Annotated in this window: 103 protein-coding genes, 1 tRNA gene and 1 riboswitch (2 of these 105 only partly in view); of the genes, 50 read left to right on the top strand and 54 right to left on the bottom strand. The window is 68.9% G+C overall.

Going from position 1 to position 111,094, the window contains the following annotated elements:
• Window positions 1-321, top strand: partial view of a squalene/phytoene synthase family protein gene (locus Ga0609869_RS13105; RefSeq protein ID WP_125405181.1) — the final stretch only. Its footprint begins 447 nt before the window's first position; 321 of the gene's 768 nt are visible here — the last part of the coding sequence; its start codon lies beyond the left edge, outside the window; the stop codon is at window positions 319-321.
• A gap of 6 nt (window positions 322-327) precedes the next feature.
• Here the strand turns inward: Ga0609869_RS13105 and Ga0609869_RS13100 are convergent, their stop codons facing one another.
• The 5 genes from Ga0609869_RS13100 to Ga0609869_RS13080 form a co-directional block, all read right to left on the bottom strand.
• Window positions 328-1,551, bottom strand: coding sequence for an MFS transporter (locus tag Ga0609869_RS13100; protein ID WP_125405183.1), 1,224 nt, complete (start codon window positions 1,549-1,551; stop codon window positions 328-330).
• 118 nt (window positions 1,552-1,669) lie between these two features.
• Window positions 1,670-2,833 carry a peptidoglycan DD-metalloendopeptidase family protein gene (locus Ga0609869_RS13095; protein ID WP_245972261.1) on the bottom strand — a complete coding sequence of 388 codons (1,164 nt, stop codon included), beginning with the start codon at window positions 2,831-2,833 and terminating at the stop codon, window positions 1,670-1,672.
• Between the two features lie 48 nt (window positions 2,834-2,881).
• A complete protein-coding gene (locus Ga0609869_RS13090; RefSeq protein ID WP_125405189.1) occupies window positions 2,882-3,523 on the bottom strand; it encodes a protein-L-isoaspartate(D-aspartate) O-methyltransferase in 642 nt (213 codons plus the stop codon).
• Window positions 3,520-4,305: a 5'/3'-nucleotidase SurE gene (surE, locus tag Ga0609869_RS13085; protein WP_125405192.1), complete on the bottom strand. Its 786-nt coding sequence runs from the start codon at window positions 4,303-4,305 to the stop codon at window positions 3,520-3,522. The genes Ga0609869_RS13090 and surE overlap by 4 nt, the downstream gene beginning before the upstream one ends.
• 71 nt (window positions 4,306-4,376) lie before the next feature.
• A complete protein-coding gene (locus Ga0609869_RS13080; protein WP_125405195.1) occupies window positions 4,377-5,039 on the bottom strand; it encodes an SDR family NAD(P)-dependent oxidoreductase in 663 nt (220 codons plus the stop codon).
• Between the two features lie 40 nt (window positions 5,040-5,079).
• On the opposite strand from Ga0609869_RS13080, the gene Ga0609869_RS13075 reads away from it, so the two are divergent.
• Window positions 5,080-5,508 carry a hypothetical protein gene (locus tag Ga0609869_RS13075; protein WP_125405198.1) on the top strand — a complete coding sequence of 143 codons (429 nt, stop codon included), beginning with the start codon at window positions 5,080-5,082 and terminating at the stop codon, window positions 5,506-5,508.
• 1 nt (window position 5,509) lies between these two features.
• On the opposite strand, the gene purF is transcribed toward Ga0609869_RS13075, so the two are convergent.
• The 11 genes from purF to Ga0609869_RS18370 all read right to left on the bottom strand — a co-directional run bounded on the left by purF (window position 5,510) and on the right by Ga0609869_RS18370 (window position 16,706).
• Window positions 5,510-6,967, bottom strand: coding sequence for an amidophosphoribosyltransferase (gene purF, locus Ga0609869_RS13070; RefSeq protein WP_125405443.1), 1,458 nt, complete (start codon window positions 6,965-6,967; stop codon window positions 5,510-5,512).
• 102 nt (window positions 6,968-7,069) lie between these two features.
• Complete coding sequence (locus Ga0609869_RS13065) at window positions 7,070-7,660, bottom strand: CvpA family protein (protein WP_125405201.1); 591 nt, start codon at window positions 7,658-7,660, stop codon at window positions 7,070-7,072.
• A gap of 18 nt (window positions 7,661-7,678) precedes the next feature.
• Entirely contained in the window at window positions 7,679-9,046 is a 1,368-nt protein-coding gene (gene radA, locus Ga0609869_RS13060; protein WP_125405203.1) for a DNA repair protein RadA, read from the bottom strand.
• A 113-nt stretch (window positions 9,047-9,159) separates the two neighbouring features.
• Complete coding sequence (locus Ga0609869_RS13055) at window positions 9,160-9,609, bottom strand: paraquat-inducible protein A (RefSeq protein ID WP_211336805.1); 450 nt, start codon at window positions 9,607-9,609, stop codon at window positions 9,160-9,162.
• A 64-nt stretch (window positions 9,610-9,673) separates the two neighbouring features.
• Entirely contained in the window at window positions 9,674-10,420 is a 747-nt protein-coding gene (locus Ga0609869_RS13050; RefSeq protein ID WP_125405206.1) for an ABC transporter ATP-binding protein, read from the bottom strand.
• Window positions 10,417-11,196, bottom strand: coding sequence for an MlaE family ABC transporter permease (locus tag Ga0609869_RS13045; RefSeq protein ID WP_125405209.1), 780 nt, complete (start codon window positions 11,194-11,196; stop codon window positions 10,417-10,419). The genes Ga0609869_RS13050 and Ga0609869_RS13045 overlap by 4 nt, the downstream gene beginning before the upstream one ends.
• Window positions 11,196-12,245, bottom strand: a complete 1,050-nt coding sequence (alr, locus tag Ga0609869_RS13040) for an alanine racemase (protein ID WP_125405212.1) — start codon at window positions 12,243-12,245, stop codon at window positions 11,196-11,198. The genes Ga0609869_RS13045 and alr overlap by 1 nt, the downstream gene beginning before the upstream one ends.
• 205 nt (window positions 12,246-12,450) lie before the next feature.
• Window positions 12,451-13,947, bottom strand: a complete 1,497-nt coding sequence (locus Ga0609869_RS13035) for a replicative DNA helicase (RefSeq protein ID WP_125405223.1) — start codon at window positions 13,945-13,947, stop codon at window positions 12,451-12,453.
• 224 nt (window positions 13,948-14,171) lie between these two features.
• Complete coding sequence (locus tag Ga0609869_RS13030) at window positions 14,172-14,852, bottom strand: orotate phosphoribosyltransferase (protein WP_125405226.1); 681 nt, start codon at window positions 14,850-14,852, stop codon at window positions 14,172-14,174.
• Between the two features lie 76 nt (window positions 14,853-14,928).
• A complete protein-coding gene (gene pyrC / locus Ga0609869_RS13025) occupies window positions 14,929-15,969 on the bottom strand; it encodes a dihydroorotase (RefSeq protein ID WP_125405229.1) in 1,041 nt (346 codons plus the stop codon).
• 419 nt (window positions 15,970-16,388) lie between these two features.
• On the bottom strand, window positions 16,389-16,706 hold the full coding sequence (locus tag Ga0609869_RS18370) for a hypothetical protein (protein ID WP_438826882.1): 318 nt from the start codon (window positions 16,704-16,706) through the stop codon (window positions 16,389-16,391).
• Between the two features lie 208 nt (window positions 16,707-16,914).
• Between Ga0609869_RS18370 and Ga0609869_RS13015 the strand changes: the two genes are divergently transcribed.
• Window positions 16,915-17,127: a DUF1127 domain-containing protein gene (locus Ga0609869_RS13015; protein ID WP_125405234.1), complete on the top strand. Its 213-nt coding sequence runs from the start codon at window positions 16,915-16,917 to the stop codon at window positions 17,125-17,127.
• Between the two features lie 26 nt (window positions 17,128-17,153).
• On the opposite strand, the gene Ga0609869_RS13010 is transcribed toward Ga0609869_RS13015, so the two are convergent.
• The 3 genes from Ga0609869_RS13010 to Ga0609869_RS13000 form a co-directional block, all read right to left on the bottom strand.
• Complete coding sequence (locus Ga0609869_RS13010; RefSeq protein ID WP_125405237.1) at window positions 17,154-18,128, bottom strand: phosphoadenosine phosphosulfate reductase; 975 nt, start codon at window positions 18,126-18,128, stop codon at window positions 17,154-17,156.
• A gap of 107 nt (window positions 18,129-18,235) precedes the next feature.
• Window positions 18,236-19,282, bottom strand: coding sequence for a glycosyltransferase family 2 protein (locus Ga0609869_RS13005; protein WP_125405240.1), 1,047 nt, complete (start codon window positions 19,280-19,282; stop codon window positions 18,236-18,238).
• A gap of 4 nt (window positions 19,283-19,286) precedes the next feature.
• Complete coding sequence (locus tag Ga0609869_RS13000) at window positions 19,287-19,907, bottom strand: LysE family translocator (RefSeq protein ID WP_125405243.1); 621 nt, start codon at window positions 19,905-19,907, stop codon at window positions 19,287-19,289.
• Window positions 19,908-20,130: 223 nt separating this feature from the next.
• Between Ga0609869_RS13000 and Ga0609869_RS12995 the strand changes: the two genes are divergently transcribed.
• Genes Ga0609869_RS12995 through Ga0609869_RS12985 form a run of 3 tightly spaced genes read left to right on the top strand, consistent with a single transcriptional unit; the run spans window position 20,131 to window position 23,841 of the window.
• Window positions 20,131-20,613 carry a (2Fe-2S)-binding protein gene (locus Ga0609869_RS12995; RefSeq protein WP_125405246.1) on the top strand — a complete coding sequence of 161 codons (483 nt, stop codon included), beginning with the start codon at window positions 20,131-20,133 and terminating at the stop codon, window positions 20,611-20,613.
• A gap of 59 nt (window positions 20,614-20,672) precedes the next feature.
• Window positions 20,673-23,039 (top strand): xanthine dehydrogenase family protein molybdopterin-binding subunit, encoded by a 2,367-nt coding sequence (locus Ga0609869_RS12990; RefSeq protein WP_125405248.1) that lies wholly within the window; start codon window positions 20,673-20,675, stop codon window positions 23,037-23,039.
• 10 nt (window positions 23,040-23,049) lie between these two features.
• Window positions 23,050-23,841 carry an FAD binding domain-containing protein gene (locus Ga0609869_RS12985; protein ID WP_125405251.1) on the top strand — a complete coding sequence of 264 codons (792 nt, stop codon included), beginning with the start codon at window positions 23,050-23,052 and terminating at the stop codon, window positions 23,839-23,841.
• A 184-nt stretch (window positions 23,842-24,025) separates the two neighbouring features.
• Here the strand turns inward: Ga0609869_RS12985 and infC are convergent, their stop codons facing one another.
• Window positions 24,026-24,487: a translation initiation factor IF-3 gene (gene infC, locus Ga0609869_RS12980; RefSeq protein WP_438826881.1), complete on the bottom strand. Its 462-nt coding sequence runs from the start codon at window positions 24,485-24,487 to the stop codon at window positions 24,026-24,028.
• A 245-nt stretch (window positions 24,488-24,732) separates the two neighbouring features.
• Here infC and Ga0609869_RS12975 point away from each other — a divergent pair, with 245 nt between their 5' ends.
• The 5 genes from Ga0609869_RS12975 to Ga0609869_RS12955 all read left to right on the top strand — a co-directional run bounded on the left by Ga0609869_RS12975 (window position 24,733) and on the right by Ga0609869_RS12955 (window position 29,208).
• Complete coding sequence (locus tag Ga0609869_RS12975; protein ID WP_125405258.1) at window positions 24,733-27,156, top strand: heavy metal translocating P-type ATPase; 2,424 nt, start codon at window positions 24,733-24,735, stop codon at window positions 27,154-27,156.
• Window positions 27,153-27,545: a Cu(I)-responsive transcriptional regulator gene (gene cueR, locus Ga0609869_RS12970; RefSeq protein ID WP_125405261.1), complete on the top strand. Its 393-nt coding sequence runs from the start codon at window positions 27,153-27,155 to the stop codon at window positions 27,543-27,545. The genes Ga0609869_RS12975 and cueR overlap by 4 nt, the downstream gene beginning before the upstream one ends.
• A gap of 103 nt (window positions 27,546-27,648) precedes the next feature.
• Window positions 27,649-27,828, top strand: coding sequence for a hypothetical protein (locus Ga0609869_RS12965; protein ID WP_125405264.1), 180 nt, complete (start codon window positions 27,649-27,651; stop codon window positions 27,826-27,828).
• A gap of 85 nt (window positions 27,829-27,913) precedes the next feature.
• Window positions 27,914-28,543 (top strand): DNA-3-methyladenine glycosylase family protein, encoded by a 630-nt coding sequence (locus tag Ga0609869_RS12960; RefSeq protein ID WP_125405267.1) that lies wholly within the window; start codon window positions 27,914-27,916, stop codon window positions 28,541-28,543.
• A complete protein-coding gene (locus Ga0609869_RS12955) occupies window positions 28,540-29,208 on the top strand; it encodes an alpha/beta hydrolase (protein WP_125405270.1) in 669 nt (222 codons plus the stop codon). Before Ga0609869_RS12960 ends, Ga0609869_RS12955 begins: the two co-directional genes overlap by 4 nt.
• Before the next feature lie 13 nt (window positions 29,209-29,221).
• On the opposite strand, the gene Ga0609869_RS12950 is transcribed toward Ga0609869_RS12955, so the two are convergent.
• Entirely contained in the window at window positions 29,222-29,659 is a 438-nt protein-coding gene (locus tag Ga0609869_RS12950) for a VOC family protein (protein WP_125405273.1), read from the bottom strand.
• A 240-nt stretch (window positions 29,660-29,899) separates the two neighbouring features.
• Between Ga0609869_RS12950 and Ga0609869_RS12945 the strand changes: the two genes are divergently transcribed.
• The 5 genes from Ga0609869_RS12945 to Ga0609869_RS12925 all read left to right on the top strand — a co-directional run bounded on the left by Ga0609869_RS12945 (window position 29,900) and on the right by Ga0609869_RS12925 (window position 35,301).
• Complete coding sequence (locus tag Ga0609869_RS12945; protein WP_125405276.1) at window positions 29,900-30,484, top strand: HNH endonuclease; 585 nt, start codon at window positions 29,900-29,902, stop codon at window positions 30,482-30,484.
• A gap of 73 nt (window positions 30,485-30,557) precedes the next feature.
• Complete coding sequence (gene zwf / locus Ga0609869_RS12940; protein ID WP_125405279.1) at window positions 30,558-32,012, top strand: glucose-6-phosphate dehydrogenase; 1,455 nt, start codon at window positions 30,558-30,560, stop codon at window positions 32,010-32,012.
• The gene (gene pgl, locus Ga0609869_RS12935; protein WP_125405282.1) at window positions 32,009-32,671 is read left to right on the top strand and encodes a 6-phosphogluconolactonase; all 663 of its coding nucleotides are present in this window, start codon (window positions 32,009-32,011) and stop codon (window positions 32,669-32,671) included. Before zwf ends, pgl begins: the two co-directional genes overlap by 4 nt.
• Window positions 32,672-32,677: 6 nt before the next feature.
• On the top strand, window positions 32,678-34,288 hold the full coding sequence (gene pgi / locus Ga0609869_RS12930; RefSeq protein ID WP_125405285.1) for a glucose-6-phosphate isomerase: 1,611 nt from the start codon (window positions 32,678-32,680) through the stop codon (window positions 34,286-34,288).
• A 2-nt stretch (window positions 34,289-34,290) separates the two neighbouring features.
• Complete coding sequence (locus tag Ga0609869_RS12925) at window positions 34,291-35,301, top strand: SDR family NAD(P)-dependent oxidoreductase (protein ID WP_125405288.1); 1,011 nt, start codon at window positions 34,291-34,293, stop codon at window positions 35,299-35,301.
• Window positions 35,302-35,308: 7 nt separating this feature from the next.
• On the opposite strand, the gene Ga0609869_RS12920 is transcribed toward Ga0609869_RS12925, so the two are convergent.
• A tRNA-Gly gene (locus Ga0609869_RS12920) sits at window positions 35,309-35,382 on the bottom strand.
• Window positions 35,383-35,571: 189 nt separating this feature from the next.
• Between Ga0609869_RS12920 and Ga0609869_RS12915 the strand changes: the two genes are divergently transcribed.
• Window positions 35,572-35,991, top strand: coding sequence for an ester cyclase (locus Ga0609869_RS12915; RefSeq protein ID WP_170168815.1), 420 nt, complete (start codon window positions 35,572-35,574; stop codon window positions 35,989-35,991).
• Window positions 35,992-36,088: 97 nt separating this feature from the next.
• Here the strand turns inward: Ga0609869_RS12915 and Ga0609869_RS12910 are convergent, their stop codons facing one another.
• The 6 genes from Ga0609869_RS12910 to Ga0609869_RS12885 all read right to left on the bottom strand — a co-directional run bounded on the left by Ga0609869_RS12910 (window position 36,089) and on the right by Ga0609869_RS12885 (window position 41,849).
• Window positions 36,089-36,694, bottom strand: a complete 606-nt coding sequence (locus Ga0609869_RS12910) for a VPLPA-CTERM sorting domain-containing protein (protein WP_125405294.1) — start codon at window positions 36,692-36,694, stop codon at window positions 36,089-36,091.
• 128 nt (window positions 36,695-36,822) lie between these two features.
• Window positions 36,823-38,859, bottom strand: a complete 2,037-nt coding sequence (locus Ga0609869_RS12905) for an ASKHA domain-containing protein (protein WP_125405297.1) — start codon at window positions 38,857-38,859, stop codon at window positions 36,823-36,825.
• A 69-nt stretch (window positions 38,860-38,928) separates the two neighbouring features.
• Window positions 38,929-39,552, bottom strand: a complete 624-nt coding sequence (locus Ga0609869_RS12900; protein ID WP_125405300.1) for a DUF6778 family protein — start codon at window positions 39,550-39,552, stop codon at window positions 38,929-38,931.
• Window positions 39,553-39,627: 75 nt separating this feature from the next.
• Complete coding sequence (locus tag Ga0609869_RS12895; RefSeq protein WP_125405303.1) at window positions 39,628-40,590, bottom strand: methyltetrahydrofolate cobalamin methyltransferase; 963 nt, start codon at window positions 40,588-40,590, stop codon at window positions 39,628-39,630.
• A gap of 9 nt (window positions 40,591-40,599) precedes the next feature.
• Complete coding sequence (locus tag Ga0609869_RS12890) at window positions 40,600-41,526, bottom strand: methylenetetrahydrofolate reductase (protein WP_125405306.1); 927 nt, start codon at window positions 41,524-41,526, stop codon at window positions 40,600-40,602.
• A gap of 20 nt (window positions 41,527-41,546) precedes the next feature.
• Window positions 41,547-41,849, bottom strand: a complete 303-nt coding sequence (locus Ga0609869_RS12885; protein WP_125405308.1) for a virulence factor — start codon at window positions 41,847-41,849, stop codon at window positions 41,547-41,549.
• A 250-nt stretch (window positions 41,850-42,099) separates the two neighbouring features.
• Between Ga0609869_RS12885 and Ga0609869_RS12880 the strand changes: the two genes are divergently transcribed.
• The 5 genes from Ga0609869_RS12880 (at window position 42,100) to Ga0609869_RS12860 (ending at window position 47,253) form a co-directional block, all read left to right on the top strand.
• Window positions 42,100-43,212, top strand: a complete 1,113-nt coding sequence (locus Ga0609869_RS12880; RefSeq protein WP_125405311.1) for a Ppx/GppA phosphatase family protein — start codon at window positions 42,100-42,102, stop codon at window positions 43,210-43,212.
• Window positions 43,213-43,318: 106 nt separating this feature from the next.
• Window positions 43,319-44,056, top strand: coding sequence for an RlmE family RNA methyltransferase (locus Ga0609869_RS12875; RefSeq protein WP_125405314.1), 738 nt, complete (start codon window positions 43,319-43,321; stop codon window positions 44,054-44,056).
• A 63-nt stretch (window positions 44,057-44,119) separates the two neighbouring features.
• Window positions 44,120-45,199 (top strand): hypothetical protein, encoded by a 1,080-nt coding sequence (locus Ga0609869_RS12870; RefSeq protein WP_125405316.1) that lies wholly within the window; start codon window positions 44,120-44,122, stop codon window positions 45,197-45,199.
• Window positions 45,200-45,519: 320 nt separating this feature from the next.
• A complete protein-coding gene (locus Ga0609869_RS12865) occupies window positions 45,520-46,314 on the top strand; it encodes a DUF1194 domain-containing protein (RefSeq protein ID WP_125405319.1) in 795 nt (264 codons plus the stop codon).
• A 99-nt stretch (window positions 46,315-46,413) separates the two neighbouring features.
• A complete protein-coding gene (locus Ga0609869_RS12860) occupies window positions 46,414-47,253 on the top strand; it encodes a sulfurtransferase (protein ID WP_125405322.1) in 840 nt (279 codons plus the stop codon).
• Window positions 47,254-47,519: 266 nt separating this feature from the next.
• Here the strand turns inward: Ga0609869_RS12860 and Ga0609869_RS12855 are convergent, their stop codons facing one another.
• The 3 genes from Ga0609869_RS12855 to mazG all read right to left on the bottom strand — a co-directional run bounded on the left by Ga0609869_RS12855 (window position 47,520) and on the right by mazG (window position 50,475).
• Complete coding sequence (locus Ga0609869_RS12855) at window positions 47,520-48,458, bottom strand: nucleoside hydrolase (RefSeq protein ID WP_125405325.1); 939 nt, start codon at window positions 48,456-48,458, stop codon at window positions 47,520-47,522.
• Window positions 48,459-48,546: 88 nt separating this feature from the next.
• Window positions 48,547-49,557, bottom strand: coding sequence for a Fe(3+) ABC transporter substrate-binding protein (locus Ga0609869_RS12850; protein WP_125405328.1), 1,011 nt, complete (start codon window positions 49,555-49,557; stop codon window positions 48,547-48,549).
• Between the two features lie 75 nt (window positions 49,558-49,632).
• Window positions 49,633-50,475: a nucleoside triphosphate pyrophosphohydrolase gene (gene mazG / locus Ga0609869_RS12845; RefSeq protein WP_125405331.1), complete on the bottom strand. Its 843-nt coding sequence runs from the start codon at window positions 50,473-50,475 to the stop codon at window positions 49,633-49,635.
• A gap of 114 nt (window positions 50,476-50,589) precedes the next feature.
• On the opposite strand from mazG, the gene speB reads away from it, so the two are divergent.
• The 5 genes from speB (at window position 50,590) to Ga0609869_RS12820 (ending at window position 54,799) form a co-directional block, all read left to right on the top strand.
• Entirely contained in the window at window positions 50,590-51,555 is a 966-nt protein-coding gene (gene speB, locus Ga0609869_RS12840) for an agmatinase (protein WP_125405333.1), read from the top strand.
• A 14-nt stretch (window positions 51,556-51,569) separates the two neighbouring features.
• Complete coding sequence (locus tag Ga0609869_RS12835) at window positions 51,570-52,031, top strand: DUF1499 domain-containing protein (protein WP_170168816.1); 462 nt, start codon at window positions 51,570-51,572, stop codon at window positions 52,029-52,031.
• A 39-nt stretch (window positions 52,032-52,070) separates the two neighbouring features.
• Complete coding sequence (gene prfA / locus Ga0609869_RS12830; RefSeq protein WP_125405338.1) at window positions 52,071-53,123, top strand: peptide chain release factor 1; 1,053 nt, start codon at window positions 52,071-52,073, stop codon at window positions 53,121-53,123.
• Complete coding sequence (gene prmC, locus Ga0609869_RS12825) at window positions 53,120-53,950, top strand: peptide chain release factor N(5)-glutamine methyltransferase (RefSeq protein WP_125405340.1); 831 nt, start codon at window positions 53,120-53,122, stop codon at window positions 53,948-53,950. Before prfA ends, prmC begins: the two co-directional genes overlap by 4 nt.
• A 234-nt stretch (window positions 53,951-54,184) precedes the next feature.
• On the top strand, window positions 54,185-54,799 hold the full coding sequence (locus Ga0609869_RS12820; RefSeq protein WP_125405343.1) for a DUF4167 domain-containing protein: 615 nt from the start codon (window positions 54,185-54,187) through the stop codon (window positions 54,797-54,799).
• Window positions 54,800-54,810: 11 nt separating this feature from the next.
• On the opposite strand, the gene rsmA is transcribed toward Ga0609869_RS12820, so the two are convergent.
• The 6 genes from rsmA to lptF all read right to left on the bottom strand — a co-directional run bounded on the left by rsmA (window position 54,811) and on the right by lptF (window position 62,305).
• Window positions 54,811-55,650, bottom strand: coding sequence for a 16S rRNA (adenine(1518)-N(6)/adenine(1519)-N(6))-dimethyltransferase RsmA (gene rsmA / locus Ga0609869_RS12815; RefSeq protein WP_125405346.1), 840 nt, complete (start codon window positions 55,648-55,650; stop codon window positions 54,811-54,813).
• An 85-nt stretch (window positions 55,651-55,735) separates the two neighbouring features.
• Entirely contained in the window at window positions 55,736-56,710 is a 975-nt protein-coding gene (gene pdxA, locus Ga0609869_RS12810; protein ID WP_125405350.1) for a 4-hydroxythreonine-4-phosphate dehydrogenase PdxA, read from the bottom strand.
• A complete protein-coding gene (locus tag Ga0609869_RS12805) occupies window positions 56,707-57,915 on the bottom strand; it encodes a peptidylprolyl isomerase (RefSeq protein ID WP_125405353.1) in 1,209 nt (402 codons plus the stop codon). Before Ga0609869_RS12805 ends, pdxA begins: the two co-directional genes overlap by 4 nt.
• A 25-nt stretch (window positions 57,916-57,940) precedes the next feature.
• Window positions 57,941-60,070 carry an LPS-assembly protein LptD gene (locus Ga0609869_RS12800; protein WP_245972265.1) on the bottom strand — a complete coding sequence of 710 codons (2,130 nt, stop codon included), beginning with the start codon at window positions 60,068-60,070 and terminating at the stop codon, window positions 57,941-57,943.
• Between the two features lies 1 nt (window position 60,071).
• Window positions 60,072-61,172 (bottom strand): LPS export ABC transporter permease LptG, encoded by a 1,101-nt coding sequence (gene lptG / locus Ga0609869_RS12795; RefSeq protein ID WP_125405359.1) that lies wholly within the window; start codon window positions 61,170-61,172, stop codon window positions 60,072-60,074.
• Window positions 61,169-62,305, bottom strand: coding sequence for an LPS export ABC transporter permease LptF (gene lptF, locus Ga0609869_RS12790; protein WP_125405361.1), 1,137 nt, complete (start codon window positions 62,303-62,305; stop codon window positions 61,169-61,171). The genes lptG and lptF overlap by 4 nt, the downstream gene beginning before the upstream one ends.
• Before the next feature lie 125 nt (window positions 62,306-62,430).
• Between lptF and Ga0609869_RS12785 the strand changes: the two genes are divergently transcribed.
• Window positions 62,431-63,900: a leucyl aminopeptidase gene (locus Ga0609869_RS12785; RefSeq protein ID WP_125405364.1), complete on the top strand. Its 1,470-nt coding sequence runs from the start codon at window positions 62,431-62,433 to the stop codon at window positions 63,898-63,900.
• Window positions 63,901-64,103: 203 nt separating this feature from the next.
• Window positions 64,104-64,562, top strand: coding sequence for a DNA polymerase III subunit chi (locus Ga0609869_RS12780; RefSeq protein WP_125405448.1), 459 nt, complete (start codon window positions 64,104-64,106; stop codon window positions 64,560-64,562).
• A gap of 7 nt (window positions 64,563-64,569) precedes the next feature.
• On the opposite strand, the gene Ga0609869_RS12775 is transcribed toward Ga0609869_RS12780, so the two are convergent.
• From Ga0609869_RS12775 to Ga0609869_RS12765, 3 genes are read right to left on the bottom strand one after another with little or no spacing between them, the layout of a single operon-like run.
• Window positions 64,570-65,151 (bottom strand): retropepsin-like aspartic protease family protein, encoded by a 582-nt coding sequence (locus tag Ga0609869_RS12775; protein ID WP_125405367.1) that lies wholly within the window; start codon window positions 65,149-65,151, stop codon window positions 64,570-64,572.
• A 59-nt stretch (window positions 65,152-65,210) separates the two neighbouring features.
• Window positions 65,211-65,831, bottom strand: a complete 621-nt coding sequence (locus Ga0609869_RS12770) for a MarC family protein (RefSeq protein ID WP_125405370.1) — start codon at window positions 65,829-65,831, stop codon at window positions 65,211-65,213.
• Between the two features lie 3 nt (window positions 65,832-65,834).
• Window positions 65,835-67,685, bottom strand: coding sequence for an ABC-F family ATP-binding cassette domain-containing protein (locus Ga0609869_RS12765; protein ID WP_125405373.1), 1,851 nt, complete (start codon window positions 67,683-67,685; stop codon window positions 65,835-65,837).
• A 122-nt stretch (window positions 67,686-67,807) separates the two neighbouring features.
• On the opposite strand from Ga0609869_RS12765, the gene ndk reads away from it, so the two are divergent.
• Window positions 67,808-68,230: a nucleoside-diphosphate kinase gene (gene ndk, locus Ga0609869_RS12760; RefSeq protein WP_125405376.1), complete on the top strand. Its 423-nt coding sequence runs from the start codon at window positions 67,808-67,810 to the stop codon at window positions 68,228-68,230.
• A gap of 97 nt (window positions 68,231-68,327) precedes the next feature.
• Here the strand turns inward: ndk and Ga0609869_RS12755 are convergent, their stop codons facing one another.
• The 4 genes from Ga0609869_RS12755 to Ga0609869_RS12740 all read right to left on the bottom strand — a co-directional run bounded on the left by Ga0609869_RS12755 (window position 68,328) and on the right by Ga0609869_RS12740 (window position 75,038).
• On the bottom strand, window positions 68,328-68,489 hold the full coding sequence (locus Ga0609869_RS12755; protein WP_170168817.1) for a hypothetical protein: 162 nt from the start codon (window positions 68,487-68,489) through the stop codon (window positions 68,328-68,330).
• Between the two features lie 209 nt (window positions 68,490-68,698).
• Complete coding sequence (locus tag Ga0609869_RS12750) at window positions 68,699-69,427, bottom strand: META domain-containing protein (RefSeq protein ID WP_125405379.1); 729 nt, start codon at window positions 69,425-69,427, stop codon at window positions 68,699-68,701.
• Between the two features lie 53 nt (window positions 69,428-69,480).
• Entirely contained in the window at window positions 69,481-73,254 is a 3,774-nt protein-coding gene (locus Ga0609869_RS12745; RefSeq protein ID WP_125405382.1) for a translocation/assembly module TamB domain-containing protein, read from the bottom strand.
• Window positions 73,251-75,038: an autotransporter assembly complex protein TamA gene (locus Ga0609869_RS12740; protein ID WP_245972267.1), complete on the bottom strand. Its 1,788-nt coding sequence runs from the start codon at window positions 75,036-75,038 to the stop codon at window positions 73,251-73,253. The genes Ga0609869_RS12745 and Ga0609869_RS12740 overlap by 4 nt, the downstream gene beginning before the upstream one ends.
• A 567-nt stretch (window positions 75,039-75,605) precedes the next feature.
• Window positions 75,606-75,712, top strand: a riboswitch (guanidine-I (ykkC/yxkD leader).
• A 91-nt stretch (window positions 75,713-75,803) separates the two neighbouring features.
• Here Ga0609869_RS12740 and Ga0609869_RS12735 point away from each other — a divergent pair.
• The 12 genes from Ga0609869_RS12735 (at window position 75,804) to Ga0609869_RS12680 (ending at window position 88,772) form a co-directional block, all read left to right on the top strand.
• A complete protein-coding gene (locus Ga0609869_RS12735; protein WP_125405385.1) occupies window positions 75,804-76,856 on the top strand; it encodes a putative urea ABC transporter substrate-binding protein in 1,053 nt (350 codons plus the stop codon).
• 51 nt (window positions 76,857-76,907) lie between these two features.
• Window positions 76,908-77,720 (top strand): ABC transporter permease, encoded by an 813-nt coding sequence (locus tag Ga0609869_RS12730; RefSeq protein WP_125405388.1) that lies wholly within the window; start codon window positions 76,908-76,910, stop codon window positions 77,718-77,720.
• Window positions 77,717-78,484: an ATP-binding cassette domain-containing protein gene (locus tag Ga0609869_RS12725; RefSeq protein ID WP_125405391.1), complete on the top strand. Its 768-nt coding sequence runs from the start codon at window positions 77,717-77,719 to the stop codon at window positions 78,482-78,484. Before Ga0609869_RS12730 ends, Ga0609869_RS12725 begins: the two co-directional genes overlap by 4 nt.
• Window positions 78,465-79,709, top strand: coding sequence for an agmatinase family protein (locus Ga0609869_RS12720; RefSeq protein ID WP_245972269.1), 1,245 nt, complete (start codon window positions 78,465-78,467; stop codon window positions 79,707-79,709). The genes Ga0609869_RS12725 and Ga0609869_RS12720 overlap by 20 nt, the downstream gene beginning before the upstream one ends.
• A complete protein-coding gene (locus tag Ga0609869_RS12715) occupies window positions 79,699-80,151 on the top strand; it encodes a hypothetical protein (protein WP_125405394.1) in 453 nt (150 codons plus the stop codon). The genes Ga0609869_RS12720 and Ga0609869_RS12715 overlap by 11 nt, the downstream gene beginning before the upstream one ends.
• Window positions 80,148-80,315 carry a peptidase M23 gene (locus Ga0609869_RS12710; RefSeq protein WP_125405397.1) on the top strand — a complete coding sequence of 56 codons (168 nt, stop codon included), beginning with the start codon at window positions 80,148-80,150 and terminating at the stop codon, window positions 80,313-80,315. Before Ga0609869_RS12715 ends, Ga0609869_RS12710 begins: the two co-directional genes overlap by 4 nt.
• 84 nt (window positions 80,316-80,399) lie before the next feature.
• Window positions 80,400-81,512, top strand: coding sequence for a metallophosphoesterase family protein (locus Ga0609869_RS12705; RefSeq protein ID WP_125405400.1), 1,113 nt, complete (start codon window positions 80,400-80,402; stop codon window positions 81,510-81,512).
• Window positions 81,509-84,157 (top strand): AAA family ATPase, encoded by a 2,649-nt coding sequence (locus tag Ga0609869_RS12700; RefSeq protein WP_369022868.1) that lies wholly within the window; start codon window positions 81,509-81,511, stop codon window positions 84,155-84,157. The genes Ga0609869_RS12705 and Ga0609869_RS12700 overlap by 4 nt, the downstream gene beginning before the upstream one ends.
• 202 nt (window positions 84,158-84,359) lie before the next feature.
• On the top strand, window positions 84,360-86,345 hold the full coding sequence (locus tag Ga0609869_RS12695) for a M1 family metallopeptidase (protein WP_125402915.1): 1,986 nt from the start codon (window positions 84,360-84,362) through the stop codon (window positions 86,343-86,345).
• Window positions 86,346-86,407: 62 nt separating this feature from the next.
• The gene (locus Ga0609869_RS12690) at window positions 86,408-86,560 is read left to right on the top strand and encodes a hypothetical protein (protein WP_170168724.1); all 153 of its coding nucleotides are present in this window, start codon (window positions 86,408-86,410) and stop codon (window positions 86,558-86,560) included.
• Window positions 86,550-87,176 (top strand): carotenoid biosynthesis protein, encoded by a 627-nt coding sequence (locus Ga0609869_RS12685; RefSeq protein WP_125402916.1) that lies wholly within the window; start codon window positions 86,550-86,552, stop codon window positions 87,174-87,176. Before Ga0609869_RS12690 ends, Ga0609869_RS12685 begins: the two co-directional genes overlap by 11 nt.
• A 243-nt stretch (window positions 87,177-87,419) precedes the next feature.
• The gene (locus Ga0609869_RS12680) at window positions 87,420-88,772 is read left to right on the top strand and encodes a tetratricopeptide repeat protein (RefSeq protein WP_125402917.1); all 1,353 of its coding nucleotides are present in this window, start codon (window positions 87,420-87,422) and stop codon (window positions 88,770-88,772) included.
• 143 nt (window positions 88,773-88,915) lie between these two features.
• On the opposite strand, the gene Ga0609869_RS12675 is transcribed toward Ga0609869_RS12680, so the two are convergent.
• Together Ga0609869_RS12675 and Ga0609869_RS12670 are read right to left on the bottom strand one after the other, a co-directional pair.
• The gene (locus Ga0609869_RS12675; protein ID WP_211336762.1) at window positions 88,916-89,266 is read right to left on the bottom strand and encodes a GlsB/YeaQ/YmgE family stress response membrane protein; all 351 of its coding nucleotides are present in this window, start codon (window positions 89,264-89,266) and stop codon (window positions 88,916-88,918) included.
• A gap of 95 nt (window positions 89,267-89,361) precedes the next feature.
• Window positions 89,362-90,429, bottom strand: coding sequence for an SH3 domain-containing protein (locus Ga0609869_RS12670; RefSeq protein ID WP_245972068.1), 1,068 nt, complete (start codon window positions 90,427-90,429; stop codon window positions 89,362-89,364).
• 721 nt (window positions 90,430-91,150) lie between these two features.
• Between Ga0609869_RS12670 and Ga0609869_RS12665 the strand changes: the two genes are divergently transcribed.
• Complete coding sequence (locus Ga0609869_RS12665) at window positions 91,151-93,472, top strand: nidogen-like domain-containing protein (RefSeq protein ID WP_369022867.1); 2,322 nt, start codon at window positions 91,151-91,153, stop codon at window positions 93,470-93,472.
• Window positions 93,473-93,973: 501 nt separating this feature from the next.
• Window positions 93,974-99,808: a LamG-like jellyroll fold domain-containing protein gene (locus Ga0609869_RS12660; RefSeq protein WP_125402966.1), complete on the top strand. Its 5,835-nt coding sequence runs from the start codon at window positions 93,974-93,976 to the stop codon at window positions 99,806-99,808.
• A gap of 41 nt (window positions 99,809-99,849) precedes the next feature.
• Here Ga0609869_RS12660 and Ga0609869_RS12655 read toward each other — a convergent pair whose 3' ends face one another.
• The 8 genes from Ga0609869_RS12655 to Ga0609869_RS12620 all read right to left on the bottom strand — a co-directional run bounded on the left by Ga0609869_RS12655 (window position 99,850) and on the right by Ga0609869_RS12620 (window position 105,099).
• Window positions 99,850-100,506, bottom strand: a complete 657-nt coding sequence (locus Ga0609869_RS12655; RefSeq protein WP_125402967.1) for a helix-turn-helix domain-containing protein — start codon at window positions 100,504-100,506, stop codon at window positions 99,850-99,852.
• A gap of 319 nt (window positions 100,507-100,825) precedes the next feature.
• Window positions 100,826-101,782 carry a L,D-transpeptidase gene (locus Ga0609869_RS12650; protein WP_125402968.1) on the bottom strand — a complete coding sequence of 319 codons (957 nt, stop codon included), beginning with the start codon at window positions 101,780-101,782 and terminating at the stop codon, window positions 100,826-100,828.
• 85 nt (window positions 101,783-101,867) lie between these two features.
• Window positions 101,868-102,164 carry a hypothetical protein gene (locus Ga0609869_RS12645; RefSeq protein ID WP_125402969.1) on the bottom strand — a complete coding sequence of 99 codons (297 nt, stop codon included), beginning with the start codon at window positions 102,162-102,164 and terminating at the stop codon, window positions 101,868-101,870.
• Between the two features lie 31 nt (window positions 102,165-102,195).
• Entirely contained in the window at window positions 102,196-102,477 is a 282-nt protein-coding gene (locus tag Ga0609869_RS12640) for a hypothetical protein (protein WP_245972073.1), read from the bottom strand.
• Window positions 102,478-102,723: 246 nt separating this feature from the next.
• Window positions 102,724-103,065, bottom strand: a complete 342-nt coding sequence (locus Ga0609869_RS12635) for a hypothetical protein (RefSeq protein WP_125402970.1) — start codon at window positions 103,063-103,065, stop codon at window positions 102,724-102,726.
• 73 nt (window positions 103,066-103,138) lie between these two features.
• On the bottom strand, window positions 103,139-103,438 hold the full coding sequence (locus Ga0609869_RS12630; RefSeq protein WP_125402971.1) for an SH3 domain-containing protein: 300 nt from the start codon (window positions 103,436-103,438) through the stop codon (window positions 103,139-103,141).
• 7 nt (window positions 103,439-103,445) lie between these two features.
• Window positions 103,446-103,757: a hypothetical protein gene (locus Ga0609869_RS12625; RefSeq protein WP_125402972.1), complete on the bottom strand. Its 312-nt coding sequence runs from the start codon at window positions 103,755-103,757 to the stop codon at window positions 103,446-103,448.
• Window positions 103,758-103,782: 25 nt separating this feature from the next.
• Window positions 103,783-105,099 carry an META domain-containing protein gene (locus Ga0609869_RS12620; protein ID WP_125402973.1) on the bottom strand — a complete coding sequence of 439 codons (1,317 nt, stop codon included), beginning with the start codon at window positions 105,097-105,099 and terminating at the stop codon, window positions 103,783-103,785.
• A gap of 512 nt (window positions 105,100-105,611) precedes the next feature.
• Between Ga0609869_RS12620 and Ga0609869_RS12615 the strand changes: the two genes are divergently transcribed.
• From Ga0609869_RS12615 to Ga0609869_RS12590, 6 genes are all read left to right on the top strand, one after another.
• Window positions 105,612-106,376, top strand: coding sequence for an N-formylglutamate amidohydrolase (locus tag Ga0609869_RS12615; RefSeq protein WP_125402974.1), 765 nt, complete (start codon window positions 105,612-105,614; stop codon window positions 106,374-106,376).
• On the top strand, window positions 106,373-106,945 hold the full coding sequence (locus Ga0609869_RS12610) for a TRAP transporter small permease subunit (RefSeq protein WP_125402975.1): 573 nt from the start codon (window positions 106,373-106,375) through the stop codon (window positions 106,943-106,945). The genes Ga0609869_RS12615 and Ga0609869_RS12610 overlap by 4 nt, the downstream gene beginning before the upstream one ends.
• Entirely contained in the window at window positions 106,942-108,270 is a 1,329-nt protein-coding gene (locus tag Ga0609869_RS12605; RefSeq protein WP_125402976.1) for a TRAP transporter large permease, read from the top strand. Before Ga0609869_RS12610 ends, Ga0609869_RS12605 begins: the two co-directional genes overlap by 4 nt.
• 67 nt (window positions 108,271-108,337) lie before the next feature.
• Window positions 108,338-109,378, top strand: a complete 1,041-nt coding sequence (locus Ga0609869_RS12600) for a TRAP transporter substrate-binding protein (RefSeq protein WP_125402977.1) — start codon at window positions 108,338-108,340, stop codon at window positions 109,376-109,378.
• Between the two features lie 57 nt (window positions 109,379-109,435).
• Entirely contained in the window at window positions 109,436-110,803 is a 1,368-nt protein-coding gene (locus Ga0609869_RS12595; protein WP_125402978.1) for a glutamine synthetase family protein, read from the top strand.
• Between the two features lie 145 nt (window positions 110,804-110,948).
• On the top strand, window positions 110,949-111,094 hold the start of the coding sequence (locus Ga0609869_RS12590; RefSeq protein WP_125402979.1) for an aldehyde dehydrogenase family protein. It continues 1,231 nt past the right edge of the window; only the first 146 of its 1,377 coding nucleotides appear in the window; it begins with the start codon at window positions 110,949-110,951; its stop codon lies off the right edge, out of view.

The raw sequence follows: 111,094 nt of genomic DNA, 5'->3' as shown, positions 1-111,094 counted from the left end.
GCCCAGGCGGCGGGCATGGCCAACTGGCTGCTCGCCGTGCCCGAGCTTTCGGCGCGTGGCCACAGCCCGCTGCCCGACGACCGCGCGCCGGCGGTGGCGGCGCTGGCGCGGGGCGCCCTTGCGCGGCTCGCCCGTGCCAGGGCCGCCCGCGGCGAGATCCCTGCCGCGGCACAGCCCGCGCTGCTGGCCGGCTGGCGCGCCGGTGCGATCCTGAACCGGGCCGCCACGGCGCCTGGACGGGTCGCCGAGGGGCGCGTTGCCGAATCGGAATTTTCACGCCGTTTCAATATCCTGGCCCGCACTCTTTCGGGGCGGTGGTAAGCTGCGTCAGCGCTCATGGGGCCGCATCACCAGCCAGATCAGCGCGCCCCCCGCCAGCGCCAGGAACGGCACCATCGCCAGGTTGACGGACATCCAGCCCTCCTGCGCGCTGCCGCCGGAACAGTTCATCAGCCCGCCCGAGGCCAGCGAGGCCATGGTCACCCCGCCGAACACCAGCAGGTCGTTCATCCCCTGCACCCGGCCGCGTTCCTCGGGCGCATGGGCCGCCGCCAGCATCGCCGTCGCCCCGATAAAGCCGAAATTCCAGCCCACGCCCAGCAGGATCAGCGCGACGAAGAAATGGGTCAGGTCCACCCCCAGCAGCGCCGTGCCCCCGGCCGCGCCCAGGATCACCAGCCCCAGCGCGACCACCCGCTCGACCCCCAGCCGGGCGATCACATGGCCGGTAAAGAAACTCGGCAGATACATCGCCAGCACGTGGGCGGTCACCACGTCGGCCGCCGTGCCCGTGTCGAAGCCGCAGCCGACCACGGCCAGCGGCGTCGAGGTCATCACCAGGTTCATCAGCGCGTAAGAGACCATCGCGCAGATGATCGCCACCGCCACGCGCGGCGTCTTCAACAGCTCCAGCCGCGTGCGGCCCCGCGGCGCATCGGCCGAGGGCACGGGCGGGCGCGGGATGTCGAGAAACAGAAACAGCGCCGCGCCGATCAGGTTGATCGCGATCACCGCCAGGTAGGTGCCGAGGAACGGGATCACCATCGCCTGCGCCGTGACCTTGACCAGTTGCGGGCCGATCACCGCGGCGGCCAGCCCGCCGGCCAGGACGTAGGAAATCGCCTTGGGCCGAAACTCGTCCGAGGCCGTATCGGCGGCGGCGAACCGGTAAAAGCCATGCGCCGACATGTAGAGCCCGGTCAGGAACGCCCCGGCCAGGAACAGCGGAAAGGAGGCGTAAAACAGCCCCAACGCGCCGACGGTGGCCCCGGCCGTGCCGCCCGCCGCGCCCAGGAAAAACCCCGCGCGCCGTCCGAACCGCTGCATGAAGGCCGCCAGCGGCGTCGCCGCCAGCATCGAGCCCAGCACGATCAGCGAAATCGGCAGGGTCGCCCAGCACGGGTTGGGTGCCAGCGACTGCCCCGCCAGCCCGCCGATCGTGAAGATCATCGGCATCTGCGCGCCGAGAAACGCCTGCGCCATCGCCAGGACGGTCACGTTGCGTCTGGCGCGCCTCTCGGGGGCGGCGGCTGGGGCGGTGACGTCTGTCATGGCGCAGACTTAGCGGCGCCGCGCGCCGGGGAAAAGGGCCAACCGCCAGCGTTCGCCGCGCCCCTCTCTTCTTCTTGGTCAAAATACCCAACTCGCGCCCGTGCGGCCGGGCGCGGCGTCAGTTCAGATAGGGCATCGGATCGGTGCTTTCGATCCCCCTGCGCAGCTCGAAATGCAGGAAGGAAGGGTCGCCCGCGCGCACCTCGGCAACCTTCTGTCCGCGCCTGACCGTGTCGCCCTTCTGCACCGCGATCGACTGGATATTGGCGTAGACGCTCAGCAGGTTGTCGGAATGGCGGATCACCAGGATCGGCACCTGCTCGGTGTCGCGGGTGATCGCGGCCACGGTGCCGTTATCGGCCGCCAGCACGGCCGCGCCCGGCGCGGCGGCGATGTCGATCCCCTCGTTCCTGCGCTTTTCGTAGCCGCGGATGATGTTGCCCGTCACCGGCATCTGCATCCGTGCCGTCGTGGTTTTCTCGGTGTCGAGCGCGGGCGAGGCCGGGGCGGGGGCGGCCTCGGCGGCGGTCTCCTCGTCCTCGGGCAGGGGGGCGGCGGCCGAGGGCGGCGTGGGTGTCGGCGAGCCGGTGCCGGGCACGGTGGCCTGCGCCGGGGCGGCGGCGGGCATGTCGGCGGCGGGGACCGGGATCAGCAGGAACTGCCCCTCGCGCACGGTCAGGCTCTGGCCCAGCCCGTTCCAGTCGGCCAGCGCGCGGACCGAGACGTTGTAGAGCCGCGCGATGGAATAGGCGGTCTCGCCGCGCTCGACCTTGTGGCGCACCGGTTCCGGGCCGGTGGGCGCGGCGCGGGCGGGCGCCGCGGTGCTGCGGCCGCCATCGGCGCGCTCGATCGCGTCGCCGGCCAGCGTGGCGATGTCGACCTCTCCGGCGGGCCGGATCGCGCCGGTGGCGGGCGCGCCCGTCGCCGGCGACGGCTCGGCCACCCGGCGCGGCAGCGCGATGATTTCGCCCGAGTTCAGCGGCACGTCGGGGGCGATGCCGTTATAGCGGCCCAGCTCGTTGGCGGGCAGCCCGACGCGGGCGGCCACGTCGGCCACCGTGTCGCCGCGGCGCGCCACCGCCACCTGGTAGGTGGGGTAGGAGATCACGCCGCGGTTGTCGGCCTCGGGCCGGGCGGCGCTGCGGAGCTGCACCGCCTCGGCGGTGCCGGCGCCGCCGGGGCGGAAATCGTAATCGAAGCCCTCGGAACAGCCGGCCAGAACGGCCAGGCTCAGCCCCAGGGCGGCGGTGCAAAGCGGCGTGATGCGCGTGCGGGCGGGCATTGCTCGACTCCTCGTTCTCGGCCCGCGTTGCTCCGGGCCTTGCAGCATCTAGTCCTGTCCGAGCCCCTCGACCAGCGGCACGAAGCGCACCGGCCTGAGCTCGTCGTAATCGAAACCCTCGACCGTGCGGCTGACCTTGATCAGCCGCTGCACAGCGTCGGACTGCCCCACGGGCAAAACCATGATACCGCCGATCCGCAACTGCGCCAAGAGCGGCCCGGGCGGGTCTTCGGCCGCGGCGGTGACCAGAATGCGGTCGAACGGCGCCTGTTCGGGCAACCCGTGCGAGCCGTCGGCGACGATCGCGGTCACGTTGGTCAGCCCCAGCGCGTCGAAGCGCCGTTGCGCCTCGCCCACCAGCCGGCGGTGGCGCTCTACGGTGTAGACCCGCCGCGCCAGCCGCGACAGGATCGCCGCCTGGTAGCCCGACCCGGTGCCCACCTCGAGCACCTTGTCGCGGGGCTGCACGCCCAGCGCCTGGGTCATCAGCCCGACGACCGAGGGCTGGCTGATGGTCTGGCCGCAGGCGATCGGCAGCGGCATGTCCTCATAGGCGCGGTCGGCGAAGGTGCCGCGCACGAAAAGGCCGCGGTCGACGTTTTCCATCGCCGTCAGCACGCGGCTGTCGGTGACGCCCTTCGAGCGCAGGGCAAACAGGAACTGCATCTTGCGCTCGGCCGCGTCGGTCATTCCAGCCTCGCCTTGAGATCGTCCAGGCAATCATGCGCGGTCAGGTCGGCGCGCATCGGCGTGACCGCGACATACCCGTCGAGGTTCAGCGCCACGTCGCTGCCCTGGGCGGTGGGCAAATGCTGGGCGCCGCCCCTGATCCACAAGAACCGCCGTCCGGCGGGCGAGATATGCGGCTCGACCCCGAACGAGGCGTCGCTGCGATAGCCCTGCGGGCCGACCCTGACGCCCTTGACGCGGTCGGCGGGCACCGGCGGGAAGTTGACGTTGTAGAAGATCCGGTAATCGGCGCTGTCCCAATGGCCGTGATCGACCAGCGCGCGCACGGTCTGAACCCCGTGTTCCGCCGCGGCCTGGAACTGCAGCTCGGCGTCGAAATTCAGCGGCCCCAGATATTGCGACAACGCGATCGCCGGCAGGCCCTGAAGCGCAGCTTCGAGCGCGCCACCCAGCGTGCCGGAATAGAGCGCGTTCTCGGCCGCGTTGTTGCCGCGGTTGACGCCCGAGAGCACGAGGTCGGGTTTGGCATCGGCCATCACGTCGTGCAGCGCGGCCAGCACGCAATCGGCGGGCGAGCCTTCGGCGGCGTAGCGGCGCGGGCCCAGCTCGGCGATCATGAAGGGATGGGTGAACGAGATCTTGTGCGCCACCCCCGACTGCTCGAAGGCCGGCGCGACGGTCCACACCTCGCCCTCGGGGCCGGCGATTTCCTCGGCGATGGCCGACAGCACCTTGAGCCCCGGTGCGTTGATGCCGTCGTCATTGGTGATCAGAATGCGCATGCCCGCCCCGCTGCCCGTTTCGACCTTGAATAGTGGAGCAGGGCGGGGCCGTAAAGCGCCCCCGCGGGGGCTCAGCCGAGGGCGCAGTCGCGGATCATGCGCGCGGCCTCGTCCATCGGCTGGGCCAGCCGGCTGCGGTCTTCGCCGGGGAACAGGCGGTGGCGGTGCGCGGTGGGCATCGGCGCAGGCTCGAAACGCAGGACATGGACATCCTGCAACCGCGCCTGTTCGGCCTCCCACGCGGTGAAAAGCGCCCGCTGGGCCGCCTTGCAGGCCGCGTAGCCGCCCAGGAAGGGCCCCTCGGCGGTGTCGTCCACCAGGATCGCGGTGCCGCGGCCCGGCGCGGCGCGCAGCAGCGGCGCGACGAAGGCGACCAGCATCCCCAATGCGTAGACATCGGTGGTGACCGCCTTTTGCCAGAACGGGAGGTCGAGCTGCTCGGCCGGGCTGAAGGGAGGGGTCTGCACCGCGGCATGCACCCACAGGTCGAGCCGCCCCCAGCGATCGAAGATCGCCCGGCAGAGATGGCGCATCGCGTCGGTATCGGAGATGTCCATCGGGGCCAGCGTGGCGTGGCCGCCGGCCTCCTTGATGCGGTCGTCCAGCTCTTCCAGCCCGCCCTGTGTGCGGGCCACGGCGATGACGTGATACCCGGCGCGCGCCAGCGTCTCGGCCGCGGCGGCGCCGAAACCGCGCGAAGCGCCGGTGACGAGTGCGATTTTCTGGTCTGTCATGACGCGGGGTTTGCGCCCAATCCCCCGCAAGGTCAAGACCTTGGACGCGGCGGCATTGATGCAGGCCAAGGGGCGGGCACCGGAGCCGCAGCGGTGGTACGGGGCGCTGCGCGAGACGATCGGCGGGCATTGGGATGCGGTGCCTTGCCGGGTCCGTTTTTGCGGTGGTTTTTGGGGCCCTGCCGCGCTGCCTGCGTCGGACACCCCGCGCGAAACCCTCATCGACCTTCACGGCATGGCGAAGGACTGGTTCGCGGTGACAATCGTCGGGGTCCAAGCGGGGCGCAGATATGCCGATACCTGCGTCAACGCGGCCGTGCCCGACCTGGACTACGATGGATTCCTGATGCAGCAGCGCCAGGGCGGGCAGCCCGGCCCGGCGCCCGCTGCGCCGCCGGCAGATCCCGCGCCGGCTGCGCCCGAGACGCTGAAGGACCTGCCCGACTTACCGTACCTGCCCGAGTCTTGACTCACTCGGCCGCCTTCAGCTTGAAGCCCTTTTCGATCATGTCCGCGGGCGCCACCGGGTAGTCGCCCGAGAAGCAGGCATCGCAATATTGCGGGCATCCGGGGGTGCGTCCGCCGGCTTCGCCCGCGGCGCGGTAAAGCCCGTCGAGGCTGACGAAGCGCAAACTGTCCACTCCCAGGTGGTCGCGCATCTCCTCCTCCGACATCCGGCTGGCCAGCAGTTTTTCCTTCTCGGGCGTGTCGACGCCGTAAAAGCAGGGCCAGGCGGTGGGCGGGCTGGCGATGCGGAAATGCACCTCGGCCGCGCCGGCGTCGAGGATCATTTCCTTGATCTTCTGGCTGGTGGTGCCGCGCACCACGCTGTCGTCGACCAGCACCACCCGCTTGCCGGCGATCAGCGCGCGGTTGACGTTCAACTTGAGCCGCACGCCCATGTTGCGGATCTGCTCGGTCGGTTCGATGAAGGTGCGGCCGACATACTGGTTGCGGATGATGCCCATGCCGTAGGGGATGCCGCTTTCGTGGGAAAACCCGATGGCCGCGGGGGTGCCGCTGTCGGGCACCGGGCAGACCAGGTCGGCCTCGACCGGCGCCTCGCGCGCCAGTTCCACCCCGATCTGGCGTCGGGTCTCGTAAACCGAACGCCCGCCCAGGATCGAGTCGGGGCGCGAGAAATAGACATGCTCGAAAATGCAGAAGCGCGACGAGGCGTGCTGGAAGGGGCGAAAGCTCTCGACCCCGTTGCCGGCGGAAATCACCACCATCTCGCCCGGTTCGATCTCGCGCACGAAGGTGGCGCCGATGATGTCCAGCGCGCAGGTTTCCGAACTCAGCGCCCAGCCATCGCCGATCCGGCCCAGCACCAGCGGGCGCACGCCCAGCGGGTCGCGCACGCCGATCAGCTTGGTCCGGGTCATGGCGACGATCGAAAACGCGCCCTCGACCCGGCGCAGCGCGTCCTTCATCCGTTCGGGGATGGTCTTTTGGAACGAGCGCGCCATCAGGTGGATGATGCATTCGCTGTCGCTCGAGCTTTGAAAGATCGAGCCGTGGTCGATCAGCTCGCGCCGCAGCGCCTCGGCATTGACGATATTGCCGTTATGGGCAAGCGCCGCGCCGCCCATCGAGAACTCGCCGAAAAACGGCTGCACGTCGCGGATCGCCGTCTGGCCCTTGGACCCGGCGGTGGAATAGCGCACATGCCCGATGGCCAGATGCCCGGGCAGCGTTTCCATCAGGCTGGCCTTGGTGAAGTTGTCGCGGACATAGCCGAAACGGCGGGCCGAGTTGAAGCCGGTCTCGGACTCGTAGCTGACGATGCCGCCCGCCTCCTGGCCGCGATGTTGCAGCGCGTGCAGGCCGAGGGCAACGAAATTGGCGGCGTCGGCTACGCCGATCACGCCGTAGACGCCGCATTCCTCTTTCAGCTTGTCGTCGTCGAACGGGTGGGCCGGGGGCATCTCAGCCATGGGCGGCGCAGCTCCGAATCCTTGTGGGCAGGGTCGGCCCCTCTCTAAGCCCTCGCGGCGGCGGTGTCACGAAAGGATCACAAATACCCGCGGCTATTCCGACGCGGCCGGTTCGGCCTGCGGCGCCGCCGGGGCCTCGCAGGCCGCCATGAGCTGTTCGTATTGCCCGGTCAGCCAGCCCAGCGCCTGTTCGGGGTCGCGGTCGGCGATGCGCTCGCTCAACTGGGCGAAGGCGGCTGCGGACCGCGACTGGTCGACGACCTCGATTTCCTGGCTCGGCATCACCGTCTGGTAGACGAAAAAGGCGACCGCGACCAGCACGATGCCCCGCAGCGCGCCGAAGATGAAGCCAAGGCCCTGGTCGATCCCGCCCAGCGCCGAGCGCTGGACCAGCGACGAGAAAAGCGGGGTGAAGATCGACACCACCACAAGCGACACCGCAAACACCCCGGCGAAGGCCGCCACCATGCTGATCTCGCAACTGTCGCCCAGGAAATCGCCGAGCACGGGGATTTCGCGCACCAGCGGTTCGGCCTGCGGGGCGAATATGAAGGCAACGATGGCCGCCGCGATCCAGCCTGCAATCGCCATCGCTTCGCGCACGAAGCCGCGGGAAAAGGCGAGAATGGCCGAAACAACGATGATGACGGCCACGATGGCGTCGATGACGGTGAATGCTTCCATGCCTCGCTCCCTGGCGGTTCACCCCGCGCCGAATATTTCGCCCACGAAGGCGGTCAGGTCCGGCATCTGCCGCACCGTCAGCCCGGTGGGGCCCCCCAGCCTGCTCCGCGCCGGGGCGATCGCTTGTGAGAAACCAAGTTTCAGCGCTTCTTTCAACCTGTTTTCGGTCTGACCGACCGGGCGCAGCGCGCCGGAGAGCGATATTTCCCCGAAAAGCACGCAATCTGCGGGAAGTGCGGCATCCTCGCGCGCACTCAACAATGCCGCGGCAACGGCCAGATCGGCCGCCGGTTCGGAAATCTTCAGCCCGCCGGCCACGTTGAGAAAGACGTCGAGCCCGGCGAAGGGGATGCCGCAGCGCGCCTCGAGCACCGCCAGCGTCGTGGCCAGCCGCCCGGCATCCAACCCCACCACCGTGCGGCGCGGCGTGCCCAGCGGCGAGGGCGCCACGAGGGCCTGGATCTCGGTCAGCACGGGCCGGGTGCCCTCGATCCCGGCAAAGACCGCGGCGCCGGGGGCGGGCGTGCCGCGGTCCGACAGAAACAGCGCCGAGGGGTTGGCGACCTGGGCCAGCCCCTGGCCGGTCATCTCGAACACGCCGATCTCGTCGGCCGGGCCGAAGCGGTTCTTGACGCTGCGCAGGATGCGGAACGGGTGGCCGCGCTCGCCCTCGAAATAGAGCACCGTGTCGACCATGTGCTCGACCACCCGCGGCCCGGCGATCTGGCCGTCCTTGGTGACGTGGCCCACCAGCATCACCGCGGTGCCGTGACGCTTGGCGAAGCTCACCAGCTCATGCGCCGCGGCGCGCACCTGCGCCACCGAACCCGGCGCGCTGTCGACCCGGTCGGACCACAGCGTCTGGATGGAGTCGAGGATCGCGAGGTCGGGTTTCTCGGCCTCGAGCGTGGTCAGGATGTTGCGCAGGTTGGTGTCGGTGCCAAGCCGCAGGGGCGCGTCGGCCAGCCCCAGCCGCGCGGCGCGCATGCGCACCTGCGCGCCGGCCTCTTCGCCGGAGATGTAGATGCAGCCGAGCCCGTTGCGGGCAAACCGCGCGGCGGCCTGCAACAGCAGGGTGGACTTGCCGATCCCCGGATCGCCGCCCACCAGGATCGCCGAGGCCGGCACCAGCCCGCCGCCCAGCACCCGGTCGAACTCGGCCAGCCCGGCGGCGGCGCGCGGCGGCTCTGGCTCGATCGACGAAAGGCCCGACAGCGCGACCGGCCGGCCCCGCGCGGCGCCGAGGGATTTGGCCGCCGGCCCGGCCGTGAGCGGCGCCTCTTCGACCAGCGTGTTCCAGGCCCCGCAGGCGTCGCACCGGCCGGCCCATTTGCTGTGGGCCGCGCCACAGGCGGTGCAGGTGAACTGAAGGGCCGGTTTTGCCATGCCCCTTCCTGCCCGAGCGCCGCGCCCGGTTCAAGCGCGCTTGGGGGCGCTGCCCCCCGCGGCCCATCCGGGCCGCGCCCCCCGGGGTATTTGGACCAAGAAGAAGCGGCAGCTCAGGACGGGGAGGAGGGGCGGCGCGCCTCGACCATGGAGAGCGCGAGCGAGGCCAGGATGCAGAAGGTGAAGAGGTAAAGCCCCCAGGCGGTTTCGATATGGGCGCGGCCCACGCCCTTGGCGATGACGATGTAGATCGCGATCAGGAAGATGTCGGCCATGGCGAGCTTGCCCAGGATGTGCAGCGCGGGCAGCAGGCGGCGCGAGGCGAGGCCGAACTGGATGAGCGCCAGGCCGATCGTTTTCAGGATCGGCGCGAAGAGGGCGAAGACGGTGACGAGAAGGGCGAGGAAGATGTCGGTGTCCCATAGCGACCGCAGGCCGGACAGGACGGAGATTTCGGAAAGCCCGAAGAGCGGCAGCAGCCCGGCGCGCATCAGCGGCGCGACCCAGGCGATGGGAAAGAGGACGAGGAGCGCGAGGTTGGCAAGGCGCAGCAGGCGGGTCATGCGCAGGGCTCGTCGCGGGGTGGGTGCAGGCGTTCCGCATGACGCCTGCAGGCGTTCCGGCCCCTCACCGGACCGCCTCGATCGGCCCCTCGGCGCGGCCGTGGATGAACTGGTCGAGATAGGGGTCGCCGCTGTCGTCCATCTCCGCCACGGGGCCGGCCCATTTGATGACCCCGTCATGCAGCATCGCCACGTCGTCGGCGATGGCGCGCACGGAGGTCATGTCGTGGGTGATGGTCATCGCGGTCGCGCCCATCTCGACCACGATCTCGCGGATCAGCTCGTTGATCACCCCGGCCATGATCGGGTCGAGCCCGGTGGTGGGTTCGTCGAAGAAGATGATCTCGGGGTCGGCGGCGATGGCGCGGGCGAGGCCGACGCGTTTTTGCATCCCGCCCGAGAGTTCTGCGGGGAAGAGGTCGGCGACCTCGGGCTTGAGCCCCACCCGGCGCAGTTTCTCGATGGCGATCTCGCGCGCCTCGGGGCGGGGGCGCTTTTTATGGCCGCGCAGCAGGCGGAAGGCCACGTTCTGCCAGACCGAGAGCGAATCGAAGAGCGCGGCCCCCTGGAAGAGCATGCCGAAGCGGGCGAGGAAGGCCTCGCGCTCGGCGCGGGCGGCATCCTGCCCCTCGATCAGGATATTGCCCCGGTCGGGACGCACGAGGCCGAGGACGCATTTCAAAAGCACCGATTTGCCGGTGCCCGAGCCGCCGATGATGACCATGCTCTCGCCCTTGGGAACCGTCAGGTTGACCCCCCGCAGCACCCGGTTGGCGCCAAACGCCTTATGCACGTCTCGAAGGTCTATCATCCGGTGAAGAAGAGCTCTGTCAGCAGGTAGTTGGCGGCGAGGATCAGGACCGAGGCGGAGACCACGGCCGATTTGGTGGCCCGGCCCACGCCCTGCGCGCCGCGCCCCGAATTCATCCCGAAATAGCAGCCCACGAGCGCCACGAGAAAGCCGAAGACCGCGCCCTTGATCAACCCCGAGGTCACGTCCCAGACCTCGAGGAAATCGGCGGTGTTCTTGAGGTAGGCGGCGGGGTTGAAGCCCAGCCGCCCGGTGCCCACAAGGTAGCCGCCGAAGATGCCGATGGAATCGCCCACCGCGACCAGGATCGGCACGCTGATCGTGGCGGCCAGCACCCGCGGCACCGTGAGATAGCGCATCGGGTCGGTGGAGAGCGTCACCAGCGCGTCGATCTGTTCGGTCACCTTCATGGTGCCGATCTCGGCGGCGATGGAAGAGGCCACGCGGGCGGCGACCATCAGCCCGCCCAGCACCGGGCCCAGTTCGCGCGCCATGCCGATGGCGACGATCGAGGGCACCACCTCTTCGGCGTTGAAGCGCGAGCCGCCGGCATAGATCTGCAGCGCCAGCGCCGCGCCGGTGAAGAGCGCGGTCAGCCCCACCACCGGCAGGCTGTTATAGCCGATGGTCATCAGCGCGTGGCCGAATTCGCGGAAATAGAAGGGCGGGCGCAGCGCCGCGGCCAGGGTGGCGAGGAAGAACAGCCCCACCCGGCCGATTCCGGACAGAAGCGCCAGTGTCGAGCGCCCGATCCCCGCGATCGGGTCCAGCACCATCAGGCGCCCGCGCCGCTGTAGCGGCGCTTGTAGCGTGCGCCCAGCGAGGTGAGGATTTCATATCCGATGGTGCCCGCGGCGTCGGCCACGTCGTCGATGCTCTGGTCGGTGCCCAGCATCTGCAGCGTCCTGGGCTCTGATGTCAGGTGCGAGATGTCGACGCCGATCAGGTCCATCGAGACCCGGCCGACGATGGGGCAGGGCGCGCCGTCGTGGAACAGATGCCCCTTGTTGCTGAGATGGCGGGTCAGCCCGTCGGCATAGCCCGCGGCGACGGTGGCGATGCGGCACTGCGCGGGCGCGGTCCAGGTGCCGCCATAGCCCACAACCTCGCCCGGGTCGATATCGCGGGTCTGGATCACGGGGATGTCCAGATGGGCCACGGGGTCGGCCTCTTCGAAGGGCCGTCCGCCATAGAGGCCGATGCCGGGGCGGGTGACATCGAAATGGTAGTCCTTGCCCATGAGGATGCCGCCGGTGGATGCCAGCGAACGCGGCACGCCGCAGCCCTGGGTCATCTCGACGAAGGCCGCAAGCTGCTGGGCGTTCAGGGGGTCGGCCGGGTCGTCGGCCGAGGCCAGGTGGCTCATGATCAGCCGCGGGCCGGCGGTCAGCGCGATCTCGGCCACGGCCTGCCATTCGGCGCGCTCCATCCCCAGCCGGTTCATGCCGGTGTCGAGCTGGATGCCGAAGGGCTGGGCGGGCAGCGCCTCCAGGTGGCGGGTGAGCTGGTCGACCGAATTCAGCATCGGGATCAGGTCGAGATCGTTGATCATGTCGGTGTCGCCGGCCATGTGGCCGGAGAAGACGTAGATGTCGGGGCCGCGGCCCAGCGTCTCGCGGATCGCGGCGCCTTCCTCGGCGACGGCGACGAAGAAGTGCCGCGCGCCGGCGCGGGCCAGCGTGCGGGCCACTGGGCCGATGCCGAGGCCGTAGCCCTCGGCCTTGACCACCGCCGCGGTTTGCACATCCGCGGCGCTTGCACGGTCGAGCGCCTTCCAGTTTCGCGCCAGCGCGTCGAGGTCGATTGTCAGAAATCCGGTAGCCATGAGCTTGTAATGACAGGCGCGCAGGCGAGGTCAAGCCGGATTTGCGGCCTTCGGCGGTGCGCCGCGCCGACCGCGCGGTGGCGCGCGGAAGGACGCTGTGCCGCGCGCCCGTGCCGTGCGCTCTGCGGGTGCGTGCCGGAACGGCGCCCGGCCGCTGCCGCCGGCGCCGGGGCGCCCGGCGCCGTTGAACGCAGACGCGGGGGCGTCAGCCGAAATCGCCCGCGGCCCCCTGCTGCCAGGGTTTGACGAGGTTGCCGAAGCGGGTGAAGCGGCCGTCGAAGCTGAGCTCGACATTGCCGATGGGGCCGTGGCGCTGCTTGCCGATGATCACCTCGGCCTTGCCGTGCAGCGCCTCCATCCGTTCCTGCCACTTCGCCATCTCGTCGAGCTTGTCCTCCGAGGGCTTCTCGCGCTCGGCGTAGTATTCTTCGCGGAAGACGAACATCACCACATCGGCGTCCTGCTCGATCGAGCCCGATTCGCGCAGGTCCGACAATTGCGGGCGCTTGTCCTCGCGGGCCTCGACCTGGCGCGACAACTGGCTGAGCGCGACCACGGGGATGTCCAGCTCTTTCGCGATGGCCTTGAGGCCCTGGGTGATTTCCGACACCTCGTTGACCCGGCTGTCCTTGGCCGTGGCGGGGCGGACAAGCTGAAGATAGTCGACAAAAAGCGCATCCAGCCCATGGGTGCGTTTCAGCCGTCGCGCCCGCGCGGCCAGCTGGCTGATCGGCAGCGCCGGGGTGTCGTCGATGTAAAGCGGGCACGCCTCCAGCTCTTTCGCGGCCTCGACGAAACGGCGGAATTCCACCTCGGTCATCTGGCCCGATCGGATCTTTTCGCTGGGCACCTCGGCGGCCTCGGACAGGATCCGCGCGGCCAGCTGCTCGGCCGACATCTCGAGGCTGAAAAAGCCCACGACGCCGCCATCGACCGCGCCTTCGCCGCCGTCGGGCAGGGCGCCGCGGCGGTAGGTCCTGGCGATGTTGAAGGCCACGTTGGTGGCCAGCGAGGTCTTGCCCATCGAGGGCCGCCCGGCCAGGATCAGCAGGTCGGACCGGTGCAGCCCGCCCAGTTTCTTGTCCATGTCGGCAAGGCCGGTCGACAGCCCCGCCAGCCCGCCGTCGCGCTTGTAGGCGGCGTTGGCCACGCTGACGGCGTCGGTCACCGCCTTGAGGAAGGACTGGAAACCCTTGTCGACCTGTCCCTGTTCGCCGAGCATGTAAAGCGCCTGCTCGGCCTCGACGATCTGTTCGCGCGGCTCGGACCCGATCTCGACCTTGGTCGCCCGGTCCGAGATGTCGTTGCCCAGCCGGATCAGCTCGCGCCGGATCGCGAAATCATAGATCATCTGGGCGTAGTCGCGCGCCGCGTAGGTCGAGATCGCCGCACCGGCGAGGCGGGCCAGGTAGGCCGGGCCGCCCAGTTCCTTGAGCCCCTCGTCATCCTCCAGAAACGCCTTTAGCGTGACCGGCGAGGCCAGCGTGTTCTTCTGGATGCGCGTTGCGATCAGTTCGAAGATGCGCTGGTGGACGGGTTCGTAGAAATGCGGCGCCTGAACGATGGGCGAGATGCGTTCGTAAACGTCGTTGTTGGTCAGAAGCGCGCCCAGAAGCTGCTGCTCGGCGTCGATGGAATGGGGCAGGGCGCCGGATTCGCCGGTCTTGTCCTGCCCCGGTGGGATCGGTGCGATCTCGTTCATCTGGTCCCTCTGCTCCGGTGGTTCGAGCGTTGTAGGGTGTGCCGCACAGGCGGTTCAATCTGGATATGCTGTGGATGGGCTGTGCGTAACTTTTACGCTCCATCTTGGGGTCGGCAGGGGGTCGCCGTCAAGATGTTGAGGCGCTTGTGTCCGAACAGACACGGCCAAGGAATTCCGTGACCTCTTTTTTGCAAGGTCGCTGGCGTGGCGCGCGGGGCGACTCGTCAACTGCCCTTGCGCGCCTCTTGCCAGGCCCGCGGCGCGCTGAGGAAGGCCTCGACCTCTGCCAGCGTGGCGGGGTCGAAGGTTTCGGCGCGCCGGGCCTCTTCCAGCACGTCCCACCAGGTGCAGAGGTGATGAAGCCGCACCCCGTGATCGCCGAGCGTTTTCTCGGTTTCCGGGAAGATGCCGTAATAAAAGATCACCGCCGTGTGGCCACAGCTGGCGCCCGTCTCGCGGATCGCGTCGACGAAGCTGAGTTTCGAGCCGCCGTCGGTGGTCAGGTCCTCGACCAGCAGCACCCGGTCGCCTTCGCCCATCACGCCCTCGATACGGGCGTTGCGGCCATAGCCCTTGGGCTTTTTCCGGACATAGGTCATCGGCAGGGCCAGCCGCTCGGCCATCAGCGCGGCGAAGGGGATGCCGGCGGTCTCGCCCCCGGCGATGTTGGTGAACGCCTCGAAGCCGGCCTCGCGCATCACCGTGACGGCGAGGAAATCCATCAGCGTGGCGCGCACGCGGGGAAACGAGATCAGCTTGCGGCAATCTATATAGGTGGGCGAGGGCAGGCCCGAGGCCAGGGTAAAGGGTGTCTCGGCGTTGAAATGCACCGCACCCACCTCCAGCAGCATCCGCGCCGAAAGCCGGGCGATCTCGGTCTTGTCGGGGGAGCCGGTGGGGATCATGGCGCGGACCTCTCCTTCAGGCGCCGGGGCTTTCCGGGAAAAGCCCTGGCAAATTTGGTCACAAGAGATGTGCGTCTCACGGCTCCACCCGCCAGTGCAGCGGGAAGCCGGGGTCGAACACCGTCACCGGGCCGTCGCCGGTGTCGATCCGGGCCGGGTAGTCGACCGAATCACCCTTGGCCAGCGTCAGGGTCGCGGTGTTGGGGGCCAGCCCGTAAAACGCCGGCCCGTTCAGCGAGACGAAGGCCTCGAGCTTGTCCAGCGCATCCGCGCGTTCGAACACCTCGGCGAGACAGGACAGGGTGTTGGTGGCCGAGAACACGCCGGCGCAGCCGCAGGCCGATTCCTTGTTCGGGTCGGTATGCGGCGCGCTGTCGGTGCCGAGAAAGAACCGCGCGTCTCCGCTCGTCGCCGCGGCCACCAGCGCGTCACGATGCCGGGCGCGCTTGGCCACGGGCAGGCAATAATAATGGGGCTTGATGCCGCCAACCAGGATGTGGTTGCGGGTGATGATCAGGTGATGGGTGGTGATCGTCGCGCCGAGGCCGCTGTCGCTTGCCTTGACGTAATCCACGCCGTCGGCGGTGGTCAGATGTTCCATCACGACCTTCAGGCCGGGTGTGGCCAGCCGGATCGGGTCGAGCACCCGGTCGATGAACACGGCCTCGCGGTCGAAGATGTCGACCTCGGGGTCGGTCACCTCGCCATGGACGCAGAGCGGGCAGCCGATCTCGGCCATTTTTTCCAGCACGCCGCGCACCTTGTCGAAATCGGTCACGCCCGAGTCGGAGTTGGTGGTCGCGCCCGCGGGGTAGAGCTTGACCGCGGTGACAAGGCCGCGTGCATGGGCTGCCGCCACGTCCGCCGGGTCGGTCTTTTCGGTCAGGTAAAGCGTCATCAGCGGCGTGAAATCGGTGCCGGCGGGCATCGCGGCCAGGATGCGGTCTCGATAGGCCGCCGCGTCCTTGCCCGTCACGACCGGCGGCACCAGGTTGGGCATGACGATGGCCCGGGCGAAATGGCGTGCGGTTTCGGGCAGGACGCCTTGCAGCATCGCGCCGTCGCGCAGGTGCAGGTGCCAGTCGTCGGGGCGGCGGATCGTGAGGCGCTCGGTCATGGGCTGTGCGGTTACACAATCCGCGCCGCGCTTTCCAGCGGTTTCACGCCGCCGGCGCGTGGCCGCGGTGCGCACCATGCCGCCCGCCTCGGCGCGGCGGTCGGCTGGCAGGCTTTCGCGCGTGGGCAAAAGGCGCATTGCTGCAATGCAGCAATGTGGTAGACTGCGCCCCGACGCCCGGCACCGCCGTCCGGCGGCCGTGCAGGGCTGGCCAATTGATCGGGGCCCCGTGCCCCAGAAACAGGAAAGGAAACCGCGATGTCCGCTTTTGCCGCGCCGCTGGCCCTGACAAGCAGCTACATGAAGTTCTGGCAGACCACGTTCGAGACGCAGGTGCGTCTGACGGCGTCCTGGATGGAGATGGTCCAGCGCTACAATCCGCTTTTTTCCGCGATGACCACCGAAGAGCTGGCGCAAGCCTACGCGCCCGCCGCCCGCAAGACCGCCGCCACGCCGGCCAAGAAGCGCCCCGCGCCGGCGGCCAAGAGCGCGCCCGCTAAGGCGCCCGCCGCTGCGCCGAAGGCGCCGGCCAAGGCCGAGAGCCCGGCGCCCAAGCCCGCCGCGCAGACCGCCAAGCCGGCGGCAGAGAAGCCTGCGGCGCCCAAGACCGCGGCAGAGAAGCCTGCTGCGCCCAAGACCGCGGCAGAGACGCCTGCCGCGCCCAAGACCACCGCGGAGAAACCTGCGGCGTCCAAGGCCGCCGCCGAGAAGCCTGCGGCGCCCAAGGCCGCGGCCACGACCACGGCCACGCCGGACAAGACAAAGACGGCGTCCAAGCCCGCGCCGCGCCGCCGCCGCAAGAAGCCGGCCAATCCCGAGCAGCCCTTCAAGAGTTGAGCCTATCCCGCAAGGCGGGGTTGCGCGCCGCACAATGGACAAGTCAGCCATGTTTCCCTATCTTGAGCGACAGGGAGGAAACAACTGTAACATAACAGGAGTTTCCGAATGGCCTTTGCAGATACAACCCCCCAGGGCGCCGCCAGCCCCTCGGTCCGCGGCGCAGGATTGCTCGCCCGGCTGGTGCGGATGATGGAGAACCACCCGCGCATGCGCCGGGTGCAGGCGCTCAACGCGCTGAGCGATGCCGATCTGGCCCGGATGGGGCTGACGCGGCAAGAGGCGATCATGCAGGTCCTGGGCGACCGCGTGTATCACTGACCCTTTGCCGCCGCGGGCGGCCGCGCTCAGCCCTCGTCGCCCGGATCGTCGGGCCAGGGCAGAGAGCGGCCCTCGCGGCGGAATTCCTCGGTAAGCTGCGCAAGGCGCGTGCGGAAGCGCGGGCCTTTCAGGCGTTTGGTCACGTTGTGGCACAAGAGCGCCGACAGGTACGGCCGTTCGGCCTGGTCGAGCCGCTTGAGCAGACGCCGCAGGTAGGGCGGGTAGTTGCGCCGCGCCCGGAACAGCCGGTGAAACACCATTTCGTCGAGCTTGCCCTCGCAGGCGGCGTCGATGACATCGTGCAGGATGCCCGTGTTCAGCAGGTCTTCCTCGATCCACTCGCCCATGAGCGGGCAGCGCAACCGGCTGACATGAGGCGCGGTATAAAGCGCCGAATGCATCGCGTCGTATAGGCTGAGCGGGTCGTAGAGGATGAAGGCCCGCCCGGCGGCGTCGACCATGTCGGGGCCATAACCGTAGCGGTCGGTGAAGTTCAGCCGGCGATGGGCGCGAAAGCGGGGGTCCCATTCGCTCACCCGCGGGTCGAGCGTCGCCTGGGGGTTGAGCGCCACCACCGTGGCCCCCGGCGCGGCCACCGAAAACGCGGCGGCCGCATAGCCGCCCATGCCGGCGCCGTAGAACACGACGCGGTCGAAATCCTCGAAGAAATCCTCGTCGATCAGCCGGTCGAAATAGCCGAAGATCCCGGACGAGCGGAACCAGTCGTCCTTTTCGGTGATCACCGTCAGCCGCGACCAGCCGGTTTCGTCGGCCAGCGTGGCGGCCAGCGGCAACTGGTCGATGCGTCGGGCGCGGATGTCCTTGCCGCGCTCGAAGGTGACCAAAAGACGACGCTCTTCTTCGGAAAAGAGCGCCCCGTGGCCGCTGCCCAGTTCTTCGAAATGCCCCTCGCTCTCGCCCACGGCCTGCAGCATGGCGGTCCACTCGCTCAGTTCGTCGCGCCCATCGGGCTGCAAGGGGCTGGCGGTGTCGTCATCCATGCTGGCGGTGCTCCGTTTTGCCCGGTTTCGGGCGTGGTTTTCTTCTGCGACCTTATGCCGGGGCTTTAGGGCAGAATTGGGAAGTGGTCGCGGCCATTTCTGTGGAATTAGGTGACCTTACCTCCCCTGGCCCTGTTTGCGTGAGCCGTGATCAGCGCGGTTTCCTCGGGCGTCAGCGCCCGCGACGGCGGGGTCATCAGCAGCCGGCCGAAAAGCGCGCGCGGCGCGTCTTCGGCCATCAAATCGGCGAACCGGGCGTGGCGCCAGGCCACGGCGGCGGCGTGCAGCCGGGCGAGATCGTCATCGGCCCTGAGCGTGGCGAGACGGGTGTCGCGGGCGGGGGCAAGGGCCGCGATCGTGCGGTCTTCCTCGGCGCAGAGGTTGCGCTCGACCCAGTAGTCCATGGCCATGGGCAGCGCCCAGTGCCCGGCGCGGCCCCGATCGGCCTTGAGCACGAAGCTTTCCATCGCGCCGAGGGGATAGTGATTGAGCTGCACCAGCCGGTAATTGTCCCGCCCGTAGGCGTTGAAGACGCGGGACTTGCGAAAGGCATCGGGCAGGGCGCGGCCCGATCCGTCGACCCAGACAGATTGGCCGATGCGGTCGGGGTCGGGCTGGCGCGGGCGGTGGATGCCGAGCTTGCCGTAAGTGCCATCGTTGCGAAAGAGCGTCTTGAACATCGCCGCGCGCCAGGGCCAGCCCATGACGCGGGGCGCGGCGCGGGTGAATTGTTCGGTCACGGGGCGGTCCTGGTAGGCCACCACCCCGCCATTGCCGAAAAGCCGCCATGTCAGCGTGATGGCGGTGGCCCCGGGCAGCGCGTCGATCAGCGCCGGCAGAGTGCGGTCGCCGGCGTGGACATTGACGAACTCGTCGATATCGAGAACGGCGATCCAGTCGGCCGCTTGCGTCGCCTCATGCCGGTCGGCGGCCTTCAACGCCGACCATTGCGCGCCGTTCTTGTGGGGGCCGGGGTTAGGCACATGGATCAGATGCCCCAGCGCGGCCAGCCGGTCGAGCATCGCGTCGGTGCCGTCGGCGCAGTCGTTGGAAAACACGAGGAAGTCGGTAAAGCCCGCCGCCTGATGATGGGCGAGCCATTCCAGAAGGAAGGCGCCTTCGTTGCGGACGGTGAGAACGGCGAGCGCGGGCATCGGCTCAGGCGCGGGCCATGCCCGCGGTCAATGCCCCCATCCCCATCAGCGCCCCGCCGCCGGCGCGGTTCATCCAGCGCAGCACGGCGGGCCGGCGGATACGCGCGCGCAGCCGGTCGGCCAGAAGCGCGTAGGCCAGCGCGTTGAGCGCGGCGAGTGTCACGAATGTGGCGATCAGGATGCCGAATTGCGGGGCAAGCGGTGCCTCGGGGCGCAGGAATTGCGGCACGAAGGCGATGAAGAAGGCGATGGATTTGGGGTTGAGCGCGGTCACCGCGGCGGCATGGCCGAAGATCGCGCGGGCCGGGCGCGGTTCGGGGTCGATCTCGGCGGCCAGCACCGGAGGCGCGCGCAACAGCTTGACGCCGAGATAGACGAGATAGGCCGCGCCGACCCATTTCAACGCGGTGAAAAGCGTGGCCGAGGCCAGCACCAGCGCGCCCAGCCCGGCCAGCGAGGCGGTCATCGCCACCAGATCGCCCAAGGCAACGCCCAGCGCCATGGCCACCGCGACCCGCCGGCCCTGGCTGAGCGCGTAGGACAGCACCAGCAGGATCGTGGGCCCGGGGATGACCAGCAGCACGGCGGAGGCGGCGACGAAGGCGAGCCAGAGGTCGAGCGGCATGGGCGGGTCTCCTTTTTCGTACCACTCAGGCATGGCGCGCGCGGGCGTGCAAGCGCGAAACCGGCAAGGCCGCGCGCCGTGCCCGGCCCGGGCCCCGGCGGCACGGTGGGATTTGGGTATTTCCGCCAAGAAGAAGGGGGCGGGGCGGCGCCCGAAATCAACGGTTCTCAAATGCCGGCCCGCGTGATTTACTCGCGGCAAAAGATCACAGGGAGGAGAGAGAATGGCCAAGGTCAGCATGTCCGTGAACGGCAAACCCGTCACGGGCGAGGTGGAGGGGCGTACGCTCCTGGTGCAATTTCTGCGCGAGGGGCTGGGCCTGACCGGCACGCATGTGGGCTGTGACACCAGCCAGTGCGGCGCCTGCGTGGTGCATGTCGACGGCCGCGCGGTGAAAGCCTGCGCGATTTTCGCCGCCGAGGCCGAGGGCGCCGAGGTGACCACGATCGAGGGCATGGCCGATGCCGACGGGTCGCTGTCGACGATCCAGCAGGCGTTCCAGGACCATCACGGGCTGCAATGCGGGTTCTGCACGCCGGGGATGGTGATGTCCGCGGCGGCCCTTCTGGCGGAAAATCCCAAGCCCAGCGAGGCGGAGGTGCGCGATTACCTGGAGGGCAACCTCTGCCGCTGCACCGGCTATCACAACATCGTCAAGGCGATCATGGCCGCGTCCGGGCAGGACGTGGCGATCGCGGCGGAATAAGCGGCAAGCGCCGCAGCCGGCGCGCGGGGCGCGGCCGGCAATCTCAGGGAGGAGAGACCATGCCGAAAGATCACGGCATCGGCGCCAGCAGCAAGCGGCGCGAGGATGTGCGGTTCCTGACGGGTCGGGGCCGCTATACCGACGATATCAACCTGCATGGCCAGGCCTATGCCTGGTTCGTGCGCTCGCCGGTGGCCCATGGGCGGCTGAACAAGGTGGAGACCGAAGCCGCGGCGGGCATGCCCGGTGTTCTGCGTGTCTTTACCGGGGCCGATTTCGAAGGCGTGGGCGGGCTGCCCTGCGGATGGCAGGTGACCGACCGCTTCGGCGAGGTGATGCAGGAGCCCGGCCACCCGGTGCTGGCCCAGGGCAAGGTGCGCCATGTCGGCGACCCGATCGCCGTGGTGGTGGCCGAGACCGAGGCCCAGGCCCGCGACGCGGCCGAGGCGGTGGTCTTCGATATCGAGGAACTGGAGCCGGTGCTGGACATGAAGGCGGCGCTGGAGAGCGCCGCGCCGAAGGTGCATGACGACCTGGAGAGCAACCTCTGCTACGACTGGGGCTTCGTCGAGGAAAACCGCGAGGCGGTGAACGCGGCCTTCGACAAGGCCGCCCATGTGACCACGCTGGAACTGGTCAACCAGCGGCTGGTGCCCAACGCGATGGAGCCGCGGGTGGCGGTGGGCGATTACAATACCGGCACCGACGACTCGACGCTTTATACCACCAGCCAGAACCCCCATGTGATCCGGCTGCTGATGGGGGCGTTCGTTCTGGGCATCCCCGAGCACAAGCTGCGCGTGGTGGCGCCCGACGTGGGCGGCGGGTTCGGGTCCAAGATCTTTCACTATGCGGAAGAGGCGTTTTGCACCTTCGCGGCGAAACAACTGCGCCGGCCGGTGAAATGGACATGCCAGCGCTCGGAAAGCTTCATCACCGATGCCCACGGGCGCGACCACGTCACCAAGATCGAGCTGGCGCTGGACGCGGAGGGCCATTTCCAGGCGATCCGCACCGAGACCTACGCGAATATGGGGGCGTATCTGTCGACCTTTGCGCCGTCGGTGCCGACCTGGCTGCACGGCACGCTGATGGCCGGCAACTACACGACGCCGCTGATCTACGTGAACGTCAAGGCGGTGTTCACCAACACCGTGCCGGTCGATGCCTATCGCGGCGCGGGCCGGCCCGAGGCGACGTTCCAGCTGGAGCGCGTCATCGACAAGGCGGCGCGCGAGATGGGGATCGACCCGGTCGAGATCCGGCGCAAGAACTTCGTCACCGAGTTTCCCTATGCCACGCCGGTGGCGGTGGAATACGACACCGGGGATTACCACGCGACGCTGGACAAGCTCTTGGAGATCGCCGACGTGGCGGGGTTCGAGGCGCGGCTGGCCGAGAGCAAGGCGCGGGGCAAGCTGCGCGGGCTCGGGCTGAACTGTTATATCGAGGCCTGCGGGATTGCGCCCAGCCACCTGGTGGGGCAGTTGGGCGCGCGTGCCGGGCTATATGAATCGGCCACGGTGCGGGTGAACGCCACCGGCGGGCTGGTGGTCATGACCGGCAGCCACAGCCACGGCCAGGGGCACGAGACGACCTTTGCCCAGGTGGTGGCCGACATGATCGGGCTGGACGAGAACATGGTCGAGATCGTCCATGGCGACACCGCCAACACGCCGATGGGCATGGGCACCTACGGCTCGCGCAGCCTCGCGGTGGGCGGCAGCGCCATGGTGCGGGCGACCGAGAAGATCATCGCCAAGGCCAAGAAGATCGCGGCCCACCTGATGGAGGCGAGCCCCGAGGATATCGAGCTGAAGGACGGCGCCTTTACCGTGGCCGGTACCGACAAGTCGGTCGCCTGGGGGGACGTGACGCTGGCGGCCTACGTGCCCCACAACTATCCGCTGGAGGAGATCGAGCCGGGGCTGGAGGAGACGGCGTTTTACGACCCCAACAACTTCACCTTCCCCGCGGGGGCCTATGCCTGCGAGGTCGAGCTCGACCCCGACACCGGCAAGGTCACGATCCTGTCTTTCGCCGCGGCCGACGATTTCGGCAATATCGTCAACCCGATGGTGGTCGATGGGCAGGTGCATGGGGGGCTCGCGCAGGGCATCGGGCAGGCGCTGCTGGAAGGGGCGACCTATGACGAGTACGGCCAGCTCTTGTCGGGCAGCTACATGGATTACGCCATGCCGCGGGCCGATGACGTGCCGTTCTACACCGTCGACCATTCCTGCCAGACGCCCTGCACCCACAACCCGCTGGGGGTGAAGGGCTGCGGCGAGGCCGGCGCCATCGGCAGCCCGCCCGCGGTGGTCAATGCCGTGGTCGACGCGCTGCAGCGCGCGGGCCATAGCGACATCACCCATATCGACATGCCGCTGACGCCGAGCCGCGTCTGGGCCGCCATGCAGGGCTGAGGAGAGAGACATGTATGCATTCGAATTCGACCGCCCCGCCACGCTGGACGAGGCCATCGCGCTGATGTCCGAGGAAGAGGCGCAGGCGCTGGGCGGCGGGCAGACACTGATCCCGACGCTGAAACAGCGGCTGGCAGCGCCGGCCAGGCTGGTCAGCCTGACCGCCATCCCCGAGCTTGCGGGGGTGTGCGTGGCCGATGACGGCGCGCTTTGCGTGGGCGCGACGACGACGCACGCGGCGATCGCGCAGGAGGCGGCGGCGCATTACCCGGCGCTGGCGGCGCTTGCGGGCAATATCGGCGACCCGGCGGTCCGCAACCGCGGCACCATCGGCGGCAGCGTCGCCAATAACGACCCGTCGGCCTGTTACCCGGCCGCGGTGCTGGCCTCGGGCGCCACGATCAAGACCGCCAACCGCGAGATCGCGGCGGACGATTTCTTCGAGGGGATGTTCGCCACGGCACTGGAGGAGGGCGAGATCGTCACCGAGATCCGCTTTCCGGTGCCCGAGAAGGCCGCCTACATGAAGTTCGAACAGCCTGCCTCTCGCTTTGCGCTGGTGGGCGTCTTCGTGGCGAAATTCGCGGGCGGGGTGCGCGTGGCGGTGACCGGCGCCTCCGAAGAGGGCGTGTTCCGCTGGACCGAAGCCGAGGAGGCGCTGTCGGCCAATTTCAGCCCCGACGCGATTTCGGGCCTCAGCCTCGCCGCGGACAACATGATCGGCGATCTGCACGGCACGCCCGAGTACCGCGCGCACCTGGCCAAGGTGATGACCGGGCGGGCAGTGGCCGCGGCTGGCTGACCCGCCCCAAGCCAGGGCCATGTGAAAACGGTCTTGGCGGCATTTCTTGCAGGATTCTGGCCCCGCCCCTGGCGGGGCCATTCATTTTCGAAAGGCCTGCGGCAACCCTTTCGAACAGTTTCGCGCGGGCGCCAACGAAAACCCCCGCCGGGGGCGGGGGCGATCTGTCCGGCGGTCAGGCGCGTTATTTCTGCGGCAGCGGCCCGATCATCATGATCATCTGGCGGCCTTCCATCTTCGGCATGTTCTCGATCTTGCCGATCTCCTTGACGTCTTCGGCCACCCGTTCCAACAGCTCGCGCCCGAGGTTCTGGTGCGCCATCTCGCGGCCGCGGAAGCGCAGCGTCACCTTCACCTTGTCGCCGTTCTCAAGGAACTTGAACACGTTGCGCATCTTGACGTCGTAGTCGTGGGTGTCGGTGTTCGGCCGGAACTTGACCTCCTTGACCTCGATGATCTTCTGCTTCTTCCGCGCCTCGGCCTCGCGTTTCTGGGTCTCGTATTTGAACTTGCCGAAATCCATGATCTTGCAGACCGGCGGGGTCGCGTTTGGCGAGATCTCCACCAGGTCGAGCCCGGCCTGTTCGGCCAGTTCCATGCCACGGGCGGGTGTGACCACGCCGACATTTTCGCCTTCGGCGCCGATGAGCCGGATTTCGGGGGCCCGGATGCGTCCGTTGACGCGGGGGCCGGTGTCGCGCGTGGGCGGCGCGTTGTGCGGTCTGCGGGCTATGGTGTCGTTCCTTTTGTCGTTGAGCGGAAGTGTCGGAAAACCTAACGTGCCGGCCCATTTGATTCAAGCGCGATTGCGGGCGGTGCCGGATCGTCGCGCCCCTTGACCTTCCAGTTACAGGAAGTCCTATCTCTGCGCCATCAGGCAAGGAGATTCCGATGACCGCCGCACAAACCCTGCGTTTCCGCCTCGACGGCCTCAACTGCGCCAGTTGCGTGCGCCGCGCCGAGGCGGCGCTGGACGCGCTGCCCCAGGTCAGCGCGGTGCGGGTCAACCTCGCCAACGCCACGGCCGAGGTATCGCACGAGGGGCAGGCAGCGCCGATCTTCGGCGCGGTCGAGGCCGCCGGCTTCGGCGTGCCCCGGTCCGAGATCGAGCTGGAGGTGGAAGGGGCGCATTGCGCGTCCTGCGTGCGCAGGATCGAGGCGGCGCTGACGGGCGTGCCGGGCGTGGCCGCGGCGCGGATGAACCTCGCCACCGGACGGGCCAGCGTCAGCGGCGCCGAGGGCGCGGTCACGGCGGCCGCCCTGGTGGGCGCGCTGCGCGAGGCGGGCTATGCCGCGGCGCCGGTCGCGGGCGAGACCGCGCATCAGGACCGTCAGGAGGGCGAGATCCGGCACCTGGCGCGCGCCACCGCGCTGGCCGCCGGGCTGGCACTGCCCGTGGTGGTGCTGGAGATGGGCGGGCATCTCTGGCCCGGCTTTGCCGAGGGGGTGTTCGGCGCCCAGGGCGTGCGGCTGATCGCGTTCGTTCTGACCACGGCCGTTCTGGCCGGGCCCGGGCGGCGCTTCTTCCTGCACGGCGTGCCGCTGTTGCTGCGGGGCGCGCCGGACATGAACGCGCTGGTGGCGCTGGGCACCGCGGCGGCCTGGGGCTATTCGACCGTGGCCACCTTCGCGCCCGGCCTTCTGCCCGAGGGCGCGCGAGATGTCTATTTCGAGGCCGCGGCGGTGATCGTCACGCTGATCCTGCTGGGCCGCTGGCTGGAGGCGCGGGCCAAGGGACGCACCGGCGCCGCGATCCGGCGGCTGGCCGGGCTGCAACCCAAGACGGCGCGGGTCGTCACCGAGGCGGGGGTGGTCGAACGGTCCATCGACGCGCTGCAGCCCGGCGATGTCATCGAGACCCGCCCGGGTGAGCGCATCGCCACCGATGGCGAGGTGGTCGAGGGGCGGTCCTATGTCGACGAATCGATGCTGACGGGAGAGCCGGTGCCGGTGGAAAAGTCGCCGGGCGACCGCGTCACCGGCGGCACGGTGAACGGGCAGGGCGCGCTCAGGCTGCGCGCCACGCGGGTGGGCCGCGACACCGCACTGGCGCAGATCATCGCCATGGTCGAGGCGGCGCAGGCCGCGCGGCTGCCGGTGCAGGGGCTGGTCGACCGGATCACCGCGCGTTTCGTGCCCGCGGTAATGGCCACGGCGCTGGTCACGGTGATCGCCTGGCTGATCTTCGGCCCGCAGCCCGCGCTGGGGCTGGCGCTGGTCGCCGGCGTTTCGGTGCTGATCATCGCCTGCCCCTGCGCCATGGGGCTGGCCACGCCGACCTCTATCATGGTCGGCACCGGCCGCGCGGCGGATATGGGCGTGCTGTTTCGCCAGGGCGAGGCGCTGCAATCGTTGCAGGGCGTGCGCGTCGTGGCCTTCGACAAGACCGGCACCCTGACCGAGGGGCGGCCCGAGGTAACGGCCATCCACCCGGCAGACGGCATGGCGCGCGAGCGCCTGCTGGCGCTCGCCGCGGCGGTCGAGGCGCGGTCTGAGCATCCCATCGCGCGCGCGGTGACGGCGGCGGCCGGCAGGCCGCTGCCCGCGGCCGAGGCGGTCGAGGCGCTGCCGGGCTTTGGCCTGAAGGGGCTGGTCGAGGGCGCCGAGATGCTGGTCGGCGCCGAGCGCCTGATGACGCGCGAGGGCGTCGATCTCGGGGCGCTCGGGCCGCTCGGGGCGCAACTGGCCGAGACCGGCGCGACGCCGGTCTATGTCGCCATCGACGGGCGGGCGGCCGGGGTGCTGGGCGTGTCGGACCCGGTCAAGCCCTCGGCCCGCGCGGCCATCGCCGCGTTGCACGCGCAGGGCATCGAAACCGCGATGATCACCGGCGACACCGAGGCCGCCGCCCGCGCCGTGGCCGCCGATCTGGGCATCGACCATGTGGTGGCCGGCGTCCTGCCCGAGGGCAAGCGCGACGCGGTCGAGGCGCTGAAAGCCAAGGGCCGCCTTGCCTTCGTCGGCGACGGCATCAACGACGCGCCGGCGCTGGCGGCGGCCGATATCGGCATCGCCATCGGCACCGGCACGGATGTGGCCATCGAAACCGCCGACGTGGTGCTGATGTCGGGGGACCTCTCGGGCGTGGCCAACGCGCGGCGCCTCAGCGCGCGCACGATGGGCAATATCCGGCAGAACCTGTTCTGGGCCTTCGGATATAACGTTCTGCTGATACCGGTGGCGGCGGGTCTGCTGGCGCCCTTTGGCGGGCCGATGCTGTCGCCCATGCTGGCGGCGGGCGCGATGGCGCTGTCCTCTGTCTTCGTGGTGACGAACGCGCTTCGCCTGCGCCACGTCGCGCCGGTGCAGGCATGAATATCGGGCAGGTGGCCGAGCTGGCGGGACTTCCGGCCAAGACCATCCGCTACTACGAGGAGATCGGGCTGATCGCGCCCGGCCGGACGAAAAACGGCTACCGTGCCTTTTCGCAGACCGACCTGCACCGGCTGGTGTTTCTGGGCCGCGCCCGGTCGCTGGGCTTTACCATCGAGGAATGCCGCGCGCTGCTGGCGCTTTACGACGACAAGGGGCGCGCCAGCGCCGACGTGAAACGCATCGCCCGCGGCCATCTCGAGCAGATCGACGCCAAGCTGGCCGAGCTGGAAGCGATGCGCGCGACCCTGTCCGAACTGATCGAGGCCTGCGCCGGCGACGACCGTCCCGACTGCCCCATCCTGAAGGGGTTGTCGGGCGGCGACGGGTGACGGCGCCGGCCCCGTGCCGCGGCACGCTTCGGTTTTTTCGTGAAGAAACCGGGTTTCGGGGCTAAGCTCTCTGCCACGAGCTTGGCCCGCGAAGGGGAAAGCGATGGTCGAATACGGAATAGCGGCGGGCGGCGGTGCCCGCGTCGGCGGCGGCGGCAACGGCGGCGGGCTGGACAGCGTCGATCTGGTCGGCTGGATCGACGGAGTCGCGAGCGACCCGGTCAATCTGGGCATTGCCTTGGCCGTCTTGCTGGGCGTGATCCTGATCTACCGCGCCATCTGAGCGTCGGGCGGGGGCGGGCGATGCCCGGTCGCGCGACGCGTGCTTGTGCTTGCGTTCCGCCCCCCGATCGGCAGAGTCCGGGGCCATGGTGGGACGGATCATAAAAACCGAAGCCTGCGTCGCCGAAGGGGCCGAGCACCTCGCGCGGGTCGAGCCGCGCTTTGCCCATGTGCTGGAACTCACCGGGCCGCTGCCGTTGCGCCGGCGGGACGACGGGTTCGATGCGCTTTTCGGCGCGATCGTCAGCCAGCAGGTCTCGGTCGCCGCGGCGGATGCGATCTGGGGCCGTCTCAAGGCGGCCGGGCTGACCGGGCCCGCGGCGGTGGCCGCCGCCGAGGACGAGACGCTGCGCGCCGCCGGGCTGAGCCGGCAGAAGGTGCGCTACGCCAAGGCGCTGGCCGCCTCGGAAATCGATTTCGAGGCGCTCAGGACCGCGCCCACCGACGAAGTGGTCGAGACCCTTGTCGCGGTGCCGGGTATCGGCATCTGGACGGCCGAGATCTACACGATGTTCTCGCTGGGCCGCGCCGATGTCTTCGCGCCGGGCGATCTGGCGCTGCAGGAATCGGCGCGGCTGCTCTTCGCGCTGGACGAGCGGCCCAAGGAAAAGGCGCTGCGCGAGATGGCCGAGGCCTGGTCGCCGTGGCGTGCCGTTGCGGCGCGCGCGCTTTGGGCCTACTACCGGGTGGCGAAAGACCGCGAGGGGGTACGATGACGAGGGCATTGGAGGCGGGCCGCGCCGGTGCGGCGAAAGACGAGGCCGAGCGGCTGGTGATCTTCCTGCACGGCTACGGCGCGAACGGGGCCGATCTGCTGGGCCTGTCCGAGCCGCTGGCGCCGCACCTGCCGGGCACCGCCTTCCTGGCCCCCGACGCGCCGGAAGCCTGCGCCGGGGTGCCGTTCGGCTACCAGTGGTTCCCGATCCCCTGGATCGACGGCTCGTCGGAGGAACAGGGCGAGGCGGGGATGCTGCGCGCGGTGGACGACCTGAACGCCTGGCTCGACGCGGTCGCCGAGGACGAGGGCATCGCACCCGAGGACACGGTGCTCTTCGGTTTTTCGCAAGGCACGATGATGGCGCTTCACGTGGGGCCGCGGCGCGCGGATGCCTTCGCCGGGATCGTGGGCTTTTCCGGGCGCCTGCTGCGCCCCGAGGCGCTGGCCGACGAGGCGGCCACGAAACCGCCCGTTCTGCTGGTCCACGGCGACCAGGACGACGTGGTGCCGGTGCAGGCCCTGCCCGAGGCCGGCGAGGCGCTGACCGGCGCGGGGTTCCAGGTCTATGCCCATGTGATGAAGGGCACCGGCCACGGCATCGCGCCCGACGGGCTGAGCGTTGCGCTGGCCTTTATCCGCGACCGGTTCGGGCTCGACGCGTAGGGCCGCGCGCGGCCTATCGGGAAAACCAAAGCCGCGGCTCGGCGAGTTCCAGCGAGTTTCCGGCCGGGTCGCGGAAATAGAGCGAGCGGGCGCCGTTCGGCCAGTCGAACTCGGCCTCTACGTCGTGGCCCGCGGCCACCAGCCGGGTGCGCCACCGGGCTATGGCCGCGCGGCCGGCCGAGAGGCAAAGATGGCCGGGCCCGTGCGCGCCGTGGGGCGGCACCGGCAGCTTGCCGGGGGCGGGGGGCTTGCACGTCTCGTCGGGGTTGAAGATCAGCACGACGCTGTGGCCGGCACGGAAAAACACGTGCCGCCGGCCCACCCGCACGATCCGTTCAAGCCCCAGCACGCCGCCGTAAAACGCCTCGGCGGCATCAAGGTCGCCGGCATAAAGGGCGGCCTCGAGGACGGGGCCGAGGGGGTCGGCGGGGGGCAGGGCCGGGCCGGACATGGGCCGGAATCTAGCGCGGTCGCGGCGCGCTGTCAGCCCGCGCGGTCTGCCGCGTTGCGGCGGGGCTGTGGATAACGTCATGTGCCCGTCACGGAATCGCGCTACCTGCAACTTGCAGGTACTGCATCTAGCGGGGCTTGTCAGGCGGGTAACGCCATATATAGTTCATATCGAGCAGGGGCGGGCGCGTCCCGCCTCGGGCCGGGATCAGGCAGACGGGGCGCAGGCGGAGTCACTAAAATGGACGGCGATTTCAGGACCACTTTCGTAAGGGAACCCAGTAGCCTGAGGCATCATCCCGCGCTGGTGTTGAACGCCGATTATCGCCCGCTTTCCTACTATCCTCTGTCGCTCTGGCCCTGGCAGGAGGCGGTCAAGGCGGCCTTTCTCGACCGGGTCGATATCGTGGCCGAATACGACCAGGTGGTGCGAAGCCCCTCGATGGAAATCCGAATACCCTCGGTGGTGGTGCTGAAAGATTACGTAAAACCACAGAAGCGCGTGGCCTTCACGCGCTTCAATCTTTTCTTGAGGGATGAATTTTCCTGCCAGTATTGCGGCACTACGGGGGATCTGACCTTCGACCACGTGGTGCCGCGGGCCCGTGGCGGCATCACCAGCTGGGAAAACGTCGTCGCCGCCTGCTCGCGCTGCAATCTCAGGAAGGGCTCGAAAAGCCTGCGGCAGGTGGGCATGAACCTGCGCAAGCCGCCGCGCCAGCCCGGCGCGGAAGAGCTGCGCAACATGGGGCGCAAGTTTCCGCCCAACCACCTGCACGAGACCTGGCTCGATTTCCTGTACTGGGACGCCGAACTGGAGGCCTGAGCGCCACCGAGGCGTTGCGCCCCCCGGGCGGCGTGCTAGACAGGGCAGGGCACATCCTGCGGCGAGAGGATCCATGGCTTCACGCGTCATTCCGGTCGACCCGTTCGACCTGGTGATCTTCGGCGGCACCGGGGATCTGGCCACGCGCAAGATCTTGCCGGGGCTCTATCGGCGGTTCCAGGCGGGCCAGATGCCCGAGGGGGCGCGGATCATCGGCGCCGCGCGGTCCGAGTTGACCGATGAGGCCTATCGCGAGCTTGTGCGCGCGGCGGTGGCCGAGCATGTGGATGCCGACCGGCAGGACGGGGCAGAACTGGCCGGCTTTCTCGATCGCGTCAGCTACACCAGGATCGACGCGCGCGGCGGCGACGGCTGGGACACCCTGGCCGCCAAGATGCGGCCCGACACGATCCATGCCTTCTATTTCTCGGTAGGGCCCGGCCTGTTCGGCGACTTGGCCGAGCGGCTGAACACCCACGGCATCGCCGGCCCCGACTGCCGGATCGTCGTGGAAAAGCCTTTCGGCCACGACCTGGCCTCGGCGCGGGCGCTGAACGAGACGCTGGCGCGCCATTTCGTCGAGCATCAGATCTACCGGATCGACCATTACCTGGGCAAGGAGACGGTGCAGAACCTGATGGCCGTGCGCTTTGGCAACATGCTGTTCGAGCCCTTGTGGAACGCGCAATACGTCGATCACATCCAGATCACCGTGGCCGAGACCGTGGGCGTGGGCGGGCGCGGCGACTACTACGACAAGTCGGGCGCGATGCGCGACATGGTGCAGAACCACATGATGCAGCTTTTGTGCCTGATCGCGATGGAGCCGCCCTATACCTTCGACCCCGACGCGGTGCGCGACGAAAAGCTCAAGGTGATCCGCGCGCTCGACCCGGTGGACCCGGACGATATCGTGCGCGGCCAATACCGCGCGATGAACGGCACGCCCGGCTATCTCGAGGATGCCGAGGCACCCGACAGCCCGACCGAAAGCTTTATCGCGCTGAAGCTGCACCTGTCGAACTGGCGCTGGAAGGGCACGCCGTTCTACCTGCGCACCGGCAAGCGGCTCAGGGCGCGCACCTCCGAGATCGCCGTCACGTTCAAGGACCCGCCGCATTCGATCTTCGGCGAGCAGCCGGGGCAGCGGTCGAACGTGCTGGTGATCCGGTTGCAGCCGAACGAGGGCATCAAGCTGAAGGTCACGATCAAGGAACCCGGCCCCGGCGGCATGCGGCTGATCGAGGTGCCGCTCGACATGTCCTTTGCCGAAGCGCTGGGCGAGGGGGTGCGCGACATCTCGGATGCCTATGAACGGCTGATCATGGATGTGATCCGCGGCAACCAGACGCTCTTCATGCGCGGCGACGAGGTCGAGGCCGCCTGGGCCTGGGCCGACCCGATCATCGCGGCATGGGAGGCGCGCGGCGACCGGCCCGAGCCTTACGACCCGGGCGGGTCGGGCCCCGAGGACGCGCTGATGCTGATGCACAAGGACGCGCGGCGCTGGCGCGAGGTGCGGCCATGAAGCTGATCACCTATGCCGACCGGGACATGATGGCGATCGACCTGGCCAACGTGCTGGCGGGCGAGCTGAAGGCGGCGCTGTTCCATGCCGACTGGGCCAGTTTCGCGGTGCCGGGGGGCAGCACGCCCGGCCCGGTCTTCGACGATCTCTGCGCCGCGACGCTGGATTGGGACCGGGTGCGGGTGATCCCCACCGACGAACGGCTGGTGCCGCCCGATCACGACCGCTCGAACGAGCGGCTGATCCGCGAGCGGCTGCTCGTAGGGGCGGCGGCCGAGGCGCAGTTCGTCGGGCTGCGGCCCGGCGCCGACGGGATGGAGGGCCTGTGCAGCCGCGTCTCTCGCTACCTGCCGCTGTCGGTGCTGGTTCTGGGCATGGGTGACGACATGCACACCGCCTCGCTGTTTCCCGGCGCGCAGGGGCTGGAGGCCGCGCTGGAGCCCGACGCGCCGCCGGTGATCAGGATCGAGACGCCCGGCGCGCCCGAGCCCCGGATCAGCCTGACCGCGCCGGTGCTGCGCGGCGCGATGTCGACCCATCTGGTCATCACCGGCCAAGAGAAACGCGCGGCGCTGGAACGCGCGGTCGAGCTGAACGACCCGCGCCTCGCGCCGGTCTCGGCCATCCTGAAGAATGCAACCATACACTGGGCAGAGTAGACACACATGGATTTATGGAAGCGCCTTGCCGACAAGGCAGCGGCGGTCGATGCGCGCGCGATCTCAGCGTTGTTCGAAGGCTCCGGCCGCGCATCGGAGTTCTCGGCCCGGCTGGGCGAGATGCTGTTCGACTATTCCAAGACCAATATCGACGGCGAAACCCGCGAGATGCTGATCGGGCTGGCCGATGCCGCCGGGGTGGCAGAGCGGCGCACGGCGATGTTTTCCGGCGAGAAGATCAACGAAACCGAGGGCCGGGCGGTGCTGCACACGCTGTTGCGCACGCCCGCCGGGGCGGCACCCGCCGGGCTGGACGAGGCGCATGAGGGCGTGCTGCAAACGCTCGACCGGATGGCGGCCTTTGCCGACGATGTGCGCGCCGGGCGGTTCTCGGGGCAGGGCGGCAAGATCACCGATGTCATCAATATCGGCATCGGCGGATCCGACCTCGGGCCGGTCATGGCCACGCTGGCGCTGGCCCCGCATGCCGACGGTCCGCGCTGTCATTTCGTGTCGAACGTCGATGGCGCGCATATCCACGACACGCTCAAGGGGCTGGACCCCGCCACCACGCTGGTGATCGTCGCGTCGAAGACCTTCACCACCATCGAGACGATGACCAACGCCGCCACCGCTCGCGACTGGATGGCCGAAACGGTCGCCCACCCCGGCGCCCAGTTCGCCGCGCTGTCCTCGGCCGGGGCCAAGACCGCCGAATTCGGCATCGCGGCCGAGCGGGTCTTCGGCTTCGAGGATTGGGTCGGCGGGCGCTATTCCGTCTGGGGGCCGATCGGCCTCAGCCTGATGCTGGCCGTGGGGCCAGGCGATTTCCGCGCCTTCCTGGCCGGCGGCCACGCGATGGACACGCATTTCCGCGAGGCGCCGTTTGCCGAAAACCTGCCGGTCCTGCTGGCCCTCATCGGCATCTGGCACGCGCAGATCCTCGGCCATGCCAGCCGCGCGGTGCTGCCTTATGACCAGCGGCTGGCGCGGCTGCCCGCCTATCTGCAACAGCTGGAGATGGAGAGCAACGGCAAGCGCGTGACGATGGACGGCGCCGATGCCCCGCACCCGACGGGCCCCATCGTCTGGGGCGAGCCCGGCACCAACGGCCAGCACGCGTTCTACCAGCTGATCCACCAGGGCACCCGCGTGGTGCCCTGCGAATTCCTGCTGGCCGCGCGCGGGCACGAGCCGGACCTGGCCCATCATCACCGCCTGCTGGTCGCCAATGCGCTGGCGCAATCCAAGGCGCTGATGCGCGGCCGGTCGCTGGCCGAGGCGCGCGAGATCGCCGCCGCGCAAGGATATGAAGGCGCGGAGCTGGACCGCCAGGCGCGGCACCGGGTGTTCCCCGGCAACCGCCCCTCGACCACGCTGATCTACCCGCAGCTTACCCCGCACGTGCTGGGCCAGATCGTGGCGCTTTACGAGCACCGGGTCTTCGTCGAGGGGGTGATCCTCGGCATCAACTCCTTCGACCAGTGGGGGGTGGAACTGGGCAAGGAACTGGCCAAGACGCTCGAGCCGATCCTCGCCACCGGCGCGGGGGCGGACGCGCTCGACGGGTCGACCCGTCAGCTTGTAGACTACGTGCGCAAAGCCGCGGGAGAATAGCAATGCGCGTTCTGGTCACCGGAACCGCGGGGTTCATCGGGTTCCACCTTGCCCGGCGTCTTCTGGAGGAAGGCGCGAGGGTGCATGGCTATGACGCGCTGACCGATTACTACGATGTGCGCCTGAAAGAGAGGCGCCACCAGATATTGAATGAAAACAAAGCCTTCTCGGCGACAATTGCGCGGCTGGAAGACGATATCGCGGTGTCGAACACGGTGCGCGACTTTGCCCCCGAGGTGATCGTGCACCTCGCGGGCCAGGCGGGCGTGCGCTACAGCCTTGAAAACCCGCGCTCTTATATCGACGCCAACGTCGTGGGCACCTTCAACGTGATGGAAGCCGCGCGCGAGGTCGGGGTGGGGCACCTGCTGATGGCCTCGACCTCGTCGGTCTACGGCGCAAACGAGGACATGCCGTTTTGCGAGACCGACAAGGCCGACACCCAGCTGACCATCTACGCCGCCACCAAGAAGGCGAATGAATCGATGGGGCACGCCTATGCCCACCTTTACGGGCTGCCCACGACGATGTTCCGCTTTTTCACCGTTTACGGGCCCTGGGGCCGGCCCGACATGGCGCTTTTCAAGTTCACCGAGGCGATCCTGAAGGGCCGGCCGATCGATCTGTACAACCACGGCGAGATGTTCCGCGATTTCACCTATGTCGACGACCTGGTGCGCGGCATCCGCCTCTTGATCGACGCGGTGCCCGAGCGGCCCGCCTCGGAGGACGCCATCGAAGACGGCGACAGCCTGTCGCCCGTGGCGCCGTTCCGGGTGGTCAATATCGGCAACTCCGAAAAGGTGCGGCTGATGGATTTCGTCGAGGCCATCGAGGCGGCCACGGGGCTGAAAGCCGAGCGCAACCTGATGGAGATGCAGAAGGGCGACGTGCCGGCCACCTGGGCCGATGCGACGCTTTTGCACCGGCTGACGGGCTACAAGCCCAAGACCGACATCCGCGAGGGCGTGGCGCGCTTCGTCGAGTGGTATCGCGGCTATTACGGGATCTGAGAGGGGCTGGAGCGGGTGAAGGGAATCGAACCCTCGTCTTAAGCTTGGGAAGCTCCTGCTCTACCATTGAGCTACACCCGCCCGGGTGAGCGAGAGTTAGTCAAACTGCCGAGACCCGTCAAGGGCTGCCGCGCGCCGGCCGACACCGCTCTCGGCGGGCCGCTGGCGCCGGCGGATTGATGCGGGAATTGCTTTGCCCTGGCGAAAAGCGTCACCTTTCACTGTCGGGCCGCACATGCGGCGGCAGTCTTTTCAGCCTTGGGGGCAATGATGGATGATGTCGAAACGATCGTGCGCAAGTTCCACGAATCCTGGGATCTCAGGGACCCCGAGCGGGGCATGTCTGTGATCGCCGAGGATTGCCACTTCGAGGATGTCGCGCGCGGCGAGCTGTTGCCCGGACCCGAGGCCTACAAGCGCGATTACGAGCGCTGGCTGACCGCCTTTCCTGACGGCGCGCTGGAAATCACCAACGTCATCGTGCAGGGCGATTGGGCGGTCGTGGAGTTCACCAATCGGGGCACGCAAACCGGCCCTCTGAGGTCGAGCCTCGGAACGTTTCCGCCCAGTGGCCGCCGCATGGAGGCGCGGTATTGCAGCGTCATGCGCGTGAAGGACGGAAAGGTGGTCGAGGGCAGGGACTATTACGACTCTGCCAGCATCGCCCGACAGCTGGGCCTGGTCGACTGAGAATCGCTGTGCCTGATCCGGGCCGTTGCCGGCCCGGATCAGGTGATCTGCGCGAGCGTCAGCCCGCGCAGCCTTTTGCGATATTGTGCCTTGCGGCTCAGCCCTTGCTGCGGCGCAAGAGCACCGCGGCGCCGAGGCCGCTCAACAACAGCAGACCGCCGGCCGGCAGCGGCACCGGCGAGGTTTCACCCGAAACCACGCGGATGTCATCCAGCAGAACCCAGTCGCGCGATCCGTTCTGGTCGAAGATCGCGTAGCTGATGTTGGCCGCGGCGACGCCGAAGAACTCGTCGTAGGGGGGGCCGGAGGGGAAGGTCTGGGTTTCGATCAGGTTGTCGCCGGAGTCGTAGACCGACACGTCCCAGGTGGTGTTGGCCGCGCCCCAGATCGTTGCGAAAGCGCTGACCGGGCTGGCGAAATCGATCCGGAAGTCGTCGGTGAGATCGCGGGTCGAGAGGTTGATACCGTCACCGCCGAAATCGCCGCCTTCGTTGAACTGGGCAAAGCGCAGTTGCCCGCCGCCGATCACGCTGAAGGTCAGGTCCCCGACGCTGGCGCTGGTGAAGTTCCCGATGGTCTGGCTGTTGAAGTCGGTGATGCTCGCCCCCGTGAGGGCAGGATCGGATTCGGACGTGATGAGGCTCGCCTGTGCAGCGCCGCCGGCAGCCATGGCAAGGGCCACCGCAGCGATCAAGGTTTTCATATTTTTCTCCTCCGAGATAACTGGTTACGAAAATTACACCTTATAGGCGTGCAAACAGTAGCTCAGTTACCGATTTCCGACAACGCAAGTCCTCGGCTCAAGATGCGCCCAGTGGCCGCACCGAGGCGCTATCGCCGTCTTCTCCGCCGCCCGCCGCCTTCGCCGCTGGCGCCGAAATTGACCTTGGGCAGCGTCACCACCTGTGCCAGTTCGGGGAAGGGCGCGGTGGCGTGGGGCAGTGCGTTGGCCGCCACGAAATGCTCCTGAAACCGCGGTTCGACGGCGGTTTCGACCTTGTGGATGGCCTTCACGGTTTTCTCGATGGCCCCCCGCGCCGCGCGGTTGCACAGCGCAATGCGCGCGCCGGTGCCGGCGGCGTTGCCGGCCGAACGGACACGGTCGAGCGGGGCGTCGGGGATCATGCCCAGCACCATGGCGTGTTTCGGGCTGATATGCGCGCCGAAGGCCCCGGCCAGCACGATCCGGTCGACGCGGTCGACCTCCATCCGGTCCATCAGCAGCCGCGCCCCTGCGTAGAGCGCCGATTTGGCCAGCTGGATCGCGCGGATATCGCCCTGGGTCACGGTGATGCGCGGGCCGCCCGCCTCGGTGCCGTCGTGAATCCGGTAGGCATGGGTGCGTCCGTCCGCCTCGCAGCGGGGGCTGCCGGTCTGCTCGGCCGAGCCGATCAGGCCAGAGGGATCGACCAGCCCGGCCATGCGCATCTCGGCGACCGCCTCGATGATGCCCGAGCCGCAGATGCCGGTGATGCCGGTCTTTTCCACTTCCGCGCCAAAGCCCGGATCGTCCGACCACAGGTCGCAGCCGATCACCTTGAACCGGGGCTCCTTGGTGGCGGGGTCGATCTCGACCCGCTCGATGGCGCCCGGCGCGGCACGCTGGCCCGAACTGATCTGCGCCCCTTCGAAGGCAGGGCCGGTGGGCGAGGAACAGGCGAGGACGCGCGCGCGGTTGCCCAGCAGGATTTCGGCATTGGTGCCGACATCGACGATCAGCACCAGGTCGTCGGACTTGTCCGGCGCCTCGGCCAGCGCCACGGCGGCGGCGTCGGCGCCCACATGGCCCGCGATGCAAGGCAGCAGGTAGGCGCGTGCAGCGGGGTTGATCGCGTCGAGCCCCAACTCGGCCGCGCCCAGCCGAAGCGCATCCGAGGTGGCCAGCGCGAACGGCGCCTGGCCCAGCTCGACCGGGTCGATGCCCAGCAGGAGGTGGTGCATCACCGGGTTGCAGACGAAAACCGCCTCGACGATGGCGCGGGGCTCGACCCCGGCCTCGGCGGCGATCTCGCGGGCCAGGTCGTTCAGCGCGGCGCGCACGGCGGCGGTCATCTCGCCCGCGCCGCCCTCGTGCATCATCGAGTAGGAGACGCGGCTCATCAGGTCTTCGCCAAAACGGATCTGCGGGTTCATGATGCCCGCCGAATGCTTGACCGTGCCGGTGACCAGATCGGTCAGATGTGCGGCGATGGTGGTCGAGCCGAGGTCGATGGCGAGGCCATAAAGCCCGCCCTCGTAAAACCCCGGCCATATGTCGAGGATGCGCGGGGCGGCATCCTCGGTCTCTTGATGCAGCGCGACGGTGACCTGCCACTTGCCCTTGCGCAGCGCGGGTTGCAGGCCGGCCAGCACGGGCAGGGGGGCGCTGGCGGGACGGACGCCCCATTGCGCGGCCAGCGCGCGGTTCAGCCGCTCCAGGTCGCCGGTGGGCTCGTGCATGTCGGGCTCTGCCACCTCGACCATCAGCGCGCGGGTGGCCGGGTCCATCACGATGGGCCGCGCGTCGGCCGATTTGCGCACCACCTGGCGGTGGACCTGGCTTTCGGGCGGGACGTCGATCACCGCGTCGCCCTCGATCGTCGCCTGACAGCCCAGCCGGCGCCCGGGCTTCAGCCCGCGCTTTTCGTCATAGCGCCGCTCGACGGCGTTGACGGGCGACAGCGCGTCCTCGGCCACCGTCACCCCGTGCTTGGCAAACCGGCCATAGGCCGGCGCCACCTGGCACTTGGAACAGATGCCGCGCCCGCCGCAGACGCTGTCGAGATCGACGCCCAGCTTGCGCGCAGCGGCCAGCACGGCCGTGCCCTTGGGCACCCGGCCGCGCTTGCCCGAGGGCGTGAAGATCACCAGCGCGTCGTCGGCGGACATCGGCGATAATTCCTTGTTCCTGCCCGGCAAAGGGATAGCGCCCGCGCGACGGGGCGCAAGGCCCGGTCGTTAGCGCCCGAGCCGGGTAAAGCTGCCGCGCGGGTCGGGACCGGCGCCCAGCCAGCCGGCGATCACCTCGGTCACGTGGGCGACGATGCGCACGCGCTGGGTTTCGCCCCGCGCCTCGGCCTCCAGCGCATCCTTGCCGGAATAGGCGATCAGGTCGGCCTGCACCCTGTCGGGCGGGGTCAGCGGCTGGCCGGTGCCGGCATCCACCACCTGCGCGGTAAAGAGGATGTCATGCACCCCGGCATTGTTCAGCGTGTAGCGCGCGCGTTCGGTCAGCGCGTGAAAGCGCAGCACGTCGATTTCCAGCCGCACGGGGCGCGGCCCGGTCAGGGCGCGGGCCCCGGCCTCGGCCGCCTCGGTGATGATCCGGTCGACCTGGGCGTAGCGGTCGCCGCGCGGCTCTCCGCGCCAGACGATGTCGGCCTCGGGGGCATAGCTGTTCTCTTCCGACACCGTCAGCGTGCGCGGCACGGTCACGTCGACCTCGGTGACGGTCCAGCCGCGCGCGGTTTCGGCATCGACGACATCGGCATAATCGGTGGCAAAGCGGGCGCTGCCGCAGCCGGTCAGCGCGAGCGCGCCCAGCAGCGCAAGCGCCGGCGCGAGGGAAGGTCTGGGGATCATGGGTCTGCTCATTGCCTGTTGTTTTGCCCGCAGCATACCCCGATGGGCCGCGGTTTCCAAACCCCTTGCGATGCCTCAGGCGCTGCGGCGCCGGCGGCGCCCGCCGCGCCCTGCGCCCGCGGCCTGCGCGGCCTTGGACGCCTCGGGAAAGGGCGTGCCCTCGGCCACCGCGTCGAGCACCCGCGAAAACGCGATCCAGGCCGTGCCGTTGGGGTCGTGGTTCATCAGCAGGTTGGCCGCGCGGATCGCCTCCATCTCGACGGGTCGCGTGGGGTTCATGATCGCGCTGGTCATGCCCGCGGTGATCGCCATCGGCAGGAAGGCGGCGTTGATGCCGTGCCGGTGCGGCAGGCCGAAGCTGACATTCGACGCGCCGCAGGTGGTGTTGACGCCCAATTCGTTGCGCAGCCGCCGGACAAGGGCAAAGACCTGCTGGCCGGCGGTGGCCATCGCGCCGATCGGCATCACCAGCGGATCGACCACGATGTCATGCGCCGGGATGCCGAAATCGGCGGCGCGTTCGACGATCTTCTTGGCCACGGCAAAGCGCACGTCGGGATCTTCGGAAATGCCGGTATCGTCGTTCGAGATCGCCACCACGGGCACGTTGTATTTCTTGATCAGCGGCAGGACGCGCTCCAGCCGCTCTTCCTCGCCGGTGACGGAATTGACCATGGGCCGCCCCTCGGCCACCTCCAGCCCCGCCTCCAGCGCGCCCGGCACGCTTGAATCGATGCACAAGGGAACGTCCACAAGCCCCTGAACAAGCTCGATCATCTTGCGCATCAGGGGCGGCTCGGTCTCGTTGGGGTTGGGGTTTGAGTTGTAAACCACGCCGGCATTGACATCGAGCACCATCGCGCCGCAGGCGACCTGTTCCAGCGCGTCCTTCTCGACGGTCGAGAAATCGCCCGCCTCCAGCTCGGCCGCCAGTTTCTTGCGGCCGGTGGGGTTGATGCGCTCGCCGATCACGCAGAACGGCTCGTCGAAACCGATGGCGATGGTCTTGGACTTCGATTCCAGAACGGTGCGGGTCATGCGGGATCCTTATTGAAGGGCTGCGGCGGGGCGCGCGGCGGCGCCGCCGTGGTCTTGGGTCCACTCGGCACAGGTCTTGATACCGCCCAGAGGAAAGAAATGCACCCCCGCGATCGGGCTTTCGGGATAGGCGGCCTTGTGGGCGGCCAGCCCCGCGAGGAACTCGGTCGGCTCGAAGGGCAGTACCAGCTTGGACACGTCGCGGGCCCGGCGCTGCAAGACCTTCATCGAGGGGCCCACGCCGCAGGCCACGGCGAACTTCACCAGCGTCTGCAGCTTGGCCGGGCCCGCCACGCCGATATGGATCGGCAGGCCGATGCCGTCGGCGGCCAGCCGTTCGGCCCAGGCGATGACCGGGGCGGCCTCGAAGGCGAACTGGGTCACGAGGGCCATTTGCGCATCGGTGCGGTCAGAAAACGCCTGTTTCCAGCGCAGCGCCGCTGCCACGTTGGCGCCGGTGCCGTCGGGGTCGATGTCGCGGCTGCCCTCGGGGTGGCCGGCGACGTGCAGCCGGACAAACCCCGCGGCGTCGAAAAGCCCGGTCTCCAAAAGCTGCATCGAATTGTCGTACGCGCCCCGGGGCCGCCCGATGCCGCCTGCAAGGATCAGCCCCTGGCGCACGTCCGCCTCGCCCTGGTAGCGCGCGATCCAGTCGGCCAGCATCGCCCGGTCGGCGATCAGCCGCGCGGGGAAATGCGGCATCGGCTCGTAGCCCTCGGCGCGCAGCCGCGCGGCGGTGGCCACCATCTCGTCGATGGACGTGCCGTCGAGATGGGCGATGTAGACCCGCGTGCCCGCGGGCAGCAGCGCGCGGAAATCCTCGACCTTGGTGGCGGTACGCGGCATCACCTCGATCGAGAAACCCTGCATGAGGGCCTCGATCTGGGCCGCCGACATGGCGGCCTGGTCGCGTTTCCTGAAAGGTAGCAATCCCATCGCGGTCTCCCAAAGCGAGGTCACGTCTCGTCCCATCCGCAGGTGTCGATCAGCGCCCTTAGCCGGGCCTCGTCATAGCCCGCCTCGAGCCGCGCCGCCTCGGCCTCGGCCACCGCGTCGTCGGTGCCCTCGGCCGGGTACGGATCGGCCCTGCGCCAGTCGGCGAGGTAGGCGTCGCTGTCGCGCGCACCGGCCTTCATCGCCGCCCGGTCGATGGCTTTCTCGAAGCGGTCAGACAGCACCCGCTTGGCCGCCCGCCGCCCGCGGCCCACGATCACCTGCGCCGGGATATCCCGCCAGTAGATAATGGTGACCTCGGGCATCGCTGATTCCCTTGCGTTCCTTGACACGCTTGTAATCCGGCAATTCGCCGCAGCGGCGCCGGTTTTCGACAGGATGCGCGCGGCTTGCGACCCGGAGCGGGAAAAGGTCTAGGCCAGCGCGGGCGCGGCGGCTAGCTGCGACGCGGCGAAATTTTCTCAAGATGATCATGAGCCTGAGGCCGATCACAGCCATTGCGCCCGGGCCAAAGCGCGGCTACCTTGAGATCAACTCGAGTTGGAGGGCGATTTGATGGCGCCCAGGCGTCCCGTTGGTGCGGGCGCGTTCCCCAAAGCGGTTGCAACCCCCGCGCCACCCCCGCCGGATCCGGCAACGCTTTATGCTGCGCTGGATCTCGGTACAAACAGTTGCCGCATGCTGATTGCCCAGCCCAAGGGCAGCCAGTTCCATGTGGTCGACAGCTTCTCGAAATCGGTGCAGCTGGGCACCGGTCTGGAGGCGTCCGGCCGGCTGAGCCGCGCCTCGATCGGGCGCACGGTGCAGGCCATGCGCATCTGCAAGGGCAAGCTCGAGCGCCACGGGGTCGAGCGGATGCGCCTGGTCGCCACCGAGGCCTGCCGCCGCGCCAGGAACGCCAGCGATTTCATCCGCCAGATCCGCCGCGAGACCGGACTCGCGCTGGAGATCATCCAGCCCGAGGAAGAGGCCCGGCTGGCCGTGGTCTCTTGCGCGCCGCTGGTCTCGACCCGGACCGAGCAGTTGCTGGTCGTCGATATCGGCGGCGGCTCGACCGAGCTGGTCTGGATCGACCTCTCCGCGGTGCCGCGCCACGACCGGCCGCGGGCGATCATGCGGCTGCATGCCGGCTTTGTCGCCAAGGACAGCCCGTTCCCGGCGGCCCGCGTGGTCGACTGGATCTCGGTGCCGCTGGGCGTGGCGACGCTGAAGGAACAGTTCGACGATGTCGAGGACGATGCCGCGCGCTTTGCGCTGATGAGCTGGTTTTTCGAGGAAAACCTCGCCGATTTCTCGCCCTACGTGGCCGGCGAGGTGGGTCACGGGTTCCAGATCATCGGCACCTCGGGCACGGTGACCACAGTGGCGGCCAGCCACCTTGGGCTGAAACGCTATGACCGGACCAAGGTCGACGGTCTGCGCATGACCTCGCGCCAGATCGACACGGTGATCCGCGATTACCTGAGCCTCGGCCCCGAGGGGCGGCGCACCGACCCGCGCATCGGCCGCGACCGGCACGCGCTGATCATGTCGGGCGCGGCGATCCTGCAGGCGCTTATGCGGATCTGGCCGACCGACCGCATATCGGTGGCCGACCGGGGCCTGCGCGAGGGGTTGCTCTATGCGCAGATGAGCGCGGACGGCGTGCTGGAAGACGGGCCTTTCTGAGCCGCGCTTGCCGCCGGGCGGCATTTGCGGCAAGTGCGGTATCTGGATATTTTTGGCCAGAAGAAGATCAGGGGGCGGCGCGCTGCGGGGCGGGCCGGGCAAACGGATGGCGCAAGGCAAGGGCAGCAGCGGGCGCGGGCAGCGCGATCTGAAGGTCAAGGTCAAGAGCGCGCGAGGGCGCAAGCTGTCCTCGACGCGCTGGCTGGAACGCCAGCTCAACGACCCGTATGTCAAGCGCGCCAAGGCCGAGGGCTATCGCGGGCGCGCGGCGTTCAAGATCCTGGAACTGGACGACAAGTACCATTTCCTCAAGCCCGGCGCGCGGGTCGTCGACCTGGGCTGCGCGCCCGGTGGCTGGTGCCAGGTGGCAGTGGCGCGGGTGAACGCGCTGGGCGCCAAGCCCGGCAAGGCACAGGGCCGCGTGCTGGGCGTCGATCTGCAAGAGGTCGAGCCGGTGCCGGGGGCGGAGATCCACCAGCTCGATTTCCTCGAGGACGGCGCCGACGACAAGGTCAAGGCCTGGCTGGGCGGCAAGGCCGACGTGGTGATGTCGGACATGGCCGCGGCCTCTTCGGGGCACAAGCAGACCGACCATCTGCGGATCGTCGCGCTGTGCGAGGCGGCCGCGGCGCTGGCCTTCGACGTGCTGGAAGAGGGCGGCACATTCGTGGCCAAGGTGCTGGCCGGGGGCGCCGAGTCCGAGCTTCAGACGCTGTTGAAGCGGCGCTTCGACAAGGTGGCCAACGTCAAGCCCCCGGCAAGCCGGTCGGACAGTTCGGAGAAATTCGTGGTCGCGGTCGGGTATCGCGGTGCCATATCCGACAACACACCGTTTCCCGGCTGACGCTTTGATTGACCTCTTTTTTTCGATAAGACTATCAATTAGTTAATTCAGGAGTGTGTTGTTGTGTCGGACCTGATGACCTTGCGCGTGCCCGGCGCGCGGCTGCGCATTGACGCGCGGCTGGGCCATGTCAGGTCGCTTGCCATCGAAGAGGGGGCGCACCTGCTGGAGCCCCTGCATGCCGCGCCCTGGCTGGACGATCCCGATATTCAGGCCGATGACAGCCTGCCGATGGTCGAACGGCGGCTGGCCGGAGATTTCTTTTGCGCGCCCCATGGTTGGGGCGGCGACGGCCTGGACTATGGCGGCGCCGCCAACAGCGTGTGGGAGGTCGCGGAGCTGGTGCAGTCGGGGCAGGCCGCGGCGGCACGGCTGCGGCTGACCCGCACGGTCCAGGGCGCCGTGATCGAGAAAGAGCTGCGGCTGCGCTGCGGCGAGCCGATCCTCTACCAGTCGCACCGGCTGAGCGGGGGCGAGGGCGCGTTGCCCGTGGCGAATCATCCGATGCTGCACCTGGAGCGTGGCGGGCGGCTGTGTTTCTCGCCCAAGCGGGGGGCCTGCACGCCCGATCAGCCGCTGGAGCCGGGGCGCCACTGGCTGGACTATCCGGCGGCGGGCTCCGACCTGTCGGCCTTTCCCGGGCGCGATGGCGCGGTCGATCTTCACCGCTATCCCGAGGCGGAGCAGCACGAGGATATGGTGGCCCTGATCGAGGCGGACGGGAACGCGCTGGGCTGGACGGCGGTGATCCGCGAGGCGGAGGACGACATCGTTTTCGTGCTGAAAGACCCCGCGGTGCTGCCGGTGACGCTGCTGTGGTATTCCAATGGCGGGCGCATCGAGCGGCCCTTCAATGGCCGGCACCGGCGTGTGCTGGGCATCGCCGACGGCTGTACCGCGGGGGGCGCGGACCGGGCCCTCGACGGTGCCGGGGTGGCCACCCACCTGACGCTGGGCCCCGGCCGCGAACACGTGGTGCGCCACGCGATCGGGGCCGTTCGGCGGCCGCGGGGCTGGATGTGCATCGCCGATGTCGCGGTCGCCGCGGGCACGCTGACCCTGACCGAGGCGGGGGGAGAGACCCTGCATCTGCCCTTCGATGCGGGCTTTTTCAGCAGCGCCCGGGCCAAGGCGTTCGCGTAGAGGTCGCGCACCGGGCCCGGCGCCGTGCGGGCCGAAGCGTTTGCCTGCAACGCGCGGATGGAACGGGACCGCGAAACGCGGCGGATTTGCCCCGCAGAGTGACGGAGCCGGAAAAGCCTTGGACCGCGCAACAGGCCACAAGGGTGACGCTGCGGGCCTGCTGCACGTCATCGCGCCGCGAGCGCCAGAGAAAACAGGCTGCCCACGGCTGGCGCGATATCGAGACCGGCCCGCGCCCCGCTGGCTGTGACGGGGGCGTTTCAAAGCGGATGGACCCGTTGTGATTGGACGCCCCGGCAAAGCCTGTGCATCCTGTCGTCATGCATCGCATTCTGGCATGGATATTCGCTGTGGCGCTTGCAGCGCCGGCATCCGCAGACGCGATCGAGGTCGACCTCGAACTTGTCCTGATGGTGGATGTTTCGCGGTCCATGACCCCGCGCGAGCTGGAAATCCAGCGGCGCGGCTATGCGGCGGCGCTGCGGTCGGATGCGGTTTACGCTGCGGTTCAGTCGGGCCTTCTTCAGCGCGTGGCGGTGAGTTACGTGGAATGGGCCGGAACCCAAGAGGTCATCGTCCCCTGGCGCCTGCTCGAAACCCGTGAAGACCTCGATGCCTTTGCCGCGACCCTTGCCTCCGATTTCGACCCGGCGCTTCGGCGGACATCGATTTCCGAGGCGCTGGTCTTCGGGGCGGAATCGATCCGCTCGAACGCGTATCGAGGGCTGCGACGGGTGATCGACGTGTCCGGCGACGGCCCCAACAACCAGGGGCGCGGGGTGACACGGGCGCGCGACGAGGCCTTGGCCGAGGGCATCGTCATCAACGGCCTGCCGCTCATGACGCGCGAGGGCATGGGAAGTCGGTGGCATCTGGAACGCCTCGATATCTATTACGAAACCTGCGTCACCGGCGGCCCCGGTTCCTTCGTCATCCCGGTTCACGACTGGGAGGACTTTGCCGAGGCCGTGCGGCGCAAGCTGGTTCTGGAGATCGCCGAGGCCCCGTCACGCGGCGCCATCGTGCCGGTGCAGGCCGTGCCGCGCGACCCGCGCGACTGCTTGATCGGCGAAAAGATCTGGAGAGAGCGACGACTGGATTGGGATATGCCGTAAGCTCGCGCAGCGGGGATCGGTGCGGTACGTACACCCGCGACAGGGCGGGGGGCCCCTACCGCCGCTCAGCCGCCGCCGGGCATCGTAGAGGAGATAATCGTGGATACGCTCGTATCGACCGACTGGCTGAGCCGGCACCTTGACGATCCCGACCTCGTCGTTCTGGATTGCATGGTGCGGACCGACGAAACCGAGGCCGGTATCGAAAACCGCAGCGGGCTTGAGGATTGCCGGCGCGGGCATATCCCCACCGCCGGGTTTGCCGACCTCAAGGGCGCGCTGTGCGACCAGGACGGCCCCGTCGAGTTCGCGCTGCCCAGCCCCGAGACGTTTTGTGCCGCGATGGGCCGGCTGGGCGTCGGCGACGCCTCGCGGGTCGTTCTCTACGACGCGTTGATGTCGGCCTGGGCGGCGCGGGTCTGGTGGATGCTGCGCTGGGTCGGTTTTGACCGGGCGGCGATCCTTGACGGAGGGCTGACCGCGTGGACCGCGGAAGGCCGGCCGCTGTCCACACAGCCCGCAGCCCATGCGCCAAAGCGGCTCACGCCGCGACCGAGGCCCCGCCTCATCGCCGACCGCGACGAGGTGCGCGCGGCCATCGCGGACGAGACCGTTCGCCTGATCGACACCCTGCCGGCAGCGAGCTATCGGGGCGAGATGGCGCTCTATGGCCGGCCGGGCCACGTACCGACGGCCATCAACGTACCCGGCACCGAGCTGGTGGACGGCACGGGCCGGTTTCGCCCGCTGTCCGAGCTTGGCGCGATGCACGGCTTCGACCGGGGCCAGCGGGCAATTACCTATTGCGGCGGCGGCATACTTGCCTCGGCCAACGCCTTTGTCATGACGCGCCTGGGCTTCCGCGACGTCGCGGTTTACACGGCCTCGCTCCAGGAATGGGCGGCAGATCCGTCAAACCCGATGACCGTTGACGCTTAGGTCCCGGGGGTCGCCATCGTCAATCCGGGCATTTGCCCGGCGCGGTTCAGGGGGCATTGCGAAGCCTGGCGATCGACGATCCGCTCTCTGAGGGGCCTGCCGTGGCGATTGACCGTCCCCCGGTTGAGGCCAGTTAAGACAGGCGCATCCCTGATGGCTGGAGATGCCGGGGAAATCCATTTTTCTGTTTTAATATCAAGGCTGCACACCACGACATTGCAAGACTGGTGCGCGCCGGAAACCCGTTTGATCGGCAATGCGCAGGCTCACGGCAGCCGGGCGAGCCGCCCGGTCAGCAACGTGAAGAACCCGTCTGCATCCACATCGCCCATGAAGCTGGCGTTGGGCGCCCGGCCCGACACGCCCCACCAATCGGCCACGGTCATGCCGGCGGTGAACCGCCCCTCGGTCTCGATCTCGACATTGACATGCCGCCCGGTGAACAGCTCGGGCGCCAGCAGGTAGGCCGTCACGCAGGGGTCGTGCAGCGGTGCGCCGAGGCTGCCGTATTTCGCCTTGTCGAAGCGTTCGAAGAAATCGGTCATCTCGGCCACGGCGATGCCTGCCCGGTTGCCCAGGGCCCGGAAGGCGGCGTTGCGCTCGGGCGTGACCAGCGCCTTGTGGGTGACGTCGAGCGGCATGACCGTCAGCGGCACGCCCGCGCCAAAGACGACCGCCGCCGCCTCGGGGTCGACATGGATGTTGAACTCGGCCGCCGGCGTGATGTTGCCCACCTCGAAATAGGCACCGCCCATCAGCACGATCTCGGCGATCTTCGGCGCGATCTCGGGGGCCTGTTGCAGGGCGGTGGCGATGTTGGTCAGCGGCCCCAGCGGGCAGAGCGTGACGGTGCCCGCCTCGGCCCGGCGCAGGGTCTCGACGATGAACGCCACCGCGTGGGCGTCTTGCAGCGGCATCTCGGGGTCGGGCAGGGCGGGGCCGTCGAGCCCGGTCTTGCCGTGCACATGCTCGGCCGTGACCAGCGCCCGGCTGAGCGGCCGGTCGCATCCCGAGAAGACGGGGATATCCGTCCGCCCCGCCAGTTCGCACACGATGCGCGCGTTTTTCTGCGTCAGCGCCAGCGGCACGTTGCCTGCGACCGCCGTGATCCCCAGCACCTCGATCTCGGGCGAGGCCAGCGCCAGCAGGATCGCCACGGCGTCGTCCTGGCCCGGGTCGGTGTCGATGATGATCTTTCGGGGCATGTCTGTCTCCGGCCGCTCGGCGCGGCGGAGGGTGGCGCGGGCGCGCGCGAAAGTCCAGCGCGCCCGCGTCAGCGTCAGCGGTCAGCGGTCAGCCGTCGAAATCGACCTCTTCGACCAGGCGCAGGGCCGCACCGCGCAGCTCTGCCAGGTCCATCAGGTTGACGTCGTCGGGGGTGAAGCTGCCCCAGCCCGCCACCAGGTCCGACGGCGCGGTGCCCGGGACCACGGGGTATTCGTAATTGACCTCGGCATAGATCTCCTGCGCCTCCTCGGAGACGAGGAATTCCATCAGCCGGACCGCCTCTTCGCGGTTCGGCGCGGCGCTGGTCATCGCGATGCCCGAGACGTTTACATGGGTGCCGCCATCCTCGAATTCGGGGAACAGCACGTTGACCGAGTCCGCCCAGGCCTTTTGTTCGTCGTCGCTGAGCATCTGGCCCATGTAATAGGTGTTGCCCAGGGAGATGTCGCATTCGCCCGACCAGATCGCCTTGACCTGGGCGCGGTCGTTGCCCTGGGGCTTGCGCGCGAGGTTGGCCTTGACACCGTCCAGCCAGTCCTTGGTGGCCGCTTCGCCGTGGTGGTGGATCATCGCGGCCACCAGCGCCAGGGTGTAGCTGTGGGTGCCCGAGCGGGTGCAGATGCGGCCCTGCCACCTGGGGTCGGCGAGGTCTTCGTAGGTGGTCACCGCGGCGGGATCGACCCGGTCTTTCGCGGCGTAGACGATGCGCGCGCGGGTGGTCAGGCCGAACCATTGGTTGCCCGGATCGCGGAACGCGGCGGGGATGGCTGTGTTCAGCACGTCGCTTTGCACCGGCTGGGTGACGCCGGCCTCGACCGCCTCGGACAGCCGCGAGATGTCGGTGGTCAGGATCAGGTCGGCGGGGCTGCGGTCGCCCTCGGCGCTCAGCCGTTCGACCATGCCCTTGTTGAGGAAGGCCACGTTGGTGCCGATGCCGGTTTCCTCGGTAAAGGCGTCGAGCAGGGGCTGGATCAGCTCGGGCTGGCGGTAGGAGTAGATGTTGACGTCGGCGGCGGCCGCGAGCGGCGCGAGCGTGGCAAGTGCGGTGACGGCGAGAATCGGGCTGCGAAGGGTCATGGTACCTCCTGTTCGGGTTCACGTTCCGCGGCCGAATAAACCCGAGTGAAACACTCAGGTCAATGGCTGATTGTTTTACTCGGAAAGCTTGCCGCGCGCCCGTTCGGCCCGTTTCGCCGCCTCCCAAAGCGCGTCCATCTCTTCCAGGTTCGAATCCTCGGGCCGCTTGTCTTTCGCGGCAAGTGCAGCCTCCACGGCATTGAACCGTCTGGTAAATTTGGCATTGGCCGCGCGCAGCGCCTCTTCGGGGTCGAGCTTGAGGTGGCGCGCGAGATTGGCGATGACGAACAGCATGTCGCCGAATTCCTCGAAGACCTCCTGCTCGGTCAGATCGTCGCGCGCCTCGGCCAGTTCGTGCGCCTCTTCGGCGATCTTGTCGACCACCTGGCCTATCTCGGGCCAGTCGAATCCGACCCTCGCGGCGCGTTTTTGCAGCTTTACCGCGCGGGTCAGGGCGGGCAGGGCGACGGCGACATCGTCCAGCACGCCATGCGCCGCCTTGTCCGCCCGCTCGGCCGCCTTGATCGCCTCCCAGTCACGGGTTTGCTGTTCGGCCGACTTGTCGCGGCTTGCACCGCCGAAGACATGGGGGTGCCGGGCCACCATCTTGTCGGAAATCGCGTTGGCGATGCTGTCGAAGGTGAAAAGCCCCGCCTCGGCGCCCATCTGCGCGTGATAGACCGTTTGCAGCAGCAAATCGCCCAGTTCCCCCTCCAGCTCGCCCCAGGCCGCGCGCTCGATCGCGTCGGCCACCTCGTAGGCCTCTTCGATCGTGTAGGGCGCGATCGAGGCGAAATCCTGTTCGATATCCCAGGGGCAGCCGGTCTCGGGGTCGCGCAGACGGCGCATGATTTCCAGAAGCCGCGGCATACCCCCCTCGGGGTCGTGCACCAGCGCGTCGGAATCGGGCGTGTCCATGGGGCCTCCGGGGTTGCTCGGGCGCGAGTTGGGCAAATGCGCGCGGCGATGTAAAGCCGGGCTGGCCTTCGCCGCGCGCGGCGTTAGGTTGGCCGGCAACCGGTGGAGGGGCCCATGGCGCTGGAAGACGCGAAAACCCAGGTGGATACGGCAATCACCCGCAAGGGGCACCGCGGCCTGTCGTTTGAAAACACCTTCGGCGGGGTGCCGTCCTTCCTGCGCCGGACCTATACCAAGGACCTCGCCGGCGTCGATCTTGCGATCACCGGCATCCCTTTCGACCAGGCGGTCACGAACCGCCCCGGCACCCGCCTCGGCCCCCGCGCGATCCGCGAGGCAAGCGCGCTTTTGGCGGTCGACCCGCCCTATGGCTGGGGCTATTCCCCGGTCGAGGAATTCGACATCGTCGATTACGGCGATCTGGCCTTCGACTACGCCGTCGTGGCAGAGTTTCCCAAGGCGCTGGAGACCCATGTCGCGGGCATCCTGTCGGCCGGTGCGGCCAGTATCGCGCTGGGCGGCGATCATTCGATTTCCCTACCGATTCTCAGGGCTTACGCGGCAAAGTTCGGGCCGCTTGCGCTGGTTCAGTTCGATGCCCATACCGACACCTGGGCCGACGATGACGCCACCCGCATCGACCATGGCACGATGTTCTACAAGGCGGTGAAAGAGGGGCTGATCGACCCCGCGCGCTCGGTCCAGATCGGCATTCGCACGGTCAATCCCGACACGCTGGGCATCACCGTGCTGGACGCCCCCTTCGTGCATGAAAACGGCCCCGCGGCGGTGGCCGAAAGGGTGCGCGCCGTTGTGGGCGACGCGCCCGCCTATCTCAGCTTCGACATCGACGCGCTGGACCCGGCCCATGCGCCGGGCACCGGCACGCCGGTCTGGGGCGGGCTGACCAGCGCACAGGCGGCGGCGGCGCTCAGGGGGCTGGCGGGCATCGACCTCAAGGGCGGCGACGTGGTCGAGGTATCGCCGCCCTTCGACCCGGCGGGGATCACGGCGATTGCCGGCGCCCATGTGGCGATGGAACTGGTCTGCCTCTGGGGCTGGACGCGACGCGGAGACTAACGATGAGACAAGCGATGATCTATGCACTGGTACTTCTCGTTCTGGCCGTGGTGGGGGGTGGTCTTTACTTCCGCAATGTCCCCGACGACCCGGGCACCTGGCATGTCGACCCGCTGACGGCGGTGAAACCCGACACGCCCAACGCCGCGCTGATCCGCCCCGAGGGGGGCGACAGCGCCGCGCCGGTCTACGAGGCCACGCCCGAGGCGCTGGCCGAGGCGCTCGACGCCGTGGCCATGGCCGAGCCGCGCACGAAACGCATCGCCGGCGGGCCCGAAGACTTGTGGACCACCTATGTCCAACGCTCCGCGGCCTGGGGCTTTCCCGATTACATATCGGTCAAGGTGATCGCGGCCGAGGGCGGCGCCACATGGGCCGCGTTCTCGCGCGCCCGCTACGGCAGCGACGACCTGGGCGTGAACGGCGAGCGGCTGGAGCGCTGGCAGGCCGCGCTGGAGGCCCGGCTGGGCGGCTGAGGGCCTTGACCGCGCCGGCGCTTCGGGCGACAGAACGCCATGGTCCCCCTTGAGAAACTCGCCCAGATCACCCAGCGCTTCGAATATCTCGAGGCGCGGCTCGCCGAGGGCGCGGCCGAGGATTACGCCCGCGTCGGCCGCGAATACGCCGAGCTGAAGCCGGTCGCCGAGGAAATTGCGGCCTACCGCCAGTTGCTCGACGATATCGCCGAGGCCGAGGCGATGCTGGACGACCCGGAGATGCGTGCGCTGGCCGAGGACGAGCTGCCCCTACTCAGGGCCCGGCTGCCCGAGCTCGAGCAGGCGCTGCGCCTCGCGCTCTTGCCCAAGGATGCCGCCGACGCGCGCCCCGCGATCCTGGAAATCCGCCCCGGCACCGGCGGCGAAGAGGCCGCGCTCTTCGCCGGTGACTTGTTGCGCATGTACCAGCGCCATGCCGAAGCCAAGGGATGGAAGCTGTCGATCATCGAACTGGCCGAGACCGAACTGGGCGGCATCAAGGAGGTCATCGCCCGGATCGAGGGCGAAGGCGTCTTCGCGCGGCTGAAGTACGAATCGGGCGTGCACCGGGTGCAGCGGGTGCCGGCCACGGAATCGGGCGGGCGCATCCACACCTCGGCGGCCACCGTCGCCGTGCTGCCCGAGGCCGAGGACGTGGATATCGACGTGCCCCAATCCGACATCCGCATCGACACGATGCGCGCCAGCGGCGCCGGGGGCCAGCACGTCAACACCACCGACTCGGCCGTGCGGATCACCCATATTCCCACCGGCATCGTGGTGACGAGCTCGGAAAAATCGCAGCACCAGAACCGCGCCATCGCCATGCAGGTGCTGCGCGCCCGGCTGTTCGACCTCGAACGACAGCGCGCCGAGCAGGAGCGCGCCGCCGACCGCAAGGCGCAGGTGGGCTCGGGCGACCGGTCCGAACGCATCCGCACCTACAACTTCCCCCAGGGCCGCATGACCGACCACCGCATCAACCTGACGCTCTACAAGCTCGACCAGGTGATGGCCGGCGATCTGGACGAGGTGATCGACGCGCTGGTTGCCGACGACCAGGCGCAAAAGCTCGCCGAGATCGAGGGATGACCGCGGCCGAGGCGCTGGCCGCCGCCGTGCGGCGGCTGCGCGCGGCCGGCGTCCCCGACGCTCCCCGCGACGCCAGGCGCCTATTGGCGCACGCCGCGGGGGCCGCGCCCGAGCGGCTGACCCTGATCCTGCCCGAGCCGCTGTCGGACGGGGCGGCGGCCCGCTTCGACGCGGCCATCGCGCGGCGCGCCGGCCGCGAGCCGGTCTCGCACATCATCGGCACCCGCGCCTTCTACGGCCGCAGCTTCCGCGTGACAGGCGATGTGCTCGACCCGCGGCCTGAGACGGAAACGCTTGTAGAGCAATCTCTTGCAGAGCCTTTTTCAACCGTTCTAGACCTAGGCACCGGCTCGGGCTGCATCCTGCTGACGCTCCTGGCCGAGCGCCCCGGGGCCACCGGCCTCGGCACCGATATCTCCGAGGCGGCATTGGCGATTGCCCGCGACAACGCCGCGCGCCTCGGCGTTTCCGGTGCGCGCTTTGCCCAATCCGAGTGGTTCACCGCCGTTGCCGGGCAATTCGACCTGATCGTGTCGAACCCGCCCTATATCGCCGCGGCCGAGATGTCCGGCCTCGCCCCCGAAACCCGCGACTGGGAGCCGCATCTCGCGCTCACTCCGGGCGGTGACGGGCTGGCGGCCTACCGCGCCCTCGCGGCCGGTGTTGCTGCCCACCTTTCGCCCGGCGGGCGCTGCCTGGTCGAGGTCGGCGCGGGGCAGGGCGCGGCGGTTGCGTCGCTTTTTCGCAGGGCGGGTCTTGACGCGGTGGCGGTTCATCCCGATCTCGATAGCAGAGACCGAGTGGTGTCGATGCGCGCGCCCGCCTGACAAGGGCCGGAAGCGGTGCATAGCGACCACCCGGGGCGCGCAAATGCCCGCACGGGGCCATTTTTCGCTTGTCTTGCCCCTGCCCCCGTGCTTAGTCGGAACAACGAGCAGTGGGATGCCTTTGGCTGTCCCCCTCGCGTGTAAGCCAGAAATCGCCCGGTTCCGGTGGTCTCCCGACGCAAGGGGCGTCGCGGCCGGCGGGCGAAGCAGAACAAGGCTGGAAACCAGTAAAGCATGAGATCATCCAAGTCACGTTCGCGGTCCAAGTCGAACCGCTCGCGCTCGATGGGCAATATCGTCAACCGGGTGTTTGACAGTTCCGGCCCGGAGGGCAAGGTCCGCGGCACGCCGCAGCAGATCATCGACAAGTACAACCAGCTGGCCCGCGATGCGCAACTTGCCAACGACCGCGTCGCAGCCGAGAATTTCCAGCAGCATGCCGAGCACTACGCGCGCCTCCTGGGCGAGGCCCAGCGCGAGCAGGACGCCCGGCGAGAGCAGCAGGAGGCGCAGCAGAACCGCGAGCGCCAGCAAAACGGGCAGCAAGGTCAGCCGCGCGGCGAGGACGAGCCCCAGCGCGACGACCGCGGCGCGCAGCCGCAGCCGCAATCCCAGCCGCAATCCCAGTCGCAGCCCGACCGGCCCGCCCCGTCCTCCGATGAGGCCGACGATGTGATCGACCTCGACGGCGGCGCCGATAGCGGCCTCGTCGAGACGCCCGAGGAAAAGGCGCCTAGGCGCCGCAGCCCGCGCAAGCCGCGCGCCAAGGCCGGTCAGAAGTCCGACGCCGAGGCCGACGGCGGCTCCGATTCCGACAGCCCGGCCCCCCGCGCCCCCGCGGCGGAATAACCGCCCGGGCCCTAGCGGGCCACTTCCCGCGCCAGCGCGCAGAACCCTTCGACCGGCACCTGCTCGGCCCGGTCGGTCGGCGAAAGGCCTGCGGCACGCAGCCGGTCCTCGATGTCCGGCGCCAGCCCCTTCAGGCTGGCCCGCAGCATCTTGCGCCGCTGGTTGAACCCCGCGGCCACCACCCGTTGCAAAACCTCCGGATCGGCCGGAAACCGCGGCGCGGGCAGCGCCCGCAGATGCACCACGGCCGAGCTTACCTTGGGCGGCGGCAGAAACGCCTCGGCCGGCAGCCGCATCGCGATCCGTGCCTCGCAGCGCCACTGGGCCAGCACCGCCAGCCGGCCATAGGCCTTGCCGCCCGGCGCCGCCACGATCCGTTCGGCCACCTCGCGCTGGAACATCAGCGTCAGGCTCTCCCAAAACGGCGGCCATATCTCCGGCGTCAGCCAGCGCACCAGCAACTCGGTGCCGACATTGTAGGGCAGGTTGGCCACCACCTTCACCGGCGGGGCCAGGTGCGCCGCCACATCGACGCGCAGCGCGTCGCCCTCCAGAACGCTCAGCCGCCCCGGATAGGCCGCCGCGATCTCGGCCAGCGCGGGCAGGCAGCGCGCATCCTTTTCCACCGCCACCACGCGGCGCGCGCCCTCGGACAACAGGCCCCGCGTCAACCCGCCCGGCCCGGGCCCCACCTCCAGAACGTCCGCGCCGGCGAGGTCCCCGGCCACCCGCGCGATCTTGGCCGTCAGGTTCAGATCGAGCAAGAAATTCTGCCCCAGCGCCTTTCTGGCCTGCAGCCCGTGGGCGGCGATCACCGCGCGCAGCGGCGGCAGATCGTCGATCGCGCTCACGCGGCCGGGCCTTCTTCTGGCTGAAAATATCCGCCGGGGGTCCGGGGGTGGCAAACCCCCGGCGCCGGCGTGGTGCGCACCGGCATCACGCCCCGCGCGCCCGCGCCATGTCGCGGGCCATCTCCAGCGCCGCGATCAGGCTCGACGGGTCGGCCCGGCCGGTGCCTGCGATGTCGAAGGCGGTGCCGTGGTCGGGCGAGGTGCGGATGAACGGCAGGCCAAGGGTGACGTTCACACCGCCGGCGAAATCCAGCGTCTTGATCGGGATCAGCGCCTGGTCGTGATACATCGCGATCGCCGCGTCGTATCCGGCCCGCGCCCCGGCATGAAACATTGTGTCGGCCGACAGCGGCCCTGCCAGCGCCATCCCCTCGTCGCGCAGCCGCTCCAGCACCGGGCCGATCAGCGCGATCTCCTCGCGGCCCATCGCGCCGCCTTCGCCGGCATGGGGGTTCAGCCCCGCCACCGCCAGCCGCGGCGCGTCGATGCCGAAATCGCCGATCAGCGAGGCGTGGGTGATCCGCAGCGTATCTTCCAATAGCTCCGCGGTCAGCGCGCCGGGCACGTCGCGCAGCGCGATGTGGATCGTCACCGGCACCACCCGCAGCGCCGGGCAGGCCAGCATCATCACCACCCGGTCGACGCCGGCCAGGTGCGCCAGGTACTCGGTATGGCCCGGATGGGCAAATCCCGCCCCGTCCTGCAACGCCTTCTTGTGGATGGGCGCGGTGCACAGCGCGCTCGCGCGGCCCTCCTGCACCAGCTCCACCCCCCGCGCGATGGCGGCGATCACGGCGGCCGCGTTCTCCGGCGCGGGCCGGCCGGGCACCGCCGGCGCCGGAAACGGCTGGGCCAGCACCGGCAGCGCGGTCGCGGCGGCATGCAGCGCCTCTTCGGGGGCATGGATATGGGCCACGGGCGTGCCGTCGGGCAGGTGCGCGGGGTCGCCGATCCAGAAAAACGGCAGCCGCGCCCCCAGCGCCTCCCACGCCTTGACGGCGATCTCGGGGCCGACGCCGGCGGGCTCGCCGCAGCTCAGCGCGATGGCGCCGCCGCTCATGGTTCGCGGATGATCGCGTCGGCGCGGATCTGCGCGAGGTAGCTTTCCGAGTACGAGCCCAGCCGCTGGTTCACCAGCCGCCGGCGCACTTCGGCGCGGTCGGGCGCCTCCTCGATCGCCGGGGTGCGCCCGCACAGCATCAACAAGACCCGCGCGCCGCCCTGGGTAAGCGCGGTCGACACCTCGCCCTCGTCGAGCTTGGCAAGCTCCAGCGCGACGTCCTGCGGCACCTCGCTCACCGGTTTAACCTCGCGGGTCAGCAACTCTTCGGGCTGGCCCTTGGCGACGCCGTAAAGGTCGTCGCAGGTGTCCAGTTGGGCGCGCACGCGCGCGGCCTGCCGCCCGTCGTCGCCGGGCAGCAGCAGCCGCGCGTATTCGACCGAAACCGTCTCGGGCTCGGGCAGGCCGGTCTCTTCGATAGCGCGCAGCTGGAACAGCGCGATCGCGTTGGGCACCGGGATCGGGTCGGTCACTTCGCCCGGACCCAGCACCAGCACCTGCGCAGCGATCTGCGGCGGCAGGTTCGCAAGCGGCAGCCAGTCCAGACGGCCGCCGCGCCCGCGGGTGGGCGCGACCGAATAGTCGCGCGCCGCCGCGGCAAAGGCACCCGGCGTGGAGATCTGGCTCAGCCGGTTGGCCAGCGTCTGGCTTTGGGCCTGCCGCTCCGGCGTGTCGGCGGGCAGGATGATCTCCGACAGCAGCACCCGCGCGCCGCCGCGCTGCGAACTGAGCGCGAGCGCCCGGTCGATCTCGGCCTCGGTGACCTGGGCCCGCGGGCCGAACCGTGCGCGGATCACCTCGCGCCAGGCGATGCCGGCCTCGACGAAGTCGCGGAAGGTTTCGGGCGCGATCCCCTCGCTGGCGAGCCCGGCCAGGAATTCCTCGGTGCTGAGGTTGGCGCGGCTGGCGAATTCCGCCATGCCGGCCTCGATCTCTTCGGGGCCGGGGCGGATGCCCATCGCCGCGGCCTCGGCCATGCGCAGCCGGTCCTCGATCAGCCCGTTCAGCGCGACCTCGTCGAGATCGCCGGGGGTGTTCAGGACCTGGACGAAGCGTCGGCGCTGGGCCAGTTCGTAATTGGTGATGGCCCGGTCGTTGACGATCAGCCGCGGGGCGAAGGGCCCGCCCTGCTGCGCGGCGGCTGGACCGGCCAGCGCCCCCAGTGCCAGAGCGATCACGGTCAGAAATGGGATCAGTCGGGTCATCGTGGCGTCCGTCTTGGCGTTTCGTCTATCGGGCGCAACTGCGCCGGTAGGCGCGCCCGTCACGGCCCGCGCCGAACCCGTTGAGCGCCACCGTCAGCCCGAAATCGGTGGTGGGCGTCACACTAGTCGAGGACGTGAACCGACGCGAGAGGGAAAGGCCCACGGTGACGCATTCGTTGCGGTATTCCAGCCCGAGGCCGGCGCGCGCTGTGTTTTCTTCGACGAAATCGTACCGCCAGTCGGCGGTGGCCGTCCAGTTCCGCCGCAACTGGTAGGCGGCATCGGCCACCCATTCCGATGCGTCCTCGGGGCGGTCCTCGGCGGCGTTGGCGGCCATCCAGATCAGGCTCGAGGCCAGCTCCACCCGTTGGCCCTGCCAATCGAGCCTGAGCTCGCCATGGGTCAGGTCGAACCCGTCGTCGAAAACCGCGCGGTTGATCACCGACAGCCCGTCGGACAGGTCCAGATGCAGCGCCGTCAGCCAGTCCGACCGGGTGCCGTCGAGCCCCGAGCCGGAGGCGAACTGGCCGGGGTCGTCCTGGCGCAGCACCCGTCCCGCGGTCAGCCCCAGAGACCAGCCGGCCGGGTCGTAGCGCGTCCAGGTGACGCCCAGGTTGGCGCGCAGGCCGGTCTCGCGCCGGTCGGCCCCGGCAAAGCGGCTGAGCGAGTAGAGATTGCCCTCGTCGAAGGCCACCAGCACGCTGTCATCGTTGGGGATCGTGCTGTCATCGGCGTCGCTCCAGACCAGTTGTGCCACGGGCTCAAGCACATGGCTGGCGCCGCCCCGGCCCGCGCGGGCCAGCGGCCAGCGCATCTCGACCGCGGCAAAGGGCGCGGCGCGCGTGTAGCTGCTGTCGGCGCTGTCGTCGTCGCCGATGGCGTAATGGTCGATGGCAAGCGCACCCTGCGCGGCCAGTTTCAGGCCCGCCGGGCCGGTCCATCCGCGCCGCCAGTCGAGATCCACGCTGGCGCGGCCCACGTCGCGGCCCAGCCCGTCGGTTGCGTTGCCGGAACTGCGCCGGTGGCCGTGCAGCGTGAAGGCCAGGTCGGCGGTGCCCCCCAGGGCAGGCGGCACAAAGCGGCGGCGATAGCTCAGGTCGGTCACGATCGTGGGCTGGGTGGCGTTGCTTTCCGAGGCGCGCAGCGTGTTGAAATGCACCAGATCGGCGGTGATGATCTCGCCCCGCCGCACGCGCGTGATCTCCAGCGTGCTTTCCAGCCGGTCCTTGTCGGAATAGTCGTAATCCAGCAGATAGGCCGGGTCCGAACTGCTCTCGATGCCGAAATCCAGCTCAAAGCCGCGGGGCAGCAGGAAATAGCCCTCGGCAAACAGCGAGCTGCGCAGCTCTCCTTCCCTCAGATCGTCGCGCGAGCCCGTGGCGTTCAGCTCGATCCAGCCGTGGCGGAACGCCTGGCGGTACCGCAGCTCCAGCGTTCGGGTCCGGTTGGAGGACAGGTAGGGCGTCACCGTGAGATCGGCACGATCGCCGAGCGCAACGAAATAGGGCAGCTTGATACCGGTGCCCAGGCGGTTGTTGACCCGTACCTCGGGGACCAGAAAGCCGCTGGCGCGTTTCAGCGTCGGGTCGGGCAGGCGCAGCCGCGGCAGGTAAAAGACCGGCACACCCACGACCTCCAGCCGGGCGTGGTCGAAATAGAGCTGCCGCTCCAACTCGTCATGGATCACCCGCTTGGCGCGGATCTGCCACAGCGGCACCGGGTTTTCGGGGCAGACCTGGCAGACCGAGGCGACCGTGCTTTCCAGCCGGCTGAAGCGGCCCTGTTCGCGGTGCAGCTCGGCGGCGGCCAGCTGCAACTGCTGGCGCAACACCAGGCGCGCGCTGCGCATTATCCCCTCGGACAGGTCGGGGGCCAGTTCGGCGCTGTCGGCCAGCAGGATCGTGTCGGGCCCGTTCGTGACGGTGATCGGCCCTTCGATGGACAGCCGGTCGGTCATGCGGTCATAGCTCACCCGCGTGGCCTTGATCCGGGCCTCGCGGAACAGCACCTCGACCGAGCCCTCGGCGATCAGCCGGTCCTCGCCCTCGACGGCCACCCGGTCGGCGATGAGCGTTGCGGGCGCATCCTGCGCCACGGCCGGCACGGCGATGGCCAGCGCCAGCATCGCAGACAGGGCGGCGGCAAGGCGGCGCATCTCAGCCATCCTCCAGGTGCAACAGCAGCCCGAGAGCAAAGAATATGCCCGCCACCGGCGGAGCCCAGGCGGCCAGCGGCACGGGGATCTGCCCGTTCTCGCCCAGAACCTGCGCGAAATTGCGCAGGAAATAGAGCGCCAGCGCCAGCCCCAGCGCCAGCATCACCATCGTGCCGGTCCGCCCAAAGCGGATATGGCGCATGGTAAAGCCCGCGCCGATCAACACCATGGCCGCAAAAAGCAGCGGCAGCGATAGCTCCATCTGCAACCAGACCCGGTGCTGGCGGGCGGAAAAGCCTGCATGTTCCAGATCGTCGATGAACTCGGGCAATTCCCAGATCGGGATCGCCGAGGGCGTTCCGAAACTGTCGCGGATGCGTTCGCGCGTCAGGTCCGAGTCGAGGCGGAACTGCGGGTAGACGGTGGCGTCGCGCTCTGGGTTGTCGGTGCCCGCGCCGAGATCCCACCGCTTGGCCCGGCGCAATTCCCACGCGCCCGAGGTCAGCTCGGCGCTGGTCGCGGCGATGCGGAAGTCGGGGCTGCCGTCCGGACCGAAGGCCAGGAAGGTGACGTCGTAAAGGCGCGTGCCGTCGAAATTGGCCCGGGCCGCGCGGATCACCATCTGCCCCTCGGGCGTGCCCTGGCGCAGCCAAAGCCCCTCGTCGGATATCGACAGCACGCTCTGGGCGCTTTGCGATTGCCGCGCCGAAAGCTGGTCGTAGGCGGTCCTGGTGCCGGCGACGATGGGGTTCAGCACCGCCACCGTCACCACGCCGAAGAGCAGCGCGGTGATGACCGGCGCGGCGAGGCTGCGCAACGCCGAGCGGCCCGCGGCACGGGTAACCACCAGTTCGGATGTGCGCGCGAGGCCCAGAAACAGCACCAGCGTGGCCAGCGCCACGATGAGCGGCAGGATGCCGTAGACACTGGAAGGCACGTTGAGCGCGGCCAGGTGGAACGCCCCGGTCAGAGTGATCTCGCCGATATCGTAGTTGCGGATCTGTTCGACCATGTCGATCAGCAGCAGGAAGATCGAAAAGAGCGCCAGCAGCGACAATACCGCCAGCGCGAATTTCCGGGCGAAGTAGAGGTGCAGGGTCATTGCGCCACCTTTCGCCTTGGCGGGGCGAGCCAGCGCCAGTGCTCGGGCCGGGCGCTGATCCAGAGCAGGACGAGCGCGATCAGGGCGCCGGTCGCTGCCGGCAGGTAGACCGCGGGCCAGTGCGACGGGTCCTTCCGGGCGAAATCGGCCACGGTGTTGTCCATCAATTGAAGGCCGATCAATAGCATTAGCGCAAGCAGGATCTGCCGCCACAGGCCGAACCGGCTGAAGCCGCCCAGCATCAGCGCGGCAAAGCCGATCAGCGCGCCAGAGACCGCGATCAGCGGCTGGCCGGTACGGGCGTGCCCCTCGTAAAGCAGCTCGGCCCGGCTCTCGCCGGTGGCCTTCAGCACGGCGGGCGTGGGGGACAAAAGCTCTGCCGTCGACAGTCGGCGCGGATCGACCCGTCGGGGCGATCCCGCCTCGATCAGCCCGCTGAGATCGTAGGACAGGTCGCGGAACCCGGTGGTGGCCAGCGTGCCGGGGCCCTCGCGCAGGGTCTGCGCCATGCCGTCGAACATCAGAAGCTTCGGCCCGGTATCGCCGCTGACCAGCAGCGCGCGCCTGGCGGTATAGGTGGTGCGCTGGCTGGCCGGGCGCGCGTCGGACAGGAACACATCGCGCAGTTCGCCCACCGGCGTGATCTCGCGGATGTAAAAGGTGATGCCGTCGGCTGGGTGCAGGAACTGCCCCTCGCGCAGCAGCCCCGCGGTGACGTTCTCGGCGATCTCGGCCTGCCGGTTGGCCAGCTGCGCCCGGCTGGCGGGCACCAGTACATGCGTCAGGATGCTGGTCAGCAGCGCCACGCCAAGGCCGAAGACGACCACCGGCCGCGCCAGCCGGAACGGCCCCAGGCCCATCGCCTGCATCACCACCAGCTCGCTTTCGCTGGTCAGCCGGTTGACGGCATAGACCACCGCGGCAAAGCCCGACACCGGCAGAACCAGGCGGATCACGTTGGGCAGCGTCAGCGCGGTGAATTCCAGAAACACCGCCGCAGACTGGCCGCCGCCGATCAGCGTCTCGAACAGCGCGACCGCGCGGTTGACCCAGTAGATCGAGACCAGCACGAGCGAGAAGAATCCGAAGAATACCGTCAGTTGCGACAGCAGGTATCTGTCGAATCTCGGCACACGTCCCCCCGGGTCGGTAATGATCGCGGGCGACGGTAGACGAAATGGCGGGGCGGTAAAACTGCTATCTGGTCAAGCCAAGGGGTGCAGGCTAGGTAGAGGGCGCAGGAACAGGGAGAGACGCCATGAGCACGCCGATCGGGATCACCTTCGCCGAAAACGACCTCGACGCCATTGCCGAACAGACCGGCCGCATCGCGGTTTTCGTGGGCGAGGAGGCCAAGCTCGACCAGCTTGCCCGGCGGGTCAACCGGCTGTGCAAGGGCGCGCTCGCGCGGTTCGTCGAAAGCGCGGCGTTTTCCAAGTTGAAACCCGGCGAGGCGGCGTCGCTGACCAGCCCCGCGGGTATGGAGGCCATAGCGATCGACGTGGTGCGGCTCGACCGCCGCCCGACGCGCAAGGACGCCCGCAAGGCCGGTGCCGCGCTGGCCAAGCTGCAAGGCGACGCCGACGTTCTGGTGCTGGCGGGCGCCAACCGGGGCGCGGCCGATATCGCCTTCGGGCTTGCGCTCAGGGCCTACGATTTCGACGTGCACAAGACCGGCGAAAAGACGGCGCGCGGCGCGGTCAAGGTGATGGCCAGCAAGCCCGAGGCCGTGGCCGCCGATGCCGGGCCGATGGCGGCGCTTGCCGAGGGCGTGTTCTTTTCGCGCGATCTGGTCAATGAGCCTGCCAACGTGCTGACAACAGACGATTTCGCGGCCCGCCTCGCGGCGATGCACGAGCTGGGGCTCGACGTGGAAATCCTCGAAGAGGACCAGTTGAAAGAGCTGGGCATGGGCGCGCTTCTGGCGGTGGGCCAGGGGTCGGACAGCCCCTCCAAGGTGGTGGTGATGCAGTGGAAGGGCGGTGCCGACGACCAGCCCCCGCTGGCCCTTGTCGGCAAGGGCGTTGTCTTTGACACCGGCGGCATTTCGCTGAAGCCTGCCCAGGGCATGGAAGACATGACCATGGACATGGGCGGCGCCGGGGTGGTGGCCGGTGTCATGCGCACGCTGGCGCTGAGGAAGGCCAAGGCCAATGTCGTGGGGCTGGTGGGCCTGGTCGAGAACATGCCCTCGGGCAACGCCACGCGGCCGGGCGATATCGTCACGTCGATGAAGGGCGACACCGTCGAGGTGATCAACACCGACGCCGAGGGGCGGCTCGTGCTGGCCGACGTGCTTTGGTACGCGCAAGAGCGGTTCGCCCCAGCCGGTATCGTCGACCTTGCCACGCTGACCGGCGCCATCATCATCGGGCTCGGCCACGAGAATGCCGGCGTGTTCTCCAACGACGACGATCTTTGCGCCGCCTTCCTCAAGGCCGCCGAGGCCGAGGGCGAGGGCGCGTGGCGGATGCCGCTGGGCGAGGCCTACGACAAGCAGCTCAAGTCCACCCTCGCAGACATGAAAAACGTGGGCGGCCGGCCCGCGGGCTCGATCACCGCGGCGCAGTTCCTGAAACGCTTCGTCAAGGACGGCACCCCTTGGGTGCATCTCGACATCGCCGGCGTGGCCAGCGTCAAGGAAGAGACCATGCTCGCGCCCAAGGGCGCCACGGGCTGGGGCGTGCTGGCGCTCGACCGGCTGGTGGCCGACCGTTACGAGGGATAGGGGCGGGGGGCCGTGTCACACGCCGCGATACGCACGCGCGTCCGGGGCGCTCTGGTGCAGGATGGGCCCGGCGACGCCCAAGCCGATCCGATATGCCGCATGGGCCGCGCCCGACGCGCGCCGCACGGGGCGCGTCAGGGGCAAAGCTGCCGCTTGCCCGGTTCGGGCGACACATGCGCCGATGCCGCGCGCGCGGGCGCGTGATGGGGTCCGCGCTGTTTTACCACCTCACCCGCCGCCCGCTTGAGGCGACGCTGCCGATGCTGCTGGACAAGGCGCTGGCCCAGGGCTGGCGCGTGGCGGTGCGCGGCACCGACCGGGGCCGGCTGGAATTCCTCGATGACCGGCTCTGGATGGGCGATGGCTTTCTGCCTCACGGGGTCGCCGGCGGAGGCTTCGACGCCGACCAGCCGGTGCTGCTCACCACCGCACCCGAGGCGCCCAACGGCCCGGCCTGCCTGATGGCCGTCGACGGCGCCGAGGTGGCCGCGGAGGAGGCCGACGGGCTGGAACGCATCTGCATCCTCTTCGACGGCAACGACCCGGCGGCGGTCGACCGGGCGCGGGCCCAGTGGAAGGCCCTGACCGGGGCCGGGGTGGCGGCGCAATACTGGTCGGAAGAGTCGGGTCGGTGGGAGAAGAAGGCCGAAAGCGGGGGCTGAGCCCGCGCTACCGCGTCAGCACCAGCATCCCGTCGGCGATCTCCATGCGCGAATAGCGCTGAAGGTAGGCCATGCCCAAGAGCGAGTCCTGCATCTGCCCGGCATTGACATAGGCACGCATGTTCTTGTCCACCACCGGGCCGAGGCGCACCTCCTCCAGCCAGACGGGGGCGGTCTGGACCGCGCCGTTGGCGGTGTGCGCGGTGCCGCGATAGACCAGATTGTCCGGGTCGAGCCCCACGCGCACGGCATCGGCCCGTGTCAGCACCATGTCGGTGGCGCCGGTATCGACCACGAAACGCACCGGCGTGCCGTCGATCTGCAACATGAGATAGTAATGCCCGTCGGGCGCGCGCGGCACCTCGATCCGCCCGGCCTCGGCAAAGACCGACTGGCGCGGGGCCACCTCGCGGCGGATGTCGGACCACAGCCCGGCCACGGCGATCGCCCCGAGAAAGATCAGCCCCCAGACCGCCGCCTGCTGGGCGATCTTGCCGGGGCGGTCGCGGTTGGCGGCCACGAAATACCCCGCGATCGCGAGCCCCAGAAGCACAAGGTAGATCAGCCGTGCCGTCTCTTCGCCTGCCATGACGATGCTTTCCTCCGTTTACACCCAGATATAGGGGGTCGCGCCGCCGGCGGGAGGGGTCATGTCGGCACAAGGCCGAAATCGGCCAGCCCGTCCAGCACGAACTGCACCGAAAGCGCGGCCAACAACATCCCCAGCAGGCGGGTCACGACATTGGTGCCTGTTCGCCCCAGCGCGCGTTCCAGCGGCCCCGCGGCGAGAAACAGCACCAGCACGATCCCGACCACGGCCAGCATCGCCAGATGGATCAGCAGCATCGCCAGCGGGTCGCGCCCGACCTGGCCGGTCAGCAGGATCATCGTGGCCATGGCGCCGGGCCCCGCGATCAGCGGCGTGGCCAGCGGAAAGACCGACGGGTCGGGCCGGTCGTCATGTGCCTGGTCCTCGCGCCGCTTGGTGCGCCGCTCGAACAGCATCTCCAGCGCGGTCAGGAACAACAGCAGACCGCCGGCGATGCGAAAGGCGGGCATCGAGATGCCGACCAGCGCAAGCACGGATTCGCCGAATACGCCAAAGAGCGTGAGCAGCCCCACCGCGATGGCCGCGGCGCGCAGCGCGATCGCGCGGCGTTCGGGCCCCGGCATGCCCTGGGTGATGGCCACGAAGAGCGGCGCCAGCCCGATCGGGTCGACGATCACGAAAAGCGTGACGAAAGCGGAGATGTAAAACGTCAGCTCCACGGGCTAAGTCCGTGCGGTTTCTAGTTTTTCGAGGGCCTCCATCCACAGCGCCTCGGCCCGGTCCATCGCCTCTTCCACCTCGGCGAACTTGCGCTGCCACAGCAGGCGCTCGTCCTCGCGGTGGGCCTCGTAGATCTTGGGGTCGGCCAGCTTTTGCGACAGCTTCTCGCGCATCTCGGTCAGCTTTTCGACGCGGGCCTCGCATTTGCGCACCTCGCTGCGCAGCGCCGTCAGCGCATCGCGCGACGGGCGCCGGGGCGCGGCCGTCTTGGCCGGTTTCGGCGCCTCGGGCGCGGGCGCGCCCAAGAGCATCCGGCGGTAGCTTTCCAGATCGTCCTCGTAGGGCGCCACGCGGCCGTCCTTGACCAGCCACAGCCGGTCGGCCACCAGCGAAAGCAGGTGCATGTCGTGGCTGACCAGGATCACCGCGCCCGAGTATTCGGTCAGCGCCTCGACCAGCGCCTCGCGGCTTTGGATATCGAGGTGGTTTGTCGGCTCGTCGAGGATCAGCATGTGCGGCGCGTCCAGCGTGGCCAGAAGCAGCGACAGCCGTGCCTTTTGCCCGCCCGACAGCCGCGCGACCACCGTTGCCGCCTGATCGGCCCCCAGGCCGAACCCCGCCAGCCGTGCGCGCAACCTCGTCGGTGCCTCGTCGGGGCGTTCGCGGCGCAGGTGGTCGAGGGGCGTCTCGTCGAGGTGCAGCTCGTCCACCTGGTGCTGCGCGAAATAGCCGATCCTCAGTTTCGAGGACGTGGTGATGCGCCCCGACAGCGCGTCGAGCTTGCCGGCCAGCAGCTTGGACAGTGTCGACTTGCCCTCGCCGTTGCGGCCCAGAAGGGCGATCCGGTCGTCCTGGTCGATCCTCAGCGACAGGCGCGACAGCACCGGCGTGCCGTCGTAGCCCACCGCCGCGCCTTCCAGCGCCACGATGGGCGGCGACAGCGCGTCGGGCTGGGGAAAGGTGAAAACGGTGCGCGCGGCATCCTCGGGCGCGGCGATGGGCGTCATCTTTTCCAGCATCTTCAACCGGGCCTGGGCCTGGCGGGCCTTCGACGCCTTGTAGCGAAACCGGTCGACGAAGCTTTGCAGATGGGCGCGGCGCGTTTCCTGCTTTTTCGCCTCGGCGGCCTGCACCGCGCGGCTGGCGGCGCGGGCCCGGGCGAAGGCGTCATAGCCCCCGGTCCAGAGCGTCAGCTTGCGGTCTTCCAGGTGCAGGATGTGGCCCACGGCGCGGTTCAGAAGCTCGCGGTCGTGGCTGATCACGATCACCGTGTGCGGGTAGCGGGCCAGGTAGCTTTCCAGCCAGAGCGCGCCCTCGAGGTCGAGGTAGTTGGTCGGCTCGTCCAAGAGCAGCAGGTCGGGCCGGGCAAACAGCACGCCGGCCAGCGCCACGCGCATCCGCCAGCCGCCGGAGAAGGCCGAACAGGGCATCGCCTGCTCGGCCTCGGTAAACCCCAGCCCCTTGAGGATCGCCGCGGCGCGGCCCTCGGCCGACCAGGCGTCGATATCGGCCAGCCGGGTCTGGATGTCGGCGATGCGGTGGGGGTCGGTGGCGGTCTCGGCCTCGGCCATCAGCTCTGCCCGTTCGGCATCGGCGGCCAGGACGGTGTCGATCAGCGCGGTCTCGCTGGCCGGGGCCTCTTGCGCGACGCCGCCGATGCGGGCCTGCGGCGGCAGCGAGATGGCGCCCGATTCCAACGCCAGCTCGCCGCGGATCAGCCGGAAGAGCGTGGTCTTGCCGGCGCCGTTGCGGCCCACCAGGCCGACCTTGTGCCCGGCGGGAATCGTGGCGCTGGCCTCTTGAAACAGCGGACGGCCCTCGACCGCGTAGGTGATGTTTTGGATGCGCAGCATGGGGCGGGTGTGCCGCAGGCATCCGGGCGCGTCAATCGCGGCTTTTCAAGGCGCAGGGGCCGTGGTAGCAGAGCCGCGATTTTCAAGCCGCGGCATGGGCCGCGACCACCGAGGGAACCCAGATGGCCATTCAACGAACCTTTTCGATCATCAAGCCCGACGCCACCCAGCGCAACCTGACCGGCGCGATCAACGCCAAGTTCGAGGCGGCGGGGCTGCGCATCGTCGCGCAAAAGCGGATCAAGCTGACGAAAGAGCAGGCGGGCGTGTTCTACGCGGTCCACAAGGAGCGTCCGTTCTACGACGAGCTGTGCGACTTCATGGCCTCGGCGCCGATCGTCGTGCAGGTGCTGGAAGGCGAGGACGCGATTGCCAAGAACCGCGAAGTGATGGGCGCGACCAACCCCGCCGAGGCGGCCGAAGGCACGATTCGTAAGGAATTCGCGCTGTCCATCGGCGAGAACTCGGTCCATGGCTCGGACGGCGAGGACACCGCCAAGGAAGAGATCGCCTATTTCTTCTCCGGCCTCGAGTTGGTGGGCTGAGGCCAGGAGGTCTGAACAGCGCCCGGCAAGAGCCTCGATGAGGCTTTTGCGCGCGTAGCGGACTGGGCCGGCCCCGAAAGGGGGCGGCCTTTTCGCGTCAGATGCTGGCCCAGTCGTCGAACGGGGTCGGCGGGCGCGGCCGGTCGTCCGGGTGGTCGTCCGGGCGGTCGGCGGGCCGGGCCTTGGGCTTGTCCCGGTTGGGCGCGTCTGAGCGCTCTTCGTCGGGGCGTTTCGGCGGGATCGGGTCCTTGCTGGCCATGGTGTGTCCTCCACTTGGTCGATCCCGCCAGTATGCCGGCCAAGCTGGGCGGCGCCGGGGCGGCCAGGGGGCGGTCGAGCGGCCGAAACGTGCCGGGCGGGATGCGACCGGTGGCAGGGGTCTTGATGCCGGGCAAACCCGCGCGGATGGGTGCAGAAGGAATATGCGGGCGCGGCCTGCCGACCGCGTTCGGTCAGGCCGGCGGGGGGCTAGCGCCAGCGTTCGGGGTCGCGGTCCAGTACCAGCGTGGCAGATCCCCGCTCGGGCCCGAGGCGCAGCTGCCCTGTAAGCGGGTCGAAGGACACCCGGCGCGCGGTCTCCAGCGCCTTCACCAACCACCGCTCCTGCGCATCCAGCGCGCCCGGGCAGGCCCGCCGCGTGACGGCGAGCCCGCCGGCCAGCTTGAATGCGGTGCCGCTGATCTTGACGCTGCCGCGCAGGAAGTTGCAGCCGGTATTGCCCCATATGCTGCCGCTGTCGGAAAACGCGATCCAGGCCTCGGCGCGCACCCGCCCGTGGCCGGGCATGGCGATCAGCCGCCAGGCGCTGCCCAGCTTTCCCTGCGGGTCGCCGGGCTTGGGCGGGGCCGGCGGCGGGCTGCCCTCGACCAGGGCACCGGCAAACACCCAGCCATCGACACCGCGGTAACGGATCTTGCACCAGCGGCGCAGCAGCGCCGCACGCTTTTCCGCGCCCGTGGCCACGGCGCGCTCGGCATCGCTCATCCCGTCGATGCAGCCCAGGTTGCGCAGATGGTCGGTGCCGGCCGGGATGCGGCCCAATTGGCGGTCGCCGCCCGAGGGCCCGGCATGCATGCTGAGCGCCTGGTCCGATGCCTGCCCCGGCACGCGAAAGAAATCGGGCCCGTCGGCATTGGCCCAGGCGGGCAGGGCGAGCAACAGCAATGCGGCGATCAGGCTGAGGCGGGGCAGGGTCATGATGCGGGCTCCGGAGGGTCAGAATGACGGGGCCAGATTAGCACACCGCCCCGTCAATAGTCGCGTTCGAAGTACACGCCGATCCCGCTCTCGCCCTCGCTGGTGGTACGCCCGCGCACGGTGATCGAGTCGGTCAGGTCGAGGTTGAGGTCGATCTCGGTCTTGCCTTCGGAATTGACGGTGACATCGGTGTAGACGTTGTCCGACAGGTATTTGCCGGCGCGCAACTCGGTGTTGCCGTCGTCATCGGTGGTGATGTCGAGATCGTCGAGCCCGGCCCCGGCGCGCAGCCGTTCGACGATCGACACACCGCTCTTGCCGGCCAGGGTGCGGACCGCACTGGCCAGCTGAAGCGCCTGCAATGCAGACAGATCTTCGAGATCGCGATTGAACAGGAGCTGTGCCAGAATTTCGTCCTCGGGCAGTTCCGGTTCCGAGGTGAAACGGATTTCCGGTTCGCTGGCGGCCCCCTCGACGATGATCCGAACGGTCACCTCGCCGCTGTCGGTTTCGGCCAGCAGGTAGAGCGTCGGGTCGAAATCCCCCTCGAGCTGGGCCCAGCCCTCGGTCATCATCAGCCGCTGGCCAAGGATGTCGAGCCGGCCGCGCACCAGCTCGAACCGGCCCGAGGGCTCGATGGCGTTGGTGGTGCCGCCGATCCTAAGCGAACCGCCGAGTTCGGCATCGAGGCCGCGGCCGCGCAGGAAGATACGGTTGATGGCGTTGATCCGGAGATCGAGCGCAAATCCCGGCCCGGCGGAGCCGCCATTGCCATTGCCGTCGGCGCTCTGCAACAGCCCGGCGCGGGCCCGTGTGGCGCGGCTCTGCCCCGGCTCGGTACGGTGCGCCAGCCCATCGGGGATGGTGCCGCCGCCGCCAAGCCCGGTCGAGGGCACGCGCACTTCGGTCCCGTCCAGTTCGATCGTGCCGGCGATGCGGCCGCCGCCGGTCAAAGGCCCCGAAACCGTCAGCGTGCCGTCCAGCTCGGTCTGGTAGAGCGCGGGGTCGCTGACCACGGCGTCGTCCAGCACGATGGTCAGATCGGCCGGGAACGGCGGCGAGAGCGTGACCGGTCCGGTCACGCGCAGCAGGCCGCCCTGGCCCAGCCGGCTTTCCAAGGCCAGATCGGCACGCCCGGCGGCCAGCCCGACCCGCGCCGAGATATCTTCCAGCGCGATGCGCAGGGCCGGCGCGGTGGCCCGCGCGCCGCTGGTGGTGATGCTGCCTGCGAGGTTTTCCAGCGCCGGCGCGCCCTGAAGCCGCAGATCGAAATCCGCCGTGCCCTGCACCGCGCGCGGCGCGATGAAGGCATTGGCCAGGCCCAGCGGCGCGCGGCCCGATAACGTGAGGTCCATCCGCTGCGCCGCGGTGCCGTCGATCTGCACGGTGGTACCGCCCGGCCCCTCGGCGCCGAGCGCCAGCCGCACGCCGCCGTCTTCGGGTGTCACCGTCCCGCTGACCGAGAGCGGCCCCGGGAAATCGGGCGCGATCAGCGCCAGATCGGCCAGCCGCGCATCGACGGCCATGGTATCGGAGCCTGCGCCTTGCGGCTGGACGCGGGCACGCAGCACCGGCGTTTCGACCGAAACGCGGCCCGGCACGACCTGCCCGTCTTCCAGGGCGATATCGGCCGAGAATGTGCTGCGCCCGGCAAGCAGCCTGTCGGCTTCGGCCTGGCCCACGCGCAGATCGCGCCCGGTGCCGTCGAGCGTCAGGCGCACGTCGCGCGGACCCAGCGCGCCGCTGCCCTCGACGCGCGCCTCGAGGCTGCCGGCCAGCGGCCGGCCCGCCAGATCGGCATAGCGCGACAGGTCCTGTGCCGAAAGGGTGAGGCGCGCCTCGAAATCCTGCGCCGCGCTGGCCGGGTCGAAGGCGCCGTCTCCGGTCACGCGCAGCGCGGGCGCGGTCAGCGTCAGGTCGCTCAGCGCAATCGGGCTGCCGGCGGTCCAGCCGATGCCGGTGGTCAGCTCGACCGGGCCAGCCGGGGCGCCGGGCAGGATCAATTGCGGCGAGGCCAGCCGCGCGGCCAGATCGAAGCTGCCGCTCTGGCTGTTCAGCCCGCCGCTGGCATTGGCCGAAAGCTCGGGCGTGACGATCTCGAAGGCGTCGATGCGGCTGCCCTCGGCATCGCGGGCGGCGCGCAGGATTAGCCGGCTGGCGCCCCTGAGCAGCGGGTCGGCCATCGGTTCGCCCACGGCCAGGTCCTGGCCCTCCGCGCTGAGCGCCACGTCGAAGCTGCGGTTGAGAATGGTGGCGCTGCCCTCGATCTCGGCGGCGACCGCGCCGCCCAGGCTGCGCCCGGCCAGTGCGGAAAAACGGTCGATCCGGTCGGCATCCAGCACGATTCGGCCAGAGGCGGGCAGCCCGTCGGCGGCGGGGTCGATCTGGCCGCTGCCGGTCAGGTCGATCCCGGCGCCCGACAGCGCCAGCCGGTCCAGCCGCACCGGCGCACCGTCCTGCCAGTCGATCTGCGCCTGGCCGGTCAGCGCCTCGCCCAGCGCGTCGGAAAGCGCGGCATCGGGAAATCCCAGGCCCTCGGCGACGAAGTCGAGCGCGGCCGAGACCGCCCTCTGGCCGCGCCGGGAAATCGTGCCGGTTCCCGACAACTCGGCCCGGTCCATCTGAATGTCGGGCCTGTCGAGGTCGGAAAGCTGCGCCCTGGCCGCCCAGGCATCGCCATCTGCGGCGTCAAAGCGCGCGGCGATGTCGGCGTGGCGCAGGGTGGTGGGCGCGCCGGGTACGGGCAGGCGCAGCGGCGCGCCGCCGGGCGTGCCGATCTCGCCGGTCAGGTCGAAGGCATCGGGCAGGCCGTCGGCGGCCAGCGCCAGGGTGCCGTTCAGCGTCAGCGCGGCGGCATCCAGCGCCAGCGTGTCGATCTCGAGCCGCCCGTCGGGCAGGCGCTGGGCCGAGAATTGCAGCGCGGCGCGGTCGCCGAAGAACGGGTGCAGTGCGGGTTCGAGCAGCGCGGTCAGATCGCCCGAAACATCGGCGCCGAAGCGGCGCGCCGGCGGCGTGCCTTCGGCGGCGCCGGGCAGGGCGGCCTCGGCGGTGGTGATCCTGCCGGTCAGCCGGTCCTGTCCGTCGGTGGCCAGCGCCAGTTCGGCCGCGTAGTCGGAAATCGGCGCGGTGCCCGCGACGGTGAAATCGACGCTGGGCGCGCCGGGCAGGCGCGCGAGCGTGGCCAGGATCCCGCCCGGCGCTTCGGACAGCGACAGGTCGAGCGCCAGCACCCGCGTTTCGTTGTCGTATCCGGCGTCGAGGTCGATCTCGCCGCTATCGGCATCGAGCCGCAGCATTTGCAACTGCGCCTCGCCGGCGCCATCGGCGAGTGTCAGCGAGCCGGTGAAGGAAAACGTCGCCGCCTGGCCCAGTACCGGCTCGCCCAGATCGAGGCGCTGGGCGGCGATCTCGCCGATATTCACCGAAACCGGCAACTCGGGCAGGCTGAACGGCTTGGCCTCGGTATCGGCCAGCTCGGGCCCCTTGTCGCCGCCGCCTTGCGGCAGGCGCGCCAGCACGATTTCTTCCGCAGAAAGCCGCGCCACCTGGAGCCGCCCGCGCAACAGCGCTGTGCGCGACCAGTCGAGTTCGGCGTTGCGCAGCGTCAGCCAGATGCCGTCGGCATCGGCGACGGTCAGCTCGTCCAGCGTCGCCTGTGACGACAACGCCCCCTCGAAGCCGGTGATGTCGACCGAGATCCCTTCGCCCGAGAGGTTGTCCTCGATCAGCCGTTCCAGAAGGCCGCGGTCTTCGTTGTCCTGCGCGGCGGCCGGCAGGGCGAGGCACAGCGCGAGCGCTGCGACGATATATAGGTGCAGCCGTCTCAAAACGCTTGCCCGATGCCGATATAGATTTGCACGCCGTCGCCGGTATCGCCCTGGATGGGGGCGCCCACATCAAGCCGGATCGGCCCGATGCCGGTGTCGTAGCGCAGACCGAGGCCCGCGCCGGCATGCCAGTCGCCGCCCTCGCCCGGTACTTCGCCATCGCCGATATGGCCCGCATCGACAAAGCCCACGACCCCGATCGACCGGGTGATCCCGGTGCGCAGTTCCATCGACAGCCCGACGAAGCTGCGCCCGCCGCGGCTGTCGTCGTTGCCCAGGTCGACGGCAAGCGACTGGTAGGGCTGGCCGCGCACCGTGCCGCCGCCGCCCGAGTAGAACAGCCAGTCCGACGGCACCGCATCTGCCGACGCGCCCAGCAGGCTGCCCATCTGCACCCGGCCGGCCACCACGACGCGTTCGCCAAAGCCGCGATAGGCCCGCGCATCCGCATAAAGCCGCGCGCCGTTTTCGGGGTTGTCGAGCCCCACGAAGGGCTCGGCCTGCACCGACAGGTAGGTGCCCGTGCGCGGGTCGAGTTCCGAGTCGCGGGTGTCGCGGGTCATCGAGACCGGAAAGCTGAGCTGGGTGATCTCGCGGTCGCCCAGGTCGTCCTCGATCTCGGTGTAGCGCACCAGAAAGCCGGCGCTGCCCTCCAGCGTGTCCGAAAAGATATGGCTGAGCCCGGCGCCGACGGTGATGTCGCGCTGCTTGTAATCAGGCTCGTCGTCCGCGGATATCTCGCCAAGGACGTAAAGCGCGGTGTCGGGCGTGAACGTGGCCGGCCGCTCGAAAAGCGCGCCGAGCGAGTAGTCGATGCCGCCCGTTTCGCCCGACAGCCCGGCGATCTCGGCGCTCAGGCGCAGCCGTTCGGCCCCGCGCAGCAAGTTGCGGTGCATCCAAAAGCCCGACAGCGTCAGCCCGTCGGTGGTGCCATATTCGGCGCCAAAGCCCAGACGGCGCTTTTTCTCGTCGACCAGCGCGGCGGTGATGTCGAGCGTGCCATCGGGGTTTGCGGCATCGGCCTCGCGCAGCGCGACCGAGCGGAAGGTGCCGGTGCGGCGCAGCCGTTCGGTGCTGGCCTGCAACTCTTCGGGCGAAAACACCTCGCCCTCGGGCAGCCCGGCGATGGCGTGAACGCGTTCGGGCCGCACCCGCGTCCGGCCGTCGATCGCAAGCCGGCCAAAGCGCAGCCTCGGGCCGGGGTCCAGCCGCAACCGGGCATCGAGCGTGCGGGCGTCGTGGTCGGCGACCACGCTCTGGTCCGCAAGCGCCGCCTTGGCGTGGCCCGCGTCGCGCCAGGCGGCGATACTGGTCCGCCCGGCCTGTTCGATCAGCGAGGCGCGCGCGCGTTTGCCTGCCGCGAACCCGTCAGGAAGTTCGGTGCCCGGCGCCAGCGGTGCGATTTCGGCGCGAGAAAAGCGAAAACGCGGGCCGGGGTCGACGGTGATCGCCACACGGTCGATGCGGGCGGGCGCGCCGAAGGGCGGCAGATCGGCCACCTCGCGCCCGTCGACCCGGATGTGAATGACGCCACCGTAATAGCCCTGCGCGTAAAGCACACCCAGCAACCGTGCGTAATCGGCGCGCGCCGCGGCCAGAAGATCCTGCGCTTCGGGCGGCGGGTCGGCGCGTCGGGCCTCGACCGTGAGCGATGCGTTTTCCAGCGCCTCGCCGAGTTCGGTGTCGTCGCCGTCGGCGGTCAGGCGCACCTCTACGGCCCGCGCAGCCTGGCCAAGCCAGAGGCCGAGCAGCAGTATGGCAAGCGGTGTGGAGACGCGTCGCAAAGACAAGTTGGAATCGCTCGATCAGGTTTTGAACAAGTATAGCGGCGCTTGGGCGTCCGTCCATGCCCGGAACGCCAAAACGCCGGGCGGGCGACGGATCGGCGGCGGCGCCTCGGGGGCATACCGGCGGGGGCCGCACGACCGCCGAGGATTGAACCGCCCGCACTTGACCGGCCGGCCGTCGGCCTGGAGGCGGGGCCGTCCGGGTGGCGGGCCGAAGATGCACGACCTCGGCGCGCTTGCGGCCGCGCCGGGGTCCGGGCCGTGGCGGGCACGCCCCGTTGTCGTCCGTGCCATGTCGCGCGGGCGGTTGGCCAAGGTCGTCGCCGTCGGCGGGCGTACCGCTCGGCGTTCGTCGGGTTTGTCCGAGGCGCCGTGGCGGCAGAGGTCCGGCTGTGGCCCGCGGCGGGTGCTGACGGGCGCGTTTGCCGATGCTGGCCATCCCCTTCCGCCCTCTTTCGGGGCGATCAGGCTGCATTGCGCCCAAAAGGTAGGCAAATGCGTTCCGTTTCGGGCCGTTCGTCCCGCCGCGCTTGGGCGCGCGCGGCGGCGCGTCGTTAACTGATCGCGCAGGGCACTTAGGGTTCCGCCCGGATACCGGGGACTGGTCCAAGAAGTGCCGCCGGGGCGGCAAATTCCGCCAAGGTACACGGCGGGCCAAAATCCCGGGAGAGTACTGCGCCGGTTCGTTCCGCGCCTGTGACTCCTTGTTCCGCCCGCGGACCGGCTACCACCTTTGGCGGGACGCAGAGGGAGCCGAACACCATGAGAAACGCCACCATCCTGTCCGCCGCCGTGCTGGCCGCAGCCCTGGGCGCGCCCGCGACGGCCGAGGAAAAAACCGAGTTCAAGCTGGCCTGGTCGATCTACGTGGGCTGGATGCCCTGGGGCTATCTGGAAGACTCCGGCATCATGGACAAATGGGCCGACAAATACGGCATCGATGTCGAGATCGTGCAGATCAACGACTACATAGAGTCGATCAACCAGTATACGGCCGGCGCCTTCGACGGGGTCTCGGCCACCAACATGGACACGCTGTCGATCCCCGCGGGCGGGGGCGTGGACACCACGGCGCTGATCGTGGGCGACTATTCCAACGGCAACGACGCGGTGATCCTGAAGGGCGAGGGCGACCTGACCTCGCTGGCGGGCAAGCCGGTGCACCTGGTGGAGTTGTCGGTGTCGCATTACCTGCTGGCCCGCGGGCTCGACAGCGTGGGGCTTTCCGAGGCCGACCTCGACGGGGTGATCAACACCTCCGATGCCGACATGATCGCCGCCTACGCGCCGCAGGATGTCGAGGCGGTGGTGACATGGAACCCGCTGGTTTCGAGCATCATGGAACAGCCCGACGCGAACAAGCTGTTCGACAGCTCCGACATTGCGGGCGAGATCATCGACCTGATGGTGGTCAATACCGAGACGCTGGAAGACAACCCCGCCTTCGGCAAGGCGGTGGCCGGCGCCTGGTACGAGTTGATGGGCCTGATGGCCGCCGGCGACGAAGAGGTGCTGAGCGCGATGGCCGAGGCTTCGGGTACCGATCTGGCCGGCTACAAGGCGCAGCTCGACTCCACCGAGATGTTCTATGACCCCGCCGCGGCGGTGGCCTTTGCCGAGGGCGCCGATTTGCCCAAGACGATGGTCAACGTGGCCGAGTTCCTGTTCGACAAGGGCATCCTGGGCGAGGGCGCGCCGAGCCCCGATTTCGTGGGGGTCGCGTATCCCGACGGCTCGACCACGGGCGATGCGGACAACGTCAGGTTCCGCTTCGACACGACCTACATGCAGATGGCCGCCGACGGCGCGCTCTAAGGCCCACGCGCCCCGGCCCAAGCGGCCGGGGCCACCCGAGCCCCCAGCATCATGCGCCTGATCAACCGCCGTCCCGGCCGCGTGCTGACCGCCTTTCTGGCGGCGCTGCCCTTCGTTCTGGTGATGCTCGCCTATATGGTGGGCTCGGACATCCGGCTGGCCGAGAACCCGTCGGACAAGCTGATGCCGGCGCCGGCGCAGATCGCGGCGACCGCCGAGCGGCTGCTGACCGAGCCCGACCGGCGCTCGGGGCGGATCCTGTTCTGGTACGACACCGCCGTCAGCCTGAAACGGCTGGCCATCGGCGTGGGGCTCGCCGCCTCGACCGGGCTGATCTTCGGGCTGCTGATCGGGCTCTTGCCGCATATCCGCGCGACATTCTCGGGCTTCGTCGCCGTCATCTCGATGGTGCCGCCGCTGGCGCTGTTGCCGATCCTGTTCATCGTGTTCGGGCTGGGCGAGCTGTCGAAGGTGGTGCTGATCGTGATCGGCATCACGCCCTTTCTGATCCGCGACCTCAGCCAGCGCACGCTGGAGATCCCGCGCGAGCAGATCGTCAAGGCCGAGACGCTGGGCGCGTCCACATTCACCATCGCCCTGCGCGTGGCATTGCCGCAGGTCCTGCCGCGGCTGATCCAGTCCGTGCGGCTGTCGCTGGGTCCGGCCTGGCTGTTTCTGATCGCGGCCGAGGCCATCGCCTCGGACCTCGGGCTCGGCTACCGCATCTTCCTGGTGCGCCGTTACCTGGCGATGGACGTGATCCTGACCTACGTGATCTGGATCACGCTGCTTGCGTTCATGATCGACTGGGCGCTCAAGGTGCTGGCCCGCCGGGCCTTTCCCTGGACGGGGGCCAGCCTATGAGCTTCGTGACCGTGCGCGACCTGTTCCAGAGCTACGGCGGCCGCCCGATCCTCGAACGGATCAATCTCGAGGTGGAGGAGGGCGAGTTCGTCTCGATCGTCGGCGCCTCCGGCTGCGGCAAGTCCACCTTCCTGCGGCTGCTTCTGGCCGAGGAACAGCCCTCGCGCGGGGACATCCGCATCGCCGGGGCCGAGCCCGCGCGCGAGCCGGGGCGCGAACGCGGCGTGGTGTTCCAGCGCTACTCGGTCTTTCCGCATATGACGGTGCGCGAAAACATCGTGGCCGGCGACAGCTTCACCCGCCCGCTGGGCCGGTTTTTCGGCGCCGCCCGGCGCGCGGCGTTGCGGCGCGCAGACGAGACGCTGGCGCGGATCGGGCTGGCCCACGTCGCCGATGCCTACCCGGCCACGCTGTCGGGCGGGATGCAGCAGCGGCTGGCCATCGGGCAGGCGCTGACCGCGCGGCCGCGCATCCTGCTGCTCGACGAGCCCTTCGGCGCGCTCGATCCGGGCACGCGGCTGTCGATGCACGATTTCCTGACCGAGCTTCGCGCCCAGACCGGAATGACCGTTTTCATGGTCACCCATGACCTTGAGGAAGGCTTCAAGCTGGGCGACCGCGTCATCGTCTTCGACAAACCGCGGTGGGACCCGACCGACCCGGAGGCCTACGGGGCGACCATCACCTACGATTTCGATGCCCGCAACGGCGGCATCCCGTTTCAGACCATCAAGGAGGAAACCCATGTTCTTCGCCCCGCCTGAGCGCCGGCGCTCGCACCACCCGGCCGACCAGTGCCGGCCCGAGTCGCGCCAGCACCACCCCGACCTCTCCCGGCTGCAGGGCTGGAAGTCGATGAAGGCCGAGGCCGATCTCCCCGAGGGCCGCTGGGACGAGGAACGCCGCTGGGCGCTGCGCATGGGCCTGACCGGCGCCGACTCGATCGAGGACAAGTCGATCCCGACCTTCGCGCGCGGCGAGCTGCCCCATTACGCGGGCATCAACACCTTCCTCAAGGCGCCCTATACCGAGGACGCCACCGAGGTCGGGCATTACGACGCCACCGTGCTGGGGGCGCCCTTCGACGGCGGCACCACCTACCGGCCCGGCACCCGGTTCGGCCCGCAGGGCGTGCGCAAGATCAGCGCGCTTTACACGCCCTACAACTACGAACTCGGCGTCGATCTGCGCGAGCAGATGACGCTGTGCGACGCGGGCGACATCTTCACCATCCCGGCCAATATCGAGAAAACCTTCGACCAGATCAGCCGGGCGGTTTCCCACGTCTTCAGCTCGGGCAGCCTGCCGATCATCATCGGGGGCGATCATTCCATCGGCTTTCCCTGCGTGCGCGGCATCGCCGAATGCACGTCGAAAAAGATCGGCATCGTGCATTTCGACCGCCACGCCGACATCCAGGAAAAGGACCTGGACGAACGTATGCACACAACCCCTTGGTTTCATTCAACGAACCTGCCCAACGTGCCGGCCAGGAACCTGGTGCAGGTGGGCATCGGCGGCTGGCAGGTGCCGCGCGAGGCGGTCAAGGTGGCGCGCGAGCGCGAGACCAACATCATCACCATGTCGGACATGGAGAAGATGGGCATCGACAAGACCGCGGAGATGGCGCTGGAGATGGCCTGGGACGGCGTCGACATGGTCTACATGTCGTTCGACATCGACAGCATCGATTGCGGCTTCGTGCCCGGCACCGGCTGGCCGGAACCCGGCGGCTTCCTGCCGCGCGAGGCGCTGGCGCTGGCCAGCAAGGTGGCGGCCGAGGGGATTTGCGGGATGGAGCTGGTCGAGGTCAGCCCGCCCTACGACACCTCGGACATCACCGCGCTGATGGGCACGCGGGTGATCGTCGACGTGCTGGGCGCGATGGTGTCGGCCGGCACGCTGGGCAAGCACAAGGTGCATATCGACAAGCCCGTGACCATCCCCCATGGCGAGTTCGACGGCCGGAGGTGGTGCAATGCCACATGACCACCCGCACCATCATCACGACCATCACGACCACCCCCACGGGCCGGGCCACAACCATGCCCATGGCGAGCATCTGCACAGCCACATGGGAGAGGCCGACGCGGCCGCCGAGATCCAGGTGCTGGCCACCCAGTTCATCGACGGCTTCGTGCAGGCCGCCGACAAGGCCGCCTACCTGCGGCTTGCCGGCGTGCCGTTCGAACGGCCGGGGCAGGGCAGCGCAACCGCGCTCAAACTGGTCGACGTGGAGCTGAAAACCGAATGGCAGGTCGGCACCGCCGCGCCGTCCTTCGGCGCGCGCGAGCTCAGCTATCTGCCGTTCCCGGGCCCGATGATCCGGGAACGCACCAACATGGCGCTGATCTACGTCTCGATGGACGAGAAACAGGCCCTCGATATCCGCGATTTCCTGCTATCCAAGAAAGAGGAACTGACCCGATGAAAACCCCGATCGCCACCGCCGCCGCCCTGCTGGCCGCGCTGCCCGCCGCCGCCCACGAGGGCGCGCATCTGGCGGCCCATGTCCACCCCCACGGGATGGAGCTGTTGCTGGTGCTGCCGCTGGCCGTCGCGCTGGGCACCGCGCTTTACCTGCGGCGCAAGTAGCGGGGGCGCGGGCGGCTTGTGTCCCGGGCCGCCGGGTGAGAAAGTCCATCGCGCGCGGCCTGTCCGCGCCGATGGAGACGCCCGGTGTTTCGAGTCCTGCACACGTCCGACCTGCATCTCGGCAAGCCCTTCGGCCGGTTCGGCGGCGATCTGCCCGCGCTCTTGCGCGAGGCGCGCTACCAGGCGCTGGGGCGGCTGGCCGAGGCCGCACGCGCGGGCGGCGCCCAGGCGATCGTGCTGGCCGGCGACACGTTCGACGCCGAAACGCCGGCGCCCGCCACGCTGCGCCACGCGCTTCAGGCCATTGCCGAGGCGGATGATCTGTCGTGGGTGATCCTTCCGGGCAACCACGACTCGCTGGCCGCGAGCGATCTTTGGCGCCGCATCGCCGCCGAGCGTCCGGCCAACCTGCATGTCGCGCTGGACCCTGCGCCGGTGGCGCTGGGGGGCGCGGTGGTGCTGCCCGCGCCCTGCACCGCGCGCCGCCCGGGCCGCGACCTGACCGGCGCGCTGGATGCCGAGACCGACCCGGGCCTGCCGCGCATCGGGCTGGCCCACGGCGCGGTCACCGATTTCAGCGAGGAGGGCGACCCGGCGCTGATCCCGCCCGACCGCGCCGAACGCTCGGGGCTGGATTACCTCGCGCTGGGCGATTGGCACGGGCAGATGCGGATCGGGCCCCGGACCTGGTATTCGGGTACGCCCGAGGCCGACAGCTTCAAGCATGACGGGGCGGCCGCGGCGTTGCTGGTCGGGATTGCCGGGCCCGGCGCCGTGCCCGAAATTACCCCGGTCGCCACCGGCGCCTATGACTGGCGCGCGGTCGCGCTTGAGCTTTTGCCGGGCGAGGACGGCGCGGCCCGGCTGGCCGCGGCGCTGCCCCCGGCCGGCCGCCGGCGGATGACGCTTTTGCGGCTGCGGGCCAGCGGCCGGCTCAGCCTGGCCGCCCGCGGCGCGCTCGAGGCCGCTATCGGCGCCGCGCGCGACGATTTCGGCTGGTTCGAGGCCGATCTCTCGGCGCTCGGCCTTGAGCGGGCGGTCGAGGATCTCGACGACATCGACCGCGCCGGGGCGCTGCGCCGCGCCGCCGAGGATCTGTGGGACGAGGCCGGCAACCCCGCGCTGTCGGCCGAGGACCGCGAGGTCGCGCGCGCCGCGCTCGCCCGCCTTTATGCCCTGGCCACGGAGCAGGCATGAAACTGCGCGCGCTCGCCCTGACCAATGTCCGCCGCTTTGCCGGGCAAACCGCCCGGATCGACGATATCGGCGATGGCATCACCGTGCTGGCCGCGCCCAACGAATCCGGCAAGTCGACCTTTTTCGACGCGCTCCACGCGCTTTTCTTCCAGCCCTACGGGTCGCGGGCGCGCGAGGTGCGGGCGCTGCAGCCGCATTCGGGCGGCGCGGTGAGCGTGGCGGCAGAGGTCGAGCTGCCCCAGGGGCGGTTCCGGCTGGAAAAGACATGGCTTTCGCGGAAATCGGCCCGTGTCACCGACGCTGCCACGGGCCGCGTGCTGGCCCAGGACGACGAGGCCGAGGCGTGGATCGGGCGGCTGGTCGAGGGTGGGCTCGGCGGGCCGGCGGGGCTTTTGTGGGTGCGCCAGGGCGTTACCGGGCTGGACCCGGCGGGGCAGGGTGCGGCCGGGCGGCGCGACTGGGAAAGCGGGCTCGAGGCGCGGCGCGACCTGATGTCGACGCTGGCCGGCGAGATCGACATGATGACCGGCGGCCGGCGGATGGACCAGGTGCTGGCCGCCTGCCGCGACGAACTGGCCGAGCTGGCCACCGCCACCGGGCGGCCCCGTGCCGGCGGCCCCTGGAAAGCCGCCGAGGACGAGGTCGCGGCGCTGGAGGCCGAGCGCGCGGCGCTGGCTGCAAAGGTGGACGAGCTGTCGGGCGCGCTCGCCGAACGGCGCCGGGCCGAGGAAGAGCGCGCGCGCCTTGACGAGCCCGCCGAGCGTGAGGCGCGCGAGGCTGCGCTGGCGCGGGCGCGGCAGGCGATGAAGGCGGGCGAGGCCCACGCCGCCCGGCTGGAGGCAGCCGAGCGCGACCTCAAGATCGCCGCGTTGGAGCAGGAGGCGGCCGAGGACGCCGCCGCTGCGCTGGCCGCACGCGACCGCGCGCTGGGCGAGGCGCGAGAGGCCGCCGAAACGGCCGCCGCGGACGAGCGCGCGGCGCAGGCGCGGTTCGAGAGCGCGGCGCGCAAGGACGCCGCGACGGCCGAGGCGCTGGCCGCCGCCGAGGCCGCTCTGGCCCGGCTCCGCGCAGAACATGCCCGCGCGCAGCGCGCAGCGCTGGCGCGCGCCGCGGCCGAACGTCTGGCCGAGATGCGGGCGCGCCTGGACAAGGCCGAGGCGCAGGCCCGCGCCCGCGCCGCCGCGCAGGCGCAGATCGCCGCCGCGCCGGTCGATGCGGCGGCGATGGCCGGGATCGAGGCCGCTGCCGACACGCTCGACCGGGCGCGCGCGCGGCGCGACGCGCTGGCGGTCACGGTGACGCCGGCCTATTCGGGCGATGCCCGCGTCACGCTGGACGGGACCGCGCTGGCGGAGGGCGCGGCGCTGGCGCTGCATGGCCGGGCGCGGCTCGATCTGCCGGGGATCGGTGCGCTGGTGATCGACACCGGCGGGCGCGGGGCCGAGGACAAGGCCGCCGCGGCCTGCGAGGCCGCCGAGGCCGCGCTGCGCGGGCTGCTGCAGACGGCCGGCGTTGCCGATCTGGCCGGGGCGCGGGCGGCCCGCGCAGCACGCGAAGAGGCCGAGGCCGCCGAAAAGCTGGCCGGGGCGGTGCTGGCGAGCCTCGCACCCGAAGGGCTTGAGGCGCTCAGGGCCGAGGTGTCGGAGCTGGACCTCGCGGCGGGGGGCGCCGAGCAGGAGGCGGATGCCGGCGACCCGGCGGCGCTGGCCGAGGCCATGGCGCAGGCCGAGACCGCCCACGAGGCTGCGCGCACCGCGCGCGAGGCGGCCCGCCGGGCGCTCGGCGCGGACGAACGCCAGCTTGCCGAGGCGCGCACAGGGCACCGGCTGGCCCAGGGCCGCGTGGCCGAGGCCGGGGCGGCGCTGGGCCCCGCCGACGCGCATAGCGACCGCCGCGAGGCGGCGGCCCAGCGCCGGACCCGCGCCGCCGAAACGCTGCGAAAGCAGACCGCCGCGCGCGACGGCCTGGCCGCCGCCGCGCCCGACATGGCCAACCTGCGGGCAGAGCTGGCCCGGGCCGAGGGCGCGGTTGCCGCTGCCGCGGCGCGGGCCAAGACCCTGTCGGACAAGGTGCTGGAGCTCGACGGACTGATCCGCGCCCGCGCCGAGGACGGGGTCGAGGAACGGCTGGCCGAGGTGTCGGGGCGGCTGGACGCCGCGCACGACCGCGCCGCGCGCTACACCCGCGAGGCCGCCGCGCTGGGCCGCCTCGAAACCGCGCTGACCGACGCGCGCCGCGCTGCGCGCGATACCTATTTCGAGCCGGTCAAGCGCGAGCTTCTGCCGCTCTTGTCGCTGCTGCACGAGGCCGCCGACATTCGGCTGGACGACGCCAGCCTGCTGCCCGCCGCGCTGACCCGCAACGGCCAGGAAGAGCCGCTGGACATCCTGTCGGGCGGCACGGCCGAGCAGGTCGCCATCCTCACCCGGCTGGCCTTCGCGCGGCTCTTCGACCGGGCCGGGCAGACGGTGCCGGTGATCCTCGACGATGCGCTGGTGCATACCGACGACGACCGGATCGAGCGGATGTTCGCCGCGCTGCACCGGGTGGCCGGGGAGCAGCAGATCATCGTCTTCACCTGCCGCAACCGCGCCTTTTCGCGGCTGGGCGGGTCCGAGGCGCGCGTTGCGGTCGAGGCCGTCTAGGGCGCGGCACCGGCCGGGCGGCAGGCCGGCAAACCGATGCGGCGTTGGTCGGCCTCCCGCATCGTGGCGCTGACCGGCAAGGGTGCCTGTCTTGCCGGCCGGGTCGCGCAGGATATCTTTTATTGGTAAGACCGAAACCCGCGTCGAGCTTTGTCCGCGCCGTCGCGTGCGGCCCGGCGCCATTTCTGAGAGGTCCGCTTTCATGACCCTTCGGCCCCGTTTGCGGCCTGTCGCGCTGGCGGTTGGGCTGTTGCTCGGCCTGTCGGCCGCGCACCCTGGCCTGGCGCAGAGCGGCGGTGACACGCCCCCCCCGGTGCTGTCGGTGGACATGACGATCGACACGGCCACCGGCGATGTCACGATCGCGGCGCGGATGGAGAGGCCCGCGGGCGCGGTTCGGCTGCCGGCCGTCGACTGGCTGAGCGCCGAGCGGGTCGGGATCGAGGCGACGCACGCCGCGCTCGACGCAGCAGACGGGATCGCGCCGTCGGACCACGCCGGCCGGACGTTGGACATGCGCTTTACCGGCGTGCTGCCGCGGCCCTCCGAACCGCCGGGGCGGGTGGCCTGGAGCGCTGAGGCCAGCTATCTCGTCGGCGGCCGGTGGCTGCCGGCGGATGGCACGCCCGTCAGGGAGTACGAGATCGCGGTGACGGTCGATGCCGGGCAGCGAGTGGCGGCGACGGGCTCGCTCTTGTCGGACGGGGTCGAGGCGGGGAAACGCCGCACCGCCTTTCGCTTTACCGGCCGGGGCGGCGATCTTGGGGTCTTCATCGGCGCTTACACGGTGCAGGAGACCGCCCATCGCGACCTGACGCTCCGCACCTATTTCGCCGAGCGCGAAAGCGCCTTGTCCGCGCGCTATCTCGGGGCCGTGGCCGGCTATATCGACCGCTACGAAGCCGTTGTCGGCCCCTATCCCTACGACAGTTTCGCGGTGGTGTCGGCGCCGATCCCGGTCGGGCTGGGATTTGCCGGCCTCACCTATGTCAGCGAGGCGATCCTGGCCCATCCCTACATGCAGGGCCGGTCGCTGGCCCACGAGGTGCTGCACAGCTGGTGGGGCAATGCCGTCGGCGTCGACTATGCCAGCGGCAACTGGGCCGAGGGGCTGACGACCTTCCAGGCCGATTACGCGCTCGCAGAAGAGCAGGGGGGCGGGGCCGCGCGCGACATGCGCATCGGATGGCTGAGGGATCTGGCGGCCCTGCCCGAGGGCGCGATGCAGCCGCTGACCGCGTTCCGCTCCGCCTCGCATGCGGGCGACCAGAGCCAGGGCTACGGCAAGGCGGCGCTCGTCTTTCACATGCTGCGCGACGACATCGGACGCGATGCCTTTGGCGCAGGCATTCGGCGCCTTTACGCGGACAACCGCGCCGGTATCGCGGGCTGGCGCGATCTGCAAGCGGCCTTCGAAGCGGCGTCGGGCCGGGCGCTGGGGGCGTTCTTCGACCAATGGATCGGGCGGCCCGGCCTGCCCCGGGTCGAGATCGGCGATGTCGCGCTGACCGATCGGGCCGACGGGCCCGAGCTGAGACTTTTGCTGCGCCAGTCGCAGCCCGCCTATCGCCTGCGCGTGCCCGTCGTGATCGAGACGGTGTCAGGGCCGGTCGCGGAGGTGGTCGAGATGACCGGAGCCACCGCCGCGGCGCGGTTTCGGCTGTCCTCTCGGCCCCTCTCGGTGGCGGTCGATCCGGGGTTCGATCTGGCGCGCCGGCCGCTTGAGGGCGAACTCGCCCCGATCCTGCGCTCCATTCGCGGCGCGGGCGCGATCACGGGCATCGCCGCGTCGCAGGTCGACGGGGTGCCACAGGCTATCGAGGACACGCTGGGCGGCCTGCTGCGCGGGCATGCCATCGACTGGAGGGAACGCGATTCCGACAACCGGGACGGCGTGACCCTGGTCGCGGGGCTGACCGGCGACGTGATGCGCCGGCGCGCGGATCTTCTGGCCACCGAGAGCCCGGTCTCGCCCGCTTCGGGCAGCACGCGGGTCTGGGTCGAGCGGGACGCGGAGGGGCGGATCTGGGCGTTTGTCTCCGCCGACAGCCTTGGCGACCTGCGCACGGACCTGCGCGCCTTGCGCTATTATGCAGGCGAAAGCTACGTGGTGTTCGAGGGCGGGCGGAAGACCGAGTCCGGGGTGTGGCCGACATCGACCAGCCCGATGCGCGTGGTCTTCGAATGAACCGCGATGAAACCGGCGAAAGACCACGGCCACGCCGGGGCAGGACGCAGGCAGGGGGCCTTGTGCCCCTGCTGCTATATGGGCTGATCGTTGCCGGATGGACCGTCGAGGCGGTGGCCATCGGGGCGTGGCATCTGCTGCCGCTGATCGCATGGACCGTGCCGGTCTTCGTTCTTTATATTCGCCGGATGATCGGACGCCGTCGTGGAGCCTGATTTTACAGGATTTCTTGTCGGGGGCATTGTCCTCGGAACGCTTGTCACAGGCGTTTTCGCCTGGCGGTTCGGGCCTGCACGGGCCTTCGCCTTCGTGGTTCTGGCGGGGCTCTTCTCGGCGGGGCTCGATTTTCTCTCGGCCTTCGAGGCGCAGAATTACGCGTATCCGGGGCAGACGCGGCTTTGGGTTTTCACCTATATCTTCTTCGGCTGGATCGGCGTTTGCGGCACTTGCCTGCTGGTCGCCGAAGGCCTGCTGGCCCGGCGCGGCGAAGGCGTGCTGACGTCGAACAGGCTGCGGTTGCGCGTGCCGCTGCTGACGGCTGTCATCGCGGTGCTGACCGACCTATACATCGACCCGATCGCGGTCGAGGCGGGCTATTGGCGCTGGTTCGTTCCGGCGAATGTCTACTACGGAATTCCGCTGCTGAATTTCGTCGGCTGGTTTGTCCTGATGCTGATTGCGCCATTGGCGTGGATCGAGATCGCGCGGCGGGATTTGAGCGCCACGCGGATGATTTTCTGGGCCTTTGTCGCGCTGCCGCTTGCCGGGATTGCGGCGGTGCTGCTGTCGCTCGCGCTGAACGGCCTGATCGGGCTGACGGGCCTGCGGTGAACGCGGTCTGCCACGGATGCGCCGCCGTGACGGCGCGCCCGGCCCCGTGACCGGGCCGCGGCCACCGTCAATCAGGCGCGACACGCCGGCGGGGTAAGCGCGCGCCGCCCCCGCCACCGAAGGTGGAGCAGCCCCGCAAAACCGGCGGCGATCGCAGTTTCTTCTTTATATCGGAAAATCCATGCCCCTAAGCTGATGGACCGGTGCGCGCTCATGTGTCGGTGCCAGCAAGGGAGACGCGACATGCAGCACGATATCCGGGGGCTTGAGATTTCGACGAATGCCGCGGGCGGGCCGGCCTACGATCACCTGGTCGTCGGCTACCTGTCACAGCGCGCGGACACCGGCGCGCGCCTCGACGCGCTGCTGGAGGCCGATCCCGAATTCGCGATGGCCCATTGCCTGCGCGGCTATTTCGCCATGCTGGCCTTCAAGGAGGCGATGATCCCCGTCGCAAGAGATGCCGCCCGGACCGCCCGCGCGCATGCCGACGGCGCCACCGCGCGCGAGCGGCGCCACATCGACGCCCTGACGGCATGGTCGGAGGGCGAGCTGGACCGCACGCTGACGATCTGGGAATCCATACTCGACGAGTATCCGCTGGATGTGGTGGCCTTCCGGCTGGCGCATTTTCTCTATTTCTGGCTTGGCCGCCCGAGTGCGATGGCCGGGTCCGTCGACCGCATCCTTCCCGCGTGGTCCGAGGATATCCCCGGATACTCGGCGGTCCTGGCCTGTCACGCCTTCGCGCACGAAGAGGTGGGCGATTTCATCGCCGCCGAACCGTCGGGCCGGCGCGCCATCGAGCTCGACCCGGGCGATCTGTGGGCCGCGCACGCGGTCGCCCACGTACTGGAGAGCCAGGGCCGGCGGACCGAGGGCGTTCAATGGCTGCTGGCGCTCGCCCCGAACTGGGAGGGCAGCCACAACATGCAGCATCACCTCTGGTGGCACTGCGCGCTCTTCAAGCTCGAACACGGCGACTACCAGGGCGCGCTTACGCTTTACGACACCCGGTTCCGCGATCTGGATGCGCCGCTGACCGTCGCCTCTCCGGACGTCTATATCGACGTTCAGAACGCGGCCTCGATGCTGTTCCGGCTGGCGCGCCTGGGCGTCGATGTCGGCGATCGCTGGGAAGAGCTCGCCGACAAGGCCGAGACGAGAATAGGCGACTGCGCGTCGACATTCACCTTGCCGCACTGGATGATGGCGCTGACCGCCACAGGCCGGACCGCCGCCGCCGAACGCATGGTCGAGGCGATGCGCGGCTTTGCCAACGGGCGCGGCACCCTGCCGCCGCTGGTGCGCGACTACGCATTGCCCATTGCCGAGGCGCAACTGGCCCACGCCGCGGGCCGCCACGCCGAGGCGCTCGACCTCATGCGTCCGGTCCTCGGCGGGATGGGCCGGCTCGGCGGCAGCCACGCGCAGCAGGACGTGCTCGAACAACTCTTTGTCGACGCGGCGCTCAAGGCCGACAGCCCCGACGACATCCGCCTCGCCGTGGAACGTGTCGCCGGCCGCCGGCCCATCCCCCCCGAACGCTTTGTCGGTTGGAGCGAGGCATCCGGCCGGGCACGCCTGACGCACTGAGCCCGCGCCGGCGCCGATGACACCGGCACAGGCGCCGGCCCGCCGGTCCCAGCCACGCGCCGGCGCACAGTACGCGCCGGTTGCCCATCAAACCCGGACCGAAATCGCGCTATGAACGACGTCGAACCGGCGGGCCGTTCGGCTCACCTGGCCGCCTTCCTGATCAGCCGGACGATCAGGATGAGCGCGACGGCGCCGATCACGGCCGCGATCAGGCTGCCCAGGGTCCCGCCGATCGAAATGCCCAGCAGCGGCAGGACATAGCCCGCAAGGATCGAGCCGCCGATCCCGAACAGGACATCGCCCAAAAAGCCCGAGCCGCTGCCCTTGACGATCAGGCTTGCCACCCAGCCGACGACGGCACCGATGACGACCACGATCAGAAGCCCGATGAAGCCGCCCTGCAGCGTTCCGACCGCCTGGGCGGTTTCGTCCTGGGCAAGCGCCGGCCCGGCGGTGACGAGCGGCAGGGCCACTGCCATCAGGCGTGCCATCGGCCGGCGGCTGCCCCGAGATTTCTGCGTTTTCATGATGTTTTCCTCCATTCAGGGCGAAGGCGCGCTGCCGCGCACGCCGCCGTGGTCGTCGCTTACCGGATCTCGAAGGTGATCGCGAAATCCGCGTATGTACCCTGGTTGCCGTTGTAGAAGACCTCCACCCGGTGATCCCCCGACTGGTAGAGCTGGCCGTAATAGCGGAAGCTGGACTGGGAAGCCTGATCGAGAATGTTCCCGCTGGGCACGTAGATGATGTAGTCGAGGTTGCGGGTCTCGCCTTGCAGATCGACGGTCAGGAACTGGCCGTCGCGGGCGTTCAGAACGTAGGTGACCGCCTGACCCGACCCCAGCCGGTTGATGTAGCGCGCACCGCTCGTGCCCGGTGCGAACTGCACGCGCACGTCGCCGGTCACGGTCGGGATGTCGGAGGGAAGCGCCCCGGCCATCGCGCCGCCGCCATCATCTGCGGTCGCCGTGTTCTCGCCCGACGCGCCGGATGCCGGCATCAGGAAATCCACCACGGCCCATCCGCTGGCATCGCCATCGGCGATCTCGCACCACGTCCGCCCCTCGTTGTCGAGGCAACCGCGGTTTTCCACGCGCATGCCCGAGGGAAGCCGCGCAACGATGGTGGCCGAGGTCGACGGCGCCTGCCGCACGTTCAAACTGCCGGTCACTCTGACATCCCAAAACGCCGGCCCGTTCGGCGGCAGCGCGGCGCGCGGCCCCGAGGGCATCGAGGCGGAAGAACTGCCGCTGCCGCCGGCGGCCCCGGACGGGGCGATGTAGACGTCCATCGAGTAGCCGACGGTCTTGCCGGTGTCGCGGTCGTTGCCCATCAGGTAGACACGGATCGCCCAGTCGCCGTCGGAGGGCACGGTGATTTCCGCCCGCCTGCCTTCGGAGCTGCCGATGAACGGCCCGCCGTAATCCTGACCGGCGGGCAGGATGTTGAAATAGGCCGAGCCGTTTCCATTCGTGCCGGTGACCGCCAGCGACACCACCATGGTCTGTCCGCCGCGCGCGTTCACGACATAATCGATGTATTCGTCCCCGCGCACCGTTCCGTTGATCGCGGTACTCGTCGCGCCGGGCTCGAACCGGATATCGACGCGATCCTGCGCAAGAGCGGATGGCGCGTAGGCCACACTTGCTGCCACGGCAAGCGCAAGCGCGAGCGACGCGGCCGCGGGCAACCGGAAGATCGGACGGCAAATCATTGATATTCTCCTATTTGGTGGGAGAACATGAGGCCCTGCACAGGGCCGGCAGATCGGCATCGGGCCCGCCATGGACAGCGATCACCGGATCGGTGCAGGCGGCCAGGCCGGGGCCGTTCAGGACGAGATACGAAAGATCTTTGGTCCGGCCATCCGGGGCGCCCCGGCCTCCCGGTGCCTCGATCCGGCCGCGAGGGGCGGGTTTGCCGACACCCCCGGTCGGTCGGCACGGTGATGGGGCCGGCGCCCGGGCCCTGTTGCGCCTGCGCAGGCTCGATGCCGGGAAGTGCCGGCAACAGCACCCACATCGCAAATCGCCGCTTCATCGCGCGTGCCCCGCTTGTATCTGCCGACAGCACGGCGCATCTCTCCGCGCCATCTCGGCGTGCAACCATAATGAGCACAGAGCCATGCCGCTTGGCAGGGCGAAAAGATGCGTTTCGGGTCGCGGCACGGCCGTGGGCGCGGCCGCGGTGCCTGGGCGCTCGGCGGCCCGCGGCCGGGGCGATGTCACATTTTCGACAGAAAATGATGCTCATACGCAAGGGGCGGCCCGGTGCAGGCTTTCGAAACCCGTGCCCGCAGGTGATGAGCCGACAAAGGACGCCGGCGCCCCTTGGGCGCGATACCGCAGGCAGGTCGAGGGCAAGGAGGCCGGTATATGGCAGAGGGCGAAGCAGGGGTTGCGCTCGTTGCGGGGCTCGGCGGCGACGCCGGGTTCGGCGAACAGTTTCTGGCCCGCAACGACGACGGCTCGACCATGGAGGTCGATATCACGTCGATCTTCGAGAGCGGGGTCAACTTTTTCGGGCGCGAGTTCACGACGCTCTGGGTGAACAACAACGGCAGCGTGACCTTCAACGGCGCGCGCAGCACCTTCACCCCCACCGCGATCACCGAGGATAGCGGCAACCCCGAGATCTCTCCCTTCTTCGCCGATGTCGACACGCGCGGCGGTGCGGTCGAGGCGACGCCGGGCGGCAACTCGATGGGCACAAACCTGGTCTATTACGACTTCGACATGGTCAATGACCGGGTCGTGATCACCTGGGATGATGTGGGGTATTACAGCTACGCCACCAACAAGCTGAACGCCTTCCAGCTGATCCTGAGCGACCGCGGCGGCGGCGATTTCGACATCGAGTTCCGCTACGAAGAGATCAACTGGACCACCGGCAGCGCCAGCGGCGGCACCGACGGGCTGGGCGGCACCGTGGCGCGGGCGGGTTATACCGCCGGCACCGGCAGCCCGGACGCCTATTTCGAGCTGCCCGCCTCGGGCGACCAGGCGGCGATCCTGGCGCTGGACGAGACCGAGGGCAATACCGGCGACGTGGGCCGGTGGCTGTTCAACGTGCGCTCGGGCGACATCGTCAGCGCCGACATCCCGCCCTTGCCCGACCGCGGCGCCACCGGCTGGACCTCGGGCGACCCGCACCTGTCGACGCTGGACGGGTTCGACTACGACTTCCACGCCGCGGGCGAGTTCGTGCTGTCGCGCGGCATCGGCGATGCCGGCTTCGAGATCCAGGGCCGCTTCACCCCGGTGAGTGACGACCTGACGGTGATCGAGGCGGTGGCGATGCGCGTGGGCGACGCGGTCGTGATGATCGACGGGGCCGATGCCCAGCCGGTGCTGATCGACGGCGTGGCGACGGAGATCGAGAATTTCGGCTCGGTCGCCGTGGGCGCGGGGCGGATCTACCGCGAAGACGACAGCTACACGGTGGTCTATTCGGGCCGCGACGGCATCGTGAACGCGGGCGACAGCCGGATGATGGTCGATGTGCGCGACGGCCGGGTGGATGTCGCCGTGCGGGCCAACGCCGAGCTTGTGGGCGATGTCGAGGGGCTGCTGGGCAATGCCGACGCCGACCCCGACAACGACGTGGCGCTGGCCGACGGCACCGTGCTGGCCCGGCCGCTGGCCTATGACGACCTCTACGGCGCCTACCGCGACGACTGGCGGGTGGCCGAATTCGCCGACAGCCTGTTCACCTATGATACGGGCGAAAGCCTCAGAAGCTTTTACCGCGCCGAGTATCCGGCGTCGGCCGTGACGCTGGCCGATCTCGACACCGACGCGGTGGCGGCAGCCGCGGCCGCGGCGCGCGCCTACGGGCTGATCGAGGGCACGCAGCGGTTCGACAACGCGGTGCTGGACCTGGTGATCTCCGGTGACGACAGCTATCTCGCCTCGGCCGCCGAAACGCCGCGCTCGGGCCTGGGCGGTTTCGAGGGGGTGGTGCTGAGCGGCACCGAAGCGGGAGAGACCCTGCGCGGCACCGGCTTTGCCGACATCCTGCGCGGGCGCGGCGGCGCCGACCGTCTGCTGGGCGAAGAGGATGACGACACGATCTTTGCCGGCGACGGCACCGACACGGTCAACGGCGGGGATGGAAACGACACGATCTATGGCGGCGACACCGACGCGGATCGCCGCGACGAGATCTACGCAGGTGCGGGCGACGACCGGGTCGACGCGGGCTACGGCAACGACGCGGTCTTCGGCCAGGGTGGCAACGATATCATCGCCGGCGGTTTCGGCGCCGACGAGTTGCAGGGCCAGGACGGCAACGACACGATCACCGGCTCGGCGCTGTCGGACCTTGTCTTCGGCGGCGAGGGCGATGATTTCGTCAACGGCGGCTTCGGCTTCGACCGGATCAACGGCGGGGCCGGGGCGGACAAGTTCTACCATCTCGGCATCGCCGACCACGGGTCCGACTGGATCCAGGACTACAGCGCCGCCGAAGGCGACGTGCTGCTCTTTGGGCAGTCCGGTGCCTCGGCGGACGATTTCAACGTCCAGTTCACCCATACCTCGTCGCCCGAAACCGGGCGGTCGGGCGATGACGACGTGCAAGAGGCGTTCGTCGTCTACCGTCCTGCGGGCCTGATCGTCTGGGCGCTGGTCGACGGCGGCGGCGAGGCCAGCCTGAACATCGAGATCGGCGGTGAGGTCTTCGACCTGCTGGCCTGACAGAGGCGCGCGGCATGGATCGTGAAGGGCATTGCAGGCTAATGAAAAATAATAATAAGCAATGTAATGTCACGCATGCTTAATCCATAACATGATGTTGTTTGGCGTCGGCAGGTGCCCGCCGGAGCGGCATCTGCGAGGCCGGTTCGGATTTGCCGTGCAGGAACGGGTGCCGGGCCCGCGCCAGGTATTGGCTGCACGGGCCGATGGCGCAGTCTTGGCGGGTCTGATGAGCCCGGGAAACAGACTGTTTTCCAAACCGGCAACACAACCAAGCCGCTGTTTGGAAGAATATTTATAAAAATAATGATTTGCGTCGGTTTTCTCGCGCCCGCAGGGCAGGGGGCAACCCGCCGGGCGGCGCGCCGACTGCCCATAAATGGTCCAAATTGCCGGCTACGGCACTCTCGTCGGGACTTTGCCCGACGCGTTGACGCCGCCTGACGGCCAGCCCGCGCCCGCATCGAACAAGACCTCCGTCAGGTCGACAGGAGCCCCGCCATGTCGCTCGCCACCTACGTCAATTTCCCGCGCATCGAATCCGATCTCGTCGACATCCAGCTCGCGCCCGAGGGCATCACGATGAGCGGCACTGGGCTCGACCTGCTGCTCGACCTGGCCTTGACCGACCAGGGGCTGAACCGCCGGGTCGATGGCGCCGAGTTCGCCGAGGCGGTCCGCGCCATGGCCACGATGAACGACATCATCCTTCAGGCGATAGAGGCCACCGGAATCGCCGGCGACGGCGGTATCGATGCGGCCGAGATCTACACGCTGTCCGCCTATATCGAGGCGAATTTCCACGCCGACTGGACGCTTGCCCACGGCGATGACGAGCACGGGATCGAGACCGGTTTTCACCTTATCCAAAGCGATGGGGGCACGACGCGCATTCTGGGCGAGAGGGGCGTCGATACCGTGGCCGACGGGCTTTACCACCTCGGATTCGGCACCGAGGGCCATAACCTCATCAACGAGGACGGCGACCGCAACGCGCAGGTCGATGACGTTGCGTTCTGGCTGAGCGCGCTACTGGCCAAGGACCTCGAGGCAGGGGTTTTCGACGGCCCCGCGACCACCGGCACCGCCACCACGGGCTCGGGGCTGGACGATCTGGTGGGGATGATCGAGGCCGACGAGGGCCTGCTGCGGCGCGTGCCGCTGGCCGATATCCGCGCCGGCGCCGAGGCTGCGAACACGATGAACCGGATCATCGTCGACGGGATCGAGGCGCTGGACCTGGGCGAGGACGGCACGCTCAGCACGGCCGAGATCTACGCGCTGTCGGACTGGATCCGCAGAACCCATTACGACGATTTTGCCGCGGCCCACGGCGACGACGAAGAGGAGGTCGAAACCGGCTTTCACCGGGTTCAGAACGACGGGGCCGAGGGGCGGATGTGGGGCGACAACATCGTCAACACCATCGCCGACGGCATCTATCACCTCGTCTTCGGCTATGAGGGCGACCGGCTGATCAACGAGGACGGCGACCGCAATGTGCGCGTCGAGCAGGTCGCCTACTGGCTGAACGAGCTCTTGGCCGAGGATCTGGAAGGGTGGCGCACGGCACCCGAGACGCGCCGCGATGTGCGCGGCCTCGACGCGCTCGTCGCCCTGGTCGAAGAGGACCCCGAGCTCAACCGCCGGCTGCCGCTTGACGAGATCCTCGACGGGATGGCCGCGGCGCAGGGAATGAACGACATCATCGTCGCGGCGATCAGGGCCACCGGCGTGGCCTATAACGGCACGCTGACCGCCGGCGACGTGAAGGACATTGCCGACTGGATCAACGCCGAACGCTACGACGAATGGCTGGTCTTCCACGGCGACGACGAAGAGGGGATCGAGACCGGTTTCCACCTGGTGCAGAACGACGGCTCGGTCACCCGCGCCTATGGCGAGAACGCGATCGACACCGTGGCCGACGGCATCTACCACCTGGGCTTCGGCTATGACGGCGGCCGGATCATCAACGAGGACGGCGACCGCAACGTCTCGCTCGAAGATCTCGCCTACTGGCTGTCGGACCTTTTGGAGGATGAGCTGAAGGACGGCAGCCTTCTGGGCAGGGCCAACCCCTACGACGTGGCCGGCACCGGCACCGGGCTCGACCGGCTCACCGATGCGCTGTTCGCCGATCCGCGTCTTGCCAGCAGCTTTGCCACCAGCGACCTGGCGGAGGCGGCCCAGGCCGCCGACCGGATGAACGCCATCCTGCTTGAGGCGGTTCGGCAGACCGGCGCGGCCAATGACGGAACCTTCACCGCCTACGAGATCGGGCTGATCGACGCGTGGATCGCGGAAAATGCGCTTGCGGCCTGGGATGCGCTGGCCGGGGACGACAGCCGCGACGGCGACGGGTTCCGCAAGGTGCTGGGCGAAGGCGCGACCGTGCGCGTCGAGGGCGAGGACGCGGTCGACCGCATGGGCCGCACGATCTATGCCCTGGGCCACGGCCTGTCGCACGGCAGCGGTGTGACCGACGCCGATGGCCGCTGGGTCGGCACGGCCGAAGATGCCGCGGGCTATCTGAACGCGCTTCTTGCCACCGAACTCGCCGGGGGAAGCCTGGTCAATCCCGACCTGCTGCCCGCCGATCCCGCGGATTTCGCCGACGCGCTGGTGGCCGCGACGCCGGGCCCGATCACCGTCGCCGGCGGCACCGGCAGCACCCAGATCGCCCATGCCGCGGGCCTGGAGATCGACGCCGGCGCCATCGCGATCTCGTTCACGGCCGACAGCGTGGACGGGTATGAGCCGCGGATGCTGCTGTCGAAAGACCACCACGGCTACGAAGCGGGCGGCCATACCACGATCTGGGTCGCCGACGGCCGCGTCCACGCGCGGCTGCAGGACACGGATGAGAGCTGGACGCTGTCCTCGGGCCGGGGCGCTGTGGTTCCGGGGCGGCCCGTGGATATCGTGCTGAATTTCGGCCCCGGCGGGGCGGAGCTTTTTGTCGATGGCGAGAAGGCCGACGAAGACGCCGAGGCGGTGATTACATGGGCGCTGAACGATAACCCCATCGCCATCGGCGAGTCGCGAATGTATGCCAGCGACGACGCCCTGACCGAACGCGATATGTTCGAGGGCGAGATCACCGCCGTCCGGGTATACGACCGGCCCCTCGACGTAACCGAAATCCTTGGCCTCGACCGGGCCGAACCGCCGGCCGGCGCCGGGGCGCCCGAACCGCTGGCCGACGGTGCGGTGCAGACCCGGGGCAGCGGGCTCTTTGCCGAGATCTACGACACCGACGGTCGTTTTTCGTCGGTCGATGCGCTGATCAGCGGCATCGAGGACGACACGCTCGACCGGACCCACACCGCCGAGACCGGGCGCATCGCGTTTGGCGGACGCGGAGAGCAGAGCCTTTCGGACTTTTTGGGCGAGGAGGCGACGGTCGTTTCGGGCAACGGCGCTGCGGCGGTCGAGACCATGGGCCTGCACCTGTCGGGCTATATCTGGATCGATGCGGGCAGGCACAGCCTGACCGTGCGTTCCGACGACGGTTTCGCGCTGAATATCGGCGGCGAAGAGGTCATGCGCTACGGCGGCGACCGTGCGACCGCGTCGACCAAGGTCTCGGCGGCGTTCGAGGGCGGGCTTTATGAAATCGACCTCTATTATTTCGAGAACGGCGGGGATCAGGCGCTTGAGCTCTTGATGGATGACGAGGTCGTCGAGGCCTCCCGCCTTTACGACAGCATCGACACCTATGCGCGTGCGCCGGCCTATGACCCGGCGGGCGATGGGCCCGCGCTGACGGGTACCGGGCTCGACACGCTCTGGGCGTGGGTCGAAACCGACAGCGGGCTGATCGAACGCACCTCGGCCGACGACCGCGCCGCGGCCGCCGAGGCCGCCGAGCAGATGAACGCGATCGTCATCGACGCAATACGGGCCACGGGCGCGGCCGATGACGGCGCGCTTTCGGCCGGCGAGGTCTACGACATCTCCGACTGGATCAACGCCAACCGCTACGACGACTGGCTTCGGCTGCATGGCGACGACGAGGACGGCGTCGAAACCGGGTTCCATCGCGTCCAGAACGATGGCGGCGAAGTGCGGGCCTTCGGCGAGGCCGCGATCAACACCGTGGCCGACGGGATCTATCACCTGGGCTTCGGCTATGACGGCGACAGGCTGATCAACGAGGACGGCGACCGCAATGTGCGGGTCGAGCAGGTGGCCTTCTGGCTGAACGCGCTCCTCGACAAGGACCTCGAGGCGGGCAGTCTCGTCTCGGGCAACGACAGCCTGCCGGCCGCGACCACGGAAACCGGGCTGGACCGGCTGATCGAGATCGCCGCCCACGACATGAAGCTGACGAACCGTATCCCCGAGGCCGAGCTGGTCGAGGCGACCGAGGCGATGGACGCGATGAACGGGCATATCCTGTCGGGCATCCGCGCGCTTGGCCTTGCCAATGACGGCGAAATCACCGCCGCCGAAACCGCCGGGCTGTCGGACTACATCGCCCGCCGCTTCGCCGACAGCTTCATCGCCGCCCATGGCGATGACGAGGACGGGATCGAGACGGGTTTTCACCTCGTCCAGAACGACGGCGCCATCTCGCGGCTTTACGCCGAGAACGCCATCAACACGGTCGCCGACGCCATCTACCACCTCGTCTTCGGATACGAACACGGCCGGCTGATCAACGAGGACGGCGACCTCAATGCCAGGCTGGAGGATGTCGGCGCCTGGCTGACCGCGCTCTTGCAGGAGGACATGGAAAGCCTTGCCAACCCCGATGTCGCGCCGGTCGCGCCGGGGGATACGGGAACCGGGCTGGATGCCTTCGTGACCACGATCGCGGAGGATGCGGAGCTGAACCACAGGCTGAGCCTCGCCGAGATCCGGGGCGGTGCCGCGGCGGCCAACACGATGAACCACATGATCGTCGCGGGGGTCGTCGCCACGGGCATCGCCCGCGATGGGCAGTTCAACGCCGCCGACATGCGCCTGCTGTCGGACTGGATCGCCGAGACCTACAATGCGGATGGCCGCGGGCCCTTCGCGCGGGCCCATGGCGACGACGAGGACGGCATCGAGACCGGTTTCCACCTCGTGCAGAACGACGGGGCGTCGTCACGGATCTTTGGCGAGAACGCGGTCAACACGGTGTTGGACGGGACCTATCACCTCGGTTTCGGCTACCGCGACGGCCGGCTGATCAACGAGGACGGAGACAACAACCAGACGCTCAGCGACGTGGCCTATTGGCTGGAGGCGGCGCTGGCGGGCGAGATCGCCTCGGGCGAGCTGGTGACCGACGCATCGGCCGACCCTTACGTGGCCGGCACCACGGGCACCGGGCTGGACGGGCTGGTCGAGATCATCACCCGCGACGACGCGCTGGGCCTGCGGCTTTCGACCCCCGAGATCGCCGAGGCCGCGGCGGCCGCGGACGATCTGAACGCCCTGCTGCTGGATGCGATCGAGGCCACCCGCGTGACAATCGACGGGCGGCTGACGGGCACCGATCTCAAGGATGTCGCGCTGCATCTGAAGGCCAATGTCGCCGACATCTGGGCCGAGCTTCACGGCGAGGACAGCGGCTTCGACCTCGCGTGCTACGCGGGCTCGGCGCTGTTCGGCCGGTCGGCGGTCGGCGAGGTGGCCGACGCGATCTACAATCTCGGCTTCGGGTTTCGCGGCGACAACGCGACGACCGAGAGCGGCGGCTGGGACGAAGGTCTGTCGACCGTGGCCGACTGGCTGAGCGAGCTTCTGGGCGATGCCGTCACCGATGGCAGCCTGGCCGGTCGCGCCGTGACCGACGAAACCTTCGACGCCGACCCGATCGCCGAATTCGCCGGGCTGTCCATCGACAGCGGCGACGATGCGCGCGTCTTTTCCGCGGGCCGCGCCAGCGATGCGGGCACCTTCGTCGCCAGTTTCGTGGCCGACACGGCGAGCAGCGGCGAGGCGCAGGTCATCGTCTCTCGCGGCAGGCTATACGACGATGACGGAAGCTACCGGCTGGAGGTCGACGACAACCGGCTGGAGCTGGAACTGCGCCAGGACGGCCGCTACCTGCGGCTCGACAGCGGCGATTTGACGATCGAGGACGGCGAGATCTACACCGCCGGTTTCAGCTTCGACGACGACATGATCAGCCTTTACCTCGACGGCAGCAAGGTGGATGTCGAGATCGAGACCGGCGTCGATTTCGCCGCCATGGATTCGGAGATGGTGCTGGGCGCCGCCTACCGCGACCGGTGGGACGGCACGGCCGATCCTGTGAAAGCCTTCGACGGAGAGATCAGGGAGGCCGCGCTTTTCGACGAGGTTCTGGGCAACGCAGACTTGCACTATCTGAGCTAACCGGTTGCCTTGGGGCGAAAAACCCGCCGGCAGCGCTGTCTTCAGTATAGCGGCGCCAGCGCGCCGATCAGGTCGGCCCGCGTGCCGCGGTGCAGCGCGGTCATCGCGCCGTCGCTGTCGGCCGATACGACATCGACCTGCTCCAGCGAAACCTCGGTGTTGGCCGGAAACGCGAAATAGCACGACACGTAGTTGAGGACCTGCACCAGGTGGCCGTCCTTGAGGATCGGCTCCCAGACCGTCGTATGCCCCTTGCCGCGGAAATTGATCGTGAAACGGAACAGCAGCGCATCGCCGCAAAGCAGCCCGGAATGCCTGACATGGTCGGCCAGTTCGGGAAATCCCATCATGTCGGCGTAACGGTCCAGACCGGTCCCGATCATCTTCGACGGCTCGCACCCGCGGTCACGGAAATGACGCCGCGCCGATGCCGATGCCTCGCGCAGGCGCAGCCGACTGTCGAGCAGTGTCGCCGGCATCAAGTCGTTCCTCACCAGGCTGATGCTGCGCACGAGGTGGCGTTGCTCGTCGTCGCGCAACAGCATGTTGCGCAGCGTGGACTGCCGCGCCGGGCGCGGGTTTTCGACACCGCGCTCCCAGCGGCTGACCGTGCCTTGGTCGACGCCAAGCTGATCGCCCAGTTGCGACTGGGTGATCCCCAGCCGTCTGCGCAGATCGCGGATTCTTGCGCCTTCCAACGCTTTTCCTCCCGTTCGTACGCGGCACCGGGACCGTGCCGCGCCTTTTAGGATAGCTCATCTGCAATTCATTTCGAATTCAATGATTCCGCGCGATTCGCATTCTGACAAGGCCCTGCGTCCTGTCAGTTCGGTCCCGGGAACGGGTGGCGAAGGGGGTGATCGCCGCTATCTGCCCGGCGGAAATCAAGAAAATGCGATGCTTCGGTCCTGGCAATGCCGCCGGGCAACGGGGCAGGGTGGCCGCGCCAGCCATCGCCGTTGCAACCGGCCGTCGCGGCGGACCGGCCGGGGCAGGGCGCCGCGCGCCCCGGACTTGTCACGACATGATGACGAAATCGCGGCCCGAGCGGCTGTCGGGGTGCAGCGGCAGGTCGGTCAGGATGAAGATCATGCCGGGGTGGATGTAGCCGCGCAGCTCCGCCGCAAAGCGTTCCTCGGTGCGCACCCGGCGCAGGTCGTGCGCCTCGCGGACCGGGTCGGCGCCATAGGTCAGCGCTGCCCAATGCATGCCCTTCTGCCCGTCATGGGCGCCCTTCAGCACGTAGACATGGCTGCCCAGCGGTTTGCCATCCCACAAAAGCTTGCCCTCGGCCACTTCGCGGTCGTTCTCGATCACCAGGATCCTGCCGTCATAGGACGACGCGATCATCGAGCTGATCGGGTGCGCGTCGTCCAGCTCCCAGTCCGACGGGTGTTTCTTGTCGTCGAGCGTGGCCAGCACATGCTCGAACTCCTGCTCGGCATAGCCCGACAGGATCAGCCCCGGATGCACCACCTCCTGCGGGGAATGGTGGCTATCGGCGATGACCACCGGCGTGCCCAGATGGGTGACCTCGAACAAAAGCGCCGAGAACTTCAGCGGCAGGCGCACGCAACCATGCGAGGCCGGATACCCCGGCAGGTTGCCCGCATGCAGCGCGATCCCGTCCCATGTCAGGCGGTTGGTGTTCGGCATCGGCGCGTTGTTGTAGGTCGACGAGCGATGGTCGCGGTCCTTTTGCAGCACCACGAAGACGCCGGTGGGCGTCTCGTGCCCGGGCTTGCCGGTCGAGCAGGTCGAAACCGCGATCCGTATCCCGTTGCGGTAGACATGCACGCGCTGTTCGTCGAGCGAGACGATCACGGCCACCGGCCCGTCGGGCTGGCGTTCGGGGTGCCAGACGAACTCGCCCGGCAGCAATTGGTGGATTTCCTTGTAGACATGCTGGCCCAGCGCGCCCGAGGCCGCCAGCACGATGCCACCGGCGCCCGCGACGAAAGCCCGGCGGTTCATTCCAATCAGACGATCTTTTTTCATTCTGCCCGTTTTCCCCCCGGTGGAACGCGCCGCCCGTATTGGACGGCGCGCCTGTCTTGGTTTATTCGGTCGCGGCGGCCTTGAACTCGGCGATGAACGCCTCGCAGTCCGCGGCGCCACCCGCCATCTCGGCACCCTCGGGCATCGCGCTGCCGAGGACGCCGGGAACGGCCTCCAGCACCTGGTCGACCTGTTCAGACGTCATGAGCCCCTGGTCCTGAGCGGCCTGCGTGACAGAACAGATGCCCACCATGAGCCCGCTGCCCGCGCCGGCACCGACCCCCGCACCAAGCAGCATGACCCCGCCGCCGATGCCGATCACCAAGCCGATCACCAGCCCGATCAAAAGTTTACCCATCGTTTCGTCCTTTCCGTTTTTGTTTCGGTCTTCACACTCCGCCCGCGCGTTTGAAAATACGGCATAGAGTTATAAGGATCGCGGCATTCACCAGCGGCGCCCCGGCTGCGAGCCACGGCAGCCAGCGGTCGGAAAAGCCGCCCAGAAACTGGTTCCATGGCAGGCCCAGCGGCACCAGGAAGACCCCCGAGAGCGGGTCTTTTTCCTGGCCGAAGAGGCCAAATGTTCCGATGAGAAGGAGCGCCAGCGCGAACAGGTAAAGCACGACGAAAATCACCGTGACGATCGTGCAGCCGCTTGGCATCGTCCTCATGTCCTCTCCCGCCTTCCTTCAGCAGGCCGCCGATATACCCGCCCACGGCGCCGGCGAGGGCGGAGGCCCGCCAGGGTGTGCTCGTGACGCCGAAAAGCGCACGCGTGATGAACCATCCCACGATAAGGGCGATACAGCCGATGATCGCGTATTTGATCGGTGTGCTGACATGGTCGAGCATGAAGATGCCTTTGTGATTTGCCCGCGGGGCGCACCAGGCGCGGGCGACCCGCGGGCAGGTATCGCTTAAAGGAAACCTTCGTCGCCCATGAACATGACCGACGCGCCGCTGCCGTCGCTGGACACCAGGCACCGCCAGGGCGCGCGCTGCGGGCCGACGACCATGTAGATGGCCGTGTTGGCCTGGGAAAACTCGCTGCCGACGACCTCGACGGCGCCGTCGGTCTGGGCGTCCAGCGTATTGCGGCACGCCGTCACCGCCGCGTTGCTGACCGAGGGATCGAAGGTGGTGATGAAGGGCGGACCCATCGGGGACGGCTCCATCGGGGCTGTGGCGGTGGATGTCTCTTCGACACAGCCCGCGAGCCCCGCAAGCGCCACAGCACCCAAGGCAATTTTCAGTTTCATCGGATATCTTCCTTCTCTCTGGGGGCGGCCGCCGCAGACGGCGGCCATGGAAATGCCCGAGCAGCCGGCGCGGCTACTCTCCAAGGTATCGGCAGGACACATAGCCCTGCAGTTGCGGCGTCTCGCGCAGCGACACGAGGCACCAGCCGTTGCCCTCGCGGGACAGCAGATTGACCTCGCGCAAGGGCGGCAGGCCGACGATGACCTCGAACCCGGTGCCGGGGCCGCGCCGCAGGTTCAGCATGTCGTCCGCCGCGACGCCGGTGACGCGGTAAAAATCGGGGCCGTCGGCCGTCGCGCCGGCGACCGCCGGGGTCAGCGCCAGCGCGGCGGCCAGCCCGAGCGCGGCGCGTGTGGATCTCGTGGTCAACATTCCGCGCTCAATTCGCAAATTCGCTGAACACCGTGACGCTGCCGTCGGCCTCTTGCCGGCAGGTATACGGCGCACCGGCCGCTTGAAGGGTCAGGATCGGCCCGCCCCCGGTCCGGATACGGTCGAGGACGACGACCGCGCCCTGCGGCACGCCGGTCAGCCGCGCGGCCTGCGCCACGCAAGGGGCGGTCATGCTGGCGAACTGGTCTGGCGTGCCGCTCAGCCCGTCGTCGGGCGCCATGGCGGGGCCGCTTTCTTCGACGCAGCCCGCGACCGTGGCGGTCACGAGGGCCGCGGCGATGGTCAGCTTGATGCGCATGGGATTTCTCCTTTTCGCATTCGGGTCAGCCGCCGAAGATCACGGCATCGGGGATTTCGTAGCGTTCGTCGCCCACCCGCACAAAGGTCAGGTCGGCCTCGCGGGTGGCGCCGTATTCGGGGTATCCGTCGGCCTGCGATGTATCCGCGCCGAGCAATTCACCGTCTTGGAAAAACAGCGCCCGTTGCCGCCCGTCGGGGCGGATGACGATCACGGTTGCCGATCCGGCGCCGTCGCGCGCGACGCCGAATTCGCAGCGCGCGGTGGGCTGGCCCGCGGTCTGGGCACAGGGCAGCCGGCCGATGGCGTCGAAGATGCCCAGGCCCGCGCGCAGGGCGGAATTCGCCGGTTCCAGATAGTCGGCCGCCGCCCAGCCGCGCACTTGTTCGCCGTCCAGCGTCTCGACCTCGCACCAGCGGCGCGATGCACCCTGGCTGCAGCCGATATTGCGCAACATCGTGCCCGGCACTGCCCGCGCCACGACGGGCGCGCTGGTCGTCGCCTCGGCCCGGATGTTGAGATGTCCCTCCAGCCCGAAAACCGACAGGTACGCGTTCGCCTGGCCCTGGGAGGCCTGAAAGCTATGCCGCGACGGGGTCTCGCCGTCCTCGGCCGCGGCCCCGCGCTGCGCCGCGGCGTCGGTGCGCCGCAGGGTCATCGTACCGGCCGCGTTCCACAGCGTCAGCGCGTCCTCGAACGGGTCGTAAGAGACCGCGACCGGGCCCGCGAGGATGCCCAGCACAGTGCGTTCCTGCGCGTCGAGCGCGCCGGGGCAGGCCATCTGTGTCGCGCCAACCGGCCCGTCGATGACCAATGCGCCGCCCTCCAGCCGCGCCGTGGCGGTGAACCGGTTGCATCCGGTGCTGCCGGACAGGCCGCCAGAGGGCGAAAAGACGATCTCGGGCACGCCCTGGGGCTGCTGGCCGTCGATCTCGGCGATTGGCCAGGTCTGCAGTTGCGCGTTTGCCGGCATCGCGTCCAGATCGGGCGCGGTGCCCTCGGCCAGGAACCGGCCGGCGGCCCAGCCCTCGACCCCGCGATAGGCGACCTGGCACCAGCGCTGGCGCGCCGCGGCCTGCCGTTCGGCCTCGGTGGCCTGCTGCCATTCGGCGAAACTCAGCCCCCCCTCGCAGCCCAGATTGCGGATGCCGTCGCCATCGGGCGGAATCTCCCCCACCTTCTCGGCATCCGCGGCAGGCGCGGCGCGCAGGTTCAGCACATCTTCGGCCGCCACCCCGGTGACCCGAAAGAAATCGGGCCCGTCCGCCTCGGCCCGGACAGGCCCGGACAGCGCCATCGCGGCCGAGAAGATCAGCGGCGAAAGAAAGCGCAGCGAATTCATGCCCTGTGACCTCTTCGACCTTTTGTCGCCCGGCGGGCAATGCACGTTTTTGGGGTCAACCCGTGTTCTCCGCGGGTCTTGACCGCGACGCGGGACACGACCTAATGCAGGAAATCGAAACCCATCGCTCCAATCGGGGCAATAAGAGGATGAAACCCGCCTCAGGCGAAGGGCGAAATTATGCGTTTGAGGCCAAAACCCGCGTCGGGCCACATCGCCTTGGAACTGGTGGCGCGTTTTACCGGCGGCCCGGGCATAAGCACGAAGGCTGCCGCCGAAGCGCGGGGCCGGAGGGTGCCTGTCTGCCGCTATCCGCGGCAATACCAACGTCTCTTTCAACCCTGGCGGCAGTCGCCGCGCCGGGCCGCACGCACGGTGTATAGTGCCGCGTCGCGCGCCGGGGGTCGGGTGCTATGCTGCGGAAAGAAAAGCCTCATTTGCCGTTGAGCGCGCGATCGAAATAGTGTGTCAGCACCCTTGACAGGATTCCGGCACACCGATCAGATGTGCCGGTGCGTTACGGGGACCCATCCGAAAGCTCGTTCGAAGGGCCAGCCGCCGAGGTCGTGAATGCGTCCGGACGGTGCGGTATCGTTCTGGTCTGCGACCATGCCAGCGCTCACATCCCCGAGGCGTTCGGAACGCTGGGCCTGGCCGAGGCCGACCGCCACGCGCACGCGGTCTGGGATCCGGGCGCCGAATCGCTCTCGCGCGCGTTGTCGGCGCGGCTCGACGCGCCGCTTGTCCTGGGGCGGGTGTCCCGCCTGGTGCATGACTGCAATCGCCCGCCCGCATCGGCGGCGGCCACCCCCGACCGGGTCGAACGCATCGAGATACCGGGAAACCGCGGCCTGACCGAGCGCGACCGCGAGATGCGGGCGCAGGCGGTCTATCATCCGTTTCACCGCGCGGTCGAGGCGACGCTCGCGGGGCAGGGCGCGGCACCGGTGCTGGTTACTGTGCACAGCTTTTCCCCCACCTGGCACGGGGTGCCGCGCGAGACCGAGATCGGTCTCTTGCACGACGCCGAGGCGGGGCTTGCCCGCGCCATGCTGGCCGCGGCCGGGACGGAGTTTCGAACCGAGCTCAACCAGCCCTACGCGGCGGCCGACGGGGTGACCCACACGCTGGCGCGTCATGGCGAGGCAAGCTCGGCAAGCGTGATGATCGAGCTGCGCAACGATCTGCTGGCCGACGCGGGCGGGGTTGCGCGCGCCGCCGACGCGCTGGCCGGAATGCTGGCCGCCGCGCTGGCCGCCGGGGTGCCGGCCTCATGATCGACGCAATGAAGGCCTATGTGCGCGTCGTCGACAGTGCCAACCGGATGGTGGGCCGGGTCGTGATGTACGGCATCTTCGTGATGATGGGCATCCTGCTTTATTCCTCCATCTCCAAGACCTTCTTCGTGCCGTCGCTCTGGACGCTGGAAATGGCGCAGTTCGCCATGGTCGCCTATTACATCCTCGGCGGGCCCTACGCGATGCAGATGGGCGCCAATGTGCGGATGGATCTGCTTTACGGGGAATGGACCGACCGGCGCAAAAGCCAGGTCGACGCGATGACGGTGCTGTTCCTGATCGTCTACCTGGCGTTTCTGCTCTGGGGCGGCTGGGAAAGCCTGATGTATTCGTTCCAGTACGGCGGCGAGCGGTCGTCCTCGGCGTGGCGCCCGTATATCTGGCCGATCAAGACCATCATGGTCGTCGGCATCTTCCTGATGCTGCTTCAGTCGGTTTCGGAGCTGGCCAAGGACATCCTGCGCCTGAGGGGCCACGACATGGGCCCGAAAGACGACGAGCCCGTTCACATGGCGCCCGAAGACCTCGACGGAGGGCGGCGAGGATGAGCTACGAGGTCATCGCGACCCTCATGTTCTCGACGATGATGGTGATGCTGCTGACCGGGCAGCGCGTCTTTGGCGCGATCGGCTTCGTCGCGGTGGTCGCTGCGTTCTTTCTGTGGGGCGACCGGGGCGGCTACGACCTGGGCTTCTCCGCGGCGATCAAGGTCATGCGGTGGTATCCGCTGCTGACGCTGCCGATGTTCATCTTCATGGGCTATGTCCTGTCGGAATCGCGGATCGCCGACGATCTGTACCGGATGTTCCATGTCTGGATGGGCGGCATGTCGGGCGGTCTGGCGATCGGCACGATCGGGCTGATGGTGCTGATCTCGGCGATGAACGGGCTTTCGGTCGCCGGCATGGCCATCGGGGCGACCATCGCGCTGCCCGAGCTGTTGAAACGCAATTACGACAAACGCATGGTCACGGGGGTGATCCAGGCGGGCTCGTCTCTGGGCATCCTGGTGCCACCCTCGGTGGTGCTGGTCCTTTACGCCATGATCGCGCGGCAGCCGGTGGGGCAGCTTTGGCTGGCGGGCGTGGTGCCGGGGCTGATGATGGCCGCGCTGTTCATCATCTACATCGCCATTCGCTGCCGTCTCAACCCGGCGCTCGGCCCGGCGATGGCCGCCGACGAACGCGCCGACATAAGCTGGGGCGAAAAGCTGCGGCTGTTGCAGGCCGGGCTGCTGCCGGTGGGGATCTTCGCGGTGATGATGGTGCCCTTCGTCAACGGCTGGACGTCGCTGGTGGAAAGCTCGGCCATCGGCGCCATCGCGGCCTTCCTCGCCGCGGTGCTGAAGGGGCGGATGACGTGGCACGTCTTCGAGACGTCGATCAAGCAGACGCTCGGCATCACCTGCATGTTCATGTGGATCATCCTCGCCGCCCTCGCGTTCGGCGCGGTGTTCGACGGGCTGGGCGCGGTCAAGGCGATCGAGGACCTGTTCACCGTCAAGCTGGGCCTGAACCCCTGGGTGATCCTGATCCTGATGCAGCTCAGCTTTCTGGTGATGGGCACGTTTCTCGACGACACGGCGATGCTGGTCATCGTCGCGCCGCTTTACGTGCCGCTTGTGGGCGCGCTGGGCTTCGATCTGGTATGGTACGGGGTACTCTATACGATAACGTGCCAGATCGCCTACATGACGCCGCCCTTCGGCTATAACCTGTTCCTGATGCGGGCGATGGCGCCGCCGGAGATCACGATCGGCGATATCTACCGCTCGATCGTGCCCTTTGTCGGCGTGATGGCCGTCGCGCTGGGCCTGGTGCTGGCCTTTCCGGAAATCGCGTTGTGGCTTCCCGGGAAGGTCTACGGAAATTGAGCATCAATTCAACGAGTGGCCGGAAAAACCGGCCCGGGCATATCTTCCAACAAAGGAGTGTATGACAATGACTACATCGAGACGCAGATTCCTCAAGGGCGCCGCCCTGGCCGCGCCCGCATCGCTGGCCGCGCCGGCAATCGTGCATGCGCAGTCGCCGATCCGCTGGCGGTTCCAGACCTATGCCGGCGGCGCGCTGGGCGAACATGTGACCAAGCCCGCCATCGACTACATCAACGCCAACGCCAACGGCGAGCTTGAGATCGAGCTGTTCTACGCCGACCAGATCGTGCCCACGGGCGAGCTGTTCCAGGCGTTGCAGCGTGGCACCATCGACGGCGTGCATTCGGATGACGACTCGATGGCCTCGCCCACGCCGCTGCGCGTCTTCGGCGGCTACTTCCCCTTCGCAACCAAGCACATTCTCGACGTGCCGGTGTTGTTCAACCAGTACGGGCTGGCCGATATCTGGCGCGAGGAATACGCCAAGGTGGGCGTCCAGTGGCTCTCGGCCGCCGGGCAGGACCCGTGCAACTTCAACACCAAGAAGGAAATCACCTCGGTCGCCGACCTGGACGGGCTGAAGCTTTACACCTTCCCGACCGCGGGCCGGTTCCTGGCGCAGTTCGGCGTGGTTCCGGTGAACATCCCCTACGAGGATGCCGAGGTCGCGGTGCAGACCGGCGAACTGGACGGCATGGCCTGGTCGGGCATCACCGAGGACTACACGGTGGGCTGGGCCGACGTGACCGACTACTTCCTCACCAACAACATCTCGGGGGCGTGGATCGGGTCGTGGTTTGCCAACCAGGAGCGCTGGGCCGAGCTGCCCGAGCACCTGAAATCGGTCGTCATGGCCGGCGTCGAGGCAGGCCACACCTACCGCAACCAGTGGTACTGGGGCGGTGAGGCCGCGCTGCGCGCAAACGGCGAAAAGCTCGCCCTGCGCTCGGTTCCGGCCGCCGAATGGGCCGAGGTCGAGAACGCGGCCAAGGTGTTCTGGGACGAGATCGCCCAGGAGGGCGAGGTGCACCAGAAGATCGTGAACATCTTCCGCGAGTACAACGGCGTGATCAACCAGGCCGGTGTTCCGTACAACTTCGAGTAAAACCATCGGGGCGGCCCCGCACCGGGGCCGCCCGCCTTGCCACCGGAGAGCTGCCGCATGACCGCCAACCTGACTTTCGACGCCCTCAACGATGCCGCGGCCAGCGGCGAGATCGACACCGTCCTCGTCTGCCTGATCGACATGCAGGGGCGGCTGATGGGCAAGCGGTTCCACGTCTCCAACTTCGTCGAAAGCGCGCATCACGAAACGCATTGCTGCAACTACCTGCTGGCCACCGATATCGAGATGGCAACGCCCGACGGCTATGCCTCGACGAGTTGGGAAAAGGGCTATGGCGACTACGTCATGCGCCCCGACCTGTCCACGCTGCGCCGCGTGCCCTGGCTCGACGGCACGGCGATGGTGTTTTGCGACCTGATCGACCACCACACGCACCAGCCCGTGCCTATCGCGCCGCGTGAGATCCTCAAGGCGCAGGTCGCCCGGGCCGCGCGCCTCGGGTTCTCGCCGATGATGGCGACCGAGCTGGAATTCTTCCTGTTCGAGGCCAGTTTCGATACCATCCGCCGGGCGGGATTCCGCGATCTGGCGCCGATCTCGGGCTACAACGAAGATTACCACATCCTGCAGACGACCAAGGAAGAGCATGTGATGCGGCCGGTCCGCAACCTGTTGGTCGCGGCGGGCGTGCCGGTGGAAAACACCAAGGGCGAGGCCGAGACCGGGCAGGAAGAGCTGAACATCCGCTATGCCGAGGCCGTTCTGGCCGCCGATCATCACGTCATCGCCAAGCAGGCCGTCAAGGAAATCGCCGACCAGAAGGGCCACGCCGCCAGCTTCATCGCCAAATGGCACCACGACAAGGTCGGCTCGGCCGCCCATATCCACCAGTCGCTGGCCGGCGAGGACGGCAACAACGCGTTTCACGACGGCGAGGCAGAACTGGCGATGTCGGCCACCATGCGCGCCTATGTGGCCGGGCTGCTGAAATATTCGCCCGACATCACCTTTTTCATGGCGCCCTACGTCAACAGCTACAAACGCTTTCTGCCGGGCACCTTCGCGCCGACAAAGATCGCCTGGTCGGTCGATAACCGCACGGCGGCCTATCGTCTGGTCGGCGATGGCACCAAGGGCGTGCGCATCGAATGCCGGATGCCGGGCTCGGACATCAACCCCTACCTCGCCTGCGCGGGCCAGCTCGCCGCGGGGCTGTCGGGTATCGAAGAGGGGCTGGAGCTGGCGCAGCCGGTCTCGGGCGATATCTACGGCATGGACGAGGTCGCCGATTTCCCGCACACCCTGCGCGCCGCGACCGCGACGCTGCGCGGCTCGGACATGCTGCGCAAGACGATGGGTGACGAGGTGGTCGACCACTACACCCGCGCGGCCGAGGTCGAGCAGGAGGCCTTCGACGCCGTCGTGACCGATTACGAGGTCGCCCGCGGCTTCGAACGGGCTTGAAGAGCCGGGGCAGTCATGCCATCGGGCACGCGATGCGGCCGGTGAGCCGTGCGCGGCCCGTCCCGCGTGCCCGGCAAGGGCCGCCCCCGGCCCGCGCCCCGTCGCCGCCGCCCAACCAGACCCTCTTTGCCGAGGATAGCGCCACATGACCAAGACCATCGACCTCGTCTCGCCCATCGACGGCTCCGTCTACCTTTCGCGCGCGGCGCTTGGCCGCGACGCCGCCTTCGAGGCCGCGGCCCGCGCCCGCGCCGCGCAACCCGGCTGGGCGGCGCGCCCGCTGGCCGAACG

This window comes from Rhodovulum iodosum (genome assembly GCF_041020385.1).
In the GTDB taxonomy this organism is placed as follows: Bacteria; Pseudomonadota; Alphaproteobacteria; order Rhodobacterales; family Rhodobacteraceae; genus Rhodovulum; species Rhodovulum iodosum.
Note: the sequence above shows the minus strand (reverse complement) of the source record. Positions and strands in the feature narration are given on the sequence as shown.

What these genes read in the sequence shown, in the direction of transcription:
- Ga0609869_RS13100 (WP_125405183.1), bottom strand. Translation starts at nt 1,551, where the DNA reads ATGACAGACGTCACCGCCCCAGCCGCCGCCCCCGAGAGGCGCGCCAGA.
- Ga0609869_RS13095 (WP_245972261.1), bottom strand. Translation starts at nt 2,833, where the DNA reads ATGCCCGCCCGCACGCGCATCACGCCGCTTTGCACCGCCGCCCTGGGG.
- Ga0609869_RS13090 (WP_125405189.1), bottom strand. Translation starts at nt 3,523, where the DNA reads ATGACCGACGCGGCCGAGCGCAAGATGCAGTTCCTGTTTGCCCTGCGC.
- surE (WP_125405192.1), bottom strand. Translation starts at nt 4,305, where the DNA reads ATGCGCATTCTGATCACCAATGACGACGGCATCAACGCACCGGGGCTC.
- Ga0609869_RS13080 (WP_125405195.1), bottom strand. Translation starts at nt 5,039, where the DNA reads ATGACAGACCAGAAAATCGCACTCGTCACCGGCGCTTCGCGCGGTTTC.
- purF (WP_125405443.1), bottom strand. Translation starts at nt 6,967, where the DNA reads ATGCCCCCGGCCCACCCGTTCGACGACGACAAGCTGAAAGAGGAATGC.
- Ga0609869_RS13065 (WP_125405201.1), bottom strand. Translation starts at nt 7,660, where the DNA reads ATGGAAGCATTCACCGTCATCGACGCCATCGTGGCCGTCATCATCGTT.
- radA (WP_125405203.1), bottom strand. Translation starts at nt 9,046, where the DNA reads ATGGCAAAACCGGCCCTTCAGTTCACCTGCACCGCCTGTGGCGCGGCC.
- Ga0609869_RS13055 (WP_211336805.1), bottom strand. Translation starts at nt 9,609, where the DNA reads ATGACCCGCCTGCTGCGCCTTGCCAACCTCGCGCTCCTCGTCCTCTTT.
- Ga0609869_RS13050 (WP_125405206.1), bottom strand. Translation starts at nt 10,420, where the DNA reads ATGATAGACCTTCGAGACGTGCATAAGGCGTTTGGCGCCAACCGGGTG.
- Ga0609869_RS13045 (WP_125405209.1), bottom strand. Translation starts at nt 11,196, where the DNA reads ATGGTGCTGGACCCGATCGCGGGGATCGGGCGCTCGACACTGGCGCTT.
- alr (WP_125405212.1), bottom strand. Translation starts at nt 12,245, where the DNA reads ATGGCTACCGGATTTCTGACAATCGACCTCGACGCGCTGGCGCGAAAC.
- Ga0609869_RS13035 (WP_125405223.1), bottom strand. Translation starts at nt 13,947, where the DNA reads ATGAACGAGATCGCACCGATCCCACCGGGGCAGGACAAGACCGGCGAA.
- Ga0609869_RS13030 (WP_125405226.1), bottom strand. Translation starts at nt 14,852, where the DNA reads ATGATCCCCACCGGCTCCCCCGACAAGACCGAGATCGCCCGGCTTTCG.
- pyrC (WP_125405229.1), bottom strand. Translation starts at nt 15,969, where the DNA reads ATGACCGAGCGCCTCACGATCCGCCGCCCCGACGACTGGCACCTGCAC.
- Ga0609869_RS13015 (WP_125405234.1), top strand. Translation starts at nt 16,915, where the DNA reads ATGGCCTTTGCAGATACAACCCCCCAGGGCGCCGCCAGCCCCTCGGTC.
- Ga0609869_RS13010 (WP_125405237.1), bottom strand. Translation starts at nt 18,128, where the DNA reads ATGGATGACGACACCGCCAGCCCCTTGCAGCCCGATGGGCGCGACGAA.
- Ga0609869_RS13005 (WP_125405240.1), bottom strand. Translation starts at nt 19,282, where the DNA reads ATGCCCGCGCTCGCCGTTCTCACCGTCCGCAACGAAGGCGCCTTCCTT.
- Ga0609869_RS13000 (WP_125405243.1), bottom strand. Translation starts at nt 19,907, where the DNA reads ATGCCGCTCGACCTCTGGCTCGCCTTCGTCGCCGCCTCCGCCGTGCTG.
- Ga0609869_RS12995 (WP_125405246.1), top strand. Translation starts at nt 20,131, where the DNA reads ATGGCCAAGGTCAGCATGTCCGTGAACGGCAAACCCGTCACGGGCGAG.
- Ga0609869_RS12990 (WP_125405248.1), top strand. Translation starts at nt 20,673, where the DNA reads ATGCCGAAAGATCACGGCATCGGCGCCAGCAGCAAGCGGCGCGAGGAT.
- Ga0609869_RS12985 (WP_125405251.1), top strand. Translation starts at nt 23,050, where the DNA reads ATGTATGCATTCGAATTCGACCGCCCCGCCACGCTGGACGAGGCCATC.
- Ga0609869_RS12975 (WP_125405258.1), top strand. Translation starts at nt 24,733, where the DNA reads ATGACCGCCGCACAAACCCTGCGTTTCCGCCTCGACGGCCTCAACTGC.
- cueR (WP_125405261.1), top strand. Translation starts at nt 27,153, where the DNA reads ATGAATATCGGGCAGGTGGCCGAGCTGGCGGGACTTCCGGCCAAGACC.
- Ga0609869_RS12965 (WP_125405264.1), top strand. Translation starts at nt 27,649, where the DNA reads ATGGTCGAATACGGAATAGCGGCGGGCGGCGGTGCCCGCGTCGGCGGC.
- Ga0609869_RS12960 (WP_125405267.1), top strand. Translation starts at nt 27,914, where the DNA reads ATGGTGGGACGGATCATAAAAACCGAAGCCTGCGTCGCCGAAGGGGCC.
- Ga0609869_RS12955 (WP_125405270.1), top strand. Translation starts at nt 28,540, where the DNA reads ATGACGAGGGCATTGGAGGCGGGCCGCGCCGGTGCGGCGAAAGACGAG.
- Ga0609869_RS12950 (WP_125405273.1), bottom strand. Translation starts at nt 29,659, where the DNA reads ATGTCCGGCCCGGCCCTGCCCCCCGCCGACCCCCTCGGCCCCGTCCTC.
- Ga0609869_RS12945 (WP_125405276.1), top strand. Translation starts at nt 29,900, where the DNA reads ATGGACGGCGATTTCAGGACCACTTTCGTAAGGGAACCCAGTAGCCTG.
- zwf (WP_125405279.1), top strand. Translation starts at nt 30,558, where the DNA reads ATGGCTTCACGCGTCATTCCGGTCGACCCGTTCGACCTGGTGATCTTC.
- pgl (WP_125405282.1), top strand. Translation starts at nt 32,009, where the DNA reads ATGAAGCTGATCACCTATGCCGACCGGGACATGATGGCGATCGACCTG.
- pgi (WP_125405285.1), top strand. Translation starts at nt 32,678, where the DNA reads ATGGATTTATGGAAGCGCCTTGCCGACAAGGCAGCGGCGGTCGATGCG.
- Ga0609869_RS12925 (WP_125405288.1), top strand. Translation starts at nt 34,291, where the DNA reads ATGCGCGTTCTGGTCACCGGAACCGCGGGGTTCATCGGGTTCCACCTT.
- Ga0609869_RS12915 (WP_170168815.1), top strand. Translation starts at nt 35,572, where the DNA reads ATGGATGATGTCGAAACGATCGTGCGCAAGTTCCACGAATCCTGGGAT.
- Ga0609869_RS12910 (WP_125405294.1), bottom strand. Translation starts at nt 36,694, where the DNA reads ATGAAAACCTTGATCGCTGCGGTGGCCCTTGCCATGGCTGCCGGCGGC.
- Ga0609869_RS12905 (WP_125405297.1), bottom strand. Translation starts at nt 38,859, where the DNA reads ATGTCCGCCGACGACGCGCTGGTGATCTTCACGCCCTCGGGCAAGCGC.
- Ga0609869_RS12900 (WP_125405300.1), bottom strand. Translation starts at nt 39,552, where the DNA reads ATGATCCCCAGACCTTCCCTCGCGCCGGCGCTTGCGCTGCTGGGCGCG.
- Ga0609869_RS12895 (WP_125405303.1), bottom strand. Translation starts at nt 40,590, where the DNA reads ATGACCCGCACCGTTCTGGAATCGAAGTCCAAGACCATCGCCATCGGT.
- Ga0609869_RS12890 (WP_125405306.1), bottom strand. Translation starts at nt 41,526, where the DNA reads ATGGGATTGCTACCTTTCAGGAAACGCGACCAGGCCGCCATGTCGGCG.
- Ga0609869_RS12885 (WP_125405308.1), bottom strand. Translation starts at nt 41,849, where the DNA reads ATGCCCGAGGTCACCATTATCTACTGGCGGGATATCCCGGCGCAGGTG.
- Ga0609869_RS12880 (WP_125405311.1), top strand. Translation starts at nt 42,100, where the DNA reads ATGGCGCCCAGGCGTCCCGTTGGTGCGGGCGCGTTCCCCAAAGCGGTT.
- Ga0609869_RS12875 (WP_125405314.1), top strand. Translation starts at nt 43,319, where the DNA reads ATGGCGCAAGGCAAGGGCAGCAGCGGGCGCGGGCAGCGCGATCTGAAG.
- Ga0609869_RS12865 (WP_125405319.1), top strand. Translation starts at nt 45,520, where the DNA reads ATGCATCGCATTCTGGCATGGATATTCGCTGTGGCGCTTGCAGCGCCG.
- Ga0609869_RS12855 (WP_125405325.1), bottom strand. Translation starts at nt 48,458, where the DNA reads ATGCCCCGAAAGATCATCATCGACACCGACCCGGGCCAGGACGACGCC.
- Ga0609869_RS12850 (WP_125405328.1), bottom strand. Translation starts at nt 49,557, where the DNA reads ATGACCCTTCGCAGCCCGATTCTCGCCGTCACCGCACTTGCCACGCTC.
- mazG (WP_125405331.1), bottom strand. Translation starts at nt 50,475, where the DNA reads ATGGACACGCCCGATTCCGACGCGCTGGTGCACGACCCCGAGGGGGGT.
- speB (WP_125405333.1), top strand. Translation starts at nt 50,590, where the DNA reads ATGGCGCTGGAAGACGCGAAAACCCAGGTGGATACGGCAATCACCCGC.
- Ga0609869_RS12835 (WP_170168816.1), top strand. Translation starts at nt 51,570, where the DNA reads ATGATCTATGCACTGGTACTTCTCGTTCTGGCCGTGGTGGGGGGTGGT.
- prfA (WP_125405338.1), top strand. Translation starts at nt 52,071, where the DNA reads ATGGTCCCCCTTGAGAAACTCGCCCAGATCACCCAGCGCTTCGAATAT.
- prmC (WP_125405340.1), top strand. Translation starts at nt 53,120, where the DNA reads ATGACCGCGGCCGAGGCGCTGGCCGCCGCCGTGCGGCGGCTGCGCGCG.
- Ga0609869_RS12820 (WP_125405343.1), top strand. Translation starts at nt 54,185, where the DNA reads ATGAGATCATCCAAGTCACGTTCGCGGTCCAAGTCGAACCGCTCGCGC.
- pdxA (WP_125405350.1), bottom strand. Translation starts at nt 56,710, where the DNA reads ATGAGCGGCGGCGCCATCGCGCTGAGCTGCGGCGAGCCCGCCGGCGTC.
- Ga0609869_RS12805 (WP_125405353.1), bottom strand. Translation starts at nt 57,915, where the DNA reads ATGACCCGACTGATCCCATTTCTGACCGTGATCGCTCTGGCACTGGGG.
- Ga0609869_RS12800 (WP_245972265.1), bottom strand. Translation starts at nt 60,070, where the DNA reads ATGCGCCGCCTTGCCGCCGCCCTGTCTGCGATGCTGGCGCTGGCCATC.
- lptG (WP_125405359.1), bottom strand. Translation starts at nt 61,172, where the DNA reads ATGACCCTGCACCTCTACTTCGCCCGGAAATTCGCGCTGGCGGTATTG.
- Ga0609869_RS12785 (WP_125405364.1), top strand. Translation starts at nt 62,431, where the DNA reads ATGAGCACGCCGATCGGGATCACCTTCGCCGAAAACGACCTCGACGCC.
- Ga0609869_RS12780 (WP_125405448.1), top strand. Translation starts at nt 64,104, where the DNA reads ATGGGGTCCGCGCTGTTTTACCACCTCACCCGCCGCCCGCTTGAGGCG.
- Ga0609869_RS12775 (WP_125405367.1), bottom strand. Translation starts at nt 65,151, where the DNA reads ATGGCAGGCGAAGAGACGGCACGGCTGATCTACCTTGTGCTTCTGGGG.
- Ga0609869_RS12765 (WP_125405373.1), bottom strand. Translation starts at nt 67,685, where the DNA reads ATGCTGCGCATCCAAAACATCACCTACGCGGTCGAGGGCCGTCCGCTG.
- ndk (WP_125405376.1), top strand. Translation starts at nt 67,808, where the DNA reads ATGGCCATTCAACGAACCTTTTCGATCATCAAGCCCGACGCCACCCAG.
- Ga0609869_RS12755 (WP_170168817.1), bottom strand. Translation starts at nt 68,489, where the DNA reads ATGGCCAGCAAGGACCCGATCCCGCCGAAACGCCCCGACGAAGAGCGC.
- Ga0609869_RS12750 (WP_125405379.1), bottom strand. Translation starts at nt 69,427, where the DNA reads ATGACCCTGCCCCGCCTCAGCCTGATCGCCGCATTGCTGTTGCTCGCC.
- Ga0609869_RS12735 (WP_125405385.1), top strand. Translation starts at nt 75,804, where the DNA reads ATGAGAAACGCCACCATCCTGTCCGCCGCCGTGCTGGCCGCAGCCCTG.
- Ga0609869_RS12730 (WP_125405388.1), top strand. Translation starts at nt 76,908, where the DNA reads ATGCGCCTGATCAACCGCCGTCCCGGCCGCGTGCTGACCGCCTTTCTG.
- Ga0609869_RS12725 (WP_125405391.1), top strand. Translation starts at nt 77,717, where the DNA reads ATGAGCTTCGTGACCGTGCGCGACCTGTTCCAGAGCTACGGCGGCCGC.
- Ga0609869_RS12720 (WP_245972269.1), top strand. Translation starts at nt 78,465, where the DNA reads ATGTTCTTCGCCCCGCCTGAGCGCCGGCGCTCGCACCACCCGGCCGAC.
- Ga0609869_RS12715 (WP_125405394.1), top strand. Translation starts at nt 79,699, where the DNA reads ATGCCACATGACCACCCGCACCATCATCACGACCATCACGACCACCCC.
- Ga0609869_RS12710 (WP_125405397.1), top strand. Translation starts at nt 80,148, where the DNA reads ATGAAAACCCCGATCGCCACCGCCGCCGCCCTGCTGGCCGCGCTGCCC.
- Ga0609869_RS12700 (WP_369022868.1), top strand. Translation starts at nt 81,509, where the DNA reads ATGAAACTGCGCGCGCTCGCCCTGACCAATGTCCGCCGCTTTGCCGGG.
- Ga0609869_RS12695 (WP_125402915.1), top strand. Translation starts at nt 84,360, where the DNA reads ATGACCCTTCGGCCCCGTTTGCGGCCTGTCGCGCTGGCGGTTGGGCTG.
- Ga0609869_RS12680 (WP_125402917.1), top strand. Translation starts at nt 87,420, where the DNA reads ATGCAGCACGATATCCGGGGGCTTGAGATTTCGACGAATGCCGCGGGC.
- Ga0609869_RS12675 (WP_211336762.1), bottom strand. Translation starts at nt 89,266, where the DNA reads ATGGCACGCCTGATGGCAGTGGCCCTGCCGCTCGTCACCGCCGGGCCG.
- Ga0609869_RS12665 (WP_369022867.1), top strand. Translation starts at nt 91,151, where the DNA reads ATGGCAGAGGGCGAAGCAGGGGTTGCGCTCGTTGCGGGGCTCGGCGGC.
- Ga0609869_RS12660 (WP_125402966.1), top strand. Translation starts at nt 93,974, where the DNA reads ATGTCGCTCGCCACCTACGTCAATTTCCCGCGCATCGAATCCGATCTC.
- Ga0609869_RS12650 (WP_125402968.1), bottom strand. Translation starts at nt 101,782, where the DNA reads ATGAACCGCCGGGCTTTCGTCGCGGGCGCCGGTGGCATCGTGCTGGCG.
- Ga0609869_RS12645 (WP_125402969.1), bottom strand. Translation starts at nt 102,164, where the DNA reads ATGGGTAAACTTTTGATCGGGCTGGTGATCGGCTTGGTGATCGGCATC.
- Ga0609869_RS12640 (WP_245972073.1), bottom strand. Translation starts at nt 102,477, where the DNA reads ATGAGGACGATGCCAAGCGGCTGCACGATCGTCACGGTGATTTTCGTC.
- Ga0609869_RS12635 (WP_125402970.1), bottom strand. Translation starts at nt 103,065, where the DNA reads ATGAAACTGAAAATTGCCTTGGGTGCTGTGGCGCTTGCGGGGCTCGCG.
- Ga0609869_RS12630 (WP_125402971.1), bottom strand. Translation starts at nt 103,438, where the DNA reads ATGTTGACCACGAGATCCACACGCGCCGCGCTCGGGCTGGCCGCCGCG.
- Ga0609869_RS12625 (WP_125402972.1), bottom strand. Translation starts at nt 103,757, where the DNA reads ATGCGCATCAAGCTGACCATCGCCGCGGCCCTCGTGACCGCCACGGTC.
- Ga0609869_RS12620 (WP_125402973.1), bottom strand. Translation starts at nt 105,099, where the DNA reads ATGAATTCGCTGCGCTTTCTTTCGCCGCTGATCTTCTCGGCCGCGATG.
- Ga0609869_RS12610 (WP_125402975.1), top strand. Translation starts at nt 106,373, where the DNA reads ATGATCGACGCAATGAAGGCCTATGTGCGCGTCGTCGACAGTGCCAAC.
- Ga0609869_RS12605 (WP_125402976.1), top strand. Translation starts at nt 106,942, where the DNA reads ATGAGCTACGAGGTCATCGCGACCCTCATGTTCTCGACGATGATGGTG.
- Ga0609869_RS12600 (WP_125402977.1), top strand. Translation starts at nt 108,338, where the DNA reads ATGACTACATCGAGACGCAGATTCCTCAAGGGCGCCGCCCTGGCCGCG.
- Ga0609869_RS12595 (WP_125402978.1), top strand. Translation starts at nt 109,436, where the DNA reads ATGACCGCCAACCTGACTTTCGACGCCCTCAACGATGCCGCGGCCAGC.